93 protein-coding genes and 1 pseudogene are annotated in these 102,795 nt (G+C 63.0%); 48 read left to right on the forward strand and 46 right to left on the reverse strand.

Annotated features, from left to right (window positions below; translation table 11 throughout):
* Window positions 1-68: 68 nt before the first annotated feature.
* From HNQ60_RS15985 to HNQ60_RS15995, 3 genes are all read left to right on the forward strand, one after another.
* On the forward strand, window positions 69-431 hold the full coding sequence (locus HNQ60_RS15985) for a diacylglycerol kinase (RefSeq protein WP_184333526.1): 363 nt from the start codon (window positions 69-71) through the stop codon (window positions 429-431).
* Between the two features lie 154 nt (window positions 432-585).
* Window positions 586-3,417 (forward strand): trypsin-like peptidase domain-containing protein, encoded by a 2,832-nt coding sequence (locus tag HNQ60_RS15990; RefSeq protein ID WP_184333528.1) that lies wholly within the window; start codon window positions 586-588, stop codon window positions 3,415-3,417.
* Window positions 3,418-3,577: 160 nt separating this feature from the next.
* Window positions 3,578-4,621, forward strand: coding sequence for an L-threonylcarbamoyladenylate synthase (locus HNQ60_RS15995; protein WP_184333530.1), 1,044 nt, complete (start codon window positions 3,578-3,580; stop codon window positions 4,619-4,621).
* Between the two features lie 14 nt (window positions 4,622-4,635).
* On the opposite strand, the gene HNQ60_RS16000 is transcribed toward HNQ60_RS15995, so the two are convergent.
* The gene (locus HNQ60_RS16000; RefSeq protein ID WP_184333532.1) at window positions 4,636-6,138 is read right to left on the reverse strand and encodes an AAA family ATPase; all 1,503 of its coding nucleotides are present in this window, start codon (window positions 6,136-6,138) and stop codon (window positions 4,636-4,638) included.
* A gap of 408 nt (window positions 6,139-6,546) precedes the next feature.
* Between HNQ60_RS16000 and HNQ60_RS16005 the strand changes: the two genes are divergently transcribed.
* The 5 genes from HNQ60_RS16005 (at window position 6,547) to HNQ60_RS16025 (ending at window position 9,995) form a co-directional block, all read left to right on the forward strand.
* Complete coding sequence (locus HNQ60_RS16005; RefSeq protein WP_246433649.1) at window positions 6,547-7,785, forward strand: type III PLP-dependent enzyme; 1,239 nt, start codon at window positions 6,547-6,549, stop codon at window positions 7,783-7,785.
* A gap of 89 nt (window positions 7,786-7,874) precedes the next feature.
* Window positions 7,875-8,591, forward strand: coding sequence for a 2-phosphosulfolactate phosphatase (locus HNQ60_RS16010; protein ID WP_184333535.1), 717 nt, complete (start codon window positions 7,875-7,877; stop codon window positions 8,589-8,591).
* Window positions 8,588-8,929 carry a DMT family protein gene (locus HNQ60_RS16015; protein WP_184333537.1) on the forward strand — a complete coding sequence of 114 codons (342 nt, stop codon included), beginning with the start codon at window positions 8,588-8,590 and terminating at the stop codon, window positions 8,927-8,929. Before HNQ60_RS16010 ends, HNQ60_RS16015 begins: the two co-directional genes overlap by 4 nt.
* A 35-nt stretch (window positions 8,930-8,964) precedes the next feature.
* Entirely contained in the window at window positions 8,965-9,405 is a 441-nt protein-coding gene (locus HNQ60_RS16020; protein ID WP_184333539.1) for an HIT family protein, read from the forward strand.
* Between the two features lie 128 nt (window positions 9,406-9,533).
* Window positions 9,534-9,995, forward strand: a complete 462-nt coding sequence (locus tag HNQ60_RS16025; RefSeq protein ID WP_184333541.1) for a TfoX/Sxy family protein — start codon at window positions 9,534-9,536, stop codon at window positions 9,993-9,995.
* A 12-nt stretch (window positions 9,996-10,007) separates the two neighbouring features.
* Here HNQ60_RS16025 and HNQ60_RS16030 read toward each other — a convergent pair whose 3' ends face one another.
* Window positions 10,008-12,086, reverse strand: a complete 2,079-nt coding sequence (locus HNQ60_RS16030; RefSeq protein ID WP_184333543.1) for a thioredoxin domain-containing protein — start codon at window positions 12,084-12,086, stop codon at window positions 10,008-10,010.
* A gap of 41 nt (window positions 12,087-12,127) precedes the next feature.
* Between HNQ60_RS16030 and HNQ60_RS16035 the strand changes: the two genes are divergently transcribed.
* From HNQ60_RS16035 to HNQ60_RS16075, 9 genes are all read left to right on the forward strand, one after another.
* On the forward strand, window positions 12,128-13,351 hold the full coding sequence (locus HNQ60_RS16035) for a class I SAM-dependent rRNA methyltransferase (RefSeq protein WP_184333544.1): 1,224 nt from the start codon (window positions 12,128-12,130) through the stop codon (window positions 13,349-13,351).
* A gap of 37 nt (window positions 13,352-13,388) precedes the next feature.
* Window positions 13,389-14,261 carry a prolipoprotein diacylglyceryl transferase gene (gene lgt / locus HNQ60_RS16040; protein ID WP_184333546.1) on the forward strand — a complete coding sequence of 291 codons (873 nt, stop codon included), beginning with the start codon at window positions 13,389-13,391 and terminating at the stop codon, window positions 14,259-14,261.
* Window positions 14,258-15,052: a thymidylate synthase gene (gene thyA, locus HNQ60_RS16045; protein WP_184333549.1), complete on the forward strand. Its 795-nt coding sequence runs from the start codon at window positions 14,258-14,260 to the stop codon at window positions 15,050-15,052. The genes lgt and thyA overlap by 4 nt, the downstream gene beginning before the upstream one ends.
* An 81-nt stretch (window positions 15,053-15,133) precedes the next feature.
* Complete coding sequence (locus HNQ60_RS16050) at window positions 15,134-15,718, forward strand: SET domain-containing protein (RefSeq protein WP_184333551.1); 585 nt, start codon at window positions 15,134-15,136, stop codon at window positions 15,716-15,718.
* A 12-nt stretch (window positions 15,719-15,730) separates the two neighbouring features.
* Window positions 15,731-16,228 (forward strand): dihydrofolate reductase, encoded by a 498-nt coding sequence (locus HNQ60_RS16055; protein ID WP_184333553.1) that lies wholly within the window; start codon window positions 15,731-15,733, stop codon window positions 16,226-16,228.
* The gene (locus HNQ60_RS16060) at window positions 16,225-16,605 is read left to right on the forward strand and encodes a YkgJ family cysteine cluster protein (protein WP_184333555.1); all 381 of its coding nucleotides are present in this window, start codon (window positions 16,225-16,227) and stop codon (window positions 16,603-16,605) included. Before HNQ60_RS16055 ends, HNQ60_RS16060 begins: the two co-directional genes overlap by 4 nt.
* 14 nt (window positions 16,606-16,619) lie before the next feature.
* On the forward strand, window positions 16,620-17,315 hold the full coding sequence (gene rluF, locus HNQ60_RS16065; RefSeq protein ID WP_184333557.1) for a 23S rRNA pseudouridine(2604) synthase RluF: 696 nt from the start codon (window positions 16,620-16,622) through the stop codon (window positions 17,313-17,315).
* Window positions 17,316-17,491: 176 nt separating this feature from the next.
* On the forward strand, window positions 17,492-18,385 hold the full coding sequence (locus tag HNQ60_RS16070; RefSeq protein ID WP_184333559.1) for a diguanylate cyclase: 894 nt from the start codon (window positions 17,492-17,494) through the stop codon (window positions 18,383-18,385).
* An 11-nt stretch (window positions 18,386-18,396) separates the two neighbouring features.
* The gene (locus tag HNQ60_RS16075; RefSeq protein WP_184333561.1) at window positions 18,397-19,173 is read left to right on the forward strand and encodes a cytochrome c3 family protein; all 777 of its coding nucleotides are present in this window, start codon (window positions 18,397-18,399) and stop codon (window positions 19,171-19,173) included.
* An 11-nt stretch (window positions 19,174-19,184) separates the two neighbouring features.
* Here HNQ60_RS16075 and glmS read toward each other — a convergent pair whose 3' ends face one another.
* The 7 genes from glmS to HNQ60_RS16110 form a co-directional block, all read right to left on the reverse strand.
* Window positions 19,185-21,005 (reverse strand): glutamine--fructose-6-phosphate transaminase (isomerizing), encoded by a 1,821-nt coding sequence (gene glmS, locus HNQ60_RS16080; protein WP_184333563.1) that lies wholly within the window; start codon window positions 21,003-21,005, stop codon window positions 19,185-19,187.
* Window positions 21,006-21,159: 154 nt separating this feature from the next.
* Entirely contained in the window at window positions 21,160-21,432 is a 273-nt protein-coding gene (locus HNQ60_RS16085) for a hypothetical protein (protein WP_184333565.1), read from the reverse strand.
* Window positions 21,433-21,522: 90 nt separating this feature from the next.
* Window positions 21,523-21,885, reverse strand: coding sequence for a hypothetical protein (locus tag HNQ60_RS16090; protein WP_184333567.1), 363 nt, complete (start codon window positions 21,883-21,885; stop codon window positions 21,523-21,525).
* A gap of 115 nt (window positions 21,886-22,000) precedes the next feature.
* The gene (locus HNQ60_RS16095; protein WP_184333569.1) at window positions 22,001-22,846 is read right to left on the reverse strand and encodes a PhzF family phenazine biosynthesis protein; all 846 of its coding nucleotides are present in this window, start codon (window positions 22,844-22,846) and stop codon (window positions 22,001-22,003) included.
* Between the two features lie 115 nt (window positions 22,847-22,961).
* Window positions 22,962-24,323: an FAD-dependent oxidoreductase gene (locus HNQ60_RS16100; protein WP_184333571.1), complete on the reverse strand. Its 1,362-nt coding sequence runs from the start codon at window positions 24,321-24,323 to the stop codon at window positions 22,962-22,964.
* On the reverse strand, window positions 24,320-25,573 hold the full coding sequence (gene kynU / locus HNQ60_RS16105; RefSeq protein ID WP_184333828.1) for a kynureninase: 1,254 nt from the start codon (window positions 25,571-25,573) through the stop codon (window positions 24,320-24,322). Before kynU ends, HNQ60_RS16100 begins: the two co-directional genes overlap by 4 nt.
* Before the next feature lie 32 nt (window positions 25,574-25,605).
* On the reverse strand, window positions 25,606-26,118 hold the full coding sequence (locus HNQ60_RS16110; protein WP_184333573.1) for a 3-hydroxyanthranilate 3,4-dioxygenase: 513 nt from the start codon (window positions 26,116-26,118) through the stop codon (window positions 25,606-25,608).
* A gap of 122 nt (window positions 26,119-26,240) precedes the next feature.
* On the opposite strand from HNQ60_RS16110, the gene HNQ60_RS16115 reads away from it, so the two are divergent.
* Window positions 26,241-26,912 (forward strand): hypothetical protein, encoded by a 672-nt coding sequence (locus HNQ60_RS16115; protein ID WP_184333575.1) that lies wholly within the window; start codon window positions 26,241-26,243, stop codon window positions 26,910-26,912.
* 7 nt (window positions 26,913-26,919) lie between these two features.
* Here the strand turns inward: HNQ60_RS16115 and HNQ60_RS16120 are convergent, their stop codons facing one another.
* The 7 genes from HNQ60_RS16120 to HNQ60_RS16150 form a co-directional block, all read right to left on the reverse strand.
* A complete protein-coding gene (locus HNQ60_RS16120) occupies window positions 26,920-27,762 on the reverse strand; it encodes a symmetrical bis(5'-nucleosyl)-tetraphosphatase (RefSeq protein ID WP_184333577.1) in 843 nt (280 codons plus the stop codon).
* Window positions 27,763-27,827: 65 nt separating this feature from the next.
* Entirely contained in the window at window positions 27,828-28,211 is a 384-nt protein-coding gene (apaG, locus tag HNQ60_RS16125; RefSeq protein WP_184333579.1) for a Co2+/Mg2+ efflux protein ApaG, read from the reverse strand.
* 110 nt (window positions 28,212-28,321) lie between these two features.
* Window positions 28,322-28,753 carry a universal stress protein gene (locus HNQ60_RS16130; protein ID WP_184333581.1) on the reverse strand — a complete coding sequence of 144 codons (432 nt, stop codon included), beginning with the start codon at window positions 28,751-28,753 and terminating at the stop codon, window positions 28,322-28,324.
* Window positions 28,754-28,826: 73 nt separating this feature from the next.
* Entirely contained in the window at window positions 28,827-29,621 is a 795-nt protein-coding gene (rsmA, locus tag HNQ60_RS16135; protein ID WP_184333583.1) for a 16S rRNA (adenine(1518)-N(6)/adenine(1519)-N(6))-dimethyltransferase RsmA, read from the reverse strand.
* A 4-nt stretch (window positions 29,622-29,625) separates the two neighbouring features.
* Entirely contained in the window at window positions 29,626-30,603 is a 978-nt protein-coding gene (gene pdxA / locus HNQ60_RS16140; RefSeq protein WP_184333585.1) for a 4-hydroxythreonine-4-phosphate dehydrogenase PdxA, read from the reverse strand.
* Window positions 30,604-30,629: 26 nt separating this feature from the next.
* Complete coding sequence (locus HNQ60_RS16145) at window positions 30,630-31,937, reverse strand: peptidylprolyl isomerase (protein ID WP_184333587.1); 1,308 nt, start codon at window positions 31,935-31,937, stop codon at window positions 30,630-30,632.
* Window positions 31,938-32,072: 135 nt separating this feature from the next.
* A complete protein-coding gene (locus tag HNQ60_RS16150; protein WP_184333589.1) occupies window positions 32,073-34,247 on the reverse strand; it encodes an LPS-assembly protein LptD in 2,175 nt (724 codons plus the stop codon).
* 174 nt (window positions 34,248-34,421) lie between these two features.
* On the opposite strand from HNQ60_RS16150, the gene HNQ60_RS16155 reads away from it, so the two are divergent.
* Both HNQ60_RS16155 and murU read left to right on the forward strand, forming a co-directional pair.
* Window positions 34,422-35,489 (forward strand): aminoglycoside phosphotransferase family protein, encoded by a 1,068-nt coding sequence (locus tag HNQ60_RS16155; RefSeq protein ID WP_184333591.1) that lies wholly within the window; start codon window positions 34,422-34,424, stop codon window positions 35,487-35,489.
* Window positions 35,489-36,157: an N-acetylmuramate alpha-1-phosphate uridylyltransferase MurU gene (gene murU, locus HNQ60_RS16160; RefSeq protein WP_184333594.1), complete on the forward strand. Its 669-nt coding sequence runs from the start codon at window positions 35,489-35,491 to the stop codon at window positions 36,155-36,157. Before HNQ60_RS16155 ends, murU begins: the two co-directional genes overlap by 1 nt.
* A gap of 41 nt (window positions 36,158-36,198) precedes the next feature.
* Here the strand turns inward: murU and HNQ60_RS16165 are convergent, their stop codons facing one another.
* Together HNQ60_RS16165 and HNQ60_RS16170 are read right to left on the reverse strand one after the other, a co-directional pair.
* On the reverse strand, window positions 36,199-36,879 hold the full coding sequence (locus HNQ60_RS16165) for a Fe2+-dependent dioxygenase (protein WP_184333595.1): 681 nt from the start codon (window positions 36,877-36,879) through the stop codon (window positions 36,199-36,201).
* A 118-nt stretch (window positions 36,880-36,997) separates the two neighbouring features.
* Complete coding sequence (locus HNQ60_RS16170; RefSeq protein ID WP_184333597.1) at window positions 36,998-39,313, reverse strand: TonB-dependent receptor; 2,316 nt, start codon at window positions 39,311-39,313, stop codon at window positions 36,998-37,000.
* A 188-nt stretch (window positions 39,314-39,501) separates the two neighbouring features.
* On the opposite strand from HNQ60_RS16170, the gene HNQ60_RS16175 reads away from it, so the two are divergent.
* The 9 genes from HNQ60_RS16175 (at window position 39,502) to HNQ60_RS16215 (ending at window position 47,332) form a co-directional block, all read left to right on the forward strand.
* Entirely contained in the window at window positions 39,502-40,092 is a 591-nt protein-coding gene (locus HNQ60_RS16175; RefSeq protein WP_184333599.1) for an energy transducer TonB, read from the forward strand.
* Window positions 40,093-40,707: 615 nt separating this feature from the next.
* Window positions 40,708-41,241 (forward strand): energy transducer TonB, encoded by a 534-nt coding sequence (locus HNQ60_RS16180; protein WP_184333602.1) that lies wholly within the window; start codon window positions 40,708-40,710, stop codon window positions 41,239-41,241.
* 74 nt (window positions 41,242-41,315) lie between these two features.
* Window positions 41,316-42,062, forward strand: coding sequence for a MotA/TolQ/ExbB proton channel family protein (locus HNQ60_RS16185; RefSeq protein WP_184333604.1), 747 nt, complete (start codon window positions 41,316-41,318; stop codon window positions 42,060-42,062).
* A gap of 37 nt (window positions 42,063-42,099) precedes the next feature.
* Window positions 42,100-42,543, forward strand: a complete 444-nt coding sequence (locus HNQ60_RS16190) for an ExbD/TolR family protein (protein ID WP_184333606.1) — start codon at window positions 42,100-42,102, stop codon at window positions 42,541-42,543.
* 37 nt (window positions 42,544-42,580) lie between these two features.
* The gene (locus HNQ60_RS16195; protein ID WP_184333608.1) at window positions 42,581-43,006 is read left to right on the forward strand and encodes an ExbD/TolR family protein; all 426 of its coding nucleotides are present in this window, start codon (window positions 42,581-42,583) and stop codon (window positions 43,004-43,006) included.
* A gap of 133 nt (window positions 43,007-43,139) precedes the next feature.
* Window positions 43,140-44,393 carry a tetratricopeptide repeat protein gene (locus tag HNQ60_RS16200; protein WP_184333610.1) on the forward strand — a complete coding sequence of 418 codons (1,254 nt, stop codon included), beginning with the start codon at window positions 43,140-43,142 and terminating at the stop codon, window positions 44,391-44,393.
* Between the two features lie 160 nt (window positions 44,394-44,553).
* Window positions 44,554-45,591, forward strand: a complete 1,038-nt coding sequence (lipA, locus tag HNQ60_RS16205) for a lipoyl synthase (protein WP_407676450.1) — start codon at window positions 44,554-44,556, stop codon at window positions 45,589-45,591.
* A gap of 39 nt (window positions 45,592-45,630) precedes the next feature.
* Window positions 45,631-46,305, forward strand: coding sequence for a lipoyl(octanoyl) transferase LipB (lipB, locus tag HNQ60_RS16210; RefSeq protein ID WP_184333612.1), 675 nt, complete (start codon window positions 45,631-45,633; stop codon window positions 46,303-46,305).
* Between the two features lie 40 nt (window positions 46,306-46,345).
* Entirely contained in the window at window positions 46,346-47,332 is a 987-nt protein-coding gene (locus tag HNQ60_RS16215) for an NADPH:quinone oxidoreductase family protein (RefSeq protein ID WP_184333614.1), read from the forward strand.
* Between the two features lie 14 nt (window positions 47,333-47,346).
* Here HNQ60_RS16215 and HNQ60_RS16220 read toward each other — a convergent pair whose 3' ends face one another.
* From HNQ60_RS16220 to HNQ60_RS16265, 10 genes are all read right to left on the reverse strand, one after another.
* The gene (locus HNQ60_RS16220) at window positions 47,347-47,616 is read right to left on the reverse strand and encodes a YbeD family protein (RefSeq protein ID WP_184333616.1); all 270 of its coding nucleotides are present in this window, start codon (window positions 47,614-47,616) and stop codon (window positions 47,347-47,349) included.
* A gap of 21 nt (window positions 47,617-47,637) precedes the next feature.
* Window positions 47,638-48,504, reverse strand: a complete 867-nt coding sequence (locus HNQ60_RS16225; RefSeq protein WP_184333618.1) for a D-amino acid aminotransferase — start codon at window positions 48,502-48,504, stop codon at window positions 47,638-47,640.
* 6 nt (window positions 48,505-48,510) lie between these two features.
* On the reverse strand, window positions 48,511-49,740 hold the full coding sequence (locus tag HNQ60_RS16230) for a D-alanyl-D-alanine carboxypeptidase family protein (protein WP_184333620.1): 1,230 nt from the start codon (window positions 49,738-49,740) through the stop codon (window positions 48,511-48,513).
* Between the two features lie 122 nt (window positions 49,741-49,862).
* Window positions 49,863-50,750, reverse strand: coding sequence for a septal ring lytic transglycosylase RlpA family protein (locus tag HNQ60_RS16235; RefSeq protein WP_184333622.1), 888 nt, complete (start codon window positions 50,748-50,750; stop codon window positions 49,863-49,865).
* Complete coding sequence (mltB, locus tag HNQ60_RS16240; protein WP_184333624.1) at window positions 50,751-51,734, reverse strand: lytic murein transglycosylase B; 984 nt, start codon at window positions 51,732-51,734, stop codon at window positions 50,751-50,753.
* 38 nt (window positions 51,735-51,772) lie between these two features.
* Window positions 51,773-52,906 (reverse strand): rod shape-determining protein RodA, encoded by a 1,134-nt coding sequence (gene rodA / locus HNQ60_RS16245; RefSeq protein WP_184333833.1) that lies wholly within the window; start codon window positions 52,904-52,906, stop codon window positions 51,773-51,775.
* A gap of 17 nt (window positions 52,907-52,923) precedes the next feature.
* Complete coding sequence (gene mrdA / locus HNQ60_RS16250; RefSeq protein ID WP_184333626.1) at window positions 52,924-54,939, reverse strand: penicillin-binding protein 2; 2,016 nt, start codon at window positions 54,937-54,939, stop codon at window positions 52,924-52,926.
* A gap of 104 nt (window positions 54,940-55,043) precedes the next feature.
* Window positions 55,044-55,523: a rod shape-determining protein MreD gene (gene mreD / locus HNQ60_RS16255; RefSeq protein ID WP_184333628.1), complete on the reverse strand. Its 480-nt coding sequence runs from the start codon at window positions 55,521-55,523 to the stop codon at window positions 55,044-55,046.
* A 45-nt stretch (window positions 55,524-55,568) separates the two neighbouring features.
* A complete protein-coding gene (gene mreC / locus HNQ60_RS16260) occupies window positions 55,569-56,534 on the reverse strand; it encodes a rod shape-determining protein MreC (protein WP_184333630.1) in 966 nt (321 codons plus the stop codon).
* A 110-nt stretch (window positions 56,535-56,644) separates the two neighbouring features.
* Window positions 56,645-57,688 carry a rod shape-determining protein gene (locus tag HNQ60_RS16265; RefSeq protein ID WP_184333632.1) on the reverse strand — a complete coding sequence of 348 codons (1,044 nt, stop codon included), beginning with the start codon at window positions 57,686-57,688 and terminating at the stop codon, window positions 56,645-56,647.
* Window positions 57,689-57,832: 144 nt separating this feature from the next.
* Between HNQ60_RS16265 and gatC the strand changes: the two genes are divergently transcribed.
* The 7 genes from gatC (at window position 57,833) to metH (ending at window position 68,265) form a co-directional block, all read left to right on the forward strand.
* Window positions 57,833-58,123 carry an Asp-tRNA(Asn)/Glu-tRNA(Gln) amidotransferase subunit GatC gene (gene gatC / locus HNQ60_RS16270; RefSeq protein WP_184333634.1) on the forward strand — a complete coding sequence of 97 codons (291 nt, stop codon included), beginning with the start codon at window positions 57,833-57,835 and terminating at the stop codon, window positions 58,121-58,123.
* Between the two features lie 101 nt (window positions 58,124-58,224).
* Entirely contained in the window at window positions 58,225-59,688 is a 1,464-nt protein-coding gene (gene gatA / locus HNQ60_RS16275; protein WP_184333636.1) for an Asp-tRNA(Asn)/Glu-tRNA(Gln) amidotransferase subunit GatA, read from the forward strand.
* A gap of 129 nt (window positions 59,689-59,817) precedes the next feature.
* Window positions 59,818-61,254 carry an Asp-tRNA(Asn)/Glu-tRNA(Gln) amidotransferase subunit GatB gene (gatB, locus tag HNQ60_RS16280; protein WP_184333638.1) on the forward strand — a complete coding sequence of 479 codons (1,437 nt, stop codon included), beginning with the start codon at window positions 59,818-59,820 and terminating at the stop codon, window positions 61,252-61,254.
* Window positions 61,255-61,529: 275 nt separating this feature from the next.
* Entirely contained in the window at window positions 61,530-62,495 is a 966-nt protein-coding gene (gene hslO / locus HNQ60_RS16285; RefSeq protein WP_221304232.1) for an Hsp33 family molecular chaperone HslO, read from the forward strand.
* A 153-nt stretch (window positions 62,496-62,648) separates the two neighbouring features.
* Window positions 62,649-63,554: a metalloregulator ArsR/SmtB family transcription factor gene (locus HNQ60_RS16290; protein ID WP_184333640.1), complete on the forward strand. Its 906-nt coding sequence runs from the start codon at window positions 62,649-62,651 to the stop codon at window positions 63,552-63,554.
* Window positions 63,555-63,589: 35 nt separating this feature from the next.
* A complete protein-coding gene (metF, locus tag HNQ60_RS16295; RefSeq protein WP_184333642.1) occupies window positions 63,590-64,510 on the forward strand; it encodes a methylenetetrahydrofolate reductase in 921 nt (306 codons plus the stop codon).
* A 35-nt stretch (window positions 64,511-64,545) separates the two neighbouring features.
* The gene (gene metH / locus HNQ60_RS16300; protein ID WP_184333644.1) at window positions 64,546-68,265 is read left to right on the forward strand and encodes a methionine synthase; all 3,720 of its coding nucleotides are present in this window, start codon (window positions 64,546-64,548) and stop codon (window positions 68,263-68,265) included.
* Between the two features lie 116 nt (window positions 68,266-68,381).
* On the opposite strand, the gene HNQ60_RS16305 is transcribed toward metH, so the two are convergent.
* Window positions 68,382-68,813, reverse strand: coding sequence for an acyl-CoA thioesterase (locus HNQ60_RS16305; protein ID WP_184333646.1), 432 nt, complete (start codon window positions 68,811-68,813; stop codon window positions 68,382-68,384).
* A 176-nt stretch (window positions 68,814-68,989) separates the two neighbouring features.
* Here HNQ60_RS16305 and HNQ60_RS16310 point away from each other — a divergent pair, with 176 nt between their 5' ends.
* The 3 genes from HNQ60_RS16310 to HNQ60_RS16320 all read left to right on the forward strand — a co-directional run bounded on the left by HNQ60_RS16310 (window position 68,990) and on the right by HNQ60_RS16320 (window position 71,646).
* The gene (locus HNQ60_RS16310) at window positions 68,990-69,703 is read left to right on the forward strand and encodes a CoA transferase subunit A (RefSeq protein WP_184333648.1); all 714 of its coding nucleotides are present in this window, start codon (window positions 68,990-68,992) and stop codon (window positions 69,701-69,703) included.
* Window positions 69,704-69,766: 63 nt separating this feature from the next.
* Window positions 69,767-70,402 carry a 3-oxoacid CoA-transferase subunit B gene (locus HNQ60_RS16315; RefSeq protein ID WP_184333650.1) on the forward strand — a complete coding sequence of 212 codons (636 nt, stop codon included), beginning with the start codon at window positions 69,767-69,769 and terminating at the stop codon, window positions 70,400-70,402.
* Between the two features lie 119 nt (window positions 70,403-70,521).
* Complete coding sequence (locus HNQ60_RS16320; RefSeq protein WP_184333652.1) at window positions 70,522-71,646, forward strand: zinc-dependent alcohol dehydrogenase family protein; 1,125 nt, start codon at window positions 70,522-70,524, stop codon at window positions 71,644-71,646.
* 13 nt (window positions 71,647-71,659) lie between these two features.
* Here HNQ60_RS16320 and HNQ60_RS16325 read toward each other — a convergent pair whose 3' ends face one another.
* The gene (locus HNQ60_RS16325; protein ID WP_184333654.1) at window positions 71,660-75,517 is read right to left on the reverse strand and encodes a BTAD domain-containing putative transcriptional regulator; all 3,858 of its coding nucleotides are present in this window, start codon (window positions 75,515-75,517) and stop codon (window positions 71,660-71,662) included.
* Window positions 75,518-75,818: 301 nt separating this feature from the next.
* On the opposite strand from HNQ60_RS16325, the gene HNQ60_RS16330 reads away from it, so the two are divergent.
* On the forward strand, window positions 75,819-77,213 hold the full coding sequence (locus tag HNQ60_RS16330) for a tetratricopeptide repeat protein (RefSeq protein ID WP_184333656.1): 1,395 nt from the start codon (window positions 75,819-75,821) through the stop codon (window positions 77,211-77,213).
* 186 nt (window positions 77,214-77,399) lie between these two features.
* Here the strand turns inward: HNQ60_RS16330 and zapE are convergent, their stop codons facing one another.
* The 10 genes from zapE to HNQ60_RS16380 form a co-directional block, all read right to left on the reverse strand.
* A complete protein-coding gene (zapE, locus tag HNQ60_RS16335; RefSeq protein ID WP_184333658.1) occupies window positions 77,400-78,485 on the reverse strand; it encodes a cell division protein ZapE in 1,086 nt (361 codons plus the stop codon).
* Window positions 78,485-80,428, reverse strand: coding sequence for an acetoacetate--CoA ligase (locus HNQ60_RS16340; RefSeq protein ID WP_184333660.1), 1,944 nt, complete (start codon window positions 80,426-80,428; stop codon window positions 78,485-78,487). Before HNQ60_RS16340 ends, zapE begins: the two co-directional genes overlap by 1 nt.
* A 102-nt stretch (window positions 80,429-80,530) precedes the next feature.
* A complete protein-coding gene (locus HNQ60_RS16345; protein WP_184333662.1) occupies window positions 80,531-82,153 on the reverse strand; it encodes an electron transfer flavoprotein-ubiquinone oxidoreductase in 1,623 nt (540 codons plus the stop codon).
* 32 nt (window positions 82,154-82,185) lie between these two features.
* Complete coding sequence (locus HNQ60_RS16350; protein ID WP_184333664.1) at window positions 82,186-83,577, reverse strand: M16 family metallopeptidase; 1,392 nt, start codon at window positions 83,575-83,577, stop codon at window positions 82,186-82,188.
* Window positions 83,574-84,986 carry a M16 family metallopeptidase gene (locus HNQ60_RS16355; protein ID WP_184333666.1) on the reverse strand — a complete coding sequence of 471 codons (1,413 nt, stop codon included), beginning with the start codon at window positions 84,984-84,986 and terminating at the stop codon, window positions 83,574-83,576. The genes HNQ60_RS16350 and HNQ60_RS16355 overlap by 4 nt, the downstream gene beginning before the upstream one ends.
* A gap of 55 nt (window positions 84,987-85,041) precedes the next feature.
* Window positions 85,042-85,809 carry an SDR family NAD(P)-dependent oxidoreductase gene (locus HNQ60_RS16360; protein WP_184333668.1) on the reverse strand — a complete coding sequence of 256 codons (768 nt, stop codon included), beginning with the start codon at window positions 85,807-85,809 and terminating at the stop codon, window positions 85,042-85,044.
* 10 nt (window positions 85,810-85,819) lie between these two features.
* Entirely contained in the window at window positions 85,820-86,581 is a 762-nt protein-coding gene (locus tag HNQ60_RS16365; RefSeq protein ID WP_184333670.1) for an SDR family oxidoreductase, read from the reverse strand.
* A 146-nt stretch (window positions 86,582-86,727) separates the two neighbouring features.
* A complete protein-coding gene (locus HNQ60_RS16370; RefSeq protein ID WP_184333672.1) occupies window positions 86,728-87,513 on the reverse strand; it encodes an enoyl-CoA hydratase-related protein in 786 nt (261 codons plus the stop codon).
* A 69-nt stretch (window positions 87,514-87,582) separates the two neighbouring features.
* A complete protein-coding gene (locus tag HNQ60_RS16375) occupies window positions 87,583-89,187 on the reverse strand; it encodes a carboxyl transferase domain-containing protein (protein ID WP_184333674.1) in 1,605 nt (534 codons plus the stop codon).
* Window positions 89,184-90,341, reverse strand: a complete 1,158-nt coding sequence (locus tag HNQ60_RS16380) for an isovaleryl-CoA dehydrogenase (protein WP_322096875.1) — start codon at window positions 90,339-90,341, stop codon at window positions 89,184-89,186. Before HNQ60_RS16380 ends, HNQ60_RS16375 begins: the two co-directional genes overlap by 4 nt.
* A gap of 194 nt (window positions 90,342-90,535) precedes the next feature.
* On the opposite strand from HNQ60_RS16380, the gene HNQ60_RS27930 reads away from it, so the two are divergent.
* Window positions 90,536-91,222 carry a FadR/GntR family transcriptional regulator gene (locus tag HNQ60_RS27930; protein WP_184333678.1) on the forward strand — a complete coding sequence of 229 codons (687 nt, stop codon included), beginning with the start codon at window positions 90,536-90,538 and terminating at the stop codon, window positions 91,220-91,222.
* A gap of 76 nt (window positions 91,223-91,298) precedes the next feature.
* Here HNQ60_RS27930 and HNQ60_RS16390 read toward each other — a convergent pair whose 3' ends face one another.
* On the reverse strand, window positions 91,299-92,477 hold the full coding sequence (locus HNQ60_RS16390; protein WP_184333680.1) for a thiolase family protein: 1,179 nt from the start codon (window positions 92,475-92,477) through the stop codon (window positions 91,299-91,301).
* An 80-nt stretch (window positions 92,478-92,557) separates the two neighbouring features.
* Window positions 92,558-93,346, reverse strand: coding sequence for a lysophospholipid acyltransferase family protein (locus tag HNQ60_RS16395; RefSeq protein ID WP_184333682.1), 789 nt, complete (start codon window positions 93,344-93,346; stop codon window positions 92,558-92,560).
* Window positions 93,347-93,594: 248 nt separating this feature from the next.
* Between HNQ60_RS16395 and xerD the strand changes: the two genes are divergently transcribed.
* Together xerD and HNQ60_RS16405 are read left to right on the forward strand one after the other, a co-directional pair.
* A complete protein-coding gene (gene xerD / locus HNQ60_RS16400) occupies window positions 93,595-94,548 on the forward strand; it encodes a site-specific tyrosine recombinase XerD (RefSeq protein WP_184333684.1) in 954 nt (317 codons plus the stop codon).
* Window positions 94,549-94,734: 186 nt separating this feature from the next.
* A complete protein-coding gene (locus HNQ60_RS16405) occupies window positions 94,735-95,487 on the forward strand; it encodes a DsbC family protein (RefSeq protein WP_184333687.1) in 753 nt (250 codons plus the stop codon).
* A gap of 79 nt (window positions 95,488-95,566) precedes the next feature.
* Here HNQ60_RS16405 and fdxA read toward each other — a convergent pair whose 3' ends face one another.
* From fdxA to HNQ60_RS16420, 3 genes are all read right to left on the reverse strand, one after another.
* Entirely contained in the window at window positions 95,567-95,890 is a 324-nt protein-coding gene (fdxA, locus tag HNQ60_RS16410) for a ferredoxin FdxA (RefSeq protein ID WP_184333689.1), read from the reverse strand.
* Window positions 95,891-96,022: 132 nt separating this feature from the next.
* Entirely contained in the window at window positions 96,023-96,583 is a 561-nt protein-coding gene (locus HNQ60_RS16415; RefSeq protein WP_184333691.1) for an NUDIX hydrolase, read from the reverse strand.
* 63 nt (window positions 96,584-96,646) lie between these two features.
* Entirely contained in the window at window positions 96,647-97,627 is a 981-nt protein-coding gene (locus HNQ60_RS16420) for a TolB family protein (RefSeq protein ID WP_184333693.1), read from the reverse strand.
* A 114-nt stretch (window positions 97,628-97,741) separates the two neighbouring features.
* Here HNQ60_RS16420 and HNQ60_RS16425 point away from each other — a divergent pair, with 114 nt between their 5' ends.
* The 5 genes from HNQ60_RS16425 to HNQ60_RS16445 all read left to right on the forward strand — a co-directional run bounded on the left by HNQ60_RS16425 (window position 97,742) and on the right by HNQ60_RS16445 (window position 102,190).
* Window positions 97,742-98,188: an EF-hand domain-containing protein gene (locus HNQ60_RS16425; protein ID WP_184333837.1), complete on the forward strand. Its 447-nt coding sequence runs from the start codon at window positions 97,742-97,744 to the stop codon at window positions 98,186-98,188.
* Between the two features lie 131 nt (window positions 98,189-98,319).
* Window positions 98,320-98,730 carry a VOC family protein gene (locus HNQ60_RS16430; RefSeq protein WP_184333695.1) on the forward strand — a complete coding sequence of 137 codons (411 nt, stop codon included), beginning with the start codon at window positions 98,320-98,322 and terminating at the stop codon, window positions 98,728-98,730.
* A 254-nt stretch (window positions 98,731-98,984) separates the two neighbouring features.
* On the forward strand, window positions 98,985-100,304 hold the full coding sequence (locus tag HNQ60_RS16435; protein ID WP_184333697.1) for a glycerophosphodiester phosphodiesterase family protein: 1,320 nt from the start codon (window positions 98,985-98,987) through the stop codon (window positions 100,302-100,304).
* A 916-nt stretch (window positions 100,305-101,220) separates the two neighbouring features.
* The gene (locus HNQ60_RS16440; RefSeq protein ID WP_184333699.1) at window positions 101,221-101,778 is read left to right on the forward strand and encodes a dihydrofolate reductase family protein; all 558 of its coding nucleotides are present in this window, start codon (window positions 101,221-101,223) and stop codon (window positions 101,776-101,778) included.
* Window positions 101,779-101,818: 40 nt separating this feature from the next.
* Window positions 101,819-102,190, forward strand: a complete 372-nt coding sequence (locus tag HNQ60_RS16445) for a glyoxalase superfamily protein (RefSeq protein ID WP_184333701.1) — start codon at window positions 101,819-101,821, stop codon at window positions 102,188-102,190.
* A gap of 95 nt (window positions 102,191-102,285) precedes the next feature.
* Here the strand turns inward: HNQ60_RS16445 and HNQ60_RS28325 are convergent.
* Window positions 102,286-102,428: pseudogene (locus HNQ60_RS28325) on the reverse strand (phage integrase N-terminal SAM-like domain-containing protein); the annotation flags it as partial.
* Between the last annotated feature and the right edge of the window lie 367 nt (window positions 102,429-102,795).

Raw genomic sequence — 102,795 nt, forward strand, 5'->3', positions numbered from 1 at the left:
CGTCGAGCAGCGTTCCTCCTCTGACCATCCGCCATCCGCTATCCGCCATCTACTTCCTCCGGAGTCCTATGGATCGGCCGAAACTGTCCGGCATGCGCCGGTTGTTGCTCGCGTTCGTGAATTCGTGGAAGGGGTTCAAGGGTGCGTTTCGGGAAGAGGCCGCCTTCAGGCAGGAAGTCGCGCTCGCGGTCGTTCTGCTCCCCCTGGGTGTCTGGCTCGGCAAGACCGGTGTCGAGCGTGCGCTGCTCGTGGGCGCGGTCCTCATCGTCCTCATCGTGGAACTGCTCAACACGGGGATCGAAACGGTCGTCGACCGGATCGGCCTCGAGCGTCATGAGCTGTCGGGACTGGCCAAGGACGTGGGCTCCACGGCCGTGCTGATATCCTTCCTTCTGCTGGGCACCATCTGGGGATTCATCCTTTTAGGCTGATCCCTTAAGGTTTGTGGGAACCCTGCGTGGACCGCAGCGTCCATCACATCAGTGTCCGCGGATCGGGTGCGACAATGTCCCGACTTGCGTCCCGGTCCGCTGCTCGGCGATAAGTTCTCACCCAAGCATCCGTCATCCAACCGACAAGCCACTCATGCAAAAAGCCCTCGGCGTCGCATTGCTGCTCGTTGCTACCCATGTGATCGCTGCCGAGGACGCGCCGCCCACAGCGCAGCTGGTGCCGGTATCAGCGGCCGAGGACTCGCGCTGGACCCGTACGCTGGAGCGCGTCGCGACGGGCGTCGTGACCATCCAGGTCGATCAGACGAGGGCATTCGACACCGAATGGAATATGTCCAGTCAGGCAACGGGCTTCGTGGTCGACGCGAAGAACGGGCTGATCCTGACGAACCGCCACGTGGTGACGCCGGGTCCGGTGACCGCGCAGGCCGTGTTCCTCAATCGCGAGGAAGTGACGCTGTACCCGGTCTATCGCGACCCGATCCACGACTTCGGGTTCTATCGTTACGATCCATCGAAGCTGCGGTTCATCAAACCCACCGAGCTCAAGCTGTATCCGGACGGCGCGCAGGTCGGCCGCGAAATCCGCGTCATCGGCAACGATGCCGGTGAGCAGTTGTCGATCCTGGCGGGCACGCTCGCCCGGCTCGATCGCGAAGCGCCCAACTACGGGCTCGGCAAGTACAACGACTTCAACACGTTCTACTACCAGGCCGCATCCAGCACCTCCGGCGGTTCCTCGGGTTCACCCGTCATCGATGTCGAAGGGCGCGTCGTCGCGCTCAACGCGGGCGGCAGCTCGCAGGCCGCATCGAGCTTCTACCTGCCGCTCGATCGCATCACTCGCGCGCTCAAGTTCATCCAGGACAACAAGCCCGTTCCGCGCGGCACGCTGCAGACGGTCTTCAGGTTCACGCCGTTCGATGAAGTCCGCCGCCTGGGGCTCAAGCCGGAGACAGAGACCGAAGTCCGCCGCAAGTATCCGGCGAACACCGGCCTGCTCGTGGTGAGCGAAGCGCAGGTCGGATCGGCGGCGGAACAGGAGCTCGAGCCGGGCGACATTCTGATTCGCGTCAACAACGAGCTGGCGATCGGCTTCGACGATCTCTCCGAAGTGCTCGACAACGGCGTCGGCAAGACGGTGAAGCTGTCCATCGAGCGCGGCGGCCAGTCATTCGACAAGACACTGACCATCGAGGATCTGTACGCGATCACGCCAGATCGCTTCCTCGAGTTCGGCGACTCCGTCGTCCACACGCTGTCGTGGCAGCAGGCGCGGCACATCAATGCGGCGATCAAGGGCGTCTACGTCGCGAATCCGGGTTATGTGCTGGGTTCAGCGGCTGTGCCTCGCGGCGCGGTCATCACGGAGATCGGCGGCAAGCCGGTCGCCGCGCTGGCGGACTTCGAGGCTGAGGTTGCGAAGCTGAAGGACGGCGAGCGCGTCACCGTGCGGTTCTTCACGATCGACGATCCCGCGACCGCTCAGTGGCGCGTGATCCGCATGGATCGCCGCTGGTTCCCCGCACGCTCCTGCAAGCGCGACGATGCGGCCGGTGTGTGGCCTTGCACGGCATGGCCGGAAGACGGCGAAGCGCAGCCGCCGAAGCCGGCAACGACGAGCTTCGCGAAGACGTCGGACCCGCTGCTGAACAAGCTGGCGCCGTCGCTGGTGCTGGTCAACTTCGACATGCCGTACTCGGTCTCCGGCATCACGGAGCGCAACTACTACGGCACCGGCGTGATCGTCGATGCCGAACGCGGCCTCGTCGTCGTCGATCGCAACACGGTGCCCGTCGTCATCGGCGATGTGCGCCTGACGTTTGCAGGCACCATCGAAATTCCAGGACGCGTCGAGTACGTGCACCCGCTGCACAACCTCGCGATGATTTCGTACGACCCGAAATCGATCGGCGCAACACCCGCCAAGGCGGCTGTGTTCAAGGCCATCGATGTCCAGCCGGGAGAGCAGGTGTGGGCGGTCGGCGTGCGTGGCGACGGCAAGGTGCAGTCGCGAATGGCAACCGTAGCATCCGTGGATCCGGTCGCGTTCCCGCTGTCGCGCACTTTCCAGTTCCGCGATTCGAATCTCGAGACGATCCAGCTGGTGAACGGTCCGGGCGACTACGACGGGCTGCTGACGAACAAGCAGGGCGAAGTGGTCGCCACGTGGGCTAGCTTTGCGTATGAAGCCGGCCGCGAGATCGCACAGGAGAATCGCGGCATCCCGGCGGAGCTGATCCTCGAGATGCTGCCGCTCGTGCGTGACGGCAGCACGCTGCATTCCCTCGAAGCCGAGCTGCTTCCCGTCCCGCTGGCAGGCGCTCGCAAACTCGGGTTGCCGGATCGCTGGATCCAGAAGCTCGAACAGCACAGCCCGGATCGCCGGCAGGTTTTGAGCGTCACACGGCTCGTCGGCGGTGCACCCGCTTCGAAACTGCTGCGCTCCGGCGATCTGATTCTCGACATCGACGGTGCCGTGGTGAATCGCTTCCGCGAAGTGGAGCGGGCGGTCCAGAAGCCGCAGGTCCGGATCACCGTGCTGCGCGACGGCGCGGAGCAGGCGATCGATGTGCCGACCGTAGTGTTGGGCGGACGCGATCTCGACCGCATCGTTCTCTGGGCGGGTGCGGTGCTGCAGGAGCCGCATCGCGCACTGGCGGTTCAGCGAGGCATTCAGCCGGACGGCGTGTTCGTCGGTTACTTCTCGTATGGTTCGCCCGCGACCCGCTACCAGCTGTGGGCAGGACGGCGCATCGTGGAAGTCGATGGCCAGCCGACGCCGGATCTCGACCACTTCATCAAGGCGGTTGCGGGACGACCCGACAAGTCCTCGGTGCGGCTGCGGACCATGGCGTGGAACGGATCGGTCGACGTCATCACTCTGAAGCTCGACAACCGCTACTGGCCCGCGTACGAGCTCAAGCGGTCGGCGGACGGCTGGAATCGCACCATGCTCGAGTGATTTGCCGTGATGTGCGTGGCGTTTTTCTGCAGGTAATCCCCCTGCGCTGGACGCCCGCTCCGCCGCTCGTCGGCCCACTTGTCGGCCCAAACCGCGTGCGCGTCGCCTCGCCGCCATAACTTCGCCCGGCGGCCGAGGCCGCCTTGCTATCATTGACCGCATGATCGTCGGACGAGCACTCCAGGAACAGATTCAGGAAGCGGTCGAAGCGTTGCGCGCCGGCGACCTCGCCGCGTTCCCCACGGAAACCGTGTACGGCCTGGGTGCCAACGCCAATAACCCCGACGCCGTCCGCAAGATTTTCCGGCTGAAAGGCCGGCCGTCCACGCACCCCGTCATCGTCCACATCGATCACCCGCGCTACTTGCAGCGCTGGGTGCGGGACATGACCCCCGACGCGAAGAAGCTGGCCGATGCGTTCTGGCCCGGCCCGCTGACGCTCGTTGCGAAGCGTGCGCTCGCCGTCAACGACGTGATCACCGGCGGCCAGGACACCGTGGCCATTCGTGTGCCCAACCATCCGATCGCACAGCAGTTGCTGAATGCATTCGGCGGCGGCATCGCGGCACCCTCGGCGAATCGATACGGTCACGTGAGCCCGACTCGGGCCGAGCACGTTCGTGAAGAATTCGGCGATGAGCTGAAGATCGTGCTCGATGGCGGCGACTGCAAAGTCGGTCTCGAATCGACGATCGTTTCCTGTGTCGGCGACGGGCCCAGGCTCCTGCGTCCAGGCAGCATCAGCCTGTCGCAGCTGCGAGCGATCGTGCCCAGCATTCAGGCCGGGCCGCATCCGTCGGCTCCCCGCGTGCCGGGTTCAACAGCCCGGCACTACTCGCCGCAGACGCCGGTCAACGTGGTGCCGAGCCGGCGCCTCGATCAGGTGATCAGCGAGCTGAGCGGGGAGCACGAGAAGACCGCCGTGCTGGCAATGCGTCCGCCGGTGCGGACGACGCCGTACATGACATGGGTCAACGCTGGGAATCGCCCGGATATCTACGCCAAACAGCTGTACGCCAATCTGCGCACGCTCGACAAGGCAGCGGCGAAGATCATCCTCGTGGAAGAAGTCCCGGAAGGGGAGCGCTGGGACGCGATCCGCGACCGCCTCAAGCGGGCCGCCTCGGCGGAGAACATCGTCACGTACGACCAGGACATCGCGGCCTGGGTGGCGGACTTCGGGGACGAAGGCGAGATGGTCTGAAGGCTGTCGCGGCGTCAGTCCGCGGCGACCGTCCTCTCCGTTGCCCATTCCCTCAACTCCGCAATACGTTCCGCCATTACGACCGACAGAGGTCGCGTCGACCGCAGTTCACTCAGCACGTGCGATGCGCTGACGGTCGCTCCGCTGGCATGCGCCGCATAGAGCGCTGAAACCACCGCTTGCTCGATTTCCGCTCCCGAGAATCCCTCGCAGGCCTCGGCCAGCTTCGCAATGTGCTCCTCGCTGATGGTAAGAGAGCGCTTGGCGGCGTGAATGCGCAGGATGTCCGCGCGCACGGCCGTCTTCGGCAGGTCGACGAAGAAGATCTCATCGAACCGGCCCTTGCGGATCAGTTCCGGGGGCAGCGCCGAAATATCGTTGGCGGTAGCCACGACGAATACCCGGGTCTTCTTCTCGGCCAGCCAGGTCAGGAACGTGCCGAGCACGCGGCGCGAGGTGCCGCTGTCGCCGTCACCGCTCGCGACGCCTTTCTCGATTTCGTCGATCCACAGGACGCAGGGCGACATGAGGTCGGCCGTCGCCAGCGCTTCGCGAAGATTGCGTTCCGATTCGCCCTGGTACTTGTTGTGGATCGCAGCGAAATCGAGCCGCAGTAGGGGAACGCCGTAGATGCCGGCTGCGGCGCGCGCCGCGACGCTCTTGCCGCAGCCCTGGACGCCGAGCAGCAGCAGTCCTTTGGGCGAGTCGAGGTGCGGCGCCGAGCCGTCGAAGGCAGGGCGGCGCTGCCGCAGCCAATCCTTGATCTTCGTCATGCCCCCGAGGTCGGCGAAGCGGGCTGTGTCGTACTCGTAACCCAGGATGCCGCCGCGGTTGAGCAGGGCGTACTTCGCCTGCATCAGCGCCGGCAGGTCGGTGGCCTGCAGTGCGCCGTCGTCGAAGATCGCAGTGCGGGCGAGACGTTCGGTGTCCGTGGTCGACAGGCCACCCAGGTTCTCGATGAGCAGATCGAGCGCCTTGCGGTCCGTGCGGACGCGGGCGCCGTTCGATTTGGCCCACTCGCTCGCCACCTTCTCGACGATGCCCTGGCGCTCCATCCGGTCCGGGAAAGCCAGCTGAAAGCGCGCGGCGAAGTGCTCGAGCTCGCGCGGCAGCGACAGTTCGTGGCTGATCAGCACCAGAGTGCGCGCGACGCGTTCATAGCCCTGGCAGATGTCCTTCAGCAGCCGGATGTTCACCGGGTCGGCGAGGAACGGATGGAAGTCGAGCAGCACGTAGAGCCCGGCCTTGTCCGTCGCGCGGATGGACTTGAGGACTTCGGGCGGATCGGAGTTGTGCTTCTGCGCGCCGCCGAGATCGATGTCGACGCGCCGCAGGCCGTCCGTGACGGTCCACTGGAAGACGGGGGTGTGCGCGTTTCCCGGTATTTTCAGGCTCGCGAGCATCGCGAGAGCCCGGGGCTCGTCGCGGGTCTCGATCAGCACGAGCGGAATGCGGCTGCGCAGAAGGGTCGCGAGCTCCGTGCGCGTATCCGGCGGTGTGGGTCCCTTGAGTGTCATGAAGCGCTTTCTGCTGCGAGTTGAGGCCGCTGAGAGCCGCTGGTCGTGCGGCGTGTGCGACGAGCATAACGCCTCTTCGCACGGCGTCCCGACTGTCGCTCGTCACCATCTTCGCAGCCCCTCGCCGCGAGGACTTAAATCTGCGACACAGTTCTTGCATCGCAGATCATTTTTGATACATTGCGCGCGCCTGTGTAAGAGAGCACTCAGAGTCCTTGGGGCATCCGCCCGCGGAGTTCATCCGCACGGAGACAAGGGTCCCTCCTAAGGAGGGATATCGCGAAAGCTGCAAGTGCCGCTCGACCAGAACTTGTGAGAGTCATCGGACGTTCGTTTCTTAAGTCTGTTGCTCTTGTTGGCTCGGTTGTTCGGTTCCACGGCTTTTCGCATAGAGGTGCTCCAACAGTGTTGCCACGCGCAGCTCGTCAGACACACACGGTTTCTCCCGCCCACGCCTTCGATTCGACCACGCTCACGGAAAGCGAAATCCGTGGCCTCGCGGCCCGTTTCGGCTCGCCGCTGCTGGTGGTCGATTGCGAGCAGGTGCGTCGGCAATATCACTCGCTGAAGGCCGCGCTGCCCGGCGTCGACCTGCACTACGCGCTGAAGCCCCTGCCGCACGCGGCGGTCGTGGCGTGCCTTCGTGACGAAGGTGCCTTCTTCGACCTCGCCACCACCGGCGAAGTGGAGCTGGTGAAGGCGCAGGGGATTCCTGCCGAGCGCTGCATTCACACTCACCCGATCAAGCGCGACAGCGACATCCGCGACGCGCTGCGTTACGGCGTGAAGATTTTCGTTGCCGACAACCCGGACGAGATCCGCAAGTTCGCCCGCTATCGCAAGCGCGCTGAGCTGCTGATCCGCGTTTCCTTCCGCAGCCCCGACGCAGTCGTGGACCTCTCGCGCAAGTTCGGTTGCGAGGCCGGCGCCGTGCTCGGACTGATCGAGCAGGCTCGCCGCATGGGCATCCGTGTCCGCGGCCTGTCGTTCCACGTGGGTTCGCAGGCGATGGAACCGACCAAGTACGTCGAGGCGATCCGCGCCTGCACGAACCTGATCGCCGAAGCGCTGCTCGCGGGCCTGCCGTCGCTGGACATCCTGGACATCGGCGGTGGCTTCCCGGTCTCGTACAACGAGGAAGTGACGCCGATCGACCAGTTCTGCCAGCCGATTCGCGAAGCGCTCGCGAAGCTGCCGTCGCACGTGCGCGTGATCGCCGAGCCAGGCCGCTTCATTGCCGCGCCGGCTGCGATCGCGATCTCCAGCGTGATGGGCAAAGCCAAGCGCGATGGTCGCTGGTGGTACTACCTGGACGATGGCCTGTACGGTTCGTACAGCGGCCAGCTGTTCGATCACGCCAAGTACCCTGTCACGACCCTGCGTCACGAAGGTGAGTTGTTCCCGAGCGTGCTGGCGGGACCGACCTGCGATTCGATCGACGTGATCGATGACAACATCCTGCTGCCGGAGCTGGAAGTGGGCGATCTGGTGGTCGGACGCATGATGGGTGCGTACACCTGGGCCAGCGCAACCGACTTCAACTTCTTCAAGCGCGCCAAGGTCGTCGTGATGCACGAGCAGCCGGCCGATGCGAAGCGGGTCGTCTCGCTGCGCAAGGCAGCCGGCGGAAGCGGCCGCGCCGCCTGACGTTCTGCCCGAGGGTTTGATCTGCCCGAAGCCCGGCACGCCAGTGCCGGGCTTTTTCATTTCTGCTGCTCTGATAGGCTCGCGGCTTCATGAACTACCGTCCTGAAGTCCGCGTCGTCGACTTCGTCGCGGGCGCGCGCGACGCGCGAGGCCTTGCCGTCGTGATCGATGTGTTCCGCGCGTTCTCGGTTGCTGCCTATGCGCATGCCTGGGGCGCTCGCTCGATCGTTCCGGTGGCCTCCGTCGACGATGCCCGATCGCTCAAGGCCGCTGATCCCGATGCCGTGCTGATCGGCGAGCGTCACGCCCGCAAGCTCCCCGGCTTCGACTGCGGCAACTCGCCGACCGAGCTGGAGCTCATGGACATCCAGGGCCGCACGCTGATCCACACGACGCATTCCGGGACGCAGGGACTCACGAACGCCGTGAATGCCGACGAAGTGCTGACCGGAGCACTGGTCAACGCGGGCGCGATCGTGCGCTACATCCAATGGCGACGGCCGCCGCTCGTCACGCTCGTGAGGATGGGGCACGAGGCGACGCAGCGGTGCGATGAAGACGATCTGTGCGCCGAGCTCCTGCAGCGGCGGCTGGCGGGCGAGGAGCCCGAGGTCGCGAGCGTTCCCAGCCGGCTCCGATCGGCTGCGAGCGCCCTCAAGTTCTTCGATCCCGCCTGCGATTGGGCGCCCGAGCGCGATTTCGAGCTCTGTACGGCAGTCGATCGCTTCGATTTCATCCTCCAGCTGCAGCCGGACGGCTCCCTGGCTGCGCTTTCCGTGCCCGCCGCAGGAATCCATCCAACATGAACCCGATCGTGCGCACCGTCATTCTGTTGACGCTCTCGAACGTCTTCATGACCTTCGCCTGGTATGCCCACCTGAAGGAACTGAACCAGAAGCCGTGGATCGTCGCTGCGCTGATCAGCTGGGGTATCGCGCTGTTCGAATACCTGCTGCAGGTACCCGCGAACCGGATCGGCTACACGGTGATGACGTTGCCGCAGCTGAAGATCCTCCAGGAGGTCATCACGCTGACGGTGTTCGTACCGTTCGTACTGATCTACATGCGCCAGCCGCTCAAGCTCGACTATCTGTGGGCGGCTCTCTGCATGCTCGGCGCCGTGTATTTCATATTCCGGAAGTAGGGCGAACGGCAAACCGCATTTTCGAGGCTACGGACATGACGACCGCGATTCATCGATTCGTCGAAGCATGCCGTCGTGGCGACGATCCCACGGTCGTTGCACGAATGAAATCGGGCTGGGCGGTGATGGGGCAGCGCCAGGTGCTGCTCGGCTATTGCCTGCTGCTGCCGGATCCCGTCGTTCCGCATCTCAATGCGCTCGACGGCGCGGCACGTAACCAGTTTATGTCCGATCTCGGCGCGCTCGGCGACGCGGTTCTGCGTGCGACGGGAGCACTGCGGATCAATTACGCAATTTTCGGCAATCTCGAGCCGGCGTTGCACGCGCATGTCCATCCGCGTTACACCGATGAGCCGGAAGCGATGCGCACCGGCAATCCCTGGGGCTACGACTGGTCGAAGGCGCCTGCCTTCGACGTGGCGGCGCATGGCGGACTCCGCGATCGCATTCGCGAGCAACTCGTGCGCACTCTCTGACATTTCCGCGACCCATGCAGTGTTCACGGAGGAGTCTCGCGAGTTAGCCTGCGAATCGCCGGTGTCGCACCGCGACGGAACGCTGGTGATACACCGGCAGAACAAAGAACCGGCGACTTGAGAAAAAAATGATCAACCATGCACGCGTGATCCTCGCGTGCAAGAGTACGGAGTGGTTGCTCGATATGCGGAACAAGTCGAGCCTTGCCAGTTACGTGGCCGAGCAGCTCGCATTCCTCGGTCCGATTTCGCAGCGGTCGATTTTCGGGGCTGTCGGTATCTTCATCGAAGATCGATTGCTCGGCATCGTCGCTGGCGATCTGCTGTATCTGCACACGGGGCCCTCGAACCGCGACGAATACCTGTCGCGCGGCTGCCGCCAGTTCAAGCCCTATCCCAATGCGTTCGACCTCACGACGGATCACCACCAGGTGCCGGAGGATGTCGTGAACAATGCGGATGAACTGCGACAGTGGGCCGAGCGTGCGCTGCAAGCGGCCGTCGAAGCCGCACGTCGCAAACAGCTCGCCGGCATCGAACGTTCGCGGCACGCCAAGCAGGCGAAGAAGAAAGGCCGAAGCGACGACTGATCGCTTCGGGTTTCAGCCCGCTGTGACCGCGACCAATGCCGCGAGCGAGTGCAGCGGCGCCGAGCACGTCATGCCTCGGCAAACGTAGGCGACCGTTCCTTCCATTGCCCGCTTCTCCGCCAGTGCTTCCGGTAAACCAGAGGCGTCTGCTGGAATCGCGAAGGTAAGACGGCTCGGCGCGTAGACCTTGGCCAGTTCATCCCGCCATTGAGAGGCTTCTTCGCCGCGCACGATCAGGATCTCCGGCGGATCCAGATGCTCCTCGAGTGCAACCAGCATTGCCGTATGACCGTGCGGATAGCGCTCCAGCGAGGACCATGCCGCACGCAAAGTACGTGCGGCGGCGTCGAGATATCGCGTTTCGCCCAGGAGCAGTCCGAGCCGCGACAGCGCCAGGGCGGCGATGGCGTTCCCCGACGGCGTTGCCTCGTCCGCGAATGAGCGCGATCGATGAATCAGCGTCTCGTGATCGTCGGCAGTGAAGTAGAAGCCGCCTTGTGCCTTGTCCTCGAATCGGGCGAGCAGCGCTTCAGCGAGCTCGGCAGCGAATCGCAGATGCTCGCCGGACCAGCGTGTCTGCAGGAGCTCGAGCACTCCGTTCAGCAGGAAGGCGTAGTCGTCCAGATAGGCAGGGAAGCGCGATTGCCCATCCTTGTGCACGGCGAGCAGCCGACCGTCGCGCCACAGCTGCGAGCGGATGAAGTCGAGCGAGCGCACGGCGGAATCCGCGAAGTCGGGGCGCTGCAGCGATCTGGCCGTGACGGCCATGCCTGCAATCGCAAGGCCGTTCCAGGACGTCAGGATCTTCTCGTCGCGGCCCGGCCAGACGCGCTGGTTGCGCAGCCCGAGAAGAATGCGTCGGGCTTCATCGAGCTTCTCCTGCGCTTCGCCTTCCGGGATCTTCAGCTCCGCGGCGATCTCGGCGAGCGGCCGATATCCGTGCAGGTGCCACTGGCCTTCGAAGTTGGCCTGCTGATCCAGACCGAACCGGCGCGAGAACACATCATAGGCTTCGGGTGTCAGATGCTGCCGCACCTCCACGGGATCCCAGACGTAGAACTTGCCTTCGTGACCTTCTGAATCGGCATCGAGCGTGGACCAGTAACCGCCTTGCGGCGACTGCATGTCGCGAATGATCCACGACGCCGTTTCGAGAGCGGCACGCTTGAACAGCGGATCTCCCGTGGCAATGGCAGCCTGTGCTGCGAGCGTCAGCAGCGGCCCGTTGTCGTACAGCATCTTTTCGAAATGGGGAATCATCCAGAACCGGTCGACGCTGTAGCGCGCGAAGCCGCCGCCAAGCTGATCGTACAGGCCGCCTTCGGCCATTCGTGTGAGCGTGAGGGTGGCCATGTAGAGCGCCTGCAGATCAGGCTCTTCCGACGTCGCACTCCGGCGCCATGCACGCAGCAGGAACTCGATATTGGTCGGGTGCGGAAATTTCGGAGCGCTGCCGAATCCACCGAACTGGTTGTCGAATTCGCGGGCGAGCATTTCACGCGCAACGACCAGCGGTTCTTCGGTAAGCGCGGTGTCGGCATCCGCGGCCGGTGGATGGAGCTCCGCAAATGCCTGCTGCAGGGCTTCGCTCTGCTGCGCAATATCCGCCTGACGGTCTTTGTAGAAGCCGGCTACACGCTGCAGCAGGTCGGTGAACGCCGGCATGCCGTAGCGCGGTTCGTTGGGAAAGTAGGTGCCACCGAAGAACGGGCGATGATCCCGCGGCGACAGGAACATCGTGAGGGGCCAGCCGCCGCCTCGCTGGATGAGCATCTGGTGCGCGATCTGGTAGATCCGGTCGAGATCCGGCCGCTCTTCGCGATCGATCTTGATGTTGACGAAGTGCTCGTTCATGACTGCCGCCGTCGCCGGGTCTTCGAACGATTCGTGCGCCATCACGTGACACCAGTGACAGGCGGAATAGCCGATCGACAGCAGGATGGGCTTGTTCTCGCGGCGGGCGAGATCGAGTGCTTCTTCGCCCCACGGATACCAGTCGACCGGGTTCTGCGCGTGCTGCAGCAGGTAGGGGCTGGTCTCGCGGGCGAGACGATTCGTGCGACCTGTGGGGGTGCGATCAGAGGGGTGCATGGAGAGGGCGCTACTTAAGCTAGAATCGCCGCACTATAGCGATGAACACCCAGAGCGCCACCCTTCCGGCCGATACGGCCGCCATTCCCGAACTGCGGCTCAAGCGCGGCGAAGACCGACGTCTTTCGGCGGGGCACCTGTGGGTGTTTTCCAACGAAGTCGACACGGCCCGCACGCCGCTGACGGCCTTCCAGCCGGGCTCGCTCTGCCGTGTCGTGAGCGATCGCGACAAGTTCCTGGGGTACGGCTACGTCAATCCTCATTCGCTGATCAGTGCGCGCCTGCTTGGGCGTGACCCCGATTTTCTGCCCGGGAAATCACTGATCGTTCACCGCCTGCAGGTCGCGCAGTCCCTGCGCCGATCGCTGTACGAGCAGCCGTATTACCGCGTCGCGTACGGCGAGTCCGACGGGCTGCCCGGCCTCGTGCTCGACCGGTTCGGCGATGTCATCGTGGGCCAGATCGCGACCGCGGGCATGGAAGCGCTGAAGGGCCCGATCGAAGAAGCGGTCAAAAAGGTGCTCGCCCCGTCGGCGATGCTTTGGAAGAACGATAGCGGCGCCCGCGAGCTCGAAGGACTGCCGAGCTACGTCGAACCCGCTTTCGGTGAAGTGCCCGACGTCGTCACGGTCGAGGAGGGCGGCGTCGCCTTTCAGGTGCCGCTGACCGCGGGACAGAAGACCGGCTGGTTTTTCGACCAGGCCGCGAATCGCCTCGCGCTGCGCAAGTATGTCGGCGGAGCGCGCGTGCTCGACGTTTTCAGTTACCTCGGTGCGTGGGGCGTTGGCGCCTTGAAAGCAGGTGCGACCGAAGTCACGTGCGTCGATTCGTCGGCAACGGCGCTCGAGAATCTTCAGGCGAGCGCAAAGATGAATGGCCTGAAGCCCGCAGTCCTGCGGGGTGACGCGTTCGACGTGATGGAGTCTCTCCACGCGGAGCGGCGACGTTTCGACGTCGTCGTGATCGATCCGCCGGCCTTCATCAAGCGCCGCAAGGACATTCCGAAGGGCGAGGCCGCCTACAAACGGCTCAATCAGCTCGCGCTGCAACTCATCGAGCGCGACGGCATCCTCGTCTCCTGCTCATGCTCATATCACCTGGAGCCGGACAGTCTCGTCAATGCGATCCAGCGTGCGTCGCGCCACGTGAGCCGCTTCGTGCAGATCGTCGAAGTCGGCGGGCAGGCGCCCGATCACCCGATCCATCCCGCGATTCCCGAAACGCGTTACCTGAAAACGTTCTTCTGCAGGACCGTGCAGGAATGATGCTCCGCCGCTGCGAACAACAAGAATCGAGTCCCGAATGATCCAGTACCCCGCAATCGATCCGATCCTCGTCTCGCTCGGGCCGCTGGCCATCCGCTGGTATGGACTGACCTACGTCATCGCGTTCGCGTTCGCGTGGTGGCTCGGCCGCCGTCGCGCCGCTCAGCCCGGCTCGACGTGGAAGCCGGCCGATGTCGACGACCTGATCTTCTACGGTGCGCTGGGTGTCATCCTCGGCGGGCGCATCGGCTGGGTGTTGTTCTACGGCTTCGAACGTCTGGTCGACGACCCGCTCATGATCCTGCGCATCTGGGAAGGCGGCATGTCCTTCCACGGCGGACTGGTGGGCGTGATCCTCGCCGAGGTTCTGTTTGCACGCCGGCAGGGCAGGCGCATCGTCGATGTGCTGGACTTTCTGGCGCCGCTGCCCGGTATCGGCATCTTCGCGGTGCGATGCGCCAATTTCATCAATGGGGAGTTGTGGGGCAAGCCGACACAGGTTCCCTGGGGGTTCGTCGTCGATCCCGCGAACCTGCATCCGTCGCAGCAGGCCGAAGCGGTGCGCCTGTGCGAGCGCTTCAGTATCGACCCCTGTGTGCTGCATGTGCATGCCACGCAGCTCTACGAGGGCATCCTCGAAGGTCTGGTCGTCTTCGCCATTCTCTGGATCTATACCGCCAAGCCTCGCCCGCGGCTTGCACCGGCGGGCTTGTTTCTGCTCTGCTACGGTGTATTCCGGTTCGCCGTCGAGTTCCTGCGCGTCCCCGACGAGAATCGCGGCTACCTCCTGTTCGACTGGGTGACCATGGGCCAGATCCTGTCCAGCCCGATGATCGTGGCGGGTGTCGTCATGCTGGTCATCGCGTATCGCAGGAACGAGCCGAGCGGAAATACGGCGGCCGCCAAGTGAAGCAATATCTCGACATGCTGCGCCTCGTTCGCGATTCCGGCGTCCGCAAGGACGACCGGACAGGCACGGGTACGCTTTCGATTTTCGGGCACCAGATGCGGTTCGACCTGTCGCAGGGGTTTCCGCTGCTGACGACGAAGAAGCTGCATCTGCGCTCGATCATTTACGAGTTGCTGTGGTTCCTGAAGGGCGACACGAACGTCAAGTATCTGCGTGACCACGGCGTCACCATCTGGGATGAATGGGCGAATGACAAAGGTGAGCTCGGGCCCATTTACGGCAAGCAGTGGCGTTCGTGGCCGACGCCGGACGGTTCGTCGATCGACCAGATCAGCCGTACGGTCGATCTCATCCGTCGCAATCCGGACTCGCGGCGCATTATCGTGAATGCCTGGAACGTGGCGGAGCTCGACCAGATGTCGCTCACGCCGTGTCACGCGCTTTTCCAGTTCTGGGTCGCGAACGGCAGGCTGTCGTGCCAGTTGTATCAGCGCAGCGCGGATATCTTCCTGGGAGTGCCGTTCAACATCGCTTCGTATGCTCTGCTGACGCACATGTTCGCGGAGCAGTGCGATCTGCAGGTCGGTGACTTCGTCTGGACCGGCGGCGACACGCATCTGTACCTGAACCACCTGGATCAAGCCGATGAGCAGTTGAAGCGCAGCCCCCATGCTTCGCCGAAGCTGCTCATCAAGCGCAAGCCGCCATCGATCTTCGAGTACGAGTACGAGGACTTCGAGGTGGTGAACTACCAGTCTCACCCCGCCATCAAGGCGCCGATCGCCGTGTGATCCCCGGCCGCCGCGCCGGCTGCACATGCGCGATGAAACGTTTCATTCCCGCCCACTTTCCCGCTGACGGTTCCAGGTCTCATGTCGAAGAAATCGCCGCCGAAGAAGAAGTCTCCCCCGAAGAAATCCCGCACGAAGTCGCTGCCCGAGATTGCGACATCGCCGCTGGTCGAAGCACGCAACTCGCCCATTCACGGCAAAGGCGTCTACGCGCTGAAGCCGATCAAGAAGGGCACGCGGATCATCGAGTATCTCGGTGAGAGGATTTCGCATGCGCAGGCTGATGCACGCTATGAGGTGAAGGGCGATGACGACGGACATACGTTCCTGTTCATCGCGAGCAGTCGCACGGTCATCGATGCCGGCGTGAAGGGCAACGACGCGCGCTTCATCAATCATCACTGCGATCCCAATTGCGAGACGGAGATCGAGAACAGTCGCGTGTTCATCAATGCGATCCGCGACATCAAGCCGGGCGAGGAACTCGGCTATGACTACCAGCTCACGTGGGAAAGCACGGATGATCCCGCCGAGCTTGCTTTGTACGAATGCCGGTGCGGCGCCCGCAGGTGCCGCGGAACGATGCTGGACGTCGAACCGCTCGACAAAAAGAAGAAGGAGAAGGCGGGCAAGTCCAAGTCGGCAAAGAAGAAGCGCCGGGGCTGAGGCAGGTCACGCATGACTGCGCTCACCATCGTCGTCGCGGCAGCCGAGAACGGCGTGATCGGCCGGGGCAATCAGTTGCCCTGGCGATTGCCGGACGACCTGCAGCGGTTCAAGCAGCTCACGCTCGGCAAGCCGATCATCATGGGGCGAAAGACCTACGACTCGATCGGCAGGCCGCTCCCCGGGCGGACGAACATCGTGATCTCGCGGCAGCCCGGGCTCGTGATCGAAGGTTGTGTCGTGGTGAATTCGCTCAATGCGGCACTTGTCGCGGCGCGAGGCGCGCCCGAAGCAATGCTGGTTGGCGGTGCACAGCTTTACCGCAGTGCACTCACGATGGTTAAGAAGATCCACCTGACGCGCGTGCATGCGGACGTCGCTGGCGATACGCTGTTCCCGATCCTCGATCCGCAACACTGGCGTGAGACCATCGTCGGCAAGCATCCTGCCGATGAGCGCCACGCGCATGCATTCACTTACGTGACCCTCGACCGAATTCCGTCCCCATGAGCACGACCGGCAAGCTGCGTTTCGACTGTTCCAAGTGCCCAGGCTACTGCTGCAGCCATGCACGCATTGCGGTGAGCGACTACGACATCGAACGGCTCGCAAGACACTTCGGGTTGTCGAAGGCCGAGGCGAAGCGCCGGTTCACGTATCACTACAAGACCAAGGAAGCGGACGAGCAGATCCTGCGTCATCAGCGCGATCATGTTTACAAGACCATCTGCCGCTTCTTCGATACAGACGAGCGCCGCTGCACCGTCTATGAAGCCCGGCCGAATGTCTGCCGGAAGTACCCGTACGGCAATCGCTGCGGCTACTACGAATTCCTGAAGTTCGAGCGCGAGCATCAGGCCGACGAGGAGTTCATTCCGTCGGCCTGAAGGAAGTGAGAGCTTTGCGCCTCAACAAATTCATCAGCGAAACCGGGATGAGTTCCCGCCGCGAGGCGGATGGCTGGATCGAGTCCGGCCGGGTCAGCGTCAACGGGCAGGTGGCGACGCTCGGCACAAAGGTGGAGGAGGGCGATGTCGTCTGCGTCGACGGGCGTCGGATCGGTGCGGCAAAGCACCACGTCTACATCGCGTTGAACAAGCCGGTCGGCGTGACCTCGACCACCGAGCGCGACGTCCCGGGCAACATCGTCGATTTCGTCGGTCATCGCGAACGCATTTTTCCGATCGGCCGGCTCGACAAGGATTCCGAGGGCCTGATCCTGCTGACGAATCACGGCGACATCGTCAACGGCATCCTGCGGTCGGAAAACGATCACGAGAAGGAATACATCGTGACCGTGGATCGGCCCGTGACGCCGATTTTCCTGAACGGCATGGCTTCCGGCGTGCGCATTCTCGGCACGGTCACCAAGCCCTGCCGGATTCGTCGCACGGGACCAGCGACGTTCCACATCATCCTGACCCAGGGACTCAATCGTCAGATCCGCCGCATGTGCTCGTTCTTCGGCTACAAGGTCGTCCGCTTGCAGCGCGTGCGCATCATGAACATCGAACTGGGCGGCCTTCGAACCGGCCAGTGGCGCGAGCTGACAGCGGCGGAAGTCAAGGGACTGATAAAGGAAGTGGATAGCGGATAGCGGATAGCGGATAGGCCGGAAGGGGAATAGGCCGGAAGGGGAATGGCGCAAGGGCTATCCGCCCTCTGACTATCAGCCATCCGCTATCCGCTATCCCCTATCTATCCCCTTCGTCTCTGGCGATCTGCTCCCGGGGGCATTACCCTTCGCGCACTGACGGCTGCCTGCGACATCGCGTGGATTCCGAATACGACCTCAAGACCCGCGTCACCGGGCTCGAATCACTGCAGATTCCGCGTGCGGGCGCGGATTGCCTGGTCGTGATCCATTCGCCCGTGCAGTCCGAGCTCGGACGCCGCCACGTGCTCGACCGGCCCGTGACGACGATCGGACGGGGCCGCGACAACGATATCGTTCTGCCCAGCGACTGCGTCTCACGTCGGCATGTCCGGCTCGAGCATCGACCGGAAGGGCTGTTCCTGCTGGACCTCGAGTCGACCAACGGCACGTACGTGAACGATGACACTCGTGCGCAGGGTGAGCACCGCCTGAAGCGCGGCGATCAGCTGAAGGTCGGCGACACGATCTTCAAGCTCCTCTCGGGATCCGACATCGAGTCCCAGTATCACGAGATCATTTTCCGCATGACAGTGACGGACGGGCTGACCAATCTGTCCAACCGGAAGCAGCTCGATACCTTGCTGGCCGACGAGATTCCGCGGGCACGGCGTCACGGACGCGATCTGTCGCTGCTGATGCTCGACATCGATCACTTCAAGTCGATCAACGACACGCACGGCCACCTGACGGGTGACTCGGTGTTGCGCGGTCTGGCCGCGATCCTGCAGAAGCGCCTGCGGCCGAACGACAAGCTCGGTCGTTACGGCGGGGAAGAGTTCTGCGCCATTCTCCCCGAAACGAATCTGGCCAGCGCCGTTCGTATCGCCGAGGAATTGCGGGCGCTGGTGGCGGCGCACTGTTTCGCCGCGGATGGACGCGAGCTGCGCGTGACCATTTCCATCGGCGCGGCCGAGCTCGCCGAGGGAGCGCTTTCCGAAATGCTCTACAAGAGCGCCGACGACAAGCTCTACGAAGCGAAGCGAACCGGACGCAACAGGGTTTGTTACTGAGCTCCCGCCCGATGCGATCGGTTGCTGCATGGGCGATTGTGTGGCTCTTTGCATGCGGCACCGCATTCGCGGCCGATCCTTTGCCGATCGAGTACCCGACAGGGGATTCCTGTCTGTTCTGTCACCGCAGCGAAGTCGGCAGCACCTGGCTCGACAACGCGCATGCATGGACGATTCGCGCGGCGGGCGAACCTCCTGCGATTTCCGGCGCGCTGCCGTCCGACGCGACTCACGTCATCGGTCGCGATCATTTCCGTGCTCTCAGGCAGAGTGGTTACGGCAAGTTCGCGATGCCGAATCGCGCTGGCCAGTGGGAGGAGGGGGCGTTCGGCACGCAATGCGCCGGTTGTCACACGACGGCTGTGAACCCGCGGACACTGGAATTCTCCGCCACCGCGCTCGATTGCTATACCTGCCACGGCAACGTTCCAGAGAACCACGCTGAGAAACGAGGCACCGCGCTGCTGTCGCGTGCGCGGGAGAGCAATGCCGCCGAGATCAGCGCGATCTGCGGCTCCTGCCATCTTCGTGGCGGTAGATCGCAATCCTCAGGCTTGCCGTATCCCAACGGGTTCGTTCCCGGCGCCGACCTCTTCAAGGACTTCAAGGTCGATCTCAGCCGCGACCTGAAGAATCTGGACGACAACGACCGCCACGTTTACGAAACCACTAGAGCCGTTCTCGAAGGCAAATCAGAAGACACCTGCGTGGATTGCCACAGGGTGCACACGACGCCTGAGAAGCACGAAGGGAAGCGCAGGCGGTTCAGTGAGGTGTGTGGGTATTAGCTGCTTCTCCCTCACTCCACCGTCACCGACTTCGCCAAATTCCGTGGCTGATCGATATTGCGATCGCGGGCGAGTGCCACGTGATACGCGAGCAGCTGCAACGGAATGTTGAGCAGCAGCGGATCCAGGGCGGGTTCGGACTTCGGGACTTCGATGACGGCGTCCACCGCGACGGGCAGCGGATCGCCTGGTTGGGTCACGACGAACGTGAGGCCGTTGCGGGCGCGGATCTCCTCGATGGTCGAGACATTCTTCGCGAACAGGTCGTCGCGCGGCATTACGATGACCGTCGGCGTCTGTGGGCTGATCAACGCAAGCGGGCCGTGTTTCAGCTCGGAAGCTGGGTAAGCTTCGGCATGTAAGTAGCTGATCTCCTTAAGCTTCAAGGCGCCTTCCATCGCGATGGGATAGCCTGCGGCCCGACCGACGAAATATGCGTTCTCATGCTTCGCGATGGTCTGGGCGAGCGTGGCAATTCGCGCTTCCTGGTGGAGGATGGTTTCGATCTGGCCGGGCAGAGCTTCGAGAGCGGCGAGGAGTCGTGCGCCCTGGGCGGTCGACAGGTCGTGCAGTCGTCCGAGGTGAATCGCCAGCAGCGCGAATGCAACGACGGTGCACGTGAACGTCTTGGTTGCGACTACGGCGATCTCCGGGCCGGCGTGAACGTAGATGCCGCGTCCACATTCGCGGGCAATCGTGCTGCCCACTACGTTGACGATGCCAAGCACGCGGCCCCCCTTGCGTTTGACTTCCTGCACCGCGGCGAGCGTGTCGAACGTTTCGCCGGACTGACTGACGGCGATGTAGAGCGTGTCCTGTTCGATCACCGGATTGCGATATCGGAACTCGGATGCAGGTTCCGCGCTGGCCGGCACACGAGCCAGCTGCTCGATCAGATGAGCGCCCAGCGCCCCCGCAATGAATGCGGAGCCGCAGCCAAGGATTTTCACGCGCTTCACTTCAAGCAGCTCGCGTGCAGCCATTTCCAGGCCGCCAATATGCGTCGTCTGGAACCGCGACTCGAGGCGGCCGCTCAGAGTGCGGCGAATCGCTTCGGGCTGCTCGGCAATCTCCTTGCGCATGTAGTGCGAGAACTCACCCTTGTCGAACGACTCGTGAGTCCACGTGAGGGTCAGCGGCGTCTTGGCAGTCGGGCCGCCTTCGAGCGTTGCGGTTTCATAGCCATCGGCGCGCACTACGGCGATTTCGCCGTCGTCGAGATGAACGACACTTTGCGTATGCCGGACGAGCGCGGCGGGATCGGAGGCGACGAACATTTCGCGATCACCGATGCCGAGTACGACGGGGCTGCCGTTGCGCGCTACGACGATGGAGTCCGGCCGCAATGCATCCACGACCGCGATGCCGTAGGTGCCAGTCACAAGCCGCAAGACGGCCCGCAGGGCGTCCTCCAGTTTGTCGCCGGGCATAGCGGCAAGCAGGTGCGCGAGCACTTCGGAGTCGGTCTCCGACTTGAACGCGACACCGGAGGCTTCGAGCTTCGCGCGCAGGGATGCCGCGTTCTCGATGATGCCGTTGTGAACGATGGCGAATCGCCCGCTCGCATCGCTGTGCGGATGCGCGTTGCGATCGCTCGGCTCGCCATGCGTCGCCCACCGCGTGTGAGCGATGCCCGTCGTGCCTTTGAGGCGCTCGGGCAGGATGCGCTCGAGATCGCGAACCTTGCCCTTGGTCTTCACGATCGTGAGCTTCTCATTGCGTGCGATGGCGAGGCCCGCGGAGTCGTAGCCGCGATACTCGAGCCGATGCAGGCCTTCCATGAGGATTGGAGCCGAGTCACGTTTGCCGATGTAGCCGACGATGCCGCACATGATCAAGAAACCTCAGAAGAAGAATGGCTGTGAGCTGTGAGCTGTGAGCGATGAACGATGAACGATGAGCGATGAGCCAGAAGAATGGTGGTGAGCTGCGAACCGGAGGTACGGAATCTCTGGCTCATAGCTCATCGCTCGCAGCTCATTGCCTTCATCCGTAGATCGCTCTGCGGATCTGCCGTTCGCTGTAGTCGTCCGCTCGAAACCGCCACTGCGCCAGTTCCGCCGTGATTCGCGCGAAGATCTCGCTGTTCGCACAACCGGCGGTCTGCAGTGCCCGATGACGCCGCCGGATGAAGTCGTCGGGGGTTTCGTCCATGAAATGCAGGATTTCGTGAACGATGCGCACGGCTTCGGCGGGGCTCAGTCGGGTCGTCCGGGTCAGGTAGGCGACGATTTCGTCGAAGTCAGTCTGATCCGGCATGGGCGCGCACTCTGCCTGAGGAGGGGTGGAACTCCCAGGAGTTTGCCCGAATCCGGGCAGGAGGCAGGGGAAAGCGGCGCTGAGGCGCCGCTAATCGCCGTTATGGCTCAGGTACACGTAGATGTAGCAGGTGACGAACAGGACTGTCACGGCGCAAGCGAACATGACTCCGGCGCCCGCGGCCATGACGGAAAGCAGCCCGGATGCATGAGCCGTGCGGGAATCGAAGGCCATGATGAGGCCGAAAGCGAGAGCGCAGTTGCAGAGCCACTTCAGCAGGTAGCCCGGCAAATGCACCCGCATGGTGCGGTTGTGACGGTATGCGGCGGCTCGTGTGAGTCGATCGCCGGTCGCCGCGTTCTTGAACAGCCAGAACGGCCAGAGGTAGCGGAACAGCACCAGCGACAGCGGCATATTCTCATAGGAAGCGGTGGGAACTGCGCGCTGGGTCATGACGTCACCGGGATCATCTCATCGCCGCGGGGCGATATTCACGAGAGAGCGACACTCACGATAGATGGATAGGAGCGCGCAATGGTTCCGTAGTTGTCCGTACTCCGCCCGAAAGTCAGAGCTCGATGGTGCCGCGGCCGATCTCGATGACGTCGCCGCTGACCAGAATGCGACCATCGGCCGTCACGTCGAGGATCAGGATCGATGGACGCCCGACGTATTCGCCCTGAGAGATTTCGTATCGATGCGGCAACTTGCGCTTGGTGGCGACGAGCCAGCCGCCGAGATTTGCAGTAGCCGATCCTGTGGCGGGGTCCTCCAGCATCGCACCGGCGCTCGGGAAAAAATAGCGTGAGAGACATCGTCCCGGCGCCGTTTCGGCAAAGACGTATGCGTTGCTCTGGCCTTCCTTGTTCGCGAGCCGCGAAACGAGTCGCGCATCAGGAAGGGCGCGGCGCACGGCAGCTTCGTTCGTCAGTGGGATGACCAGTTGCTCCTTGCCGGCTTCGACCCAAAGCGGACGATCCGCGACGTCCGCGGTCTCGAGCTGAAGCATTGCGGCGATATCCGCGCGCGACGCATCGACCTCGCGCCAAGTCGGCGCGTTCGCCTGAAGCGTCCAGCGATCCCCATCGGCTTTGACGGGAATGACGCCGGCGCGCATCTCGAGAGTGAGCTCATCGCCGCCCAGTCCAAGCGATCGACAGACGAATGCCGTGCCGAGCGTCGGGTGTCCCGCGAAGGGCATCTCGTAGTCCGGCGTGAAGATGCGTACGCGCGCTTGGGCCGTTGTGGACGGCAGGATGAACGTCGTTTCGGAAAGGTTGAACTGCCGGGCCAGCGCCTGCATCGCCTCGTCGCTCAGGACGGAGCCGTTCTCGAATACGCCGAGCGGATTGCCTGTCAGTCGGCCGCCGTTCTGGGTAAAGACATTGACGATGCGAAAGGGCAGAGAGGGCATGGCGCAGTGCCTGACTGAGAGAGGGTGAACGCCAGTCTCATGGACCGGGCGCACGCGCGTAAATGCACAGTGAGCGTTCTCGGAGAGCGCTACAGCAAAGCGACTGTGTCCATTCTCAGATCGATGACAGTCGGGCTGCGATCAGCTGTTCGGCGCGTTCGAAATCCACCTGGTCCATGGTCGCTGCATTGTGCGTCAGCGTGTCGAGAATCTCGTGCTGGATGCGGCCACGTTCCTGCGCCGTCGAGTAGGGAATGTCATCGTGGAACATCACCATCGAGTAGCGCGGCACGAAGCGATCGGGGAAGCGGCGTTCGAGCTCGAGCGACAGAACCTTCTGCAGCTGGAATTTCGGATGCCGCACCGTGTCGCGCATTTCCTGGTAGTTCTCGAGCGCCATGTCCGCAATGGCGTTGGTGTTCGGCCGGCGCGAATGTTCGAACGCCGCGAAGGCGTCCGCCCAATCCTTGCGATCGTGCAGCAACTCGTCGAGCTCGCGGCAGTCTTCGAAGGCGCAATTCATGCCTTGTCCGTGGAAAGGCGTGATGGCGTGAGCCGCATCACCGATCAGCATCAGACGGTCGTCGAGCGCCCAGCGCTGGCACCGGACAGTTCCCATGGTGCCGGTCGGGTTCTCCGAGAACTCCGTCGCGAGCTTCGGCATGAGCTGCGCGGCATCCGGAAAATGCCGCTGGAAGAACTCGTCGACAGCCGCTGTCGATTGCAGCGATTCGAAGCTCTCGGCGCCCTTGCGGGCCAGGAACAGGGTGACGGTGAAACTGCCGTCAAGGTTCGGCAACGCGATCAGCATGAAGCCGCCTCGCGGCCAGATATGCAGCGCGTTCTTGTGGATCAGGTGATTGCCGTACGTGTCCGGCGGCAAGGTCAGTTCCTTGTAGGCGTGCGCGAGCAGGTCTTCAGTCGCGTCGGCGCGTAGTCCCTGGACTAGTGCGTGACGAATCGGCGAGCCCGCGCCGTCCGCGGCGATTACCCGCTGCATCGGCAACTCCCATGTCGTGCCCGCTGACTCGTCGCGCATGAGGATGTGATGGGTGCGGAAATCGGCGTCGACGGAACTCTGGCGGAAGTTGAGCTCGACGCCGGCTGCTTCGGCGGCGTCGAGCAGAATGCGGTTCAGGCCCGGTCGCGAGACGGAGTAGATGACTTCGCTGTCGCCTTGTCCGTACGGTACGAATGTCAGCGCTTCGTCGGGCAGATGCAGCAATCGGCCCGGCATCGGAATGAGGAGGGGAAGCACCTGCTGCATGACGTCGGCTCGTTCCAGTGCCGCGATGCCGCGGGCCGCCAATGCGAGGTTGATCGAACGTCCCGCCGGAATGGCTTCGCGACGCTGATCGGGCAGGCGCTCGAATACGCGCACCTTGTGGCCCCGGTGGGCGAGGAGGATCGACATCAGCGTGCCGGCGAGACCCGCGCCGATGATCGAAACGGATTCGCTTTTCTTGTTGACTGTCATGAACGCCCGTCGGAATTCAGTGCGCGCGCCAGGGCTTCCACGAAAGCGCCGACCTCGCTGAAGGTGTTGTAGAGCGGGACAGGCGCGACGCGAATCACATCGGGTTCGCGCCAGTCGCAGGTGAAGTTGGCGGTCGTCAACGCGGTGTGTACGGCACGCGCAGCAGCCGGTGGGCGATGCAGGCGCAGTGAGAGCTGACATCCGCGCTGCGCCGGATCCGCGGGAGTGAGGATCGAGACGCGATCTCGCAGGCGTTCCTGCAGCAGCGTCGACAGGCAGCCAGTCAACGCGAGGGCTTTCTTGCGTAACGCATCCATGCCCGCTCGATCGAACAGCTCGAGCGAAGCCAGCAGCGGTGCCGCGGAGAAGATCGACGGATTGGAAAGCTGCCAGCCCTCGGCGCCCGGCAGAGGCCGGAATGCTTCGGGCATCTCGAAGCGCGACGATTTGTCGTGCCCCCACCAGCCTGCGAAACGCGGCAGATCGAACGCGCGTGCGTGCCGTTCGTGAACGAAGCAGCCGCCAATCGCGCCGGGTCCGCTGTTGAGGTACTTGTAGCTGCACCACACAGCGAAATCGGCATTGGAGTCGTGCAAGGCGAGCGGCACATTGCCGACTGCATGTGCAAGGTCGAAGCCGACGACGATGCCCTGGGCGTGCGCACAGGAGACGATCTGCTTCATGTCGAACCACTGACCGCTCAGGTACTGAACGCCGGGGAACATGACCGTCGCGATCGTCGAACCTTCGCGTTCGAGGAACTCGCAAACGTCGTCGGTGCGAATGAGGACTTCGTCTGGGCGCGGGCCCAGTTGCACGAGACACGCGGCTGGATCGAAGCCGCGTTGCGCGATCTGCGAGGCGACAGCATAGCGGTCCGAAGGGAACGCACTCCGCTCGATGACGATGCGCGAGCGCTCCTTCGTCGGGCGATAGAAGCTCGTCAGCATCAGATGCAGGTTGACCGTCAGCGAATTCATCGCCACGACTTCAGAAGGCAGGGCGCCTGTCAGTCGCGCCAGTCCACCGGTCAGTTGTTCGTGATAGGAGAGCCACGGGCGCCGGGGCTCGAAATGGCCTTCGACACCGTGCTTTGCCCACGTGGCGAGTTCCTCGTTGAGAATCGTCGCCGTGCGCTTCGGCTGAAGTCCGAGGGAGTGCCCGCAGAAGTACACGCTCGGTGAACCATCGGCTCGCGGCGGGATGTGAAACTCGTTGCGGAGGTTCGCGAGGGGGTCTGTCGCGTCCATCCGCGTCAGTGCATCGCGGTCGGGAGTGCCGTTCACTTGGCCGGTGCCACCGTGCCGCAGGCCTGGCACGTCCGGTTCTTCAGGGAGTGATGGAACCGCTCGAAGATCGGCGGCAACTGGTGCTCGATGTCGTTGACGTGCACGTATTCGGCATAGAGCGGGTACTGGCAGTAGCCGCAATACCAGAGGAAGCCGTCCTGTTCTTCCGGGCGTCGTTTCCGCTCGACGACCAGTCCGACCGTATTGGCGAAACGCTGCGGCGAGTGGGGCACGCGCGCCGGCAGCAGCAGGATCTCGCCCTCATTGATGGGAATATCGACCCGGGCGCCTTCCTGCATGGTTCGCAGGATCATGTTGCCTTCGAGCTGGTAGAAGAACTCCTCACCCGGATCGTCGTGATAGTCGTCGCGCGAGTTGGGTCCGCCGACGACCATGATGATGAATTCGGACTGCTCGAACACCTGCCGGTTGCAGACGGGCGGCTTCAGGAATTCGCGATGACGGTCGATCCACTCGCGGAAATTGAAGGCTTTGAGTGCGTTCATGCAACGTCTCCGGCTTTGCGCTTAGAGTATAGCCGTCTCATGAACCCGTCGGGCGAGTCGACGGCAGTCTGTAGGGGCGTCGGAGAATTCCAGCGGCGCAGCGCCACGGAGCGAAAGCGAACATGTATGCAGTGAATCGGTTCGGTCGGTTTGTCACATTGCTGTGGCTGGCAGCCGTAATGCCGCTGGCGGCTCGATCGGCCGAACCTGCTGGTGAGCCGGCCGCCGAGTCCCGGCCCGCAATTTCGGCGGTGACCCGGTCGCAGGACATCGACTTCTATTTCCAGAGCTTCACGACTTTCTATTCCTGCCGCAGCCTCGAGGACCGGGTGCGCCAGCTGCTGCTGGAGCTCGGTGTCGAAGCGATCAAGGTGAAAGTCAGCAGCTGTTTCGGCAACGAGATCGCGCGTTTTCCGCACGTCCGCATGCAGGTGTCCTCGCCGGTCGAGGCGACGCCTGAGATCCTGGCGGAGTTCGAGAAGACGCGCAGCACACGTGAGCTCGCTGCACGTGTGCGCGGCGAGCGGCCTGTCGAGGTGACGGAGCAATACCCGGCGTACTGGAAGCCCGTTTCGCTCTCACGAGGCAGCTTCCGGCTCGAGTCCGGCGATTGCGAACTGGTCGATCAGATCAAGCGCAAAGTGCTGCCGAAACTCGCCATCCGCGTGGTCAGGGACGACGTGAGTTGCATACCGAACCAGGTGTCGCTCGGTCAGCCGCGACTCGAAGTTGAAGCACTCACACGCGTTCCGCCGCCCGACGAGGGTAAGCCGGAAGACAAGAAGAAGGATTGAAAGAGCGCTACTCGCCGCCGTGCGTGAGGCCCGACGAACTGCACGGGACCATGACTGGCGGTTGCTGTCGATCCAGCCGGACCGCGCACAACTGACTGCCCCACACGCAGCCGGTATCGATACTCAGTACGCCGTCGCCATCGTGATAGCCCAGCGCGGACCAGTGTCCGCAGACGATGCGCAGATCGCGCGATTTCCGGTGCGGCGCGCGAAACCACGGATACAGGTCTGACGGCGCGTCTTGAAGCGTGCCCTTGTATTTGAGCTCCAGCTGGCCGTCGTCGCGACAGAAACGCAATCGCGTGAGGCAATTGGTCGTGAAGCGCAGCCGGTCGAGACCCGCGAGGTCCGGTGACCACCGATTGGGTTGATCGCCGTACATGTGCGCGAACAGATCCTTCGCCGTCTGGATATCGCGGAGCGCGGTTTCCAGTTCGCGTGCGCAGGATTGAGCGGTCCGCAGATCCCACTGGGGCGGCAGTCCCGCGTGAATCATCGTGTAACCCAGGCTGGCGTCGTGATGAAGCATCGGGCGATGACGCAGCCACGTAAGCAGCTCGTCGCGATCCGGCGCCTGGAGAATGTCGTCGAGTGTGTCCTTCTGCTTGATCTTCTCGTTCGGCGAAAGGACAACGGCCAGCAGATGCAGGTCGTGATTGCCGAGCACCGTGATCGCCGCATCGCCGAGCGCTTTGACCTTGCGCAGGACATCCGCGGATCGCGGGCCTCGGTTGACGAGGTCGCCGACGATCCAGAGACGATCGCGGTCGGGACTGAACTGCAGCGTGTCGAGCAGCAGCTCGAACTCATCGCAGCAGCCCTGAATGTCACCGATTGCGTACGTGGGCATGGCGGGGAAGCCAGCTAGGCTGCTGGCTCGCTAACCGGCTGGCCAGAACAAAAGCGGGATTAGTCTCAATGCAGGAGTCCGGGCATGGCCAGTCGCACTGGCGCGATTGGAGCATCGAAGTGCGCGCCATCGTCGGCGACCATCTGATAGCTGCCTTGCATGGCGCCGACGGGCGTTTCCAGCACCGCGCCGCTCGAATAGCGGAATCCCTGGCCTGGCAGCAGATAGGGCTGCTCGCCCACCACGCCTTCGCCACGGACCTCTTTCACTTTGCCGTTGGCATCCGTGAAGACCCAATGGCGCGTCATGAGCCGCGCCGGCACGTCGCCTTCGTTGCGAATGGTGATCGTGTACGAAAAGACGTAATGGCTCTCGTCGGGTTTCGACTGGTCGTCGACGTAGTTCGTGCTGACGTCGACGCGGATCTTGTGGCGGCTCGGGTCGGTCATGGTCGAGGGACAAATGGGATCGCTGCTCGATTGTAGCAGCCGTCCACAGCGCCTGATGCCCTGAAATTCGCGGGGAGTTCCGCCTTATGTCGAGCAGTGCAGGGCGGGGATCAGTGCAGCCGAACCGCCAGAACGTCGCAGGGTGCCGCGTGCAGGATCGTGTCCTCCGTGAAATTCAGCAGAATGGCGAGACCATGGCGTTCGCGGCTGCCCAGCACGATCAGGTCAGCGCCCAGCCGCTGAGCGGCGCGCACGATCTCGGTCTTGATGCTTCCGGTTTCGACGAGCTGAGGACACTGCGCGAGAGACAACTGCTGCGCGAGATCGGCCAGCTTCTTGCGGGCGCGGTCGACGAGTTCGCTTTCGATCTGCACCGTCGGCAGCAACGCTTCGCCCATGGGCTCCACGGGCACGTATTCGACGACGTGCAGCAGCGTGATGTCGGACTGGTAGCAGTTGGCGATGACTTTGGCGCGTTCGCCGATGACCCGGCTGTCGTCGGAGAGATCGACGACCAGCAGTATTTTCTTGTATCCGTTCACAGGGGATCTCCAGGTGGCGGGTGCGGGCTGCTTGATCGAATTATAGGTCGGAGGTCTCGCGCGGGCGCAAGCGTCAGCCGTTCTCCGCAGGCAGGTTGGCCAGCAGCGCGAATTGCTCGGGCGTCACGACTTCGGCACGTGCTGCCGGATCAATGCCTGCGCGACGAATCTGTTCCTCGCCGGCGAGCGCCTTGATCGAATTGCGCAGCGTCTTGCGCCTCTGCGAGAACGCCGCGGCCACGAGCGCCGCAAAGCGCTGTGGGGCATCGATCGCGAAGGGCGGTGCTGCATGCGGCTTCAGGCGAAAGAACGTCGACATGACACGTGGAGGCGGGCGGAACGCGCCAGGACCGATATCGAAGAGCGGCTCGACCCGCACCCACGGCGCGAGCATCACTGACAACCGTCCGTAGGCGTCGTCGCCGGCCTTTGCGGCCATGCGGTCGACGACCTCCTTCTGCAACATGAAATGCATGTCGCGAATGTGCTGGCCCTGCTCGATCAGGCGAAACAGCAGCGGCGTCGAGATGTTGTAGGGAAGGTTGCCGACGAGACGCAGAGGTTCGTCGCCGCGCCGCAGCGTGCTGATGTCGAACTCCAATGCGTCGGCTTCGTGAATCCGCAGGATCCCGCGCCCCGCCACCGGATCCGACGTCACCTGTTTGAGATGGCGAATCGCGTCGCGATCGATCTCGATCGCATCCAGCGTCCGCAGATGGCCGAGCAGCGGCAGAGTGATTGCCCCGAGTCCCGGACCGATCTCCACCATCGGGTCATCGGCGCGAGGTGCGATGGCGGAGATGATCCGCCCGATGATTCCGGGATCATGCAGAAAATGCTGGCCGAAGCGTTTGCGTGCGACGTGCATGTGGCTAGCGATTCGCAGCGAGCTCGATTGCCATCTCGAGTGCGGCGACGAGGCTTCCCGCGTCGGCCTTGCCCGAACCTGCGAGCGAAAGTGCGGTGCCGTGATCGACGGACGTGCGCACGATCGGCAGGCCGAGCGTGACGTTCACGGCGTTACCGAAGCCGGCGTACTTGAGAACGGGCAGTCCCTGGTCGTGATACATGGCGAGCACGGCATCGGCCTGGTCGAGCTGGTGCGGTGTGAACGCCGTATCCGCGGGCACAGGGCCGATCAAGTGCAAGCCATCGTTGCGCAGCGCCGAGAGTACCGGCGCGATGACTTCGATTTCTTCGCGACCCAGATGGCCCCCTTCACCGGCATGCGGGTTGAGCCCGCACACGAGAATGCGGGGCGTCGCGATCCCGAAGCGCTGCTGAAGATCGTGATGAAGAATCCGCAGCACCTGCTCGAGCAGCGAGGGTGTTATCGCAGCGCTCACGGATGCAAGCGGCAGGTGCGTAGTCGCAAGAGCGACGCGTAGTTTGTCCGCGGCAAGCATCATGACTGGGAGTCGAGCGCCTGTTCGCTCGGCCAGATATTCCGTATGCCCGGAGAAGGCAACGCCGGCATCGTTGATCACACTCTTCTGCACGGGTGCTGTCACCATCGCGTCGTACTCGCCCGACGTGCAACCGTCGCAGGCCGCATCGAGGAGATCGAGGACGTATCGCGAGTTGGCTGTGTCGAGCTGGCCGGCGCGGACAGGCTGCTTTACCGACCTGTGCAGCACGCGCAGCGTGCCGGGCTCGTGAGCCGAGCGGTGCGAATCGACGGGGATGAAGTTGAGATGCTTGCCGAGCTGCTGTGCGCGCTGGCGAAGAAGATCTATGTCAGCTGCGACGATGAGATCGCAAACCCACGCGCTCGCCGCGATCTCGATACAAAGATCGGGTCCGATGCCCGCAGGCTCCCCGGAGGTCAGGATGATGCGCGGCGAAGGCATTGAGTGGGCGGAGGTCCACCCTTCCGTCACATTCTGTATTCGACGAAGGCTTCGTCGCGCAGCCGGCGCAACCAGAGTTCAGTCTCTTCTTCCGCCTTCGACTCGCGCAGCTGCGCATACACCTGCTCGCGCATCTTGTCGTCGGTTGCGTCGTGCTGGCGGCGGCCGAGGAGCTGGATGATGTGCCAGCCGTACTGGGTCTTGAACGGCTTGCTGATTTCGTTCTCGTTGAGCGTGTTGAGCTCCTTCTCGAACTGCGGCACGAACGTACCGGGACCGGCCCAGCCCAGATCGCCGCCATCCGGAGCGGAACCGGGGTCCTGTGAAGTCACCGCGGCGATTGCGCCGAAATCCTCGCCGTTGAGGACGCGATTGCGGATGTCGTTGAGCTTCTGTTCCAGGGTCTGGTCGTCCTCGAGGTCATTGGGCGTCAGCAGGATGTGGCGGGCATGAACCTGTGCGACGACTGACTGCTGAGTACCGCCACGCACTTCGTTCAACCGGAACAGATGAAAGCCGCTGGGCGTGCGGATCGGTTCGGAGATCTGACCCGCCTGCATCTTGACGACCTGTTCGGAAACGATCGACGGCAGCTGCGAGCCCTTGCGCCAGCCGAGCGACCCGCCTTCGATGTTCGTGGAGCTGTCGGAGTAGGTGAGGGCGAGCTGCGCGAAGTCTTCGCCGGCCTTCGCCTTCTCGTAGGCTTCCTGCGCCCGGCGCTCACGGCTTTCGATCTGCTCCGGCGATGCCGTCACGGGTACCGAAACCAGAATGTGCGAAATGTTGTACTCGCTGTTCTGGTTCGGTGAGTTCTTGTGCCGCGCCATGGCCTGTTCCATCTCGCGCGGCGAAATGTTGATGCGACCGATCACGTCGCGCTGCCGCAGCATCTGCAGCGTCATCTGCCGGCGGATCTCGTCGCGATACGAGCGGTAATCCACACCCTGCTGCGCAAGAGCCCGGGGCAGGTCGGCGAATTCGATGTTGTTCGAGCGGGCGATGTTCGCAAGCGCGCCATTCAGCATTTCATCGGAGATCTGCAGGCCCAGCTTGTCGGCACGCTGGATCTGGATTTCCTCGACCACGAGCCTTTCGAGGATCTGGCGGCGCAGCACGTTGCGCGGCGGCAGCTCGGTGTTCTGCTGACGCAGACGGGCGGTGATTTCCTCGGTCTGCTCGTCGAGCTGGCTGTTCAGCACCATGCCGTCGTTCACGATCGCGACGATCCGGTCGAGCGGCTCGCCGCTGGTCGACAGGTCGCGGGTCTGGGCCGAAACGATTCCCGCGGACAGCAGCAGGGAAAGGGTCAGAACGGCAGGGCGGATGATGTTCATAGGGCTCGGATCGGGCTCGTCGAATGATCTTCGTGCGGGGGCCTTCAAGCTGGGGCCTTCTACTGGACTTTCAGGCTGGACCTTCAGGGGAATCCGGGGGGATTTGCGCGGCAAATGGCGCAAACCGCGCAACTCTCAGTCCGAGATCCCAGGCTGGTCGAAGGAGTATCCCCGAATCGACCTTTCCAGGAAAGCATCCGCGCCCACTCCGACACTGGAGAGCCCGTTAAGTTCAAGCTGCAGCAGGAAGCTGGTGTCGACGTCGCCGTCGCGGTTGCTGACGTAGCGCCGGCCCACGAATCGCAGCCGCCAGCAGCAGGCGCGGTATTCGAGGCCGGCGAACTGGTCGAGCGTCTTCTCGTCTTCGAGCGAATAGACCACGCGTGCGTAGGCGCTCCAGCGTTCGCCTATCGGCCAGGCGACGGAGCCGTCCAGCTGTTCGATGTTGTCGCGGCGGAAGCGGTAGCCCGCGTTCACTACGCGATCGTGTTCAGGGCGGTACTGGAGATTCACGTCGCCCTTCTCGGACCGTGTGTCGCCCGGATCCCATTGAACGCCCATGCTCACGTTCCAGTTCTCGAACGCCGTCAGATCGAGTTCCGCGACGATGTCGGAAGATTCGGTGTCTTCCAGCGGCACGCCGGGGAGCGTCACTCGCGGCTCATCGAAGTAGTAAGCCTGACCAATCGTACCGGCGATGTACTGCTGTCCGGTCTCGGAGTCGAGAAGGCGCGATGTGAATCCGACGCTCACCTGATTCGCATTGCTCAGGCGGTCGGCGCCGACATAGCGGTTCGTGCGAAACAGCTGTACTGGATTCAGGTCCGGCTCGCCCGTGTCGAAGACGGGCAGCGCATCCTGGTTGCGATAGGGCACGTACAGATACAGGAGCCGTGGCTCGAAGGTCTGCAATCGTTGTCCGTTGCGGCCCCAGTTTTTTTCGAAGCCGATGCCGCTGTCGACGCTGAGCACGGGTGCCGATCGCGTCAGTGTGTTGTCGGAGCCCGGCGCTGTGTCGTCGAGGTCGTACGCGGTGTAGCGCCAGCTCGCGGCCGGCTCGATGTAGACACCCGCGCCTCGCAAAGGCATACGGATCTCGGGAGCGGCATCCATCCGCAGGCCGGTCACGCCGTCATCGCGCAGGAAGTTCGACACTTCGCCGTCGAAGCCGAAAGTGAGACCGTAAGGTTGATCCGCGAAGCGCGCATGTACTGCGAGTTGCGGCAGCAGCGTGTAAGGCCGGTCGAACTCGTCGATTGTCGTGTCCAGCGTCTGGAAGTTCTGTGCGCGCATCGACGCGAGCCAGTGATCGTCGAGGTACACGAGTTGCGCCGACCGGTTGAGGTAACTGACGCTCGTGCCTTCGGGACCGAGGCCGAAGTCTTCGAACCAGTTGTTGTCGCTGACGTCGGCGGCGTCGATGCCCATTCGCAGGCGGTCGGTGAAGTCCGACTGGTCCACGAAGTGCACGAGCAGCCGCGAATCGTTGAACTCCTGATCATCCGGCAGATAGTCGGCCGTGAGCACGCCGCGACCGACGGGCGACAGGTAGCGGAACTCCGTGTCGAGACGCGCGCCGCGCTTCGAGTACCAGGTCGGCAGGAAGGTCGCGTCGTATTCCGGCGCGATGTTCCAGTACCAGGGAACGCCGATCTCCGTGCCGCTGCGCGATGACGTGCCGAATGTGGGGAAGAGGAATCCCGACTTGCGCTGGTCGCTGACGGGGAACGAGATGAACGGCGTATAGAGAATCGGGACGCCCTTGAAGTCGAGTCGCACGTTGCGGCCGGTGCCGATGCCCGTGCTCTGGCTGATGTCGATGTCGGACGCCTTCAGGATCCAGTCGTCATTGCCGACGGGGCAGGTCGTATAACGGACGCCGTCCAGATTGAGCTCGCCTTCCTTCGTCGCGTGGATACGGTCCGCCGCGCCGCGCGCTGGTTGAGCGGGCAGCTCGAACTGCGCGCCTTCGAACGTCACTCCACCTGACGGTTCGAACTCGGCTCCCGTGCCCTCGACCTTCATGGAGGGGTCCGAATAGCTGACGCCGTTCTTCGTCGAGAACCTCTGCGACTCCGGATCGTAGACCGCGTCCCTCGTCATGATCTTGCGGTCGCCCTGGGTGATCGCCACTTCGCCCTTGAGATCCCACTGGCCGTCGCGCGTCGCCTCGAAGCTGTCCATCTCCAGCTGGATATCGCCGTTCGGGTCGGCGGCCGGGGCGCTCGTTGCCGCTCTGGCAGCCTCCAGTTCCTCGGGATCCGGGCAGTTTGCCTGCGCGTCGCCGATGCAGATCCCCGTCGCGAGCACCAATATCGGCGTCAGGCCGCGGTGCTGGCGGATTGTTGGGGTTGTTGTGAGCGGCCCTGTCATCGGCTGCGATTATAATTACGCGCAGTACGCGAGACCCGACTAATTTGCGCCGGCTTCGGCAATCGTTACGCTCGCGTCGTCCAAATCACCTTCGTTACCGAGCACAACCGAGTGTCACTTTCCACGACAGAAACATCAGCAGGCCATGCCGACGAACGACTCGAGCAGCTGCGGCAATGGGTGTCGGTGTTGTTCGGATCGACCGACTTCACGCTCGCCCCGGCGTCGGCGGATGCGAGCTTTCGTCGGTATTTCAGGGTCACGCGCAACGGCCAGACATGGATCGCGATGGATGCGCCGCCCGAGAAGGAGAACATCGAGCCTTACGTACGCATCGCGAACATGCTCGTCGCGGTCGGTGTGAACGCTCCCCACATCCTCGAAACGAATCTCGAGCAGGGATTCCTGCTGAATTCGGACCTGGGGAGCCGGACCTATCTGAACGAGATCGATGGGGGCGGCGATGCGGACCGCCTTTATCACGACGCCATGGATGCGCTGGTGCAGATCCAGGCAAACGGACAATCCCACGCCGCGCAGCTGCCGCCGTACGACGAAGCGCTGCTCCAGCGGGAAATGACATTGTTCCCGGAGTGGTTCTGCGGCCGTCACCTTGGCCTGACGTTGTCGGATGACGACATCGCCGGGTTGCGCGATACGTTCGACGCACTCGCGCGAGAGGCGCTCGCTCAACCCCGGGTGTTCGTGCATCGCGACTACCACTCGCGCAACCTGATGGTGGGTGGCGGCCGGTTCGGGCCCAATCCGGGCATCCTGGATTTTCAGGACGCGGTCCATGGGGCAGTTACCTACGACCTCGTTTCGCTGCTGCGCGACTGCTATGTCGCGTGGCCAATCGAGCGCGTTCACGGATGGGTGGCCAGGTTCCGCGAGGTGGCGAGGGCCGCTGGCGTCGACACGGGGCCGGATCAGAAAACATTCCTGCGCTGGTTCGACCTCATGGGCGTGCAACGTCATCTGAAAGCGATCGGGATCTTCGCGCGCCTCTGGCATCGCGATGGCAAACCCGGCTACCTCAAGGACATTCCGCGCACCCTGAACTACGTGCGGGTCGTGAGCGCCTGCTATCCCGAATTGCAGTACCTGAGAACACTCATCGACACACGCGTGATGCCGGCGCTCAACCAGGCGGCGGCGGCAGCGAAGCAGGGCAGTTGATGAAGGCGATGATCCTGGCGGCCGGTCGCGGTGAGCGCATGAAGCCGCTCACCGACGAGACTGCAAAGCCGCTCCTGTCCGTCGGCGGCAAGTCGCTCATTCAGTACCACCTGGAGAATCTCGCTGCGATCGGCATCCGCGAGATCGTGATCAATCTCGCCTGGAAGGGCGCACTGATCCGCGATGCGCTGGGGGATGGCGGACGATTCGGCGTTCGCATCACCTACAGCGATGAAGGCGATGCGGCGCTGGAAACGGGTGGCGGTGTCTTCAAGGCGCTGCCGCTGCTTGGGCCGGGTCCCTTCGTGGTCATCAGCGGCGACGTATGGACGGACTATCCGCTCGAACGATTGACCCGCGTACCGCAGGACCGCGATGTTGCGCATTTCGTCGTTGTTCCGAATCCGGATTTTCATACGCGCGGCGATTTCGCGCTGGCGGATGGCCGACTCGTGCGCGATGGGGAGAAATTTACGTACGGGAATCTCGGTGTATTCCGTCCCGAGTTCTTCGAGGCGTGCGCGCCGGGTCGCTTTGCCCTCGCGCCGATCATGTTCGACTGGATCGATCGGGGCCGGGTGAGCGGCGAGCTGTACGAGGGCCGCTGGCACAACGTTGGAACGCCGGCGCAACTCGCTGAGCTCGATGCCCAGCTACGGTCGGTCTAGCGTGGAAGTGGCCCGATAAGCCCCGAGCAATTATTGCGACTTCACACCTCGGCCCATCGCCGCAGCAGGTTGTGATAGACGCCGGTGAGCTGCACGGTGCTCGGATGGTCGGGAACGTCACGATTCAGGCGCTGGATGGCGAGATCGAGATCGAACAGCATGGCCCGCTCCGCATCACCGCGCACCATGCTCTGAATCCAGAAGAACGATGCTACGCGCGCGCCTCGGGTAATCGCCTGAACCTTGTGAAGGCTGCTCGCCGGGTACAGCACCATGTGACCTGCCGGTAGTTTGATCGACTGCGGACCGTAAGTGTCCTCGACGATCAGTTCGCCGCCGTCGTATTCCTCGGGCCCTGACAGAAACAACGTTGCCGACAGGTCCGTGCGAACCCGATGCGCTGTGCCGCGCACCATCCGAATCGCATTGTCGACGTGCAGTCCGAATGCGTGACCAGCCTGATACCGGTTGAAGAGAGGAGGGAAGATCTTCGAGGGCAGCGCCGCGGAGACGAACAGCGGACTGCGTTCGAGCGCGGCGACGACGTTTTCGGAAAGCTTGCGTGCAACCGGTGAGTCTTCCGGGAGCTGCTGGTTCTCCTTCACGCGCGCTGACTGGTGTCCCGCGGTGATCCGGCCATCGGCCCAGTCGGCGGCGTCGAGCAGACGGCGGGCTTCAGTGACTTGTTCGATCGACAGGACGTTCGGGATTGCGATGATCATGGGCGCGAATCAGACGAGGGCCGTGCACGGCGACGATGCCCAACGATAACACCGCCTCGCGTGATCGCTCATGCCTGTCGGGTCCGGGTGCGGTAGCACCCGGACCCTGGGGCGCAGCTCAGAAGCTGTAGTTGGCAGACAGCACGAACGACCTTGCTTCGCCCGGTGTGGCCCAGGCGATTTCCTGGGTGCGCACGCGGGTGAGGTATTCCTTGTCGAGGATGTTGTTCACGTTGAGCTGGAGGTCGAGCTTGCGCGTGACGCCGTAGCTCACCATCGCGCGGTGAACGACGTAGCTCGGCGCAGTGTTCAACGGACCGTTGAGGTTCGTCGCGCTGTGCTGGCTAACGTACACCTCATCCTGGTACGTGATGCCGTAGCCAACCTGGATGCGATACGGCAGGTCGTAGGCGGTCCAGAAATTGAATGCGTTCTCCGGGACGTTCATCAGCGGATCGCCACGCGTGTAATCCTGGCCAATCGAAGAGACATACTGCGAGGCACCCTGGATCACTTCGCTGTCCAGATAGGTGTAGTTCGCGATGGCAGCCCATTTGTCGGTGATCTTGCCGCTGATGCCGAGCAGAATGCCATCGACGCGCGCTTCCCCGTCGAGCTGCTGAATGCCGCTCGGGTTGTCGGGATTGCCAGGATCGTTGACGCGATAGTTCGTCCGCTCGTTGCGGAAGATCGACGCTGTCGCGAGCAGACGGCTGTCGAACAGCTCCCACTTCGCGCCCAGTTCGTAGATGACTCCTTCTTCGGGATCGAGGTTGCAGTTGGAGTTGGCGGTGCCGGTCGCGACGCAGTTGCCATTGACGCTGGCTTGCGACGGCGTTTCGGAGTTGCCGTAGGCGAGATAGATCGAGCCATTCTCTACAGGCTTGTAGACCAGCCCGGCGCGGTACGACACGAGCTTGTCCGTGTTCTCTGCCGGAGCGCCCGTTGTCACTGCGCCACCCGCTGCGGGCGTCGCATAGTTGAACAGCGTGCTCTTTGCCTCGTTGTTCTCGTAGCGCACGCCGCCGTTGAATTCCCACTGCTCGCTGAACTTCAGCGCGTCGAAGACATAGACGGCCTGGTTGTCCAGTTCGCCCTGGCGCCGCTGCGTGCGCACGTAGTTGACGGGACCGCCGTAGAGAGAATCGGGATTCGCGATGCTCATCAACGGCAGCACGGGATTCGGGGTTGTGCCGCCAGGGTTGCGCAGTACATTGCCGGAATCGAGGTCGTACGATTCGTGCGTGACTGCGAAACCGGCGACGAGCGTGTGCTCGATGCCGCCGGTGCTGAAGACTTTGGTGAAGTCGGTCTGGTTGACGATCAGTGTGTTTTTCGTGTCGCGCAGATTGCCGCGCGGGCCGGAAGGTTGATACATGCCCGCGGGGATGCCAGCTGCGCATGCCGTTCCCGCTGGCGCAGTGTTCGATTCCAGACAGAAAGTTCCCTGCGGCGGATCGACGATCAGGAACTGGTCGACTTCCTGCCAGCGCGTGAGATTGCGAACGGAGAACGTGTCGTCAAAACGGTGATCGAGGACCGCCGTGAAGCTGTCGACATCGATCTCCTGGGTGTCGACATTGTGATAGCCGTAGTAGTTGCTGTACGCGGCACCGGGCATCAATCGGCCGCGGTAGGTGGGCACGCCGTACTGCGGGATGTTCTCGTCTTCCTGATGCAGGTAGCTCAGGGAGAGCGATGTGTCGGTGCCCAGTCCGAAGGCGATCGAAGGCGCGACGCCCCAGCGCTCAGCCGTTTCGTAGTCGCGGCCGGGCACATCGCTCTGATGTGCCATGACGTTGACGCGCACAGCCGTAGTCTCGCCGATGGTCTGATTCACGTCGCCGACCACGCGTCCGTAGTCATCCGTGCCGGCGCTTACGCCGATCCTGTTGAAGGAAGCGAGCCGGGCTGCCTTGTTCACGAGATTGACCGTGCCCCCGATCGCGCCGGCACCCGAGTAGACGGAGTTCGAGCCGTTGATGACTTCGACCTGCTCGAGATTGAAAGTGTCGGATCGCGTGTACTGCGCGCTGTCGCGGATGCCATCGGTCGTGACGTCGTTGCTGCCTGCGAAGCCGCGCAGCGTGAGACTGTCACCGTAGCCGCCGCCACCTTCGCCCGCACCGAACGTGATACCGGGCACTGTGCTCAGCACATCACGCAGTGAAAGCAGTTGCTGGTCGTCGATGACCTGTCGCGTGACTACCTGGATGTTCTGAGGTGTGTCGAGGATCGGCTCCGCGTACTTCGGAGACGACATGAGATCGCGCTTATAGGAGGTGGCTTCTTCCTCTGCTTCGGCTTTCACCGAGATCTTCGGAAGCTGCTGGGCATCGCCTTCGGCTGCGTGGGCCTGCATTGCTGCTGCCTGAAGCGTTGCGAGAATGGCGGCCACGAGCGGCGTCGGCCGCGACACATTGCTGATGCGCATCGGAAAGAAAGCTCCCTGGAGTAGACGTTGACGGCCAGCCGCGTCTCGGTCTTCTTGCGGCCATGGCAATGCGACTATAAGTGAGAAGCGTTCTCATTTGCAACGCAACGAGGGAGGGTGCATCATTCGCGCGCCACACCCTTTAGTAGATGAGTGCCCGCGTGTTTACCCCCGACAGGTCCCGCCACATGGTTGTTGCTGCGACGATCCTGGTCGCTCACGCGGTGGCGGTTTTCGTGCTCCTGTCGATCGGGCCACGGATCCAGGCAGCGGTAGAGCATCCGCCCGTCGAAATCCGGTTCGTATCCGAGCCGCCGCCATCCAAGCGCTGGCAACCCCCCGAAGTGAAGACCGTGGCGCCGCAGATCGTTGCGCCAATGCCGGATGTACCGTTCATAGAAATCCCGGTTCTGCCTGCATCCGAGCGAGCAATCGCGGTACCGGTGCAAGCAGCACTTGTTGCGCCGACGCCGCCATCCGACTCCGCCCCACGTTTGATTTCAGTCATCGAGTACCTGCGCGAACCTTCGCTTCGTTACCCGCCGCAGTCGCGTCGGCTGCGAGAGCAGGGGCTCGTCGTACTGCGCGTACTGATCGACGAGAAGGGGGTGGCGTCGAGCATCGAGATCGAAACATCGAGCGGCTTCTCGCGGCTCGATCACGCGGCACGCGAAGCTGTGTCACGCGCGGCCTTCCGGCCTTATGTGGAAGGCGGCGCGCCCCGGCGTGCTTTTGTGCTTATTCCTATAGAGTTTTCGTTGAATCGAAGCGCTGCCTGAGCCGCTTGCCGATGCGCCGTTGCGAGATTTTTGCGCGGTGCGGTAAGAAGTCGCAGCGACGAGTCCCGCGCGGGGTGACGGCAGGCGTGGGAACCAAAAAGCGCGAATAGCCGTCTTACTGGATCAGTAACGCGAGACCGGCCTGTGACCAGGTTGCCGGTGGACAAGTCTTCGGCAAAATTTGTGACCGTCAAAATGCCAGTTTGTAATGCGCATGCAGTCGATGTTGTTGCCAAAGCAGTGCATCGATTTTGCCGCGCACATAATCATGGCTAGGAGTGCTTGCCTTCCAAGCCGAAACTTTATACCTTGCGCGGCGTTCTGCGGTCTGTGTGGACTGTAATGTCAATTCCAACGCTGGAATCCGCGACATTACGTCGACCCGTTCGAACCGGGGAACGGGGATGTATGCGCATGACGCATACGCGGGCGACACCAAGATCACGGTTACGCATTTAGTAGAAGCACGGGGCTGATTCAGACTCCGTATTTACACCCGAGCGGCACAGCATGGCCTACGCACCAGCATCGTCTTCTTTCTTTACGCGACGCGGAATTGTTTTTCTCGCCATCGTAGCCTTGCACGGGGCGTTCTTCTGGGCACTGGCAACCGGTATGTCGCACCGGGTTGTCGAAGCAGTGCTGGGTCCCATCGAGACCCGAATCATCGAAGAAGCACCGAAGCCCGAAGACAAACCACCGCCCCCGCCGCCGAAGATCGAAACTCCTCCTCCGTTCGTACCGCCGCCTGAAGTGGCGATTGAGATCCCGATGGATGCCGCGCCGACCACGGCGATCCGTCAGACCACTCAGCAGGCTCCGGTCGCTCAGCCGCCGCCGGCTCCGGTCGCCGCGCCGGTAGCACGCACCGCGCCGAAGTCCGACGCGCGTCGCCCGCTGACCCAGCCTGAATATCCGCCTTCGTCGCGCCGTGCTGGCGAGACGGGCACCGTGATCCTCGAGGTGTATGTGCTCGAGAACGGCCGCGCAGGTGACGTGCGAGTCAAGACGTCGAGCGGCTTCCCGAAGCTCGATGAAGCAGCAGTGCGTGAGGTCAAGCGGTCCTGGCGCCTGGTACCCGGAACCGAGAACGGCAAGCCCGTTCCGATGTGGGGGCAGTTCGCCGTCACGTTCAAGCTCACGGATTGACGCAGAAACTTAAGCACTCTAACTACGATCGATCATTCTTCAGATACAGGCTCCCAAGTAGAGGACATTGCTCCATGGCTCCCGAAACAGTTCAAGAGAATCCATTTGGTCTTGAGGCGTTCTACCGTCAGCTGGACACGGTCGGCACGGGCGTGTTGTACCTCCTGGTCATCATGTCGCTGGCATCGTGGTACGTCATCCTGACGAAGTTGTGGGACCAGCGCCGTCTGCGCAAAGACTACGTTGAAGTTCACAAAGGTTTCTGGACGGCCGGCAACCTCCGTGACGGCATCAACAAGCTGAGCAAGGACAACGCGTTCAAGATGGTTGCTGAAGACGGCGTCCGCGCTGCCCAGCACCACGAGGGTCGCCTGACGGACCAGATTCCGCTCCACGAGTGGATCACGGTCTCCCTCTACCGCTCGGTCGACAGCATCACGAGCCGCATGCAGAACGGCCTGTCGCTGCTCGCGACGGTCGGTTCAACCGCTCCGTTCGTCGGTCTGTTCGGCACGGTGTGGGGCATCTATAACGCGCTGATCTCGATCAGCTTGGCCGGCCAGGCCTCGCTCGACAAGATCGCCGGCCCGATCGGTGAAGCGCTGATCATGACCGCGCTCGGTCTGTTCGTCGCCGTGCCGGCGGTCATGGGCTACAACTGGCTCCTGCGTCGTAACAAGGACATCTCCGAGAAGCTCAAGTACTTCACGGCGGACCTGCACTCGTACCTCGTGAGCGGTGCTCGCGTGGAAGGCGCTGCTCCGACCGCTGCAGCTCGTCCGGCTGCTGGTGCTGCGGCCGGCGCCGCTGTCCGGAAGTAACAGTTCCGCGCACTCCTGCAACTTTCGGAGCTGAACGATGAGCAATGCATTTACCGCATTGAATACTTCCGATCAGGAAGACGAGCGGCCGATGAATGAAATCAACACGACGCCGCTCGTGGACGTCATGTTGGTGTTGCTCATCGTGTTCATGATCACGATTCCCGTGATCACGCACACTGTGCCGCTGGACCTGCCGCAAATCCGGAATCAGGCGACACAGACGAAGCCCGAGAACATCAACCTGTCCGTCAACAAGGACGGACAGGTGTTCTGGGGCACGACCGTGCTCTCCGGGAACCAGGAATTGCTGGATCGCCTCAAGGAAGTGGCCACGTTGCAGCCTCAGCCCGAAGTCCACATTCGCGCTGACCAGCAGACCAAGTATGAGTACGTCGGCCGTGTGATTCTCGACGCGCAGCGCGCCGGGATGCTCAAGGTCGGCTTCATCACCGAACCGGAGCCGGGCATCGCTCGCTGAGCTGCCCGATCCTCCAACCGACTTGAGGTAACGACTCATGGCAATGAGTGTAGGCAGCGCCGGTGAAGGCGAGCCGATGATGGAAATCAACACGACGCCGCTCATCGACGTCATGTTGGTGCTCCTGATCATGTTCATCATCACACTGCCCGTGATGACGCACGCGGTGAAGCTGGACATGCCCCGGCCGAACTCGAATCCGACTCCGCCCAACGAGATCATCGAGCCGATCCGTCTCGACATCGACTGGGACGGCGCGATCATCTGGAACGGAACGATGGTTCAGCTCGACACGCTGGAAGGCTACTTCCGCGTCGAGGCTGCGAAGAGCCCGCAGCCCGAGCTCCATGTCCGGCCGGATCGTCGTGCGAACTACGACACCGTCGCAAAGGTGTTGGCGCTCGCACAGCGAAATGGCATGCAGCGCATCGGTTTCGTAGGCAACGAACAATTCCTGGAATAAGTTGCCTGACTTTCCCGACGGGGTGAACTTCTTCACCCCGTTGTTCGTTTCAGGGCGTGTTCAGTATCGAAACGCGAGGATGGAATCGCGTTCGAAGCAAGACGCCGGATCCAAGACCTTTTTGGGAACCTCTATGACCCGAGTTAGAAGCATTGCAGTAGCACTGAGCGTCGCGATCGGCATGGCCTCGACTGCTGCCGTCCTCGCGCCGGCCACGGTTGTTGCGGCCGAACCAGCCAAGCCGAAGATGAGCAAAGCCGTGGCGGTACCGCTGCAGGCTGCCCAGAAGGCAATGGCTGCAAAGCAGTGGGACGCTGCAATGGCCGAGATCAAGAAGGCCCAGGCCGTGCCGACCCGGACGCCGGCCGAGGACTACCAGATCGACGAATTCCTCGGCTACATCCTCGTGCAACAGAAGAAGTACGCACAGGCTGCGCCGGTGTTCGAACGCATGCTGAATTCGGGACTCGTTCCCGCGGACCAGGTCGACGACCGCACGAAGGCCGTTGCCCAGATGTACTTCCAGGAGAAGGAATACAGGAAGTCCGCTGAGTGGGCCAAGAAGTGGCTCGCCACGCATCCGGGCCAGGAAGACATGTCCGTGCTGCTCGGCCAGGCGAACTACCTGCTCGAAGACTACAAGGGCGCTGCCAGCGTCATGTCCGGTGTCGTCACCAATGCCGAGAAGGCAGGCCAGACGCCGAAGGAAAACTACATCCAGATCGTGCTCAGCTCGCAGTTCAAGCTGGACAACAAGGACGGTGTGGCGGAAGCACTCAAGAAGATGGTCCGCTACTACCCGAAGCCGGAGTACTGGGACAATCTCACGGATATCTATCGTCGCAAGCAGAACAGCGACCGCGTGACGCTCGGCTTCTACCGCCTGATGAGCGACGTGGGCATTCTGAAAGACAAGGGCGACTACATGGAGATGTCGCAGCTCGCCATCGAGGCGGGCGTTCCGGGCGAAGCCGAGCAGACGATGCAGAAGGGCATCGACAACGGCACGCTGAAGAGCGACGACAAGACCGAACAGGGCCGCTATACGCGTCTCCTGGAAGCCGCCAAGAAGCAGGCTGCCGCAGACCGTGCCTCCCTGGCCCAGCAGGCCAAGGACGCCGAGAAGGCGACTCAGGGCCAGGCCAGCGTGGGTCTCGGCCAGGCTTATCTCAGCTACGGCATGTATGACGAAGCGATCGCCGCGCTCCAGGCGGGCCTGAAGAAGGGTGGTGTCACGGACGCCGATGAAGCCCAGATCAGCCTCGGCCTCGCCCAGATGAAGAAGGGCCAGAAGGACGCTGCCCGCCAGACGTTCAAGGCGGTCAAGGCAGACAGCAAGTGGGCCGACCTCGCCGGCCTGTGGTCGATCCGGACCTACCAGTCCTGATCTCCAGTCCGGGACGATCGATCGAGAAAAGCCCGGCAATCGCCGGGCTTTTCATTTGGGGCCGGGCTTTTCATTGGGAAGCGCACCCCCATCTCGCTAAAATGCGAGCCTTCCAGGTCCCGGTATTCCCGCTGCAGTGAACCAGTTCAAAGGCATTCCCATCGTCCCAGGCGCCGAACCGTCGGTTCGCCCCGACTCGCCGGCTGCCCGCAGCGGCGAGAAATATCGGACGCCGCAGGGTTTCTCAGCGATCAAGGACGGCATCAAGGCGTCGGCTGGCGCCGATCCCATGGTGCTCGGCCGGAAGCCGCAGTGGCTGCGCGCTCCGATGCCCGCGGGTTCGAAGTTCGACGGCGTACGGGCGCTCGTGAAGGAGCACCGACTCGCGACCGTCTGTGAGGAAGCCAAGTGTCCCAACATCGGCGAATGCTGGAATGCCGGCACCGCGACTTTGATGCTGATGGGAGCAGTGTGCACTCGTGCCTGCCGGTTCTGTTCCGTCGACACCGGTAATCCACGAGGCTGGCTCGATCATGACGAACCCGCCAACAGCGCGCGCACTGTGCAGCTCATGCGATTGAAGTACGTGGTGCTGACTTCCGTGAATCGCGACGATCTCGCCGATGGCGGTGCTGCGCACTTCGCAGCCTGCGTTCGTGAGATCAAGCAGCTCAATCCGTCGACCGCGGTCGAGGCACTCACGCCCGATTTTCAGGGCAATCTCGCCGACGTCGAAACCGTCGTCGGCAGCGGTCTCGAAGTTTTCGCGCAGAATGTCGAGACGGTGCGTCGACTGACGCATCCAGTGCGCGATCCGCGCGCGAGCTACGAACAGACACTGACCGTTCTGGCACACGCCAAGAAATTCCGTGCGGACGTGCTCACGAAGACGAGCCTCATGCTCGGCCTCGGAGAAACCGACGAGGAAATCGCCACCGCGATGGACGACATGCGAGCGGCAGGGGTCGACATCCTGACGCTCGGTCAGTATCTGCGGCCGACTCCGAATCACCTGCCGATCGAGCGCTGGGTGACGCCCGAGGAATTCAACACCTATCGCGAATGGGCGCTTGCGAAGGGATTCCTCGAATGCGTTTCCGGGCCACTAGTGCGTTCGAGCTATCGCGCGGAGCGCGCCCTCGAGCGCAACAACGCCGGGCTGAGCGGCGGCCGGCGGAGTCCAGACGCAGCGCCGTGATCGCCTGCAGTGTGGGCCGGCCCCCTCTCTGACACTGGCATGACCATCGCAGCATCAAAGATCGACGCTTCTTCCGCCGCAGCCGGTGGGCCGGCGTTGCGTTGGCTCGGGCGCGTCGACTACGAACCCACCTGGGACGGGATGCGCGCGTTCACTGATTCGCGCACCGCCGAAGATCGAGATCAGATCTGGTTTCTCGAACATCCCGCCGTTTTCACGCTGGGCATGAATGGCAAGCGCGAACACGTGCTGGCACCCGCGGATATTCCCGTCGTGCAGATCGATCGCGGCGGGCAGGTGACGTACCACGGACCGGGACAGCTCGTGGTCTATCCACTGATCGACGTGCGACGACTAGGTATCGGTGTTCGCCAACTCGTCGTCGCGCTAGAGAATGCCGTCATCGCCCTCGCTGCAGAACAGGCCGTCGTCGCCGCCGGACGTCGCGACGCGCCCGGTGTCTATGTCAACGAACGAAAACTTGCCAGCATCGGCCTGCGCATCCGGCGCGGCTGCAGCTATCATGGCCTCGCGCTGAACGTGAGCATGGATCTTGAGCCGTTCGGACGCATCAATCCCTGTGGTTATGCGGGTCTGCAAGTGACGGATCTGAAATCACTGGGAACGGATCTGAGCGTGGAAGCTGCCGCACATCGGCTCGCGCCGCACCTCCTGCGGTCGCTGTCGTTGCCCGATCAACCCGTGTGGTCGTAGCTGCGTTCGGGATTACTCCTCGCTGACGTACGGGATTTCTATGCGCGCTGTCGTTCTTCGTAGTTACGGTCCTCCATCGCAGCTCGGTGTCGAGGACGTCCCGGCGCCGCAATTGAAGCCGGGGCACGTGAAGCTCCGCGTGCATGCCGTCGGTTTCGGTTTTCCGGATGCGCTGACGGTGGCTGGCAAATACCAGGTGAAGCCCGAAGTTCCTTTCACGCCCGGCAGCGAAGTGGCCGGTGTAGTGACTGAAGTCGCTTCGGATGTGCTGCACATTGAGCCCGGCGCGCGCGTGCTTGCGATGACGGGGCAGGGCGGACTGGCGGAGGAATGCATCGCTCCCGCGGACAAACTGATCCTGTTGCCCGACTCGATGAGCATGGCAGCGGCAGCGGGTTTCCTCGTGAACTACGGCACGACGTATCACGCGCTCGTACAGCGCGCGAATCTGCAGGCCGGTGAAACGTTGCTCGTGCTTGGCGCTGCAGGCGGCGTGGGCCTCACTGCGATCGAGATCGGCAAAGCACTCGGCGCGAGGGTTCTTGCGGCAGCCAGCACTGACGAAAAGCTCGCGCTGGCAAAGCAGCACGGCGCCGACGACGTCTTCAACTACACGAAGGACACGATCAAGGCGAAGGTCATGGAATTCACGGCGGAGCGCGGCATCGACGTCGCTTACGATCCCGTCGGCGGCGACTTCGCCGAGCAGTGCGTGCGCAGCATGGCCTGGAACGGTCGCTATCTCGTCATTGGCTTCGCGGCAGGCAAGATTCCGGCGATTCCGCTGAATCTCGCGCTTCTAAAGGGATGCTCGCTCGTCGGTGTCTTCTGGGGTACGCACACTCGTCGCGAACCCGAAGTGCATGCGGCCAATCTCAAGGCGCTGTTCAAGCTCTTCGAGGAAGGCAAGATCAAGCCCCATGTGACCGAGATGGACGGGCTCGATCGCTTCACGGAGGCGCTGGAAGTGCTGAACGGACGCAAGGCCACCGGCAAGGTGGTCATTCGCGTGGCTCGCGAGAGCTGAACCGTCCCCGAGGATCAGAGCGCTACGAGCACACGCTCACACGACGTGAGCTCGCGATAGATCGCATCCAGCTGCGCCTTGCTCTGCGCGTGAATCGTGCAGGTGACGCTGAGGTACTTGCCGTTCTCGCTCGGGCGCTCGACGATCCGATCCGGCGTGATCGGCCCCACGTGCTTCTGCACGATCCCCACGACGAGACTGCGAAAGTCGTCGGTGCGGACGCCCATCACCTTCAGCGGAAAGTCGCAGGGAAACTCGAAGAGGGTGTCTTTCGGATCTGACATGGCGGATCTGACAATGGTCCTCTAGAGCGCCGGAGTGCCTTCGAGGCGCTTGCGCAAGTCTGCGAACGCTGCTTCGAGCTTCTGCCAATACGGGCCCGGCTTCCCGGTGCCGACCGGTTTGCTATCGATGCGCGTGATGGGCACGACATCGCGTGTCGCCGCCGAGATCCATACTTCGTCGGCCGCTTGCAGTTCGGCAAGACGGATCGAGCGCACTTCGACCGGCATCACGCCTGTGGCCAGTTCGAGTCCAACGTCGCGTGTCGTCCCAGGAAGGATGCGGTTGCTGTTCGCAGGCGTGGCGACGACGCCATTCCTGATCACGAAGATGCTGGTGGACGAACCTTCGAGCACATCGTCGCCGCGAATGAAGATTGCCTCATGCGCGCCCGCATCGGCGGCCTGCTGCTTCGCGAGCACGTTTGCGAGCAGGGCGGTCGACTTGATGTCGCAGCGGCCCCAGCGGAAGTCCTCGACGGTAATCGCGGTCAGTCCGGTTGCACGCAGTTCCGGCGTCAGTGTCGGGAGCTGGGACGCCAGTGCGAAAACGCTCGGCTTCGCGCCGGCCGGAAACGTGTGATTGCGACCGAACTCCATCCCGCGCGTCACCTGCACGTAGACGTACATCGTTCCGCCGCCGTTGCGACGAATCAGCTCCTCCAGCAGCGCCAGCCACTCTTCGTGCGTATGCGGTGACTCGATGCGGATCTCTCTCAAGCTCCTCGCGAGGCGGTCGAAGTGTTCGCGGAACCGGAACATGCGGCCATCGAAGACGGGCAGCACTTCATAGACGCTGTCCGCGAACAGGAAGCCGCGATCGAGCGGAGAGATGCGCGCCTCCGCAAGCGGCTGGAACTCTCCGTTCAGATAGCAGATGGCGTAGGGCATTGCGGTCTAGTTCAGCCAGAGTTTGACGTCGTCGATCATCCGGCTGAAGAAGCCGGCTTCGGGCGTCTCGGCAAGTGGATACAGAGCGTAGGTGCCGACCGGTTGACCGGCGCGCAGCACGCGAAGTTTTCCGGCGGCACGCGATGGTGACAGCGGCGCGAGCAGCGGATCAGCCACATCGGCAGCAGCGGAAAGCGTGTTCTCCTGACCGCGCGGGAAGGTGACGTAGATGTCCTCGTTCACTCCGAGGCTGGCTTCTTCTGCTTCGCCTTTCCAAACGCGTACCGGAACGATGGCCTCACCCGCGGCGAACAGGCGTCGAGTTTCGAAGAAACGGAAGCCGTAGTTGAGGAGCGCCGAGCTCGCGTCTTCGCGAGCTCGGATGCTCGGCGAGCCCATGACGACCGACACGATCCGCATGCGCTCGCGCTTTGCCGAGGACACGAGGCAATAGCCGGCCGATTCGGTGTGGCCGGTCTTCAGTCCGTCGACCGTCGGATCACGATCGAGCAGTCCATTGCGATTGGGCTGCGTGATCTTGTTCCAGGTGAACTCGCGCTGCGAGTACCACTTGTAGTACTCGGGGTACTGACGGATGAGCGCGGCGGACAGCGTGCCCATGTCGCGCGCGGTCGAGTAATGATTCGGGTCGGGCATGCCGGCGGCATTCGTGAAGTGAGTGGTCGCCATTCCCAGTTGCTGCGCGTACTGGTTCATCAGATCGACGAACACCGGCTCGCTGCCCGCGACGTGCTCGGCGAGCGCGACAGTCGCATCGTTGCCGGACTGCACGATCATGCCCTGGATCAGGTTCTCCACGCTGACCTGCGTTCCGACGTCGACGAACATCCGCGAGCCGTCCTGAGCGCGCGCATGGCGGCTGATCGTAACCATGTCGGTGAGATTGATCCGGCCATCCTTCAGCGCGTGGAAAACGGCGTACGCCGTCATCAGCTTCGTCAGGCTGGCGGGCTCGAGACGTTCGTCTTCCTTCATCGCTGCCAGCACCTGGCCGCTCACGTAATCCATCAGGAAGTAGCCTCTGGCCTGCACTTGCGGCGGCGCCGGAATCGGCGGCGGCTCGGTAGCACCGGCCTGAGGGGCGACCACATTGGGAATCGACGCAGGAATGCTGGTCGTCTGCGACGGTGTCGCGGAGTCTGAGCACGCAGTCAGGAGCGAGGCCAGGGAGATGGACAGGAGGGCGAGCAGGGTGCGTGGCAGGAGTCCGGGCATTTTCGATATCACCATTGCGAGGGGCGCCTTAGCGACGGCGGGCGAATTTTAACCACCAGCGTGCGCCGAATGTAGACAAATGATGGCCGCGCGATGGCGTCGCAGCGGCAAAAAAAGGCGTGTCAGTCGAGGGCCAGCCGGGCGTCCTGAACTCCGAGCGCCTTCAGTCTGGAGACCACCCGATCGAACTCGGGCACGGAGGGAATCGGTCCGACACGAACACGATACATCGGCTTGCCGTTGACGGTGTCCTCGCGCACGAAGCCCTTCTGGACGCCTCGCGCCTTGAGGTCGGCAAGCAGTTTCTCGGCATTGGCCTGTGAGCTGAATGCTCCCGCCTGAACGAAGAGTGCCGACGGCGGCGGCGCTTCTGATTCGGTATCGCCGGGAATCAGCGCCCGCACCTCCACGAACGCAGTGCCCGCCTTCAGGATGCCGAGCTTGGAGGCTGCCGTGTAGGACAGATCGATGATGCGTCCGTCCTTGAAGGGGCCACGATCGTTCACGCGCAGCGTCACCGTGCGGCCGTTGCTGAGGTTGGTGACCTGAACGTAGGAGGGCAGCGGCAAAGTCTTGTGGGCCGCCGACATCGCATACATGTCGTAGGGTTCGCCGTTCGACGTGCGCGCTTCGTGAAATCCCGGTCCGTACCAGGATGCGACTCCGCGTTCGAGATACCCCTCCGCGGTGTTCAGCACGAAGTATCGTTTGCCGAGAACATCGTAGAAGGGAGGATTGCCCTTCGCTGACCGGGGCTCGGCCCGGGGAACGACATCGGGAATGCCTGAAATATCAGGTGGCGGCGGCAGCGTGGGATGCGGCGTTGGCATCGGCAGTTTCGGCGGCTGCGGCGCCGGCATCGGTCCCGGTTGTGGCCGGGGACCTGGCGATGTACAGCCGGCGACGATGAATGCAGCAAGAGTCAGGAGCGCCGGAAGTGCGCGGAGCACTGATCCTGAATCTGCCTGCGGGCGATCCTGCCACTGCTTGTTGGCGGGTCGCGTGAGCATTTACGGCGACGTCTCCGTGGCGGCGACTGCCTGGCCCAGATCGTAGACTGCCATCGAGTACATCGAGCTGCGGTTGTATCGCGTGATCGTGTAGAAGTTGCTGAAGCCCACGCGATATTCAGGGCCTTCCTTGCCGGCCGCGACGATGAGCATTGCCGGAGCATCGGCGGGCGCGGTGGTTTCGAACTTCACGCCCTTGTCGCGCAACGACTGCACGGTCTCATTGAGCTCAATCTTGCCCATGTTGAAGCGGGACATATCGCCGTCGGTGAGCGTTGCCGGCACGACGACCGGTCCGCCTGCCTGCCATCCGAAGGCACGCAGGTAGGCAGCCACGCTGCCGATCACGTCGTCCCAGTTGGACCACAGATCGCGCCGGCCATCGCCATCGGCATCGACGGAGTATTTGCGATAGCTGCTCGCGATGAATTGCGGCGAGCCCATCGCGCCGGCGTAGGAGCCGAGTGCGGTAAGCGGATCGACTGCTTCCTCGCGTGTCAGAAGCAGGAACTGTCGCAGCTCATCGCGAAAGAACTCGGCCCGCGGCGGATAGTGGAAGGCGAGTGTCGTCAGTGCATCGATGACACGAAATTTCCCCGTGATGCGCCCGTAGAACGTCTCCACACCGAGAATGCCGACGACGGCGTTGGCGAGATCCGCATCGCCGATCGCAACCAGCCGATCCTTGTGCGCATTCCTGAAATCGACGCCTTCGCGGATACGGCGCTCCGTCGTGAACTGCTGTCGATACTCGTGCCACGGGACCACGCGCTCGGCCGGGCGGCTGATCGCATCGAGGATGCTTTGCTTGACCTCTGCCTTGGCGAGCAGCTTGCGCAGCTGATCGGGATCGAATTCGTAGTCGCGATGCATCTCGTCGATGAATTCGCGCAGGTCGTCGGAGACGGCGTCGTTCGCTGAGACGGGCACGCTCAGTGAAAAAAGAAACAGTGCGGCGATGGCGATGGGCAGTAGTTGAATCACGTCGTTCGGACAGTGTTGAGGGCCAAAAGGTTCAGGTCTCAACGACCCACGAGTTTCCGCTTCGCGCAGAGCGACATGAGAATACCGAAACCGGCCATGAGGGTCACCATCGAGGTACCGCCGTAGCTGATCAGCGGCAGCGGGACGCCGACGACGGGCAGCAGGCCAGTGACCATGCCTGTGTTCACGAACACGTACACAGCGAATGTGAGCGCGAGGCTTCCCGAGGCGAGCCTGGAGAAAGTGTCCTGCGAAGATGCGGCGAGATACAGCGCTCGACCGATGACGAACACATACAGCCCCATCACGGTCGCAAGACCGATGAGTCCCCATTCTTCGCCGATCACCGCGAAGATGAAGTCGGTCGAGCGTTCCGGGAGAAATTCGAGCTGCGCCTGGCTGCCGTTCAGATAGCCCTTGCCGAAGACGCCGCCCGACCCGATCGCGATCTGCGATTGAATGATGTGATAGCCCGAGCCCAGCGGATCGGCCTGCGGATCGAGGAACGTCAGCACGCGCTGCCTCTGATAATCGTGCAGCAGGAACTGCCACGCGACATAGGCAGTCGGAATCAGCAGCGCGATCACACCAGCGATCAGCTTGCCGGAGAGCCCGGCCAGCAGGATCACCATCGCGCCCGCGGCCGCTACCAGCAACGCTGTTCCGAGATCAGGCTGCTCCGCGATGATGATCGTGGGAACCAGGATCGCGGCGCCCACGATGGCCACGGAGGTGAAGCTCGGCGGCAGAGGGCGGTCGTTCAGATACCACGCGCACGCGAGCGGGACTGCGATCTTCAGGATCTCGGACGGCTGGAACCGGATGAATCCGAGATCGAGCCAGCGTTGCGCGCCCATCGCGATATCGCCGGTCAGCATCACGACCAGCAGCAGAATGATGCCGAGGCCATAGACCCATGGAGTCGCACCCCGAATCAGTCGCGGCGGGATCTGAGCGAGCATCACCATCGCGATGACGGCGAGCGCGAAACGGACGAGCTGCGCCTCCAGCATGAAGAGGCTGCGACCCGACGCGCTGAAGCCGACGATGATCCCGATCGACGCGACGAGACACAGGCCAATGAACAGTGGGCCGTCGAGATGCAGCGCGAGCAACAGGCGCGCCGATCCGCTGAGCGTGCGCTGTGTTCGTGAGCTGTCGAGAGAACCCATGTCCATGATGAAGCCTGTCAGTGCGTATGGACGTCAGTCGGGGTCGGGGTGGGGGCCGCGGTCGCCGGCCGATTGGCGGCACGTTGAGCCGCTGCGGCTGCCGCGGCGTTTCTCTTCGCTTCCGCTTCTTGCCACTGTTCCGGTGTCATTACATACGAGTCGATGATTCGCCGAGCGATCGGGCCGGCGAAGGCGCCACCGCCCTGTGGTGCGTTTTCCACGACGACGGCGACTGCGATTTTCGGTATCGCTGCATCAGCGGGCGCGAACGCGATGAACAAAGCGTGATCGCGGAGGTGCTCCTGGAGCTCGGCCGATTTGCGGACGCGTTCGTTCGATGCGGCCTTGAAAACCTGGGCCGTCCCGCTCTTGCCTGCGATCAAGTAGGGCAGGTTGACGCTGAGTGCGCGTGCAGTGCCGTACGGTGCGTTGGTCACGTCGATCATGCCTTTGACTGCTACATCCCAGGCGCGGGGATCTTTCGCTTTGACGGACGGCAGCGGCTTCGGGGGCAGCTCGCGAACCTGGCCCGTCGTGACGTCGCGCACTGCTCTGACCAGCCTGGGTTCGAAGCGCGCGCCGCGCGCCGCAAGCGTTGCCGCGAAATGAGCGATCTGCAGCGGTGTCGCCGACATGTAGCCCTGCCCGATGCCGACGCTGATCGTGTCGCCCGGATACCAGACCTTCATCTCAGGATTTCTGAAGGCGTTCCGTTTCCAGTTCGTCGACGGAAGGATGCCGGTCTTCTCGCCGGGAATGTCGATGCCGGTATTCGCGCCCATCCCGAACTGCGCGAGGAAGTCGTGGATGCGATCTATGCCGAGCAGGTTGGCCATGTCATAGAAGTACACGTCGCATGAAGTGGCGATCGCCTTCTCCATGTTCACGGTGCCGTGACCACCCTTGTCGAAGTTCCAGTCGCGCCAGGGTCTGCTGACGCGCGGCAAACGGAAGAGGCCGCGGCAGTACTCCGTATGCTCGGGCGTTACGACGCCGTACTCGAGTGCTGCCATCGCCATCATCGGCTTGACGGTCGAGCCGGGCGGATAAACGCCGCGCAGCGCACGGTCGTACATCGGCCGATCCGGATCGTCGGTGAGCGCGACGTACTGGGCTCGCGTCAATCCGCGGGCGAACAGGTTCGGGTCGAACGCGGGCGTGCTGACGAAGGCGATCACATCGCCGTTGGCCGGATCGATGGCGACTGCCGACGCTCGCTGCCCGCGCAACGCTTCTTCCGCGATCTGCTGCACGTGCTCGTCGATGGTGAGGAACAGGTCGTTGCCGGCGACGGGTTCACGGCGAACCAGGTCGACAGGGGCCCGGCCGATGCGTTCGACGCTGCGGCCCTGTGCATTCACCAGGAGCTGTTGCAGCCCCGCGGCGCCATGCAGTTCCTTTTCATACTGCTTCTCGACACCGGACTTGCCGGTCAGTGTCGTGCCCGCGTAGTCGTCCATGTTCAGCGTCTTCTTGTCGTCTTCGCTGATCGCGCCGACATAGCCGATCGCGTGGACGCTGCTGACACCGAGCGGGTAGTAGCGTGTCAGTCGCGGCTTGATGTCGACGCCCGGGAAGTCGTAGCGCCGTGCCGCGAATTTCGCAAGCTCGATCTCGTTGAGCTGCAGCTTGACCGGCACCGCATCGAAAATACGGCGGCCGCGGATGTCCTTCTTGATTGCCGGGATGTCGTCCGCTTCCAGCAGTCCGATCTCGGCAAGCCGGGCGAGCGTGGAATCGAGGTCGGGCACCTGCTCGCGACGCAACTCGAGCTGATATGACGGCGCGTTGGTCGCCAGCGGCAGTCCGTTGCGATCGAGGATGAGCCCGCGATTCGGCGGAATCGGTTCGATCTTGATCCGGTTGCCCTGCGACAGGTCGACGAAGTAGTCGTATTTGACCACCTGCAGCCAGACCAGACGCGCAAGCACCCCGATGATCGCGAGCGTGATCAGGACCGCAGCGACGAGGGCGCGCTGGTCAAACAGCCGCTGCTCGGCGTGGTGATCTTTGATGCGGACGGAGCGGGACATGACTGGCTACTGGCGACTGGCCACTGGCGGCTGGCCAGACGCGAGGTGCCTGGCGCTCCTGCTGTTCTGGCCAGTCGCCAGCCGCCAATGGCCAGTCGCCATCTTCATCTGCGGGCCCTGTTCCACGTATCGAGCGTCGCCACGACGACGGGCCACAGCAGCGTGCTCGTGAGCACCGGCAGCCAGCGCAGCCAGGTGGTGACGGCCGGGCCGATGATGCCATCGATCCAGAACACGACGAATTCGTAGATGACGAGCAGCACCAGCACCCACATCGTCTGCTGGTAGATCGGAAAGATGCGCAGGCGGAGCTGGAACTTGTGGGTCAGGTACGCCACGAGCAGGTAAGCCGCCGCGTGCTGGCCGAAGACCGGTCCCTTGATCACGTCGATCGCAAAGCCGCAGAGCCAGGCGAACATGAGGCCGGCGATACGCGGCGAGCTCAACGACCAGTAGATCACGAACAGCAGCAACAGATGCGGCCGCGCCGCATTCATGAAGTCGGGCAATTCGATGATCGCGAAGATCAGCGCGAAGATGACCGAAATGGCGATGCGCAGTCCGCTCGAGCGTCCATCAGCCATGGCAGTGCTCCGCGATATCCTGACCAGCGGTAAGAGTGCGCAGCATCATTGGCGGGGTTGAGCCGGTGGAGGCGCCGGCGTTCCCTGTGCGGTCGGTGCTGTCGGGGCCGGGGTCCCTGGTGTCGTCGTAGGGATGGCTTCCGGGATGACTTCCACGGGCTGTTCCGCCCGCTGGTCGACCCACAGCAGCAGCACCTCGCGCGAGCGATCCAGCTGGGCAAGCGGACGCGCTTCGACCACGGCGAATGTCTCCGCCGGATCGCGCTCCACTTTCGTGATGATTCCGACCGGATAGCCGGCCGGGAAGATGCCGTCGAGACCCGACGATACGAGCAGGTCGTCCGGCTTCACATCCGACTCGATGGTGAGGAAGGGCAGGCTGAGCCGATGGATGTCGCCCGTGCCCATCGCGATCGACCGGATGCCGTTGCGATTCACCTGAATCGGTACCGAGTGCTCGTTGTCGCTGATCAGGATGATCTCGGCGCCCTTGCGATCGACGCTCGTCACCTGGCCGACGATGCCGAAGGCATCGAGCACCGGCTGGTTCTTGAAGACGCCATCGTCACTGCCCTTGTTGATGCGCACGCGATGCCGGTAAGGATCGACGTCGATGCGCACGATCTCCGCGATCAGCGTGCGCTCGCCGATGCCTTGCGACGCGTTGCGGATGGCACGCAGACGGCGGTTCTCTTCGGTCAGGGCATCGAAGCGCAGCAGCTTCACCCGGGCGGTACGCAGCTCTTCCGAGAGCTGTGTGTTCTCGGTCCGCAGGCGATCGCGGTCCGAGAACGTGCCCGTGATCCAGTCCCAGAGCTGGAAGGGCGACTGCACGACGGCATAGAGAGGGCTCACCGCCGTTTGCAGCCAGGAGCGCGTGGCTTCGAGGTAGCCGCCGCGATGATCGAGGACCATGAGCGTGATGGACGCTACGGCCAGAACGAAGAAGCGGGCTCCGAGCGGCGGCCCCCGGCCGATGATCGGACGACTGTCGGAGCTTAGGGTGACCACGGACGGAGTGCTGGCGACTGGCTACTGGCCGCTGGCCAGAAAAAGAGGAAGCAAGGCGGCGGCGGATGAGTGCCTTGCTGGCTGAATCACGCGAAGGTTGCTGTCCGCGATCATTCCAGGTTGAACAGCGCCGGACCGTGCTCGTCGATCAGTTCGAGCATGCGGCCGCCGCCGCGGGCGACACAGGTAAGAGGATCTTCCGACACCACGACAGGCAGGCCCGTTTCTTCCATGAGGAGCTTGTCGATGTCTCGCAGCAACGCACCGCCGCCCGTGAGCACGATGCCGCGCTCCGCGACGTCGGCGCCGAGTTCCGGCGGCGTCTGTTCGAGTGCGACTTTGACCGCACCCACGATACCGGCGAGCGGTTCCTGCAGCGCTTCGAGAATCTCGTTCGAGTTCAGCGTGAAGCTGCGCGGCACACCTTCCGAGAGGTTGCGGCCCTTGACCGAGATCTCGTTGACCTGCTGGCCGGGGTAGGCCGAGCCGATCTCGATCTTCACGCGTTCGGCCGTCGCTTCGCCGATGAGGATGCCGTAGTTGCGACGGACGTAATTGATGATGGCGTCGTCGAAGCGGTCACCGCCGATGCGCACCGACGATGCGTACACGATGCCGTTCAACGAAATGACCGCGACTTCCGAGGTGCCGCCGCCGATGTCGAGAACCATCGAACCGCGGGCTTCATGGACGGGCAGGCCCGCGCCGACGGCTGCGGCCATCGGTTCTTCGATCAGGCGAACCCAGCGGGCGCCGGCGCCTTCGGCGGATTCCTGGATCGCCCGGCGTTCGACCTGCGTCGAGCCATAGGGCACGCAGATGAGGACGCGCGGACTCGGTCGCATGAGCCGGTTGCCGTGCACCTTCTCGATGAAGTACTGGAGCATCTTTTCCGTCACCGTGAAGTCGGCGATGACGCCGTCCTTCATCGGACGGATGGCCGTGATGTGGCCCGGGGTGCGGCCCAGCATGTTCTTCGCTTCCTGGCCGACCGCTTCGATCTTCTTGCCCGCGCGGCCTGGTTCTTCGCGGATCGCAACCACCGACGGTTCGTTCAGCACGATGCCGCGACCACGGACGTAGATCAGCGTATTCGCAGTACCGAGATCGATCGACAGGTCGTTCGAGAAATAGCCGCGAAGATTCTTGAACATGGTTGTTGTGGATCGAACGACGGGGGGCAAAAAAAGTTGCGGTACTCTAACAACGGGTAGGACTTTGCACAAGGCGAGGTGTATGATTGCGCGCGCTTTTTTCCGGGATTTTTCCCTGTTTTTCTTGAAGTGCGGAAGTCGTCAATGAGCCTTACCCGTAAAGACGTCGAGAACATCGCTCATCTTGCGAGGCTTGCGATCACGGAAGACGAGATGCCCGTGTACGTGAACAACCTGTCGAAGATCGTCAGCTTCGTCGATGAGCTCAATACCGCCGACACCGCGGCCATCGAACCGATGGCGCATCCGTTGAAGGGTCAAGTCCAGCGCCTGCGCCCGGACGAGATCGCCGATCGCGATCAGCACGAGAAATACCAGCGCAACGCTGCCCGGGTCGAGGCCGGCCTCTACCTGGTGCCGAAGGTCATCGAGTGAGACCCAGTCGGCAGTTTGGCGGATCCGGCTGCAGCCCGACGCCATAGCAAGAGTCCGGCAGAAGCCGGACCCACAGAAGATCATCCGAACCGCATCAGACCATGACTGAACTCCATCATCAGACGCTTGCTGAACTCGCCGCGGGCCTGCGTGCGCGCCGCTTTTCCAGCGTCGAGCTGGCCAGGCACTTTCTTGCCCGCATCGAGCGCTCGAACCCCGAACTCAATGCCCTGGTAACCGTGACCGCCGATCAGGCGCTGGCTGCCGCGGCACGTGCCGATGAGCGGATCGCGTCGGGCTCCGCCGGACCGCTCACGGGTCTGCCGATCGTGCACAAGGACATCTTCTGCACGGACGGCGTTCTCACGACGTGCGGTTCGCGGATGCTTTCGAACTTCGTTGCCCCCTACGACGCGACGGTCGTCGAGCGACTGTCGCAAGCTGGCGTCATCACGCTCGGTAAGGCGAACATGGACGAGTTCGCGATGGGCTCCTCCAATGAAACGAGCTGGTACGGTCCGGTGAAGAACCCCTGGGACCTGAAGAAGGTCCCGGGCGGGTCGTCGGGCGGATCGGCAGCTGCGGTAGCCGCTCGCATCGCGCCGGCTGCAACGGGCACGGATACGGGCGGCTCGATCCGGCAGCCGGCGGCACTTACGTCGCTGACGGGCATCAAGCCGACCTATGGTCGCGTGTCGCGATACGGAATGATCGCCTTCGCATCGAGCCTCGACCAGGCCGGCACGCTCACGCTGACGGCTGAGGATTCAGCGATGCTGCTCGGCGCCATGGCTGGCTTCGACCCGCGCGATTCGACCAGTGTCGATGCTCCGGTGCCTGATTACGTTGCGACGCTCGACCAGCCGCTCGCAGGCCTCCGCATCGGTCTGTTGAAGGAGTTCTTCGAGAAGGGGCTGGACGAGGCGAACGGCAAGCTCGTCCGCGATGCGCTCAAGGTCTTCGAGGCGATGGGCGCAAAGCTCGTCGAAGTCAGCCTGCCGAACCTGCCGCTCTCGGTGCCTACCTATTACGTGGTGGCGCCGGCGGAGTGTTCGTCGAACCTGTCGCGCTTCGACGGCGTGCGCTTCGGCTATCGCTGCGAGAACCCGGTCAATCTGATCGACCTGTACAAGCGCTCGCGCGGCGAAGGATTCGGTGCCGAAGTGAAGCGCCGCATCATGACGGGCACGTATGTGCTGTCGGCGGGCTACTACGACGCCTACTACCTGCAGGCCCAGAAGATCCGGCGCCTGATCGCGGACGATTTCGAAGCCGCCTTCAAGGAAGTGGATGTGCTGATGGGGCCTACGTCGCCGACGACGGCATTCGACATCGGCGCGAAGGTCGACGACCCGATCACGATGTACCTCAACGACATCTATACCATCGGCGCGAATCTCGCCGGTCTGCCCGCGATGTCGATCCCGTGCGGCTTCCTCGGCGGCCTGCCGGTTGGACTGCAGGTCATCGGCCCCCATTTCGCGGAAGGAAAGCTGCTCAACGTCGCGCATCGCTATCAGCAGGAGACGCAGTGGCACAAAGAGATTCCCGCGAACTACAAGTAGTTCGCGGGTGGGCTGCTGGCCGCTGGACTGCTGGCCAGACCCGCGCGTGATGCAGCTCGAGTTGAATTGATCGGTGTTGTTTTCGGCTCTGGCCAGCAGCCAGCAGCCAGTAGCCAGGTCCCAGAACGTATGCCTTTCGAAACCGTCATCGGCCTTGAAATCCACGCGCAGCTCGCGACGAAGACCAAGATCTTCTCGACTGCATCGACTGCATTCGGCGCGGCGCCCAACTCGCAGGCGAACCTCGTGGACCTCGGCTATCCGGGCGTCCTGCCCGTGCTGAATCTCGAAGCAGTCCGCATGGCGGCCAAGTTCGGCCTCGCCATTGGCGCGACGGTGTCGCAGCGCTCCGTGTTCGCTCGCAAGAACTACTTCTATCCGGACCTGCCGAAGGGCTACCAGATCAGCCAGTACGAGAAGCCCATCGTCGAGAAGGGGCGCATGGACATCCTGCTCGAGGACGGCAGCGTCAAGACGATCGGGATCACGCGCGCCCACCTCGAAGAGGACGCGGGCAAGTCGCTGCACGAGGACTTCCAGGGCTCGAGCGGTATCGATTTAAATCGTGCAGGCACTCCGCTGCTCGAGATCGTGTCGGAACCCGACATGCGCTCGGCGAAGGAGGCGATCGCGTACCTGAAGAAGATCCACACGCTCGTGCGCTATCTCGAGATCTGCGACGGCAACATGCAGGAAGGCTCTTTCCGCTGCGACGCGAACGTGTCGGTGCGCCCCGTGGGTCAGGAGAAGTTCGGCACGCGCTGCGAGATCAAGAACCTCAACTCGTTCCGCTTCATCGAGAAGGCGATCAACTACGAAGTGGCGCGCCAGATCGAAGAGATCGAGGCCGGCCGCAAGATCGTGCAGGAAACCCGGCTCTACGATCCCGACAAGGGCGAGACACGCGCGCTGCGGTCCAAGGAAGAAGCGAACGACTATCGCTACTTCCCGGATCCGGACCTGCTGCCGGTCGTGATCGAGACGGCGTTCATCGATACCGTGCGCGGCACGCTGCCCGAATTGCCCGATCAGAAAGCCGCTCGCTACGCCGAGAAGTTCGGACTGTCCGCCTACGACGCGAGCGTCCTCACGGCCAGCCGCGAGATGGCTGACTTCTACGAAGCCGTGCTCAAGGAGCTGGGCGGCAACGAGAAGCTCGCCGCGAACTGGGTGATGGGCGAGTTGTCCGGCGCGCTCAACAAGGACAGCGTCGAAGTCACCGAATCGCGCGTCAATGCGAATCGTCTCGCGGGTCTGCTCAAGCGCATCGTCGACGAAACGATCTCCGGCAAGATAGCGAAGGAAGTCTTCGAACAGATGTGGAGCGAAGGCGCCGATGCCGACGCGATCATCGAAGCGAAGGGGCTCAAGCAGATCACGGACACGAGCGCGATCGAGAAAGTCATCGACGACATCATGGCCGCGAATCCGAAGCAGCTCGCGGACTATCGCTCCGGCAAGGACAAGCTCTTCGGCTTCTTCGTGGGCCAGGTCATGAAGTCGACGGGCGGCAAGGCGAACCCGGGCCAGGTGAACGACCTGCTGAAGGCGAAGCTTGCGGGCTAGTTGCCAGGGGGAAGCGGGGTTCAGGCTGTGAATCCGGCTTCAGCCTGTGGGTCCGGCTTCAGCCGGACGTCATCGCCGCAGGCGAGGCCCGTCATTCCCGCGAAAGCGGGAATCCATCCGGAAAAGCATGGATTCCCGCTTTCGCGGGAATGACCGAAGGCGCTTCGCGCTGACGTCCGGCTGAAGTCGGACCCACAGCGGCAGTTCGACCTCACTGACCTTCGTGTAAAACTTCGACTCTTTAAACTCGCCCGGATCGCCTCCATCTTTGGGCGATGCTTGACCTCACATCGCACATTCCCGCCATTCCCATGCACGATCGCGACTGCCTGCACCGATTCCTCTTCGAGCACTATCCGGTTCGCGGTCATATCGTGCATCTCGACGCCGCCTGGCGTGCATTGCTCGAGCATCGCGACTATCCCCCGTCCATCCGCAAAGTACTGGGTGAGGCGGTCGCCGCGGCTGTGCTCCTTTCGGCGACACTGAAATTCGAGGGAACGCTGAGCCTGCAGGTCCAGGGGCAGGGGCCAATGCATCTGCTGCTCGCGCAGTGTTCGAACGAACTGGGCGTTCGCGCGGTGGCGCGCTATCGAGACTTGCCGCGGGAGATGGAGGCGGCGGCCGACCTGTCGACGCTTTCCGGCGCCGGACGGCTGACAGTCACGCTCGAAAACGATGATCTGTCGCAGCGCTATCAGGGCATCGTGCCGATCGAAGGCAACGGGCTCGCGGAGTCCCTGCAGGGCTACTTCCTGAACTCGGAGCAGCTGCCGACCCGCTTGTGGCTGCATGCGGATGAGAACGGCGTGTCCGCGATGCTCCTGCAGCGGCTCTCCGACGACAGCGTTGCTTCGCGATCCGGCGGTAAGGTGGAAAGTGAGGCGCGGCCGGATTTCGATGACGCTTGGAACCGTCTGCAGCTGCTCGCCGATACGCTGAAGCCGGAAGAGCTCCGCAAGCTGAGCGATCGCGAGATCCTCCGGCGTCTTTTCGTCGAAGACGATGTCCGTATCTTCGAATCGTCACCCGTGTTCTTCCGGTGCCGCTGCTCGCGGGAGCGGGTGGTCGGCATGCTTCGCGGCGTCGGCGCCGAGGAGATCCGCTCGGTACTGGCGGAGCGGGGGAGCGTCGAGGTCCGATGCGACTTCTGCAATCGCGCCTACCAGTTCGATCCGGTCGATGTGGAGCAGATCTTCGCGGCTCCCCATGCGCCGGATGCCGGCGGCACGGTTCACTGAGCAAAATCATAAGCTTGTACGGATCTCCTCCGTCCGGCGGCAGCTCCGTATTTCCCATTGAGCAATGACGTGTGCACCGCCGGGCGCTTGCCCGGCAAGTGCCCGTGGCCTATCTTTCCCGCTACATAAACATTTCCTTATGTCCTTAAGCGGATGCCCGAACCCTTCCTGTCCTCGATCGTCGCCCTGAGAGCTGCCGCTGAGCCCACGCGGCTGCGGCTGCTCGCCTTGCTGGCGCACGGAGAGCTGACAGTGGGGGAGATCTGCGAAATCGTGGACCAGAGCCAGCCGAGAATTTCGCGGCATCTGAAAGTCCTCACGGATGCCCAGCTCCTTGATCGTTTCCGCGAGCACAACTGGGTCTATTACCGAACTCCGACGACCGGCCCCGCGCGGGACACCGTGCGGCAGATCCTGGCTCTCGTGCATGAAGACGACGAAGTGCTGCAACGAGACGAGCGCCGCTTGCGCGGTGTCGTCGCCGAGCGAGGCCGGCAGGCTGCGACGGAGGTGGCTGCGCCGATGACGTTGCCCGCCGAGGTCGATCGAGTGCTGGTCGCAGAGCTGGCGCGCGAGCCTGTCGGCGCGTTGCTCGACGTGGGTACGGGCTCTGGTCACGTGCTCGGCCTGCTCGCTGCGAAGGCGACCCGGGCAGTCGGGATCGACATATCCAGCGACGCTCTGCGGCTGGCGCGTGCGAACGTGCATAACGCAGGGCTCAGCCACTGCGAGCTGCAGCGTGGCGATATGTATGACCTCCCATTCAGCGCACCGCTCTTCGATACGGCGATTGCCGATCGCGTGCTGGCTGGCGCCGACCGCCCCGTCGCGGCGCTCTCTGAAATCGCCCGCACACTGAAGATCAACGCGCGACTGATCGTCGTCGAATCGTTCGACGCGCTCGCGGAGCACTCCGCTCGCAACCCGATCGCTACCTTGCGGGCGTGGTTCGCGGAGGCTCGCCTCGAGTGCGATCGCATTCATCCCGTGGATACGGAACACGGATTGCTGGTCGTCGCCGTCGCGCGTCGCCTTTCGAAGGTCACCGCCGCGGCCTGAAGCCGCGGCAACAAACGCAGAGCAAGGACAACGTCATGTCTGTCGAACAACTGAAGGATCGGATCGGTAACGGGCTCGCGAAGCTCCAGGGCCGCCCGACGGTGTCTTTCGAGTTCTTCCCGCCCAAGGACGAACAGATGGAGAAGACGCTGTGGGACTCGATCCAGCGCCTCTCGCCGCTGCAGCCGCGTTTCGTGTCGGTGACTTATGGTGCCGATGGGTCGACGCGCTCGCGCACCCACAACATCGTGACGCGCATTCAGGAAACGACATCGCTGACCGCGGCACCGCACCTCACATGCGTCGGCGCTCCGCGGGAGGAGATCCTGGATATCGCCCGTAACTACTGGGCGCACGGCATCCGTCACATAGTTGCGCTGCGCGGCGATCCGCCGCAGGGCACGACGAAATACGTCGCGCATCCCGGTGGCTTCGCTTACGCCGTGGACCTCGTGCGAGGACTGAAGTCCGTCGCCGATTTCGAGATTTCAGTCGCCGCGTATCCCGAGGTGCATCCCGAGGCGCTGGGCGGCCAGTTCGATCTGGACAACCTCAAGGCAAAGCTCGACGCCGGTGCCGATCGGGCGATCACGCAGTTCTTCTTCGATACGGGCTGTTTCCTGCGTTTCCGCGACCAATGCGCGGCCGCGGGTATCAAGGCCTCGATCGTCCCGGGCATTCTGCCGATCACCCGCTTCCCGCAATTGCAGCGGATGGCGCGTACGTGCGGTGCCAGTGTTCCCGATTGGCTCGCGGATCGCTTCGATGGTCTCGATGAAGATCCGGATACCCGCCGCCTGATCGCCGCCGCGGTTGCGATCGAACAAGTGCAGGCACTCGAGCGCGAAGGCGTGAGCGAATTCCACTTCTACACCCTCAATCGCTCCGAGCTGACATACGCCATCTGCCACGCCCTGGGCGTGCGGCCCGCGCCGTCGCTCGCTGCCGCCGGTTGATCATCCGACTCTTGCCAGTAGCCAGTAGCCCTCTTATGACCCGCAACGAACGCATTGCCGCCTTCCGCCGCATTCTCACCGAACGCATCCTGGTGATCGACGGAGCGATGGGCACGATGATCCAGGGCCGCAAGCTGACGGAAGCGGACTATCGCGCCGAACGCTTCAAGGACTGGAAGTGCGACCTCAAAGGCAACAGCGACATTCTCGTGCTGACCCGCCCGGAAGTGATCGGCTCCATTCACACGGCGTATCTCGAAGCCGGCGCCGACATCATCGAGACGAACACGTTTACCGCGAACTACTCGTCGCAGGCTGACTACGGCATGGAAGATCTCGTTGCCGAGATCAACCTCGCCGGCGCACAAGTTGCCCGCAAAGCGGCGGATGACTACTTCGCGAAGACAGGTCAGCTGAAGTTCGTCGCGGGCGCGCTCGGGCCCACGAACCGCACCGCATCGTTGTCTCCCAGCGTCACGGATCCGGCGTTCCGCAACATCGATTTCGATCAGCTGTCGGCGACGTACCTGATTGCCGCGCGCAACCTCATCGAAGGCGGCGCGGATCTGTTCCTCATCGAGACCATCTTCGACACGCTGAACGCAAAAGCCGCCGTCTTCGCGGTGCGCCAGGCGATGGACGAAACGGGCGTCGAGCTGCCGGTCATCATTTCGGGAACGATCACGGACGCCTCGGGCCGTACGCTGTCGGGCCAGACGACCGAAGCGTTCTGGAATTCCGTCCGTCACGCCAGGCCGATCGCGATCGGACTGAACTGCGCGCTCGGCGCCAAGCAGTTGCGCCCCTACGTCGAAGAGCTTTCGCGCATCGCTGATACCTATGTGTGTGCCTATCCGAACGCCGGACTGCCGAACGCGTTCGGCGAGTACGATGAGACAGCCTGCGAAACGGGTGATCTGATCCAGGATTTCGCGAAGAGCGGATTCGTGAACATCGTCGGCGGCTGCTGCGGTACGACGCCCGATCACATTCATCACATCCGCGAAGCGATCGAAGGCGTCGCTCCGCGCAAGCCGCCAGTGCTCGAGCCGCGCTGCCGGTTGTCGGGCCTCGAGCCGTTCACCATCGGTCCCGACAGCCTGTTCGTGAACGTCGGCGAACGCACGAACGTCACCGGGTCGGCCAAGTTCCGCAAGCTGATCGAAGCGGACGACTACAACGCCGCGCTCGATGTCGCACGCCAGCAGGTCGCAAGCGGCGCGCAGATGATCGACATCAACATGGACGAGGGCATGCTCGACTCGGAAGCGGCGATGGTCCGCTTCCTGAATCTCGTGGCTTCGGAGCCGGACATCTCGCGCGTGCCGATCATGATCGACTCGTCCAAATGGACGGTCATCGAAGCAGGACTGAAGCGCATCCAGGGCAAGGGTGTGGTGAATTCCATCAGCCTGAAGGAAGGCGAAGAGCTTTTCCTGGAGCACGCGCGCAAGGTGCGTGCTTACGGTGCGGCCGTGGTCGTCATGGCGTTCGACGAGAAGGGTCAGGCCGATACGGTCGAGCGCAAGGTGGAGATCTGCAAGCGCTCCTACGAAGTGCTGACGCAGAAGGCGGGATTCCCGCCCGAAGACATCATCTTCGATCCGAACATCTTCGCCGTCGCGACCGGCATCGAAGAGCACAACAACTACTCGGTGGATTTCATCCAGGCGACCGAGCGCATCCGCAAGGAGTGTCCGCACGCTCACATCAGCGGCGGCGTGAGCAACGTTTCGTTCTCCTTCCGCGGCAATGAGCCGGTGCGCGAAGCGATGCACTCGGTGTTCCTCTATCACGCCATCAAGGCAGGCATGACGATGGGTATCGTCAACGCGGGGCAGCTCGCGATCTACGAGAACATCGACGCCGAGCTGCGCGAGCGGGTCGAAGACGTGATCCTGAACCGTCGCGCCGACTCGACCGAGCGGTTGCTGGAGATCGCCGGGCGCTTCAAGGGCGAAGCCGGCATGAAGAAGGGTGAGGACCTGGCGTGGCGCAGTCTCCCGGTTACCAAGCGGCTCGAACATGCGCTGGTCAAAGGGATCGATGAGTTCGTCGTGGAAGACACGGAAGAAGCACGCAAGGAGTTCGCTCGCCCGCTGCAGGTGATCGAAGGCCCGCTGATGGACGGCATGAACGTCGTCGGCGATCTCTTCGGTTCGGGCAAGATGTTCCTGCCGCAGGTCGTGAAGTCCGCACGCGTGATGAAGAAAGCGGTGGCCCACCTGATCCCGTTCATCGAGCAGGAGAAGGCTGCCAGCGGCGCCGTTGCCCGCTCGAACGGCAAGATCGTGATGGCGACGGTGAAGGGCGACGTTCACGACATCGGCAAGAACATCGTCGGCGTCGTACTCCAGTGCAACAATTTCGAAGTGATCGACCTCGGCGTCATGGTGCCGTGCGATCGCATTCTCGAGACGGCTCGTCGCGAGGGTGCCGACATGATCGGTCTGTCGGGCCTCATCACGCCATCACTCGATGAGATGGTGTACGTCGCTCGCGAAATGCAGCGCCAGGGGTTCGACAAGCCGCTGCTGATTGGCGGTGCAACGACATCGCCGGCGCATACATCGGTCAAGATCGATCCGCAATACACCGGCGCTGTTGTGTATGTAAAGGACGCATCGCGGTCGGTCGGCGTGTGCCAGCAGCTGATGACGGAGAACTCGAAGTCCGATTTCGTCACCAGGCTCAAGGAAGATCACGCGACGCGACGCGAGCAGCACCAGGGCCGCAAGGTGAAGGCTCCCCAGTTCACCATCGCCCAGGCGCGCGCGAACAAGTTCAAGGCAGGCTGGGACACTTACGAGCCTCCCATTCCGAAGTTCCTCGGCATCCGCACGTTCGAGGACTATTCGCTCGAAGACCTGACGCGCTACATCGACTGGATGCCGTTCTTCAATGCGTGGGAGTTCGCGGGCAAGTTCCCGGACATTCTCACGGATCCGGTGGTCGGCGAGCAGGCGAGCAACCTGTACGCGGACGCCCGCAAGATGATGAAGCAGATCATCCGTGAACGCTGGCTGACGGCACGGGCAGTGTTCGGCCTGTTCCCCGCGAACAGTGTCGATGACGACGATGTCGAAATCTACACGGATGAATCGCGGACCCACGTGCTGCACCGGCTGCACTTCCTGCGTCAGCAGAAGGGCAAGCCGGATGGACAGTCACATGATTGCCTCGCGGACTTCGTTGCTCCCAAGGAGTCAGGTCGTCGCGACTACATCGGCGCCTTCGCGGTAACCGGAGGCATCGGGATCGAGCCGCATCTGGCCAGATTCGAAGCGGCCCACGACGACTACTCGAGCATCATGCTGAAGGCACTCGCCGATCGCTTTGCCGAAGCGTTCGCTGAGCGGTTGCACGAGCGCGTGCGCCGGGAGTTCTGGGGCTATGCGCCGGAGGAGCGGCTCACGAACGACAACCTGATTCGCGAAGAGTATCGGGGCATCCGCCCGGCGCCGGGCTATCCGGCCTGCCCGGATCACACCGAGAAGGCGACGTTGTGGAAGCTGATCGATCCGCAGACCAATGCCGGCATGCGGATCACGGAGTCGTTCGCGATGTATCCGACGGCCGCCGTGAGCGGCTGGTACTTTGCGCATCCGCAGTCGCGCTACTTCCAGGTGGGCAAGATCGATCTCGACCAGGTCCGCAATTACGCGGCCCGGAAGAAGATCAGCCTGGAAGAAGCCCAGCGCTGGCTGTCGCCGAACCTGGGGTACGACCCGGATGCGAAGTCCGACGCGGCGTAAGGAGTCCGGAGTTTCACACGGAGATCACGGAGTGCACGGAGATCAGATGGAGGAGAACCTATCAGAGTTTCTTTGCTCCGTGATCTCCGTGAACTCCGTGTGAACTCTTAGGTTCCTCAGAGCTTCTCCAGAGCCGAGCGGATGACCGGCGGGATCGGCACCGGCCGCCGCGTCTTCGCGTCCACATAGACGTGCACGAAGCGGCCGATCGCGGACGCTTCCGTGTCCGCGCCGCGAAAGACAGCGAGCTCGTAGATCACGCTGCTGTTGCCCAGCTTCTCCAGCCTCAGGCCGATATGCAGCAGGTCGGGGAAGCTGATCTCCTTGACGAACCGGCACGAGGTTTCCGCCACGATGCCGATGGCCGACAGCTCGCGGGTGTCCGAGCTCGTCGCCTCCATCAAGTACCCATTGACGGCCGAATCGAAGTACGAGTAATAGGCCACGTTGTTGACGTGGCCATAGTGGTCGTTGTCCATCCAGCGGGTCTGCATGGGGCGCAGGACCTTGAAATCGGCGCGTTGAACGACGGGGGAGCGGGATGACATCGCTGGACTTCCTTCCTCTTGATTCACAAAGGCCTTCCTGGCGGCCTCATCGGGTTTGCACGGATTCGCGTATTCTGCCAGCGGTTCGTCGCAGGCGGGAGCTGCGCGGCGGCCCGCCGCCGGGTATAATTCAGCAACTGATGAATTAATGATGGATCAACACGGGGGAAGGCCGCATGACCGGTTCTGCGTCGAAAGTGTATGCGAACGCGCGCGAGGCCCTCGCCGGGGTCGTCCGCGACGATCTCACGATCATGTCCGGCGGCTTCGGGCTCTGCGGGATTCCTGAGAATCTGATCCTTGCGCTGCGCGACTGCGGCGCGCGCGGTCTGACCGTCATTTCCAACAACGCGGGCGTCGACGAGTTCGGCCTGGGGCTGCTGCTCAAGACGCGGCAGATCCGCAAGATGATTTCCTCGTACGTCGGCGAGAACAAGGAATTCGAGCGCCAGTATCTGTCGGGCGAATTGCAGCTCGAGTTCAACCCGCAAGGGACTCTGGCAGAACGCATTCGCGCGGGAGGCGCGGGGATCTTCGGCTTCTACACGCGCACTGGTGCCGGCACGCTCGTCGCGGAAGGCAAGGAACAGCGAGTCGTGAACGGTGAGACGTTCGTGCTTGAAACGGGCCTGACCTCGGATCTGTCGCTCGTCAAGGCGTGGAAGGGCGACACCGAGGGCAACCTGGTCTATCGCAAGACCGCGAGGAATTTCAATCCGATGATGGCGACAGCCGGGCGCGTCACGATCGCCGAAGTCGAAGAGCTGGTGGAAGCCGGCGAGCTCGATCCCGACCAGATTCACACACCGGGCATCTTCGTGCAGCGCATTTTCAAGGGCACGGACTATGTGAAGCCGATCGAGCAGAGAACGGTCCGCAAAAAGAAGTAGATAGCGGATGGCGGATGGTCAGAAACGGAAACCGACAAAGCTCACTGCAAAGAGACAACTCCCATGGCCTGGACTCGCGATGAAATGGCGGCGCGCGCGGCGCGTGAACTGAAGGACGGCTTTTACGTCAATCTCGGCATCGGCATTCCGACGCTGGTGGCGAACTACATTCCGCAGGGAATGAAGGTCGTGCTGCAGTCGGAGAACGGCATGCTGGGCATGGGTCCCTTCCCGCTCGAAGGGGAAGAGGATCCCGATCTGATCAACGCCGGCAAGCAGACGATCACACAGCTGCCCATCTCTTCGTATTTCTCGTCGTCGGACAGCTTCGGCATGATCCGCGGCGGACATATCGACCTGTCGATTCTCGGCGGGATGGAAGTGAGCGAGAACGGTGATCTCGCCAACTGGATGGTGCCGGGCAAGATGGTGAAGGGCATGGGCGGCGCGATGGACCTGGTCGCGGGCGTGAAGCGGGTCGTCGTCGTGATGGAGCACAACTCAAAGGATGGGGCCGCGAAGTTCAAGTCGCGCTGTGAGCTGCCGCTGACAGGCGCAAACGTGGTCGACATGGTCATCAGCGATCTCGCGGTATTCGCGCGGCCGGACCGCAAATCGCCTTTCAAGCTCCTGGAGCTTGCACCCGGCGTGACCGCGGATGAACTGAAGAGCAGAACATCCGCCAGCTATCAGGTGTGACGTCGCAAGCCGGACGACTCAGCGCGCTGGTCATTGTCGGGATCCGCAACGAAAGCGTTGTATAGTCGGCTGCCGGCTTCGGCCGGTATCCCAATCGCTTTCGTTACGTCATCCGGCTCATGAAGACACGCGCAGCAGTTCTCAAGGAAACGAACCTGCCGCGGCCCTATGCGCAAAGCAGGCCGTTGCAGATCGTCGAAGTCGATCTCGATCCTCCGGGCCCCCGTGAAGTCCTGGTGCGGATACGCGCCGCAGGGCTATGTCACTCCGACCTGTCGGTGATCAACGGAGATCGCCCGCGGCCGTTGCCGATGGCCATCGGTCACGAGGGCGCCGGCGAAGTTCTCGAGGCAGGCAGCGGAGTGAAGGATCTCAAGCCGGGCGATCATGTGGTCGCGGCTTTCGTTCCCTGCTGCGGCGCCTGTGAGCCTTGCACCAGCGGTCGTCCCGCATTGTGTGAGCCTGGCTTTCGCGCCAACAGCGCAGGAACGCTGCTGAGCGGCGATCGCCGCCTGCATCAGGGGCTGACCGACATCAATCATCATCTCGGTGTATCGGCTTTCGCCGAGTACGCCGTCGTTGCGCGTGAATCGCTCGTCAAGGTCGATCCGACGTTGCCCTTCGACGAAGCAGCGGTGTTCGGCTGTGCGGTGATGACGGGCGTCGGTGCGGTGACCAACACCGTGCAGCCGTCGCCGGGTTCTTTCATTGCCGTCGTCGGCCTCGGTGGTGTTGGTCTCGCAGCATTGCTCGGTGCGCGGCTCGTCGATGCGGCGGTGATCATTGCATGCGACCTGAGCGAATCGAAGCTGGCGCTGGCGCGGCAACTCGGTGCGACGCACACGATCAACGCAGCCGATGCGGATGCGACAGACAAGATTCGCGAGATCACGCGCGGTGGCGTCCATTTCGCTTTCGAGATGGCCGGATCGGTCAAGGCGATGGAATTCAGTTACCGCATCACCCGGCGCGGCGGCACGACAGTCACCGCCGGTCTGTCGAACCCACAGCATCTGTTCTCGATTCCGCATGTGGGCATCGTCGCCGAGGAGCGCACGATCAAGGGCAGCTATCTCGGGAGCTGCGATCCGGCGCGTGACATTCCCCGCTACATCCAGATGTATCGTCAGGGACATCTGCCAGTCGACAAGTTGCTGAGCGAACGCCTGTCGCTGGAGGACATCAACGCCGCGTTCGACCGCCTGGCGGACGGGCAGAGCGTGCGGCAGGTCGTCGTGCTCTGAAGCTGCGCAGGTTTCAGGCCTGCAGCGCGGCGACCTTCGCGAGCGCTTCGTCGATCGCGGGCAACTCGAGGTAGAGGTTCAGGCGCCGACAAGTCGCGTCGAGTTCCTGCAGCGAGCGGGTCGTGTCAGCCGTGATGCGCCCCGCGCCGATATCCGCGAGTGTCTTGCCGCGGCGAATGACGAGCTCGGTCCAGGCGAGCGGTTCGGCGCGCGTGTACTCGGCAAGTGCGTCGGCGTAGCGATAGGCTTCGACCCAGTCGCCGTCGCGCAGACGTACCTCGATGGCGTGATGATAGAACTCGAAGTAGCTGTGGCTCACGCAGCCTTCGGCCAGCAGGCTTTCCGCCTCTTCGAGGGCGATTTCGCGTTCTTCTTCGTGCTGCGTGATTCGCGCGAGAATGCCCAGCAGCACGGGACCGCAGTAATTCATGCCGGTGAGGCGCGCCAGCTCCAGGCCTTCCGTGATGTAGGGCAGGGCTTCTTCGCGCGCTCCCCGCTGCAGGCTGCTTGATCCCAGCAGGCACAGTGCCTCAGCCTGGAAGCGCCTCGCACCGAGCTGCGTCGACAGCATGTTCCCCTGTCGGGCGTGCTCCGCACTCGTCTCGAACTGTCCGCGCATCAGCATGCTGCTCGCCATCACGAGCTGCACCAGCATTTCGCTGCGTGCGTCGCTGGCGTTGCGTGCAAGCTCGAGGCCCTGTCGCAGATGGATGTCCGCGGACTGAAGATCGCCGCAGTACATGCTCGTGACCGCGAGCATCGGCAAGTTCGCGATGCGTACACCGGGCAGATTGTGCGTTTGGCCGGCTTCGATGCAGCGGCCGAAATAGTCTCGAGCTGTGTGCATCCGTCCGCGCTGATACCAGGCGTCGCCCAGGCCGCCGTAAGCGCGTGCAAGATCGATGGGAGAGTTGGCCTGCGTCGCATGACGCAACGCTTCTTCATGCGCGTCCAGGCAGGCTTCGAGCCTCCCGATGGGGAAACACAGGTTGCCGTAGAGCGTCATCATGCGTGCTTTGGTGCGGGCATCGGCAAGCTCGCCCCAGGACTTCTGTGCGTGTTCGAGCGCAGCGATCGCTTCGTGGTAGCGATCCATGATGCGCAGGACTGAAGCCACGCCGAGCCATGCCTCCCCCTGTCCGCGCGGGTCGGTGGCGAAGTCGATCGCTTCCCGGTACGCCGTCAGCGCGTCGTGAGTTCGCCCGAGAACGAGCGACAGTTCGCCGATCAGGCAGTTGATCTGGTTCAGAACGACAGGATCGCGCGCCGCGGCATTCGCCTTGTTGACCAGTACCAACGCACGCTCGAAGCGCAGGGCAGCCTGCTCAGCGCGAGCTGCGTCGAGATAAGCGGCGGCAGCAGCCGGATCTTCCGCGGCAGCAAGATGATCTGCCTGGAGCGTCAGGTCATGCAATGCGAACCACGCCGCTGCCCTGCGATGCAGGTCGCGCCGTCGCGAACGCAACGTCGATTCGTAGATCGAGTCGCGAAAGAGCGCATGTGCGAATTCCAGCTCGGCGTCGTTCCCATGCAGCAAGCCGGTATCGACGATCGGCGCGGCATCGTAGTCGTCGTCGACGAGCTGGCGCAGCGCAGTCAGTGCGAAGCGGTGACCGAGGACGGCCGCGCATTCGAGAGCCTGCCGATCGCGGGACGGCAAGCCGTTCGCACGCGCTACAACGAGGGTCCGTATCGATCCTGGCAGGCTTTCGAGTCCGGTCCGCGCAGCGCGCAGCAATTGATCGAGGAACAGCGGATTGCCTTCGGCGCGCCGGATGCACGCTTCGATGGCCGTTGCGGGAAGTTCAGGGTAAAGCGCGCCCAGTTCCTGTGCTTCGTCATCGCCCAGCGGCGCCAGATCGATCGTCGTCACGGGACAGCCACGGGCACGGGCGCGCCAGCTTGCGCCGATCGGATCGCCTTCGGGTCGCGTCGTCATCAGCAGCAGGGCGGAGCACTGCGCGACGACTGCGGCGATTTCACCGAAACGCGCGAGCTCTTCGGGATCCGCCCAGTGCACATCTTCGATCACGAGGAGCAGCGGTGCTCGTTGTGCCGCTGATTCGATCAGCTCGGACAAAGCCAGTGAACGACCGCGTTGGCGGGTCGCGGTATCCATGGCGTTCTCCAGCGCCGACAGTTCGGCGCTGAGCGGCGCATCGATGAGATCACTCAGGAAAATGCGCCGATCGATGCCGGCCTGCGAGCTGGCGACTTTGCGAGCGACGGCTTCAGTTCGCTCGGAGAGCGGCGCCACCGGACTGACATCGAGCAAGCTGAGCGCAAGCGTCGTTACTGGCCGATGACCGAGCGATTGTCCGAAATCGAGCGTCACGGACGAATGCGTGCGGATGCCGGCCTGCAATGCGGCTGCGCGGATCGCATTGACCATGGATGTCTTGCCGATGCCTGCATCACCGCGGATCACGATCGCGCGGCCGCGCTGGCTGGTTCGGCAGCGTTCGAGGACAGTGAGCAACATGGCCAGTTCGGGTCGACGACCAACGAACTGCTGTCCGTCGGCTGCGCTCTCGGAGCGGAATCCCTGCACGCTCCAGGCGTTCGCGCCCGCCGACAGCGCTTTGACATTGATGCGTCCGGCGAGGGCGTTGCGGACTTCGTCCGCGACACAGACGCCTTCGTTGGCGGCATCAGCGGCGAGCGCATGCGCCGCGTGAGTAGGCCGGCCCGTCAGCGGGAAGAGATCGCGGTCGACGAGAATCTGGCCCTGAGCGACACCGACGCGCAGGCGCAGGTCTCGGGAGAGCTTCCACGATCCGTCGGTCACCGACTGCTGCAAGAGCAAAGCAGCGCGAACGGTGCGTTCCGCTTCATTGCCACGAACCTCGGCCGCGCCGAAGACCGCGAGCACGGTGGCGCCGACGCGTCGGTCCGTACAACCCCCGCACTGATCGACGACGCGACGCACGTTGCTCTGAAATTCGGTGCTCAGTGCATGGGCTTCTTCGGGATCGAGCGTCGCTTCCAGTTCGAGCAATCCGTCGAGCCTCGCGACGAGCACAACGGCATCGCGCAGATTCGGCGGAAGATCTTTCGGCGCGGCCGCGGCCGGCGCGACGGGCGCGGGACTTTCCACTTCTGTTTCGGCGCCGTTGCCGCCATTGGCAGTTGCAGCGGCCCGGCGTTTGCGCATGAGATCGCGGTACAACTGCTCGGTCGCCGGTTCAGGCGCGACATCGAGCTCGCGTCGCAGGATGTCGCGGCAGATCTGGTACTGGCGCAGCGCGTCCGCATAGGCGTTGCGACGGGCATGCAGCTCCATGAGCGTCCGATGGGCAGCCTCGTTGAGCGGTTCGAGCGAAACGAATCGCGCACAAGCGACCAGGGCGCCATCGATATCGTCCTGGGCCGCGCACAAGGCGCCGAGTTTCTGGGAGGCATCGGCGATGCGGCGTCGCAAGGACTGCCGCTCCTGGCTCAACCATTCTTCATAGGCCGTCGAGCGGGCATCGAGGCCTTCGAGCAGGTCGCCCCGATGCAGCGCTATCGCGTCCTGCAACGACGTTCGCGTGCCGAGGGTCAGGGCGCGATTGAGCTCGAGGATGTCGGTCGTCACCAGGTTGGGGTCGACCCGCAGCGAATCGGTGTCCGCGATCAAGGCGGCATGGGCGGATTCAGGCAGGCACTTGCGGATGGCGGCCAGCGCCTGCCGAAGGCTGGTTCTTGCCAGTTCTTCGTCGGCCTCTTCCCACAGGAGCGAGGCGAGCCGGTCCCGGGTCTGGCTCTCGCCGGCTCTCACGGCGAGATAGGCGAGCAAAGCGCGGCCCTTGCGTGACGCAACGCGTATTTCGGCGCCAGCGGCATCCTGAATGCCGAAGCCCCCCAGCAGTCGCAGCACCAATTGCGTCAAAGCATGTTCCCTCGGCCGCTATTTTCATCGTCGCCAGCAGGGTTGGCCGCTGCGCTTCGCTGTCAGTGCACCCTGACTTTCGTCAGGGATCCGCACCGACAAAGCGCAGTCGCGCCGCTCTTATGAAAAACGGCGCCCGTCGTGCCGGGTGACGATGGCGGCGGGGCTACCCCCGCCGGCAGCCCTCCGCGGGGCCATTTTCACGCTTTTTTCACGCCTGTCGAGACTGTCGCCTCACGCGAGGGGTCTACAAATGTACCCACGAGGCCGGCAGGGGTTGCCGGTGTGGAGGACTCATCCAATGGCTCTTACCGATTGCCGCGGCGTTTCCGTTTCGACGCACAGCCGCGATGCGCTGCATCACTACGAGCAGGCTGTTGAATTGTCAGCCGGCTATTACGCGGATCCCATGACGACGATCCGCGTGGCGATCGATACCGACCCGGACTTCGCGATGGGCCATTGCCTCCAGGCCGCCCTCATCGTGACGTCGACCGATCCGACGCTCGTGCCGATGCTGCGGTCGAGCATCGAGGCGGTCGAGGCTGTGGGCCGTCGGGCCAACGAGCGTGAGCGCGCCCATGCGGCGGCGGCTCGCAAGTGGCTGCATGGCGACTTCGCCGGTTCGATCCGCGCTTATGGCGACATCCTCCTGGACTATCCGCGTGATCTGCTGGCACTTCAGGTCGCTCACGTCGGAGACTTCCTGCTGGGACATTCATCGATGCTGCGGGATCGCGTTGCGCATGTCCTGCCGCACTGGGACTCGACGGTACCGGGCTATGGTTATGTGCTCGGCATGCACGCCTTCGGACTCGAAGAGTGCGGTGCGTACTCGCAGGCCGAGGACACCGGCCGGCGCGCACTCGACCTCAATCCTCGCGATCCCTGGGCAGTGCACGCGGTCGCGCACGTCATGGAAATGACCGGACGCGTGCGAGACGGCATCGATTGGCTGACTCGTCGCGAACGGGACTGGGCGCCCGAGAACGGCTTTGCGTTCCACAACTGGTGGCACCTCGCGCTCTATCACCTCGACACGGGCGATGTGCCGGCAGTCCTGCAGCTGTACGACCGCAAGGTGCGTCCGGTGGCGTCGCAAGTGCCGCTCGAAATGATCGACGCGTCTGCGTTGCTGTGGCGCCTGCATTTGCGCGGAGTCGATGTCGGATCGCGCTGGCAGGCACTCGCGGCGTCCTGGGCACCGCTGATCGATCATGGCTACTACGCCTTCAACGACGTTCACGCTGTGATGTCGTTCATCGGCGCTCAGCGTCTCGATCTCGTCGCCCGCACGATCGCAACGCTGGAGCGCAAAGCGCTCGGCAACGACACGAACGCGATGATGTCGCGCGACGTCGGGTTGCCGATGGCGCAGGCGCTGCTGGCCTTCGGCGCCGGGTACTACAACGATGTAGTCGAGCTGTTGCTGCCGGTGCGCACGATCGCGAACCGGTTCGGCGGCAGCAACGCACAGCGGGACATCGTGCATCAGACACTCGTCGAAGCCGCGCTGCGTGCCGGCAATGCGAGCCTTTCGCGGGCGCTGGCATCGGAGCGCACTCATCTCAAGCCGACCAGTCCTTTCAACTGGCAGCTGACGGCGCGGGCGCTGGATCTGGCCGGTGATCAGGCCGGTGCGTCGTACGCGAGCGAGAAGGCCGAGGTGAGGCGCAAAGTCCAGAAGGTGGCGTGATAAGGAAGGGGATGGCGGATAGCGATGGTGAATGGTCAGAATCTGCACTCACGGTCATCCCCGCACAGGCGGGGATCCATCTTGTCGGAAGACCTTGGAGTCCCGCCTGCACGGGAGTGACGCGTCAGAATTCGTGCTGTCTTTCTCGAACCATCCGCCATCCGCTATCCGCTGTCCCCCTTCGTCTTACGGCCGATGCGGCCGCGACAGATACTCCTGCGACTGCATCTCAATGAGCCGGCTCGACGTCCGCTCGAACTCGAACGCGAGCTTCGAGCCGCGATAGATCTGTGTCACCGGCGCGACGGTCGAAACGATCAGCTTCACTCCACGATCGTAGAACTCATCGACCAGGGTGACGAAGCGCCGGGCCTGGTTCTCCGACTCGGTCGTCAGCACCGGAATATCGCTCAGCATCACGGTGTGGAAGCAGCGCGCGATTTCGATGTAGTCGGCCTGGCCACGCGGTCCGTCGCAGAGTTCCTTGAAGTCGAACCACACGACATCCTCTGCGAGCCGCTTCGGATGCAGGCGCCGGTGATTCAGCGTCAGCGTCGCATTCGGCGTGCCGGCTTCGCCTGCAACCTGCTCGAAGAGTTGTGTCATCGAACCTGGGGTCCCGGCGTCGCCCGCAGCAAAAGCCGTGGGTGCGCTTTCGAGCGCGCGCAGGCGGAAGTCGACGCCCTTGTCGATCTGCACTACCTGGGTGTGCTCCTTCAGCAACTTGATCGCCGGTATGAAGCGCGCTCGTTGCAGGCCATCCTTGTAGAGATCGTCGGGCGGCACGTTGGAGGTCGCGACGAGCGTCACGCCCCGATCGAAGAGACCGCGGAAAAGATTCGCCAGCAGCATGGCATCGCCGATGTCGGCAACGAAGAGCTCGTCGAAGCACAATACCCGCGTCTTCTTAGCGATCTTCTCGGCGACGAGCTCGAGCGGATCGGCCTGATCCTTGTGCTTCTTCAGTTCGTCATGCACGGACTGCATGAACCGGTGGAAGTGACTGCGCTGCTTGTCCTTGAAGGGCAGGCTATGGAAGAACAGGTCCATCATCCACGTCTTGCCGCGGCCTACGCCGCCCCAGATGTACAGACCCTTTTCGAGCTCGCGCTGCTTGCCGTTGAACAATCCTTTCAGCAGGCCGGCGGAGCGCGGCTTGATGAGCCTCAGGCGCAACTCGTCGAGCAGCGCAACGATGCGCTCCTGGGCAGCGTCCCGTTGATAGCCGAGGCGTGCGCATTCGCGCTGGTAGTGGGCGCTGACGTTGTCCATCAACGCTGCAGCTCGGGCAGATCGCGGAAGAACTCGAGCACCTGCGGGTTCGCAAGCGCATCGGTGTTGCGAACAGGGCGGCCGTGGACCGCCTCACGCACCGCCAGCTCAGTCAGCTTGCCGTTGAGCGTGCGCGGCAGGTCCGGCGCCTGAATGATCTTTGCCGGCACGTGCCGTGGCGTCGTGTTGCGGCCGATGGTGTCGCGAATCTTTCGTTGCAGTTCGTCGGTAAGCGTCAACCCGTCGAGTAGTCTCACGAAGAGCACGACGCGGACGTCGTTCTGCCAGCTCTGTGCGATCGCCACTGATTCAGCGACTTCGGACACCTTCTCGACCTGGCGATAGATCTCCGCGGTGCCGATCCTCACGCCGCCGGGATTGAGTACGGCGTCAGAGCGGCCATGAACGATCAGGCCGCCGCGCGACGTGACTGTGGCGAAGTCGCCGTGCCACCAGACGTTCGGATAGCGGGCAAAATAAGTCGCGTGAAAGCGTGAGCCATCGGTGTCGGACCAGAAGCCGATGGGCACTGAAGGGAAGGGCGCGGAGCAGACAAGTTCGCCCTGCGTGTCGACGACCGGCTTGCCGTTCTCGTCGAACACCTCGACCTTCATGCCAAGACCAAGGCATTGCATCTCGGTCTCGTAGACCGGCAACAGCGGGCAACCGAGCGCAAATGCACCGAGGATGTCCGTGCCGCCTGAGATGGACGCCAGCTGCACGTCCTGCTTCACGTCGCGATACACGTAGCGCACGCTCTCCGGGCTCAACGGTGCGCCTGTCGAAATGATCGTGCGCAGCGCGCTTAGGTCAAACTCGGTGCCAGGCCTTACGCCGGCCTGCTGACAGGCGGTGAGGAAACGCGGACTCGTGCCGAAGAATGCGAGTTTCTCCTCGGCGGCCATGCGCCAGAGGATGCGGGGATCGGGCTGCACTGGTGAGCCGTCGAAGAGCACGACCGTCGCACCGGCGACGAGCGCACCGGCGAGGGCGTTCCACATCACCCAACCGCAGGTGGTGTAGTAAAAGTAGCGGTCGCCTGTCCGCAGATCCGAATGCAGCACATGCTCTTTGATGTGCTGCAGGAGAGCGCCGCCGCCGCTGTGGGTAATGCACTTCGGCACACCCGTCGTTCCCGAGGAATAGAGAATGTAGACGGGATGAGCAAACGGCAATTGCGCGAACGAGAGCTTCGCGTCGGCGGAGCCGAAATCAGGGAACAGCACGGCGTCCGGAATGTCCGCGATCGCCGGCTTTTCGCTGAGGTACGGCACGATCACGACACGCTCGATGCTCGCAATCGTCTGCTTGACCGACTTCACGGTCGCGAGGCAATCGAGAGTCTTGCCGGCGTACGGATACGCGTCGGCGGCGATGAGTACCTTGGGAGAGATCTGGCCGAACCGATCGCATACTCCGCTCACACCGAAGTCGGGTGAACACGAGGACCAGATCGCGCCCAGGCTGGCCGTTGCCAGCATCGCGATCATCGCTTCCGGCAGATTGGGCAGGTAGCCCGCGACGCGATCGCCTTCCTTCACGCCGGCTTGCCGCAATCCGTCGGCGATCCGGGCGACTTCAGTGCGCAGCTGCCGCCACGACAATTCGCGGCGAACGCCGCGCTCGTTGCGGAAGATGATCGCGGGGGAGTCGTCGTCGAGCTTCAGGAGGTTCGCGGCGAAATTGAGCTTCGCGCCGACAAACCACTGCGCGCCGGGCATCTTGTTGCCGTCGACGAGTACGCGGTCGGCCTTGCGCTCGGCCCGTACCTCGGCAAAGTCCCATAGGGCGCTCCAGAAGTTTTCCGGATACTCGACCGACCAGCGATGCAGAGCAGCGTAGTCAGCGAGGGGCGCCTGATGGCGTTCACGCGCAAAGCGCATGAATCGCGTCATGTGCGCATCGGCGATGCGCTCGGGGGGAGGCGACCAGATGGGATTCATGAAGGGGATGGCGGATAGCGGATGGCGGATGGTAAGAACGCCGGATGAGCACTCAATACCGTTCCGCCCCGGCGCTTGTCTACCGCAATCCGCTTCGCTGCTTCACAGATTCTGGTAGTTGGGTCCTGAGCCGCCCTCCGGCGTGGTCCAGGTGATGATCTCGTAGGGATCCTTGATGTCGCAGGCCTTGCAGTGCACGCAGTTCGCCGCGTTGATCTGCAGGCGCTTGCCCTTGTCGCCGTCGGGGACCATCTCATAGACGCCGGCCGGGCAGAAGTTCTCGCAAGGGTTGCCGTACTCGACAACGCAGCGCGTGGCGCAGATGTTCGTGTCGGCGACCTTGAGGTGGATCGGCTGTGCTTCGTCGTGCACGTTGCCGGCAAAGAACACTGACGCGAGCCGGTCGCGCGGCGGCAGCGAGCGATCGATCCATTGGCGATCCGGCGACTGGTAGTCGGCGAGCTTTTCGAGTGCCGACCAGTCCGCGGTGTTGCGCATCGTCCAGGGCGTCTTGCCCTTCAGCACGGCCTCGATACCCGCGTTGATCATCGCGAAATACAGGCCCTTCTTGAACGCGGGTTTGAAATTGCGGACGGAGTGCAGTTCCTTGTGGCCTTCGGATGCGCGCCAGCGGGCGTCGAATCCGGCCGACTTTCCTTCGGCTGCCAGATGCTCCGCCGCGAGCGCGCCCGAGCGAATCGCCTGGTGAATGCCCTTGATCTTGAAGACGTTCAGCGTGCCTCCGGCATCGCCGATGATGAGCGCGCCGGGCATGTCGAGCTTCGGCAGCGACTGATAGCCGCCCGCCGCAATCGTGCGCGCGCCAGCCGAGAGAATTTCGCCGCCTTCGAGCAGCGGCTTGATGCGCGGATGGTTCTTGAATTGCTGAAACGCCTCGAACGGTTTCAGTCGCGGATCTTCATAGTTGAGGCCGACGACGTACCCCACGTACACGCGATCGTTGTCGAGGTGATAAAGGAAGCTGCCGCCATACGTGTTGACGTCCAGCGGCCAGCCGAACGCATGTTCGATACGACCCGGCTTCACCCGGCCCGGCGGCAGTTGCCACAGCTCCTTGAATCCGAGACCGAAGGTCGGCGGATCGCAGTGTTCGCGCAGGTTGAATTTCTTGATGAGCTGCTTCGCGATCGAACCGCGTGAGCCTTCCGCGATGATCGTCGTGCCGGCGTGGATCTCGATACCCGGTGTGAAGTTCGGGCCGGGCTCGCCATTGCGCTCGACACCCATGTCGCCGATGCGAACGCCTTTGACGGCGCCTTGCTCATCGAAGAGTGCTTCCGCGGCCGAGTAGCCGGGGAAGATGTCGACGCCGAGCTTCTCCGCCTGCTGTGCCAGCCACGGAGTGAGCTGTCCCAGCGACACGATGAAGTTGCCGTGGTTGTTCATCGGCGTAAGGTTCACTGCCCAGTTCGGCAGTTTGAACGAGCCGGTCTTGGTCATGAGTCGCACATCGTCTTCGACCGCGGGCACTTTCATTCCCGTGTATTCGGTGCTCCAGTTGGGCAGCAGCTTCTCCAGTGCGGCGGGCTCGAGGACTGCACCGGAAAGCGAGTGCGCCCCGACCGCGGAGCCTTTCTCCAGCACGCAGATGTTCAGGTCGGGCTTCAGCTGCTTCAGGCGGATCGCACAGGCGAGGCCGGCGGGACCTGCGCCGACAATCACCAGGTCGTACTCCATGACTTCGCGTTCGATGGCTTCGCTCATACGTTCGTTATGACTTTGGTTAAGCGTGGCTTCTAGGGTTTGGCAATCGCATCGCGCAGCGGCGCGATGGCTTCGATCTGTGGCTTCACTGTCGCGAGGTCGCCGACGATGACGACCGACATCTGCGTCGGGTCGAGATGGTCACGAGCGGCCTGCGTGATCTGCGCGGGCGTCACGGCATAGAGCCGGTCGACGAAGGTGGTCAGCCAGTTCGAGGGCAGGCCCTGCAGGTTCATGAAGGCGAGCTGGCCGATCAGTCCGCCGCGTGTGCTCGTCGACATGACGAAGATGCCGTTGCGATAGTTCTTGATGGAAGTGAGCTCGGGCTCCGTCGGTGCCTCTGAGCGCAGCAGATCGATCTCCTTGAAGATCTCGCTGACCGAGGGGCCGGTCTGGGCCGACTTTACGTCGGCGTTCTCGAGCCACGTCGCCTGGTGGTACTGCGTGGCGATGCCGCTGCCGGGCGAGTAGGCCCAGCCTTTCGCCTCCCGCAGATTCATCGTGATGCGAGAGGTCAGAACGCCGCCGAGCATCGTGTTCGCTACGGAAAGCGGCATGAAGTTCGGTTGCGTGGGATCGATGACCCGCTTGCCGATTCGCAATGTCGACTGCGGTGCGCCCGGTCGATCGAGCAGCTTCACCGTTCGCGGGCGCGCATCAGTCGGCGCGAGTTGCAGCGGCGGGGCGCCCTCGCGCCAGCCGCCGAGCGATTCGCGGATCGCCTTTTCGATAGCTGCGCGATCGAAGCGGCCAGCGACGTACACATGTGTCCGACGGGCGCCGAAGTTTGCGTCGTAGTAGCCGCGGATGTCAGCGATCGAGTAGCTGTTCAGCTGCTCAACTGTCGGGAAGGACTTGCCGTAGGGATGATCGGGATAAAGAAGGTCCGCCATGGCCGCGCCCGCAATGGCCTGCGGCTGCGTCGTCTGGACACTGAGATTGCGCAGGTAGTCCTGCCGGATTCGCGCCAGCTCACTCTCCGGCAGCGCCGGCGTCGTCAGTACTTCGGCGAGCAATCCGACCGCGTCGGCACCGTATTCGGAAAGCACATCGAGCGACAACAGCGTTTCATCGGCGGTGACGCTGATGCCCAGCTGACCGCCCATCAGCGTTGCGGCATCCGCAATCTGACCCGAGTTGCGATCCTTCGTGCCTTCCTTGAGCAGATCGCCCGTCAGATCCGCGAGCCAGGTCTTGTCGCCTTCGTTGAGATTGCCGGTGCGGACTGCAACGGCAACGCTGACTTTGGGAATGACGCCGAAGTCGACGAACGTCGCCTGCACGCCGTTCGGCAGCGAGATCGTTACCGGGGTCGGCAACTGGAAGGGACGCGGCGGACCCGGAGGAGGCGGAGCCTGCTGAGCGCCTGTCACGCTCGCTACGGACGCGAGGACGGCGAATGCGAACCACTGAAGCTTATTCATTGCGCTGCTCCCTGGTTCTGCGTTGCCTTGCCCGGCGTCAACGTCATCACCGTGCGATTGTCGCGTCGCAGGTATTCCTGCGCGGTCTTGCGCACCAGTTCCGGCGTCACTTTCGCAAATTCGGCTTCGATGTGATTGATGCGCGAAGGATCGTCATCGAAGAGAGCGAAACATGCGAGCAGATCGATGAGGCCGAGCCGCGTGCTGGAACCGACGATGTCGTAGAGCTGCGAGCGGATCGTGCGTCGTGCACGATCGAGCTCGTCCTGCGTCACCAGTTCGGTGCGCAGCCGTTCGACATTCTCATCGAACGCTCCCATGATTTCAGCCTGCGGCGTGGTCGGATCATGGAGCAGCGATGCGGACCAGAGCATCGGACCGCTGTAGTTGAACATGTTCCCGAGCAGGTTGATGCCGCCGGAGACGCTGTCGGTGAAGCCCCGCTTCTGCACGAGATCGCGATGCAGGCGGGAAGATTCTCCCTGCAGCAGGATCTCGTCGATCAGCCCGAAGGCGAAGTGCTCGGGCGTCCACCGCGGCGGAACGTGATAGCCGATGGCGAGCGCGGGGCGCGGAGCAAGGGCATCCGTATAGCTGACCTGCTTCTCGGCCGTCTGGCGCGGCTCGGAGACATCGGGAATCGCAGGCACCGGTGCGGCGGGAATCGTCGAGAAATACTGCTCGATCCACTTCTTCGCTTGCGCCGGATCGAAATCCCCTGCGACGACGAGCACGGCGTTGCCTGGCACGTAGTACGTGCGGAAGAACGTGCGCGCCTCTTCGAGCGTGGCAGCGTCGATGTGCTGCAGATCGCCGTAGAAGTTATGGGCGTTGTACCAGTTGGTGTTGGCGTACTGGGGCAACTGCAGCCACGGGAACCCGCCATAGGGGCGATTCAGCACGTTGACCTTCACTTCCTCCTTGACCACGCCCTGCTGGTTCTCGAGATTCTCCTGCGTGATGTCGAGGCTGCGCATGCGATCGCCCTCGGCCCACAACATCGTCTCGAGCGCGTTCGACGGGAAGGCTTCGTAGTAGTTCGTAAAGTCGAAGCGCGTCGAGCCATTCAGCGTGCCGCCGAGTCCCTGAACGAGTTTGAAGAACTGGCCCTTCGCGAGGTTCTGCGAGCCCTGGAACATCAGGTGCTCGAACAGATGCGCGAATCCCGTGCGATCCTTCGGCTCGATGCGAAAGCCGATGTTGTAGTAGATGCCGATCGAGGCGACCGGCACGGAATGATCTTCGGAAAGAACGACCCGAAGGCCGTTCGAGAGCTTGTAGTAGTCGACGGGAACGGAGAGCGCAGGGACAGCGGCAGGTTTCTTCGCATCGGCGGCAGGAGGCGTCGGCGCCGTAGCACAACCGAACTGCAGCAGTGCAACCAGTGTGAATATAGCTGCTCTGTTCATCCCGTCTCTCCTCCGACCAGTCACCATCCGCTATCCGCCATCCGCTTCTTCGCTCTCACTTCGGCGCCATGCGAATCGCGCCATCGAGGCGGATGCATTCGCCGTTGAGCATGATGTTCTCGCAGATATGGGCCACCAGCGCGGCGTACTCCTCGGGCCGGCCGAGCCGGGGAGGGAACGGGACCTGGCGACCGAGCGAGTCCTGCGTTTCCTGCGGCATCGCGGCCATCATCGGTGTCTTGAAGATGCCGGGCGCAATCGTCATGACGCGAATGCCGCTCGAAGCGAGGTCGCGCGCCATCGGCAGCGTCATGCCGACGACGCCGCCCTTGGAAGCGGAGTAGGCGACCTGTCCGATCTGACCATCGAACGCCGCGACGGACGCGGTCATCACGATCAAGCCGCGTTCGCCCTCCTCGTTCGGCGTGTTGGCGCCCATCGCTGCTGCCGCGGCTTTAGCCACCTGCAGCGTGCCGACGAGATTCACTTCGACGACCTTGCGGAAGAAGTCGCCGGGCATCGGCCCTTCCTTGTTCACGAGGCGGCGGGCCCATGCAACGCCGGCGCAATTCACTGCGAGATTGATCGAGCCCATCGAGGCGCGTGCGGCGGCGATGGCTTCGTTGACGGCGGTTTCGCTCGTCACATCCACGGTCTGGAACGTGGCGGCATCGCCGAGTGCTTGCGCGGCTGCTTCGCCGGCTGCTTGATTCACATCGAGGAGCGTGACCTTCGCGCCGCCAGCGACGAGCTTCGCCGCAACCGCGTTGCCGAGCCCTGAAGCGCCGCCGGTGATGACTGCGCGTACCTGATTCAATTTCATTGCGTCCTACCTATATGCGCTGCGCGCCGTCGAGCTCGATGACACGTCCGGAGAAGAAATCGTTCTCCGCGATGAAGATCGCTGCATGCGCCATTTCCGATGGATCGGCCATGCGCTTCAGCGGTACCGCCGACAGCGCACGCTCGATCATCTCGGGCTTCATTGCATCGAGGATTTCCGTGCGGGTGAAACCGGGCGCGATCGCCCCGGCGCGAATGCCGTAACGAGCCAGTTCCTTGGCCCAGACCACCGTCATCGCCGCGACGCCGGCCTTGGCTGCCGAATAGTTCGACTGGCCCATGTTGCCCGCGCGCGAAATGCTCGACGTGCTGATGATCACGCCGCCGTTGCCTAGCGTGATCATGCGGGCCGCGGCTTCGCGCGCGCCCAGGAACACACCGGTGAGATTGACGTCGATGACGGCCTGCCACTGGTCCTTCGACATCTTGCCGACGACCTTGCCGTCCTGGACTTTGACCAGCATCGCGTCTTTCGTGATGCCGGCGTTGTTGACCATCACATCGAGCCGGTCGAAGTCCGTGACCACGGCGTCGAGCGTCGCGGCGACTTCGTCTTCCCGGCTGACGTTGCAGAGATAGGTGCGTGCCTGGACGCCGAGCGCCTGGCATTCGGCCGATGTCTTGTCGAGATCGGCGGCGTTGAGGTCGAGCAGGGCGACGTTGGCGCGCTTCTGGGCGAACGCAACGGCCATGGCCCGGCCGATGCCGCGGCCGCTGCCGGTGATGACGACCAGCTTTCCTTCAAGCTGCATGGCATACCTCGAGGAGATCGCGAAGGCGCCGGATGTTAGCCGCTTTCTTGCGGCGCACAAAGCCCCGAACTGACGAGATTCATCGACGTTCGCATGGCGGAAGGGTCCCACCCGGAAAGGGTGGGTGGGACTCGTGGAATCTGCGGCTATTCGCCGACCCAGTTCGCCTTGCGACGCTCCAGAAACGCCGAGAGTCCCTCCTTGCCTTCGGCGCTCACCCGCAGGCGAGCCAGCAGTCGGGCGGTCTCATCCCCCAGGACATCACGGTCGACCGGGGGCGAGACATCCCGAACGAGCTTCTTGGCGGCGCGGAGCGCAAGCGGGCCCCCGCGCAGGATCAGATCGAGCTGTTCCGCGACCTTCGCATCGAGCTGATCCGGAGTTGTCGTGAAATGCACGAGGTCCAGCTGGGCCGCATGCGCGGCATCGAACGGAACGGCTGTAAGGAACAGCCGTCGCGCCTGCCTCGAGCCGATCGCTGCCACTACGTAGGGTGAAATTGCGGCAGGAACGATGCCGAGACGCACTTCCGTCAGGGCGAACTTCGCGGGCTCGACTGCAATAGCAATATCCGCACAGGCGACGAGCCCGAGGCCGCCGCCGTAGACGTTACCGTTCACACGGCCGATGACGGGCTGCGGGAGTTCATCGAGCGCGCGCAGGCAGCGCGCGAGCAGCATGGCGTCTTCGACGTTCTGCTGCTCGGTGGCATCCATCATCGAGCGCATGTGCGCGATGTCCGCACCCGCGCAGAAACTCACACCTGCGCCGGTGAGGATTACCGCACGGATGTCCGGGTCGTTCTCGATCTCGACCAGCGCGTCATGGAGCTGGCGCAAGGTATCGCCGTCCAGCGCGTTGTGCTTCTCAGGACGGTTCAGGAGCAGGGTGGCGACGCCGCGAGGATCGGTGGTGACGGTAATGGAGGGCATGGATGGAGAAGGTGACGGGTGATGAGTGACGGGTGACGGGAAAAGCGCCCGTCACATGGACGGCGAAGCTTACATCCTGAATACGCCGTAGCGCTCGTCTCCGGGCGCCGATCCATTCATCGATGCTGTGATTGCCCGGCCCAGCACATTCCGCGTATCGACCGGATCAATGATGCCGTCGTCCCACAGGCGTGCGCTCGCGTAGTACGGACTGCCCTGCGTTTCGTATTGATTGCGGATCTCGCCGACGAATTCGGCGCGTTCGTCGTCGGGCCAGCTCTCGCCGCGGGCTTTGAGACCATCGGCGCGCACGGTCGCAAGCACTTGCGCGGCCTGTTCGCCGCCCATCACCGAGATCCTTGCGTTCGGCCACATCCACAGCATGCGCGGTCCGTAGGCGCGGCCGCACATTGCGTAATTTCCGGCGCCAAATGAGCCGCCAATGATCACCGTGTACTTGGGGACGCGCGAGCAGGCGACCGCAGTGACGAGTTTCGCGCCGTCCTTCGCGATGCCGCCATGCTCGAATTTCTTGCCGACCATGAAGCCGGTGATGTTCTGCAGGAAGATCAGCGGCACGCCGCGACGATTCGCGAGCTGGATGAAGTGTGCGCCCTTGAGGGCGGATTCCGAGAAGAGGATGCCGTTGTTCGCGACGATCGCCACCGGGAAGCCGTGCAGATGTGCGAAGCCGCATACCAGCGTCTTGCCGTACAGCGGCTTGAACTCGTGGAATTCCGACGCGTCGACGAGGCGCGAGATGATCTCGCGGACGTCATAGGGATAGCGCGTGTCTCGCGGAATGATTCCGTAGACATCTTCGATATCGTGCACGGGCTCGCGGATTTCCTGTTGTTGCAGCCACGGCTGCGGCCGACGGCCCAGATGCTTCACAGTATCGCGCGCGAGTTGCAGGGCGTGCGCGTCGTTGTCCGCCAGTTGGTCGGCAACACCAGAGATGCGCGTGTGCACATCACCGCCGCCGAGCGATTCCGCATCGACGATCTCGCCAGTAGCGGCGCGCACGAGGGGCGGGCCGCCGAGGAAGATCGTTCCCTGCTTGCGGACGATGATGGCCTCGTCGCACATCGCGGGCACGTAGGCGCCGCCCGCGGTGCATGAGCCCATGACCACGGCGACTTGCGGAATGCCGGCCGCCGACATGCGAGCCTGGTTGAAGAAGATCCGGCCGAAGTGTTCGCGATCCGGGAAGACTTCGTCCTGCAGAGGAAGGAACGCGCCGCCGGAATCGACGAGATACACGCAGGGGAGATTGTTCTCCGCGGCGATCTCCTGCGCGCGCAGATGCTTCTTCACCGTCATGGGGAAGTACGTTCCGCCCTTGACGGTGGCATCGTTCGCGACGATGACCACGTCGATGCCGTGAATCCGCCCGAGGCCGGTGATCATGCCGGCGCCCGGTGCGCCGCCGTCGTACATCTCGCCGGCTGCGAGCGGCGAAAACTCGAGGAACGTGCTGCCCGGGTCGAGGAGGGCATCGATGCGTTCGCGCGGCAGCAGTTTGTTGCGCGACGTATGCTTTTTGCGTGCGTCATCACCGCCGCCCTGCGCAGCGATCGCGAGCCGGTCTTTCAGCTCGGCGACGAGACCGCGCATGTACGCGGCGTTGGTATGAAACGCTTCGGAATCGCGATCGACTCGGGTCGGGATCATGCAGTGGCCTCGAACAGTTCACGTCCAATCAACATGCGGCGGATTTCGCTGGTGCCCGCGCCGATTTCGTAGAGCTTGGCATCGCGGAGCAGGCGGCCAGTCGGGTAGTCGTTGATGTATCCGTTGCCGCCGAGCGCCTGGATCGCTTCGAGCGCCATCCACGTCGCGCGCTCCGAGGCCTGCAGAATGCAGCCGGCTGCGTCGAAGCGGGTAATCTGTCCGCGATCGCACGCGCGGGCAACGGCGTAGACGTAAGCGCGGCAGGCGTTCATCGTCGTGTACATGTCGGCGACCTTCGCCTGCATGAGCTGGAAGGTGCCGATCGGGCGGCCGAACTGCTTGCGTTCGTGAACGTAGGGCATCACGTGGTCGAGGCACGCACGCATGATTCCGAGCGGACCCCCTGCGAGCACGACACGTTCGTAGTCGAGGCCGCTCATCAGGACCTCGGCGCCGAAGCCTTCCTTGTGCAGCAGGTTGGCGGCGGGGACGTGGCAATCCTTGAACACGAGTTCGCATGTGTCGGAGCCGCGCATGCCGAGCTTGTCGAGCTTCTGTGCCGTGCTGAATCCCGGCATGCCGCGTTCGATGATGAAAGCCGTGATGCCGCGCGCCGCAAGGCTGGCGTCGAGGGTTGCGTAGACGATCAGGGTTTCGGCGACCGGACCGTTCGTGATCCACATCTTCGATCCGTTGAGGACGTAGCCGTCGGCGCGTTTTTCGGCGCGTGTGCGCATGCCCACGACGTCGGAGCCCGCGCCGGGTTCGCTCATGGCGAGCGCGCCGACATGCTCGCCCGAGATGAGCTTCGGCAGATATTTTTCCTTCTGCGCCTGCGTTCCCCAGCGGCGCATCTGGTTGACGCACAGGTTGGAGTGCGCGCCGTACGACAGGCCGACGGCTGCCGATGCGCGGCTGATTTCTTCCATCGCGATGACGTGAGCCAGGTAACCCATGCCCGCGCCGCCGAAGCTCTCTTCGACGGTCAGGCCGTGCAACCCCATCTCGCCCATCTGCGGCCAAAGCTCGCGAGGGAAGCGGTTCTCGCGATCGATGTCCGCCGCCAGCGGGGCGATGCGTTCTTGGGCGAACTGCGCGACGGCCGCGCGCAGCGTGTCGATGTCATCGCCGAGTCCGAAGTCGAAGTCCTGCACAGTGCGCTCCCCCGGTCCGGGAGGGTTGAGAAAGATGTCCCATTGTCGGACAATCCGGCACCATGTCAACGCGCGCGAAAATTGTATCCAGAACCCGGCCCCGTCGCGGCACTGCATCAGCGGCGGAGACCGGGGCGGCTGCTGTCCAATCCGGGGGAAATCTCTTCGATCCCGTGGAGCGCGAGCCCGCCTACATGCGTGTAAGCGCTGCGATCGAGGGCAAGATCCTGAGTCGTGTACTCAAAGACGGCGATCTCCTGCCGGCCGAGCTGGATCTTGCGCAGCAGTTCCGCGTGCACCGCTCGACGGTGCGCGAGGCGTTACGTCAACTCGAGAACTCCGGTCTCGTGATGCGGCCGCCGGGCGCCAAGCGCATGGTGGTCAGTCGTCCACACGCCAACAAGATCGCGTCGGGCATGCGACAGGCGCTCGTCCTGCACGAGGTGTCCTTTGTCGATGTGTGGGAAGCGATGATGGTGATCGAGCCTGAAGTCGCCGCGCTCGCAGCGACGCGCCGGACTCAGGCGGACATCGAAGCACTGCTGCGCGTGCATCAGGCTTTCGTGGCGGAGTCGCAGTCAGCCGCTGCGGTCACGCTGGTGGTGGAATTCTTTGAGCTGCTCGGCGCCTGTGCGCGCAACAAGGTGCTCGTCTTGGCTAAGCACTCGCTTGCGCAGGTACTGGCGCCGTCATTGGGGCTGATGATCGACCGCGTCGCTCAGGCGCGATCGCGCATCATGGTCGCGCAGCAGAAGATCATCACGGCGCTGCAGGGTAAGGACGCAGAGGATGCGCGCAAGTGGATGGCCAAGCACGTACGCGACTTCAAGCGCGGGTATGAAGTGGCGGGGATTCCGCCGGATGCGGTCGTCTCGGTTTAGGTTCGTCATTCCCGCGAAAGCGGGAATCCATGCCGTAACGGTAGATGGACTCCCGCTTTCGCGGGAGTGACTGGGGTCAGACGATTTCGATCGCCAGCGCCGTCGCTTCGCCGCCGCCGATGCACAGAGACGCGATGCCGCGCTTGCCGCCGCGATCCTTGAGCGCGTGAATCAGAGTCGTGGTGATACGCGCACCGGTCGCACCGATCGGGTGACCGAGGGCGCAGGCGCCGCCGTTCACGTTGACCTTTGCGTGATCCAGGCTCAGGTCGTGAATCGCCGCCATTGCCACGCAGGCGAAGGCTTCGTTCACTTCGAACAGGTCGACATCGCCTGATTTCCAGCCGGTCTTTTCCAGCACTGCCTTGATCGCGCCCACCGGTGCAGTGGTAAACCACTCGGGTGCGTGCGCATGGCTTGCGTAGCCAACGACACGTGCGAGCGGCTTCAGCCCACGGCTCTTCACTGTCGCGCCACTGGCGAGGATCAGCGCAGCAGCGCCGTCGGAGATCGAGGATGAGCTCGCGGCCGTCACAGTGCCGTCTTTGTTGAAAGCGGGCTTCAGGCTCGGGATCTTGGCGATGTCGCACGTGAAGGGCGTTTCGTCCTTCTCGATGAGGCGCTCGCCCTTGCGATCCTTCACCGTGGCCGCCGCGATTTCGCGCACGAACTTGCCCTGCTCGATGGCGGCGAGTGAACGACGCACGGATTCAGTAGCAAACGCATCCTGCTGCTCACGGGTGAAGCCGTACTTGGCTGCGGTGGCGTCGGCGAAGTGGCCCATCATCTTGCCGTCGAACGGGCTCTGCAGGCCGTCGAAGAACATGTGATCCAGGATTTCGCTGTGGCCCATGCGCAGGCCGGCGCGAGCCTTCGGGATCAGGTACGGCGCGTTCGTCATCGATTCGATGCCGCCGGCGAGAATGATGTTGGCCGAGCCTGCGCGAATCTGATCGCTCGCCATCATCACGGCTTTGAGGCCCGAACCGCACATCTTGTTGATGGTGGTTGCCGGCACGCGCTGCGGCACACCGCCTGCGAGTGCGGCCTGGCGTCCCGGTGCCTGACCGATGCCCGCCATCAGCACGCAACCGATGATCGAGTCCTCGATCTGGTCCGCGGCGAGACCGGAGTCCTGCACGGCTGCACGGATGGCGACCGCACCGAGCTGCGGCGCGGTGAGCGGTGCAAGCGTGCCCTGGAATGCGCCGATGGGAGTGCGGCGCGCTGAAACGATGAAAATTTCGTCAGTCATGCTGGAAGCCCCGATGGAGGGTTCAGGAAGAGGGCGGGCTTGTAACCAATGCTGCGGGGCCGGGTCAAGCCTCTACCGCATCAAGCTTTGCGAGCTGCCTGCAGCGGCGCCAGCCCGTCGGCGTCGCCCAGATCCGGTTCATTCAGGTGCGCAAGTATCCGCTTGCGTGACTCTTCCCGAGTCATCGCGACGATTCCCGCCGAATCAAGGTCCGCGGATGCACGGATGGCGGGAAGGACCTGGATTTCGATGCGCCCGGGGCGCGGCAGGAATCGACCGCTAGGAAGAATCCTCCGCGTACCTTTAATGACTACGGGTACGACCGGGAGATGCGCGCGCGCGGCGATGGCGAATGCGCCTGTATGGAATTTTCCCAATCCCGGCTGAGCGATAAAGGTCCCCTCGGGGAAGAACACGAGCGCCTGGCCGGCATCCGCCGCCTTGATGATGCGGCGGGCATCCATCGCGCCCGCGTGACGATTGAATCGATCGACGAATTCCGAGCCGATGCGCCGCAACAGCAGGCCCGCAAGCGGCACCCGGGAAACTTCCTTCTTGATGACGAAGCTGAATCGGGCGGGAAGCACGCCTTTCATGACGACGCCGTCGAGGTAGCTCGCGTGGTTGGCGACTACGACACAGGGCTCCCGCGGTAATTCGTGCTCATCCATGACCCGGATGCGAATTCCCGCGCAGACGAAGAAGAAGCGGGCTGTGCCGTGCGCGATCGCGCGCCGCGCCTTGAGGCCCGGAACCAGCACGACCAGCAGGAAGGCGGACAGGCCGAGGATGAGGAAAAGCGTCAGGGTGTAGAGGCCGTAAAGGCCTTCCAGCAACCGGCTCAGCCAATGAAAAGGGTTCAGCGACATTCGTATCCGGGGTCTCGATCGGGCGGTTCAAAGGGCCTTTGGCGGGGCCTTAGCCTGTCAGCTTCATCAGCCGACGCCTGCCAAGTGGCCATTTTCTGTGAACTGGTTCTCTTTATGTAAACAGTAAAAACGTTCTGTGATAACTGTCACTCCGCGACGCCGGAACCCCTACGCATACTGGCCGTACTGCAAGTGTGGACACATCGATCCCGATCCGGTGTCCGCTTGCGCAAGCTGCTTCAAAGGCGATGAGCACCGTTACGAAAGCATCAGTTTACGCGAGGACCGGCGAAGGCACGCCTGAAGCGCCCACGCCGTCGCTGGCTGCGATCGACCGCTTCCTCGACGCGGTGTGGATGGAGCGTGGTCTGTCGCCCAACACATTGTCGGCATATCGCGCCGATCTGACCGCGCTGGACCGTTGGCTCCAGGCACGCGGAGGGTCGGGAATTTCGGCAAAGCGCGCCGACGTGCTTGGCTTCATCGCGTGGCGAGTGGAGTCGGGCGCACGCCCGCGCTCGACCGCACGCCAGCTCTCCAGTTTCCGTCGCTTCTATCGCTACCTCGTGCGCGATGGAGTGATCACCGAAGATCCCACGGCGCAGATCGCGATGCCGAAGATCGGCCGCTCGCTGCCGAAGTCGCTGACCGAAGAGGAAGTCGAGGCGCTGCTCGCCGCGCCCGAAGTTGATCAGCCGCTCGGCCACCGCGACCGCACGATGCTCGAAGTCCTGTACGCGACCGGACTGCGCGTGTCGGAGCTCGTCAATCTCAAGGCCGGCCAGGTCAACATGAACCAGGGCGTGCTGCGTATCGTCGGCAAGGGCGATCGCGAACGCCTGATTCCGCTCGGCGATGAAGCCGTGCAGTGGCTGCAGAGGTTCATCGGTGGTCCGCGTCTCGAGATCCTGCTCGAGCGCCAGACCGATTTCCTGTTCCCGACGCGTCGCGGCGATCGCATGACCCGCCAGGCGTTCTGGCACATCATCAAGCGTTACGCGCAGAAGGCGGGCGTCCAGAAGGCGCTTTCGCCGCACACGCTGCGGCACGCGTTCGCGACGCATCTGCTGAATCACGGCGCCGACCTGCGTGTCGTGCAGATGCTGCTCGGTCACAGCGATCTGTCGACCACACAGATCTACACGCACGTGGCCCGCGAGCGTATGAAGGATTTGCACGCGCAGCATCATCCGCGCGGCTGATCCGACCTCTTCAGTCCCAAGATCCCGCTCTTCTCCGCAGGGGCCGGCTGTCGCCGGCCACCGGCCTTTCGTCCATGTCATTCGGGTCAGGGATTTTTCCCTGCTAGACTGGCGCCTTTCCGGTTGAACCGCCGCACCGCTTTCGCGTCCAACCGTCGAAGCATCAGTTCTTTAATCGGAGTGTCGATGAGCAAGCTGACCTGGATTCTGTGTGCGCTCTCGTTCGCGATCCCCGCGGCGCAGGTTCACGCTCAGGCGCAGACGGACAAGGCCGCGCAGGCAAAGGCCGCGATCGCGGCCCAGTTTCCGGGCGTGAAGCCCGACCAGATCAAGCCTTCACCGGTGGCGGGCGTGTACGAAGTGGCCATGGGTGCAGACACGGCTTACGTCAGCGCCGACGGCAAGTATCTTTTCAGCGGCGACCTCTACGAGGTTTCGAGCCGCAGGAACCTCACCGAAGCAGGGCGTTCGACGGCGCGCAGCAAGGCGCTCGCCAAGCTCGATGAGCGCGACATGATCGTGTTCGGTCCCGCGGCTGCGAAACATACGATCACCGTGTTCACCGACGTCGAATGCGGGTATTGCCGCAAGCTGCACGGCGAGATCGCGGAGCTGAACAAGCTCGGCGTGCGTGTGCGCTATCTCGCGTATCCGCGTGCCGGTCCCGACACGGACGACTGGGCGAAGATGGTCGCGGTGTGGTGCTCGAAGGATCGCAACGGCGCCCTGACAAAGGCCAAGCAGGGCCAGCCTGTTGAGGCGAAGTGCGCTGCAACGCCGGTGGCGAAGCAGTACGAGCTTGGCGACGAAATGGGAGTGAATGGCACGCCGGCGATCTTCACCATGTCGGGCGACTACATCGGTGGATATCTGCCGCCCAAGGAAATGGTTCGTCAGCTCGACGAGCTGAAGGTCGCTGCCGCCAGCGCCAAGAACTAAATTTCTCCGGCTCCGGCCCCTGAAATGAAAAAGCCCGCAGCTTGCTGCGGGCTTTTTTGTTTGGATCGTCCGCCGGGAATCAGCGTTCGAGCAGCTTGAGCTTGTCGGGCTTGCCGTCCCATTCCTTCGCATCGGCCGGTGCCGGCGCGCGTTCCGTGATGACCGGCCACTGCTTCGCGAGATCGGCGTTCAGCTGCTTGAAGTGTTCCTGGCCGGCCGGCAATTCCTCTTCCGAGAAGATGGCTTCGGCAGGGCACTCGGGTTCGCAGAGAGTGCAGTCGATGCACTCATCCGGATCGATCACCAGGAAGTTCGGGCCCACATGGAAGCAGTCAACCGGACAGACCTCGACACAGTCGGTGTATTTGCACTTGATGCAGTTCTCTGTGACGACAAAGGTCATCGATGACTCCGGACGGGTGAAAAACGCACCGCGGGACCAGGTTCGCGGGGCGGCTATTGTGCCAAAGCAGGGCCCCTGAATGAAGGGCGGCAGCCGCTGAACGGCGATGCAGGGCGGGCCTTTTAGGGAATTTCACCGATCTTTGATGATCAGTTTGCCGTCCTGCCAATCGATATCACGGGAATGGGCGCCTTCGCGGCCGGCGCGCCGGTCCTCGAAATAGCGGCGCAGCGCGAATTCCACGCTCAGGAACGCGATATCGCTCCAGGGAATCTCTTCTTCGTCGTAAAGCTTCACTTCGAGGCTTTCGGGACCGACGCCGAAGTTCGTATCGAGCAGGCGCGCGCGATACATGATGTGAACCTGATGCGCGCGAATGACGTTGACGATCGCCAGCAGAGAGCCGATCTCGACGTTGGCCAGTGCTTCCTCCATCGCTTCACGTGCCGCGCCGTCCTGGACTGCTTCGCCGTTCTCCATGAAACCGGCGGGAAGCGTCCAGTAACCGCGCCGCGGCTCGATCGCGCGCTTGCACAGGAGGATTCGTCCCTGCCACTCGGGCACGCAGCCCGCGATGATGCGTGGGTTCTGATAGTGAATGGTCTTGCACACTGTGCAGACGTGACGCGGCAGATGATCCCCGTCGGGGATGATGGACTCGACCGGGGCGCCGCAGGTGGAACAGAACTTCATGAGCGGGGATGTGACTGCAACGAGCGGATGGTAGCAACTCCGCCGCGAGTCGGGGAATGCAGGTCAGTTCAGGGCGTTGACCGGATACTCGTTCACATAGGCCGGCCGCGGAAGGATCAATTCCCGCAGATCTCTGCCGTCGCGGCGTATTCGCCACACATTGAACAGTCCGGGCGTCTTCGGCGGCAGGCGATGAAAGTAGATGTGGCTGGAGTCGATCGACCATGCCGGCTTGGAGTTGATGCCGCCATCGTCGATCACCGTGCGGATGCTGCTGCCGTCGGTGTTCATCAGCCGGATACTCCAGTGGGTGATGCCACCGGTGTTTTCCAGCCATGCGATGTTTCCACTGCCCGGAAAGCCGCGCGTATCCGGTGAGTAGTAGGGGTCGAAGTCGGGCCTGTCGTTGAAGGTCAGTCGCGTTTCATCCGTTCCGTCGCGGCGGATGCGATAGATCTCGTAGCTGCCTCGCAGGCACCAGGCGCGCGGACAGCCGACGAACAGCAGGTACTCGCCATCGGGTTTCCAACTCGGATCGATATTCGTGCCAGGGCGATTGCCGCCGCGCCCGTTGCTCGTCAGTCGAACAGGGTTCGTGCCGTCGGCGTCGACGATGAAGATCTGCGGATTCGAAGTCGGGCCCGCGACGAGCGCAATCTGCTTGCCGTCCGGAGACCATTCGGGATGCGCCTGCAGCTTCCATCCGTTCGCCCGATGAGGAAGGATCGCTCGCGCCTCCGATCCATCGGCGTTCATGACCCAGGTGCTCGCATGGGCGTAGTCGTCGTGCTTCCCCTTCGGCGCGCGCACGAACAGGATCTTGCGGCGGTCCGGCGATGGTTTCGGCCACCAACTGTCGTGATTCGAATCGCGAGTGAGCCGCAACTCGCCTGTGCCGTCGGTGTTCGCGCGAAAGATCTCGTAGTTGCCGGTGCGGTTCGAATTGAAGAGCAGGGTCTGCTGCGGTAGTGCTTCAGCGGAGTGAGTGATGTCCGCGAGCAGCACCGTCAGTGCGAACAGATACCGTGGTTCGAAGAGTTTCATCGCCATCCTCTGCGGTGAATCCGCCGCAACTCTAGCTCACCCTCGGGAAGACGCACCACCCGGAACATCGCCGGGGATGCCACGTTGACTCTTGCATCAGGGCGGAGAAACGCCATGACAAACCTGTGTAAGAGATCGGCGACGGCAGCGTGCGTGGTTTGCAGCTCGCTTGCGTTTACAGTTTTCGCCGACGACAAGCCGGCATCCTCGGGCGAAGAGGAAATGAAGCTCATGGACGAGAGCCGCGATGGCAGGATCACATCCGCCGAGCACGCGGCCGGTGCCAGGCAGCTGTTTCTCAAGATGGATACGGATCACGATGGCATCGTGACCGAGGGCGAGATGCAGATCGCCCAGAAGACGATGTTGACCAAACCCAGCAAGACGAAACCCGCGGCGGAGAAGATCAAGGTCATCGATACGAATCAGGACGGCAGCCTGAGTGCGGAAGAGCACGCCGACGGCGCACGGCGCATGTTCATGGCGATGGATGCAGATGGGGATGGTCAGCTGACTGTTGCGGAGGTCCAGGCGGGGCACGACAAGATGCTGCGGGAGTAGTGGGGGCGGCGGCTCCCTGGCGTTGTTCACGGCATGTCCAGGCGTTAGAGTTGAGAGAAGGCCGTGCATGCCCCGGGCTTGGAGAAGAACAATGATCGGGGCCAGCGATCGGCCGCGAATGAGAGCATCCAATGACCCAGCGAATCGGCCTCATCTCACTGGTCGTCGACAGCTACGATGACGCGCTTGAATTCTTCGTCGGGAAGCTGGGTTTCGTTCTGCTCGAAGATACCTTTGTCCCGGAACAATCGAAGCGATGGGTCGTGGTTGCACCGCCGGGAGCAACTGAGTCGCGACTGCTACTTGCGCAGGCTTCGACAGAGGTTCAGAAATCCCGGGTAGGGTCACAGACGGGCGGGCGGGTGTTCCTGTTTCTCTATACGGACAACTTCGACAGGGACTACGAGCGATACAAAGCGAATGGCGTGGTCTTCGTTCGCGAGCCGAAGAAAGAAACCTATGGCACCGTGGCGGTGTTCAAGGATCTCTACGGAAACCTGTGGGATCTGCTCGAGCCGAGCGAAGCGAATCAGAGCGCGTGATGACGTCGCCACCAGACGAGCACTGAAGTCGGTATGACACATAGCTCCGTTCCCATACTGGTGGAGAAAGTGGTCAGGGCGGCGTCGATCCAACCGAACAGGAACGCAGTCGACAGCAATACCGCTAGCAAGCTGCTTCATCAGTGAGGCGTGACTTCGTTCAGTCATGAATGCGTCACGCACATGTCAAATGACCGTTGCGTGCAGTGCATAGGCTTCCCCGGTCCTGTCCCAATCAAACCGGAGGATTCACGATGCCTATTTCCCTGCGCGCCACGACGACTGTCGGGCTGAGCTTGTTCGCCCTCGCCGTTACGTTGGCGAATGCCGACGATCGCAACCACGACTGGGATGGACACGGGCGGAACGAAGCTTTGATCCAGGTCGGACCGCGAGCGGCCTACCTCGTCGACGGCATGGACGATGGCGCGCTCAAGAGGAAGCTGCAGTCGTGTGAGAACAAACCCGTCAAGCGTACGAACTGGTCGATCGCGCATCGTGGCGCGCCGTTGCAGTTCCCCGAGCACACGCGGGAGTCGTATGAGGCTGGTGCGCTCATGGGTGCCGGCATCGTCGAGTGTGACGTCACGTTCACGAGCGACGGCGCACTTGTCTGCCGCCACGCGCAGAATGATCTGCACACCACCACCAACATTCTCGTATCGCCGTACGCGGACCGATGCATCAAGCCCTTCACTCCCGCTATTCTCGACGCCAATGGCGGCGTAACGAAGGCGGCTTCAGCGGAGTGTCGTACGTCCGAACTGACACTCGATGAGTTCAAGACGCTGCGCGGCAAGATGGACGCTTCCTACTCCGCAGCGACGACGCCGCAGCAGTATCAGGGCGGGACAGCCGCCTGGCGCACGGATCTCTACGCAGGTCGTGGCACGCTCGTGACCTTCGCGGAAAGCATCAAGCTCAATAAGAGTCTCGGAGTGAAGCACACGCCGGAGCTGAAGGCCGGCGACGCTGCGTCCATCGCCGCTGTGTTCGGCAGCCAGGATCGATACGCTCAGGCACTCATCGACGATCTCCGGGCGAATGGCGTGCGGCCGAAGGATGCGTATCCGCAGTCATTCAATCCGAACGATGTTCTCTACTGGGTGCGCAACAGCGCATACGGCGATCAGGCTGTGTTCCTCGTGGACTACAACGCCGCGACGGACAACATCGTTCTCTTCGACACCACGGGCAAGCAGCTCCTGACTCGCGAAGAGCAAAACGCCTTCTTCAAGTCGTTGCGCCAGTCGGGCGTGAAGATCGTCGCGCCGTCGTTCAACGCGTTGCTGACTGTCCAAGGCAACCGCATCGTCCCGACCGTGCTCGCCAAGGATCTGAGGGCGATGGGATTCGATCTGATCAGCTGGAGCTTTGAGCGGACCGATCTGCGCAAGGGTGCGGCCGGTGTCGGTGGCTACTACGACTTCGACCCGACCGGTGCCGTCATCAAAAAGGACAGCGACATGTACAAGGCGCTGGACGTGCTCGCGAAGGACGTGAAGCTGATCGGCATGTTCTCGGACTGGCCGGGCACGGTCAGCTACTACGCCAGCTGCATGGGTCTGCAGTAACACACAGCCATGCGGAGGAGCCGGCCCGTCGCCGGTTCCTCCTTTGGCGATACGAAGCCCACGACGATGGGCGGTCGACGGCGCACGGGTGTTATGCAAAGGAACCGTCTCCGCCTTCGGGCGAGGCGGATTGCCTGGAATTTAGGTACGCTGAGGAGAAATGCCGACTTCGGATTTCGCGATAGCGCCAATGAACGACACGCTCCAGTACGTCCCGGATGCGCTAGGGCGCTAGATATGCCGCGGAAACGTCGAGGATCCATCGGTGCCGACGAGCTCATGAAGCAGCTCGCGAACGACCCTGAATATCAGGCGAGGATTGCCGAACGAGATCGAAAGATTGCAGCGATGGTGCGGGAGTGCGCCGATGAGGAGGCTCTCATTGCCTCGGAGGCTGCAAGGCTCGGATACAGGATCGAGTCCGTTTGGGATTTTGTGAACAACGATCCGCACCCGTTTCTGCCGCGCCCCTTCGTTGGGCCTTACGAGCGAGCCTACCCACTCCTCGTGCGGCATCTGAAGTTGCCGCATCACCACCGCGTTCGCGAAGGTATCGTCCGCGCTCTCACTGTCCGTGACGGAGGCGATCTCGTCTCGGAAGCCCTCTTGCACGAGTTTCATTCGGAGAAGGATCCCGAGCTACGGTGGGTCATTGCGAACGCATTGATCACGGCAATGCCGTACCATCGGCGTCGGAAGGTTCCGGAGATCGCTGAAGTGCGCTACGGAAAGAAGCGCTCTGATAAATCGCCGCACAGAACGCGTTCAAAGCAGCGTCCCTCCGAGTGGTAGCGTCAGAGACATATGCCAACTAGCGCTCCTCAACAGATTCATGCACGCGGACGTGCGAAATCGCACTCGCGTGAGCAATGACAAGCCACTGAGGGGCATCTCGTCGACTCGAACGGAGGACTTCATGGGACTCTTGACCTTCACTATGAACGTCACGCTGGACGGTTGCGTCGACCACCAGGAAGGAATCGCGGACGACGAGACGCACGCCTTCTTCACGCGCCTAATGGACGAGAGCGGGGCCATGCTGTGGGGGCGTGTTACCTACGAGATGATGGAGAGCCACTGGCCGGCGGTCGCTCGCGGCGACGCTGAGGCGCCGCCAGCGATGCGCGAGTGGGCGGTAAAGCTGGAGACCAAGCCGAAGTATGTGGTGTCTTCGACGCGAATGGACTTCCCGTGGACCAACAGCCATCGCGTCGCTGGCGACCTGCGCGCGGGCGTGCAGAAGCTCAAGGACGCGACTCCGGACGGCGTGCTCCTCTGTAGCGGCAAGCTCGCGACCGAACTGGACCGGCTGGATCTGATCGACGAGTACAAGTTGCTCGTCCATCCCAGAATCGCGGGTCACGGCCCGACCCTGTACGAGAGCGGGCTACCCAGCACGCGACGGCTCGAATTGGTCTCCGCGAAACCGCTACGCAGCGGCGTGGTCGCCATGCACTACCGGCGCGGGCGTTGACTCGGATGGATCACGGCGCCTACGTCCAAGGAGAACGCGCATGCCGCGCATCGTTCCGATTCTGAACATTGGTAGTTACGACGAAGCGAAGGTCTACTACGTCGACTGGCTTGGATTCAGTATCGATTGGGAGTTTCGTTTCGAGCCGACCCTGCCCGTCTATATGCAGGTGTCTCGCGATGGGCTCGTGCTTCATCTTTCGGAGCACAAGGGAGGCAACTTCGGCCCCGCAATGTGCCACGTGGAGGTCGATGACCTGGACGCTCTGATGGCGGAGTGGAAAAGCAGGCGTCCGGATTTCACCCAGGAGATCGAGATCGCACCCTGGAACGCCAAGCATATTTCTCTGAAAGACCCGTTCGGGAACATGCTGGGCATCAACCAGAACTTGCCCACGCCGTCGGAGACTTAACAGGTTGCTCGCGGCTCATGCGGGACGTTGTCCATGAGCCAAGTCCACGCCATCGGCGCATTGGGGTACTTGCGCGCGAGCGCGTCGGGGAGTTCAACCAGGGCAGCCAGGGCTTGCTTGTGCGTCGAAGGGGAGACGTTTCGCTGGACGGCGAGGTCCGCGAGGAACCGTTCGACGTCTGCAGCTCCCAGCGTACGCGGACGTCGAATGCCACGAAGCGGACGAAGCGACGCACCCAGGTACGACGATCGAGATCAATGGTTCTTATGGCAAAAACCATTGATCCATCGGCGAGGTTTAACGGATAGCGCCAGGTTTAATCGCAGCTGTTCTCACCGACGGGTTGAGGCGAGGCGGATTGTCTGGAATTTAGGTACGCTCATGAGCGATGCCGGCGTCAGATTTCACAATGAGCACCACGGCATACGATCGTGACACGGTCCAGGTTTATCGCCTGGGCTCGAGGTTTAACGGCAGGGTGCTGCTGTCTAAATCAAGTTGGACCCCAGAAGAGAAGACATGAAGAAGATCGCCTCGCTACTTGTTGGTCTCGTATTGGCCGCGACATCCGTGGGTCAGACAGCTCCGCCCATCAGCAAATCGCA

Origin of the sequence: Povalibacter uvarum (assembly GCF_014202975.1) — a bacterium.
GTDB classification, from domain to species: Bacteria; Pseudomonadota; Gammaproteobacteria; order Steroidobacterales; family Steroidobacteraceae; genus Steroidobacter; species Steroidobacter uvarum.

What these genes read in the sequence shown, in the direction of transcription:
- HNQ60_RS15985 (WP_184333526.1), top strand. Translation starts at nt 69, where the DNA reads ATGGATCGGCCGAAACTGTCCGGCATGCGCCGGTTGTTGCTCGCGTTC.
- HNQ60_RS15990 (WP_184333528.1), top strand. Translation starts at nt 586, where the DNA reads ATGCAAAAAGCCCTCGGCGTCGCATTGCTGCTCGTTGCTACCCATGTG.
- HNQ60_RS15995 (WP_184333530.1), top strand. Translation starts at nt 3,578, where the DNA reads ATGATCGTCGGACGAGCACTCCAGGAACAGATTCAGGAAGCGGTCGAA.
- HNQ60_RS16000 (WP_184333532.1), bottom strand. Translation starts at nt 6,138, where the DNA reads ATGACACTCAAGGGACCCACACCGCCGGATACGCGCACGGAGCTCGCG.
- HNQ60_RS16010 (WP_184333535.1), top strand. Translation starts at nt 7,875, where the DNA reads ATGAACTACCGTCCTGAAGTCCGCGTCGTCGACTTCGTCGCGGGCGCG.
- HNQ60_RS16015 (WP_184333537.1), top strand. Translation starts at nt 8,588, where the DNA reads ATGAACCCGATCGTGCGCACCGTCATTCTGTTGACGCTCTCGAACGTC.
- HNQ60_RS16020 (WP_184333539.1), top strand. Translation starts at nt 8,965, where the DNA reads ATGACGACCGCGATTCATCGATTCGTCGAAGCATGCCGTCGTGGCGAC.
- HNQ60_RS16025 (WP_184333541.1), top strand. Translation starts at nt 9,534, where the DNA reads ATGATCAACCATGCACGCGTGATCCTCGCGTGCAAGAGTACGGAGTGG.
- HNQ60_RS16030 (WP_184333543.1), bottom strand. Translation starts at nt 12,086, where the DNA reads ATGCACCCCTCTGATCGCACCCCCACAGGTCGCACGAATCGTCTCGCC.
- HNQ60_RS16035 (WP_184333544.1), top strand. Translation starts at nt 12,128, where the DNA reads ATGAACACCCAGAGCGCCACCCTTCCGGCCGATACGGCCGCCATTCCC.
- lgt (WP_184333546.1), top strand. Translation starts at nt 13,389, where the DNA reads ATGATCCAGTACCCCGCAATCGATCCGATCCTCGTCTCGCTCGGGCCG.
- HNQ60_RS16050 (WP_184333551.1), top strand. Translation starts at nt 15,134, where the DNA reads ATGTCGAAGAAATCGCCGCCGAAGAAGAAGTCTCCCCCGAAGAAATCC.
- HNQ60_RS16055 (WP_184333553.1), top strand. Translation starts at nt 15,731, where the DNA reads ATGACTGCGCTCACCATCGTCGTCGCGGCAGCCGAGAACGGCGTGATC.
- HNQ60_RS16060 (WP_184333555.1), top strand. Translation starts at nt 16,225, where the DNA reads ATGAGCACGACCGGCAAGCTGCGTTTCGACTGTTCCAAGTGCCCAGGC.
- HNQ60_RS16075 (WP_184333561.1), top strand. Translation starts at nt 18,397, where the DNA reads ATGCGATCGGTTGCTGCATGGGCGATTGTGTGGCTCTTTGCATGCGGC.
- glmS (WP_184333563.1), bottom strand. Translation starts at nt 21,005, where the DNA reads ATGTGCGGCATCGTCGGCTACATCGGCAAACGTGACTCGGCTCCAATC.
- HNQ60_RS16085 (WP_184333565.1), bottom strand. Translation starts at nt 21,432, where the DNA reads ATGCCGGATCAGACTGACTTCGACGAAATCGTCGCCTACCTGACCCGG.
- HNQ60_RS16090 (WP_184333567.1), bottom strand. Translation starts at nt 21,885, where the DNA reads ATGACCCAGCGCGCAGTTCCCACCGCTTCCTATGAGAATATGCCGCTG.
- HNQ60_RS16095 (WP_184333569.1), bottom strand. Translation starts at nt 22,846, where the DNA reads ATGCCCTCTCTGCCCTTTCGCATCGTCAATGTCTTTACCCAGAACGGC.
- HNQ60_RS16100 (WP_184333571.1), bottom strand. Translation starts at nt 24,323, where the DNA reads ATGACAGTCAACAAGAAAAGCGAATCCGTTTCGATCATCGGCGCGGGT.
- kynU (WP_184333828.1), bottom strand. Translation starts at nt 25,573, where the DNA reads ATGGACGCGACAGACCCCCTCGCGAACCTCCGCAACGAGTTTCACATC.
- HNQ60_RS16110 (WP_184333573.1), bottom strand. Translation starts at nt 26,118, where the DNA reads ATGAACGCACTCAAAGCCTTCAATTTCCGCGAGTGGATCGACCGTCAT.
- HNQ60_RS16115 (WP_184333575.1), top strand. Translation starts at nt 26,241, where the DNA reads ATGTATGCAGTGAATCGGTTCGGTCGGTTTGTCACATTGCTGTGGCTG.
- HNQ60_RS16120 (WP_184333577.1), bottom strand. Translation starts at nt 27,762, where the DNA reads ATGCCCACGTACGCAATCGGTGACATTCAGGGCTGCTGCGATGAGTTC.
- apaG (WP_184333579.1), bottom strand. Translation starts at nt 28,211, where the DNA reads ATGACCGACCCGAGCCGCCACAAGATCCGCGTCGACGTCAGCACGAAC.
- rsmA (WP_184333583.1), bottom strand. Translation starts at nt 29,621, where the DNA reads ATGCACGTCGCACGCAAACGCTTCGGCCAGCATTTTCTGCATGATCCC.
- pdxA (WP_184333585.1), bottom strand. Translation starts at nt 30,603, where the DNA reads ATGCCTTCGCCGCGCATCATCCTGACCTCCGGGGAGCCTGCGGGCATC.
- HNQ60_RS16145 (WP_184333587.1), bottom strand. Translation starts at nt 31,937, where the DNA reads ATGAACATCATCCGCCCTGCCGTTCTGACCCTTTCCCTGCTGCTGTCC.
- murU (WP_184333594.1), top strand. Translation starts at nt 35,489, where the DNA reads ATGAAGGCGATGATCCTGGCGGCCGGTCGCGGTGAGCGCATGAAGCCG.
- HNQ60_RS16165 (WP_184333595.1), bottom strand. Translation starts at nt 36,879, where the DNA reads ATGATCATCGCAATCCCGAACGTCCTGTCGATCGAACAAGTCACTGAA.
- HNQ60_RS16170 (WP_184333597.1), bottom strand. Translation starts at nt 39,313, where the DNA reads ATGCGCATCAGCAATGTGTCGCGGCCGACGCCGCTCGTGGCCGCCATT.
- HNQ60_RS16175 (WP_184333599.1), top strand. Translation starts at nt 39,502, where the DNA reads ATGGTTGTTGCTGCGACGATCCTGGTCGCTCACGCGGTGGCGGTTTTC.
- HNQ60_RS16180 (WP_184333602.1), top strand. Translation starts at nt 40,708, where the DNA reads ATGTCGCACCGGGTTGTCGAAGCAGTGCTGGGTCCCATCGAGACCCGA.
- HNQ60_RS16185 (WP_184333604.1), top strand. Translation starts at nt 41,316, where the DNA reads ATGGCTCCCGAAACAGTTCAAGAGAATCCATTTGGTCTTGAGGCGTTC.
- HNQ60_RS16190 (WP_184333606.1), top strand. Translation starts at nt 42,100, where the DNA reads ATGAGCAATGCATTTACCGCATTGAATACTTCCGATCAGGAAGACGAG.
- HNQ60_RS16195 (WP_184333608.1), top strand. Translation starts at nt 42,581, where the DNA reads ATGGCAATGAGTGTAGGCAGCGCCGGTGAAGGCGAGCCGATGATGGAA.
- HNQ60_RS16200 (WP_184333610.1), top strand. Translation starts at nt 43,140, where the DNA reads ATGACCCGAGTTAGAAGCATTGCAGTAGCACTGAGCGTCGCGATCGGC.
- lipB (WP_184333612.1), top strand. Translation starts at nt 45,631, where the DNA reads ATGACCATCGCAGCATCAAAGATCGACGCTTCTTCCGCCGCAGCCGGT.
- HNQ60_RS16215 (WP_184333614.1), top strand. Translation starts at nt 46,346, where the DNA reads ATGCGCGCTGTCGTTCTTCGTAGTTACGGTCCTCCATCGCAGCTCGGT.
- HNQ60_RS16220 (WP_184333616.1), bottom strand. Translation starts at nt 47,616, where the DNA reads ATGTCAGATCCGAAAGACACCCTCTTCGAGTTTCCCTGCGACTTTCCG.
- HNQ60_RS16225 (WP_184333618.1), bottom strand. Translation starts at nt 48,504, where the DNA reads ATGCCCTACGCCATCTGCTATCTGAACGGAGAGTTCCAGCCGCTTGCG.
- HNQ60_RS16230 (WP_184333620.1), bottom strand. Translation starts at nt 49,740, where the DNA reads ATGCCCGGACTCCTGCCACGCACCCTGCTCGCCCTCCTGTCCATCTCC.
- HNQ60_RS16235 (WP_184333622.1), bottom strand. Translation starts at nt 50,750, where the DNA reads ATGCTCACGCGACCCGCCAACAAGCAGTGGCAGGATCGCCCGCAGGCA.
- rodA (WP_184333833.1), bottom strand. Translation starts at nt 52,906, where the DNA reads ATGGGTTCTCTCGACAGCTCACGAACACAGCGCACGCTCAGCGGATCG.
- mrdA (WP_184333626.1), bottom strand. Translation starts at nt 54,939, where the DNA reads ATGTCCCGCTCCGTCCGCATCAAAGATCACCACGCCGAGCAGCGGCTG.
- mreD (WP_184333628.1), bottom strand. Translation starts at nt 55,523, where the DNA reads ATGGCTGATGGACGCTCGAGCGGACTGCGCATCGCCATTTCGGTCATC.
- HNQ60_RS16265 (WP_184333632.1), bottom strand. Translation starts at nt 57,688, where the DNA reads ATGTTCAAGAATCTTCGCGGCTATTTCTCGAACGACCTGTCGATCGAT.
- gatC (WP_184333634.1), top strand. Translation starts at nt 57,833, where the DNA reads ATGAGCCTTACCCGTAAAGACGTCGAGAACATCGCTCATCTTGCGAGG.
- gatA (WP_184333636.1), top strand. Translation starts at nt 58,225, where the DNA reads ATGACTGAACTCCATCATCAGACGCTTGCTGAACTCGCCGCGGGCCTG.
- gatB (WP_184333638.1), top strand. Translation starts at nt 59,818, where the DNA reads ATGCCTTTCGAAACCGTCATCGGCCTTGAAATCCACGCGCAGCTCGCG.
- hslO (WP_221304232.1), top strand. Translation starts at nt 61,530, where the DNA reads ATGCTTGACCTCACATCGCACATTCCCGCCATTCCCATGCACGATCGC.
- HNQ60_RS16290 (WP_184333640.1), top strand. Translation starts at nt 62,649, where the DNA reads ATGCCCGAACCCTTCCTGTCCTCGATCGTCGCCCTGAGAGCTGCCGCT.
- metF (WP_184333642.1), top strand. Translation starts at nt 63,590, where the DNA reads ATGTCTGTCGAACAACTGAAGGATCGGATCGGTAACGGGCTCGCGAAG.
- metH (WP_184333644.1), top strand. Translation starts at nt 64,546, where the DNA reads ATGACCCGCAACGAACGCATTGCCGCCTTCCGCCGCATTCTCACCGAA.
- HNQ60_RS16305 (WP_184333646.1), bottom strand. Translation starts at nt 68,813, where the DNA reads ATGTCATCCCGCTCCCCCGTCGTTCAACGCGCCGATTTCAAGGTCCTG.
- HNQ60_RS16310 (WP_184333648.1), top strand. Translation starts at nt 68,990, where the DNA reads ATGACCGGTTCTGCGTCGAAAGTGTATGCGAACGCGCGCGAGGCCCTC.
- HNQ60_RS16315 (WP_184333650.1), top strand. Translation starts at nt 69,767, where the DNA reads ATGGCCTGGACTCGCGATGAAATGGCGGCGCGCGCGGCGCGTGAACTG.
- HNQ60_RS16320 (WP_184333652.1), top strand. Translation starts at nt 70,522, where the DNA reads ATGAAGACACGCGCAGCAGTTCTCAAGGAAACGAACCTGCCGCGGCCC.
- HNQ60_RS16330 (WP_184333656.1), top strand. Translation starts at nt 75,819, where the DNA reads ATGGCTCTTACCGATTGCCGCGGCGTTTCCGTTTCGACGCACAGCCGC.
- zapE (WP_184333658.1), bottom strand. Translation starts at nt 78,485, where the DNA reads ATGGACAACGTCAGCGCCCACTACCAGCGCGAATGCGCACGCCTCGGC.
- HNQ60_RS16340 (WP_184333660.1), bottom strand. Translation starts at nt 80,428, where the DNA reads ATGAATCCCATCTGGTCGCCTCCCCCCGAGCGCATCGCCGATGCGCAC.
- HNQ60_RS16345 (WP_184333662.1), bottom strand. Translation starts at nt 82,153, where the DNA reads ATGAGCGAAGCCATCGAACGCGAAGTCATGGAGTACGACCTGGTGATT.
- HNQ60_RS16350 (WP_184333664.1), bottom strand. Translation starts at nt 83,577, where the DNA reads ATGAATAAGCTTCAGTGGTTCGCATTCGCCGTCCTCGCGTCCGTAGCG.
- HNQ60_RS16355 (WP_184333666.1), bottom strand. Translation starts at nt 84,986, where the DNA reads ATGAACAGAGCAGCTATATTCACACTGGTTGCACTGCTGCAGTTCGGT.
- HNQ60_RS16360 (WP_184333668.1), bottom strand. Translation starts at nt 85,809, where the DNA reads ATGAAATTGAATCAGGTACGCGCAGTCATCACCGGCGGCGCTTCAGGG.
- HNQ60_RS16365 (WP_184333670.1), bottom strand. Translation starts at nt 86,581, where the DNA reads ATGCAGCTTGAAGGAAAGCTGGTCGTCATCACCGGCAGCGGCCGCGGC.
- HNQ60_RS16370 (WP_184333672.1), bottom strand. Translation starts at nt 87,513, where the DNA reads ATGCCCTCCATTACCGTCACCACCGATCCTCGCGGCGTCGCCACCCTG.
- HNQ60_RS16375 (WP_184333674.1), bottom strand. Translation starts at nt 89,187, where the DNA reads ATGATCCCGACCCGAGTCGATCGCGATTCCGAAGCGTTTCATACCAAC.
- HNQ60_RS27930 (WP_184333678.1), top strand. Translation starts at nt 90,536, where the DNA reads ATGCGTGTAAGCGCTGCGATCGAGGGCAAGATCCTGAGTCGTGTACTC.
- HNQ60_RS16390 (WP_184333680.1), bottom strand. Translation starts at nt 92,477, where the DNA reads ATGACTGACGAAATTTTCATCGTTTCAGCGCGCCGCACTCCCATCGGC.
- HNQ60_RS16395 (WP_184333682.1), bottom strand. Translation starts at nt 93,346, where the DNA reads ATGTCGCTGAACCCTTTTCATTGGCTGAGCCGGTTGCTGGAAGGCCTT.
- xerD (WP_184333684.1), top strand. Translation starts at nt 93,595, where the DNA reads ATGAGCACCGTTACGAAAGCATCAGTTTACGCGAGGACCGGCGAAGGC.
- HNQ60_RS16405 (WP_184333687.1), top strand. Translation starts at nt 94,735, where the DNA reads ATGAGCAAGCTGACCTGGATTCTGTGTGCGCTCTCGTTCGCGATCCCC.
- fdxA (WP_184333689.1), bottom strand. Translation starts at nt 95,890, where the DNA reads ATGACCTTTGTCGTCACAGAGAACTGCATCAAGTGCAAATACACCGAC.
- HNQ60_RS16415 (WP_184333691.1), bottom strand. Translation starts at nt 96,583, where the DNA reads ATGAAGTTCTGTTCCACCTGCGGCGCCCCGGTCGAGTCCATCATCCCC.
- HNQ60_RS16420 (WP_184333693.1), bottom strand. Translation starts at nt 97,627, where the DNA reads ATGAAACTCTTCGAACCACGGTATCTGTTCGCACTGACGGTGCTGCTC.
- HNQ60_RS16425 (WP_184333837.1), top strand. Translation starts at nt 97,742, where the DNA reads ATGACAAACCTGTGTAAGAGATCGGCGACGGCAGCGTGCGTGGTTTGC.
- HNQ60_RS16430 (WP_184333695.1), top strand. Translation starts at nt 98,320, where the DNA reads ATGACCCAGCGAATCGGCCTCATCTCACTGGTCGTCGACAGCTACGAT.
- HNQ60_RS16435 (WP_184333697.1), top strand. Translation starts at nt 98,985, where the DNA reads ATGCCTATTTCCCTGCGCGCCACGACGACTGTCGGGCTGAGCTTGTTC.
- HNQ60_RS16440 (WP_184333699.1), top strand. Translation starts at nt 101,221, where the DNA reads ATGGGACTCTTGACCTTCACTATGAACGTCACGCTGGACGGTTGCGTC.
- HNQ60_RS16445 (WP_184333701.1), top strand. Translation starts at nt 101,819, where the DNA reads ATGCCGCGCATCGTTCCGATTCTGAACATTGGTAGTTACGACGAAGCG.